General features: G+C 71.3%; 103 protein-coding genes and 14 pseudogenes (1 of these 117 running past the window's edge). 71 read left to right on the forward strand and 46 right to left on the reverse strand.

What is annotated here, in order from left to right:
• The 18 genes and pseudogenes from ACFSL4_RS04140 to hypE all read left to right on the forward strand — a co-directional run.
• A pseudogene (locus ACFSL4_RS04140) lies at positions 1-239 on the forward strand (hypothetical protein); the annotation flags it as partial.
• A 63-nt stretch (positions 240-302) separates the two neighbouring features.
• Positions 303-968 (forward strand): annotated as a pseudogene (locus ACFSL4_RS04145) (transposase); the annotation flags it as partial.
• Between the two features lie 74 nt (positions 969-1042).
• Positions 1043-1881, forward strand: a pseudogene (locus ACFSL4_RS04150) (IS5 family transposase); the annotation flags it as partial.
• Between the two features lie 193 nt (positions 1882-2074).
• The gene (locus tag ACFSL4_RS04155) at positions 2075-3076 is read left to right on the forward strand and encodes a TIGR00341 family protein (protein ID WP_381078616.1); all 1002 of its coding nucleotides are present in this window, start codon (positions 2075-2077) and stop codon (positions 3074-3076) included.
• 937 nt (positions 3077-4013) lie between these two features.
• Positions 4014-4526, forward strand: a pseudogene (locus ACFSL4_RS04160) (IS701 family transposase); the annotation flags it as partial.
• Positions 4527-4531: 5 nt separating this feature from the next.
• Complete coding sequence (locus ACFSL4_RS04165) at positions 4532-5170, forward strand: IS5 family transposase (protein WP_381078619.1); 639 nt, start codon at positions 4532-4534, stop codon at positions 5168-5170.
• Between the two features lie 44 nt (positions 5171-5214).
• Complete coding sequence (locus ACFSL4_RS04170) at positions 5215-5535, forward strand: hypothetical protein (protein WP_381078622.1); 321 nt, start codon at positions 5215-5217, stop codon at positions 5533-5535.
• 581 nt (positions 5536-6116) lie between these two features.
• On the forward strand, positions 6117-6623 hold the full coding sequence (locus tag ACFSL4_RS04175; RefSeq protein WP_381078625.1) for a hydrogenase maturation protease: 507 nt from the start codon (positions 6117-6119) through the stop codon (positions 6621-6623).
• Complete coding sequence (gene hypF / locus ACFSL4_RS04180; RefSeq protein WP_381078628.1) at positions 6620-8908, forward strand: carbamoyltransferase HypF; 2289 nt, start codon at positions 6620-6622, stop codon at positions 8906-8908. Before ACFSL4_RS04175 ends, hypF begins: the two co-directional genes overlap by 4 nt.
• Before the next feature lie 6 nt (positions 8909-8914).
• Entirely contained in the window at positions 8915-9172 is a 258-nt protein-coding gene (locus ACFSL4_RS04185; RefSeq protein ID WP_381078631.1) for a HypC/HybG/HupF family hydrogenase formation chaperone, read from the forward strand.
• A 283-nt stretch (positions 9173-9455) separates the two neighbouring features.
• Positions 9456-10595, forward strand: a complete 1140-nt coding sequence (locus ACFSL4_RS04190) for a 4Fe-4S dicluster domain-containing protein (RefSeq protein ID WP_381078634.1) — start codon at positions 9456-9458, stop codon at positions 10593-10595.
• The gene (locus ACFSL4_RS04195; RefSeq protein WP_381078637.1) at positions 10592-11056 is read left to right on the forward strand and encodes a Crp/Fnr family transcriptional regulator; all 465 of its coding nucleotides are present in this window, start codon (positions 10592-10594) and stop codon (positions 11054-11056) included. The genes ACFSL4_RS04190 and ACFSL4_RS04195 overlap by 4 nt, the downstream gene beginning before the upstream one ends.
• On the forward strand, positions 11053-11859 hold the full coding sequence (locus ACFSL4_RS04200; RefSeq protein ID WP_381078640.1) for an FAD/NAD(P)-binding protein: 807 nt from the start codon (positions 11053-11055) through the stop codon (positions 11857-11859). The genes ACFSL4_RS04195 and ACFSL4_RS04200 overlap by 4 nt, the downstream gene beginning before the upstream one ends.
• Entirely contained in the window at positions 11859-12611 is a 753-nt protein-coding gene (locus tag ACFSL4_RS04205) for an NADH-quinone oxidoreductase subunit B family protein (RefSeq protein ID WP_381078642.1), read from the forward strand. Before ACFSL4_RS04200 ends, ACFSL4_RS04205 begins: the two co-directional genes overlap by 1 nt.
• A complete protein-coding gene (locus ACFSL4_RS04210; protein WP_381078644.1) occupies positions 12608-13984 on the forward strand; it encodes a Ni/Fe hydrogenase subunit alpha in 1377 nt (458 codons plus the stop codon). Before ACFSL4_RS04205 ends, ACFSL4_RS04210 begins: the two co-directional genes overlap by 4 nt.
• Positions 13977-14492: a CBS domain-containing protein gene (locus tag ACFSL4_RS04215; protein ID WP_381078646.1), complete on the forward strand. Its 516-nt coding sequence runs from the start codon at positions 13977-13979 to the stop codon at positions 14490-14492. The genes ACFSL4_RS04210 and ACFSL4_RS04215 overlap by 8 nt, the downstream gene beginning before the upstream one ends.
• Positions 14489-15592, forward strand: a complete 1104-nt coding sequence (hypD, locus tag ACFSL4_RS04220) for a hydrogenase formation protein HypD (protein WP_381078648.1) — start codon at positions 14489-14491, stop codon at positions 15590-15592. Before ACFSL4_RS04215 ends, hypD begins: the two co-directional genes overlap by 4 nt.
• Entirely contained in the window at positions 15589-16623 is a 1035-nt protein-coding gene (gene hypE, locus ACFSL4_RS04225; protein WP_381078650.1) for a hydrogenase expression/formation protein HypE, read from the forward strand. Before hypD ends, hypE begins: the two co-directional genes overlap by 4 nt.
• Before the next feature lie 102 nt (positions 16624-16725).
• On the opposite strand, the gene ACFSL4_RS04230 is transcribed toward hypE, so the two are convergent.
• Positions 16726-17718, reverse strand: a complete 993-nt coding sequence (locus tag ACFSL4_RS04230; RefSeq protein ID WP_381078652.1) for an Acg family FMN-binding oxidoreductase — start codon at positions 17716-17718, stop codon at positions 16726-16728.
• A gap of 579 nt (positions 17719-18297) precedes the next feature.
• Between ACFSL4_RS04230 and ACFSL4_RS04235 the strand changes: the two genes are divergently transcribed.
• The 4 genes from ACFSL4_RS04235 to ACFSL4_RS04250 are packed head-to-tail and all read left to right on the forward strand — an operon-like array spanning position 18298 to position 22772.
• Positions 18298-18879, forward strand: coding sequence for a 2-oxoacid:acceptor oxidoreductase family protein (locus tag ACFSL4_RS04235; protein ID WP_381078654.1), 582 nt, complete (start codon positions 18298-18300; stop codon positions 18877-18879).
• The gene (porA, locus tag ACFSL4_RS04240) at positions 18863-20104 is read left to right on the forward strand and encodes a pyruvate ferredoxin oxidoreductase (RefSeq protein WP_381078656.1); all 1242 of its coding nucleotides are present in this window, start codon (positions 18863-18865) and stop codon (positions 20102-20104) included. The genes ACFSL4_RS04235 and porA overlap by 17 nt, the downstream gene beginning before the upstream one ends.
• On the forward strand, positions 20101-21138 hold the full coding sequence (locus ACFSL4_RS04245; protein ID WP_381078658.1) for a thiamine pyrophosphate-dependent enzyme: 1038 nt from the start codon (positions 20101-20103) through the stop codon (positions 21136-21138). The genes porA and ACFSL4_RS04245 overlap by 4 nt, the downstream gene beginning before the upstream one ends.
• Complete coding sequence (locus ACFSL4_RS04250) at positions 21135-22772, forward strand: NAD(P)-binding protein (RefSeq protein ID WP_381078660.1); 1638 nt, start codon at positions 21135-21137, stop codon at positions 22770-22772. The genes ACFSL4_RS04245 and ACFSL4_RS04250 overlap by 4 nt, the downstream gene beginning before the upstream one ends.
• On the opposite strand, the gene ACFSL4_RS04255 is transcribed toward ACFSL4_RS04250, so the two are convergent.
• The 4 genes from ACFSL4_RS04255 to ACFSL4_RS04270 form a co-directional block, all read right to left on the reverse strand.
• Entirely contained in the window at positions 22688-23329 is a 642-nt protein-coding gene (locus ACFSL4_RS04255; protein WP_381078662.1) for an FAD-dependent oxidoreductase, read from the reverse strand. The genes ACFSL4_RS04250 and ACFSL4_RS04255 overlap by 85 nt on opposite strands.
• Complete coding sequence (locus ACFSL4_RS04260) at positions 23266-23682, reverse strand: hypothetical protein (protein WP_381078664.1); 417 nt, start codon at positions 23680-23682, stop codon at positions 23266-23268. The genes ACFSL4_RS04255 and ACFSL4_RS04260 overlap by 64 nt, the downstream gene beginning before the upstream one ends.
• Positions 23683-23705: 23 nt before the next feature.
• Positions 23706-24752, reverse strand: a complete 1047-nt coding sequence (locus tag ACFSL4_RS04265) for an ABC transporter permease (RefSeq protein WP_381078666.1) — start codon at positions 24750-24752, stop codon at positions 23706-23708.
• 813 nt (positions 24753-25565) lie between these two features.
• On the reverse strand, positions 25566-26552 hold the full coding sequence (locus tag ACFSL4_RS04270; RefSeq protein WP_381078668.1) for a L,D-transpeptidase: 987 nt from the start codon (positions 26550-26552) through the stop codon (positions 25566-25568).
• Between the two features lie 415 nt (positions 26553-26967).
• Here ACFSL4_RS04270 and ACFSL4_RS04275 point away from each other — a divergent pair, with 415 nt between their 5' ends.
• The 3 genes from ACFSL4_RS04275 (at position 26968) to ACFSL4_RS04285 (ending at position 28423) form a co-directional block, all read left to right on the forward strand.
• Positions 26968-27486 carry a hypothetical protein gene (locus tag ACFSL4_RS04275; RefSeq protein ID WP_381078670.1) on the forward strand — a complete coding sequence of 173 codons (519 nt, stop codon included), beginning with the start codon at positions 26968-26970 and terminating at the stop codon, positions 27484-27486.
• A gap of 169 nt (positions 27487-27655) precedes the next feature.
• Positions 27656-28159, forward strand: a complete 504-nt coding sequence (locus ACFSL4_RS04280; RefSeq protein ID WP_381078672.1) for a hypothetical protein — start codon at positions 27656-27658, stop codon at positions 28157-28159.
• Positions 28160-28162: 3 nt separating this feature from the next.
• Positions 28163-28423 (forward strand): transposase, encoded by a 261-nt coding sequence (locus ACFSL4_RS04285; protein WP_381078903.1) that lies wholly within the window; start codon positions 28163-28165, stop codon positions 28421-28423.
• Positions 28424-28525: 102 nt separating this feature from the next.
• Here ACFSL4_RS04285 and ACFSL4_RS04290 read toward each other — a convergent pair whose 3' ends face one another.
• Together ACFSL4_RS04290 and ACFSL4_RS04295 are read right to left on the reverse strand one after the other, a co-directional pair.
• Positions 28526-28690 carry a hypothetical protein gene (locus ACFSL4_RS04290; protein WP_381078925.1) on the reverse strand — a complete coding sequence of 55 codons (165 nt, stop codon included), beginning with the start codon at positions 28688-28690 and terminating at the stop codon, positions 28526-28528.
• 136 nt (positions 28691-28826) lie between these two features.
• Positions 28827-29159, reverse strand: a pseudogene (locus tag ACFSL4_RS04295) (AfsA-related hotdog domain-containing protein); the annotation flags it as partial.
• A 137-nt stretch (positions 29160-29296) separates the two neighbouring features.
• On the opposite strand from ACFSL4_RS04295, the gene ACFSL4_RS04300 reads away from it, so the two are divergent.
• Positions 29297-29926, forward strand: coding sequence for a ScbR family autoregulator-binding transcription factor (locus tag ACFSL4_RS04300; protein WP_381078905.1), 630 nt, complete (start codon positions 29297-29299; stop codon positions 29924-29926).
• On the opposite strand, the gene ACFSL4_RS04305 is transcribed toward ACFSL4_RS04300, so the two are convergent.
• Both ACFSL4_RS04305 and ACFSL4_RS04310 read right to left on the reverse strand, forming a co-directional pair.
• Positions 29892-30314: a hypothetical protein gene (locus ACFSL4_RS04305; protein ID WP_381078674.1), complete on the reverse strand. Its 423-nt coding sequence runs from the start codon at positions 30312-30314 to the stop codon at positions 29892-29894. The two genes, ACFSL4_RS04300 and ACFSL4_RS04305, sit on opposite strands and share 35 nt — an antisense overlap.
• A gap of 171 nt (positions 30315-30485) precedes the next feature.
• A complete protein-coding gene (locus tag ACFSL4_RS04310; protein WP_381078676.1) occupies positions 30486-30788 on the reverse strand; it encodes a thioesterase II family protein in 303 nt (100 codons plus the stop codon).
• A gap of 237 nt (positions 30789-31025) precedes the next feature.
• Here ACFSL4_RS04310 and ACFSL4_RS04315 point away from each other — a divergent pair.
• The 3 genes and pseudogenes from ACFSL4_RS04315 to ACFSL4_RS04325 all read left to right on the forward strand — a co-directional run.
• Positions 31026-31203, forward strand: a pseudogene (locus ACFSL4_RS04315) (IS5/IS1182 family transposase); the annotation flags it as partial.
• A 379-nt stretch (positions 31204-31582) separates the two neighbouring features.
• Positions 31583-32314, forward strand: a complete 732-nt coding sequence (locus ACFSL4_RS04320) for an SGNH/GDSL hydrolase family protein (protein ID WP_381078907.1) — start codon at positions 31583-31585, stop codon at positions 32312-32314.
• 518 nt (positions 32315-32832) lie between these two features.
• Entirely contained in the window at positions 32833-33603 is a 771-nt protein-coding gene (locus ACFSL4_RS04325) for an SDR family NAD(P)-dependent oxidoreductase (protein WP_381078678.1), read from the forward strand.
• 328 nt (positions 33604-33931) lie between these two features.
• On the opposite strand, the gene ACFSL4_RS04330 is transcribed toward ACFSL4_RS04325, so the two are convergent.
• Positions 33932-34567: a response regulator gene (locus ACFSL4_RS04330; RefSeq protein ID WP_381078680.1), complete on the reverse strand. Its 636-nt coding sequence runs from the start codon at positions 34565-34567 to the stop codon at positions 33932-33934.
• Positions 34564-35784, reverse strand: coding sequence for a sensor histidine kinase (locus tag ACFSL4_RS04335; protein ID WP_381078682.1), 1221 nt, complete (start codon positions 35782-35784; stop codon positions 34564-34566). The genes ACFSL4_RS04330 and ACFSL4_RS04335 overlap by 4 nt, the downstream gene beginning before the upstream one ends.
• A gap of 170 nt (positions 35785-35954) precedes the next feature.
• On the opposite strand from ACFSL4_RS04335, the gene ACFSL4_RS04340 reads away from it, so the two are divergent.
• Positions 35955-37043, forward strand: a complete 1089-nt coding sequence (locus ACFSL4_RS04340; protein ID WP_381078684.1) for an ABC transporter permease — start codon at positions 35955-35957, stop codon at positions 37041-37043.
• Positions 37040-37762: an ABC transporter ATP-binding protein gene (locus tag ACFSL4_RS04345; protein ID WP_381078686.1), complete on the forward strand. Its 723-nt coding sequence runs from the start codon at positions 37040-37042 to the stop codon at positions 37760-37762. The genes ACFSL4_RS04340 and ACFSL4_RS04345 overlap by 4 nt, the downstream gene beginning before the upstream one ends.
• 716 nt (positions 37763-38478) lie before the next feature.
• On the opposite strand, the gene ACFSL4_RS04350 is transcribed toward ACFSL4_RS04345, so the two are convergent.
• Positions 38479-39129, reverse strand: a complete 651-nt coding sequence (locus ACFSL4_RS04350) for a dihydrofolate reductase family protein (protein ID WP_381078688.1) — start codon at positions 39127-39129, stop codon at positions 38479-38481.
• A gap of 254 nt (positions 39130-39383) precedes the next feature.
• On the opposite strand from ACFSL4_RS04350, the gene ACFSL4_RS04355 reads away from it, so the two are divergent.
• The gene (locus ACFSL4_RS04355) at positions 39384-39824 is read left to right on the forward strand and encodes a tetratricopeptide repeat protein (RefSeq protein WP_381078690.1); all 441 of its coding nucleotides are present in this window, start codon (positions 39384-39386) and stop codon (positions 39822-39824) included.
• Positions 39825-39848: 24 nt separating this feature from the next.
• On the opposite strand, the gene ACFSL4_RS04360 is transcribed toward ACFSL4_RS04355, so the two are convergent.
• Positions 39849-40223 (reverse strand): DUF1330 domain-containing protein, encoded by a 375-nt coding sequence (locus ACFSL4_RS04360; protein WP_381078692.1) that lies wholly within the window; start codon positions 40221-40223, stop codon positions 39849-39851.
• A gap of 262 nt (positions 40224-40485) precedes the next feature.
• On the opposite strand from ACFSL4_RS04360, the gene ACFSL4_RS04365 reads away from it, so the two are divergent.
• The 7 genes and pseudogenes from ACFSL4_RS04365 (at position 40486) to hpnR (ending at position 46342) form a co-directional block, all read left to right on the forward strand.
• On the forward strand, positions 40486-40881 hold the full coding sequence (locus tag ACFSL4_RS04365) for a cytochrome c oxidase subunit II (protein ID WP_381078694.1): 396 nt from the start codon (positions 40486-40488) through the stop codon (positions 40879-40881).
• A 141-nt stretch (positions 40882-41022) separates the two neighbouring features.
• Complete coding sequence (locus ACFSL4_RS04370; protein ID WP_381078909.1) at positions 41023-41310, forward strand: cbb3-type cytochrome c oxidase subunit I; 288 nt, start codon at positions 41023-41025, stop codon at positions 41308-41310.
• A 486-nt stretch (positions 41311-41796) separates the two neighbouring features.
• Positions 41797-42243, forward strand: a pseudogene (locus ACFSL4_RS04375) (hypothetical protein); the annotation flags it as partial.
• A gap of 245 nt (positions 42244-42488) precedes the next feature.
• Entirely contained in the window at positions 42489-43643 is a 1155-nt protein-coding gene (locus ACFSL4_RS04380; protein ID WP_381078696.1) for an enolase C-terminal domain-like protein, read from the forward strand.
• Positions 43644-44280: 637 nt separating this feature from the next.
• Positions 44281-44520 (forward strand): MnhB domain-containing protein, encoded by a 240-nt coding sequence (locus ACFSL4_RS04385; protein WP_381078698.1) that lies wholly within the window; start codon positions 44281-44283, stop codon positions 44518-44520.
• Between the two features lie 65 nt (positions 44521-44585).
• Positions 44586-44741, forward strand: a complete 156-nt coding sequence (locus tag ACFSL4_RS04390; protein WP_381078700.1) for a hypothetical protein — start codon at positions 44586-44588, stop codon at positions 44739-44741.
• Between the two features lie 65 nt (positions 44742-44806).
• Complete coding sequence (gene hpnR / locus ACFSL4_RS04395; RefSeq protein WP_381078702.1) at positions 44807-46342, forward strand: hopanoid C-3 methylase HpnR; 1536 nt, start codon at positions 44807-44809, stop codon at positions 46340-46342.
• A 141-nt stretch (positions 46343-46483) separates the two neighbouring features.
• On the opposite strand, the pseudogene ACFSL4_RS04400 reads toward hpnR, so the two are convergent.
• The 4 genes and pseudogenes from ACFSL4_RS04400 to ACFSL4_RS04415 form a co-directional block, all read right to left on the reverse strand.
• Positions 46484-46968 (reverse strand): annotated as a pseudogene (locus ACFSL4_RS04400) (lysophospholipid acyltransferase family protein); the annotation flags it as partial.
• A 76-nt stretch (positions 46969-47044) separates the two neighbouring features.
• On the reverse strand, positions 47045-47725 hold the full coding sequence (locus ACFSL4_RS04405) for a DUF1295 domain-containing protein (protein WP_381078706.1): 681 nt from the start codon (positions 47723-47725) through the stop codon (positions 47045-47047).
• 61 nt (positions 47726-47786) lie between these two features.
• A complete protein-coding gene (locus tag ACFSL4_RS04410) occupies positions 47787-48068 on the reverse strand; it encodes a hypothetical protein (RefSeq protein WP_381078708.1) in 282 nt (93 codons plus the stop codon).
• A 240-nt stretch (positions 48069-48308) separates the two neighbouring features.
• Positions 48309-48953 carry a transposase gene (locus ACFSL4_RS04415; RefSeq protein WP_381078710.1) on the reverse strand — a complete coding sequence of 215 codons (645 nt, stop codon included), beginning with the start codon at positions 48951-48953 and terminating at the stop codon, positions 48309-48311.
• 634 nt (positions 48954-49587) lie between these two features.
• Here ACFSL4_RS04415 and ACFSL4_RS04420 point away from each other — a divergent pair.
• The 9 genes from ACFSL4_RS04420 to ACFSL4_RS04460 all read left to right on the forward strand — a co-directional run bounded on the left by ACFSL4_RS04420 (position 49588) and on the right by ACFSL4_RS04460 (position 59833).
• Positions 49588-49938 carry an NADH-quinone oxidoreductase subunit A gene (locus ACFSL4_RS04420; protein WP_381078712.1) on the forward strand — a complete coding sequence of 117 codons (351 nt, stop codon included), beginning with the start codon at positions 49588-49590 and terminating at the stop codon, positions 49936-49938.
• A complete protein-coding gene (locus ACFSL4_RS04425; protein ID WP_381078714.1) occupies positions 49935-51248 on the forward strand; it encodes a hypothetical protein in 1314 nt (437 codons plus the stop codon). The genes ACFSL4_RS04420 and ACFSL4_RS04425 overlap by 4 nt, the downstream gene beginning before the upstream one ends.
• On the forward strand, positions 51241-52170 hold the full coding sequence (locus tag ACFSL4_RS04430; protein ID WP_381078716.1) for an NADH-quinone oxidoreductase subunit H: 930 nt from the start codon (positions 51241-51243) through the stop codon (positions 52168-52170). The genes ACFSL4_RS04425 and ACFSL4_RS04430 overlap by 8 nt, the downstream gene beginning before the upstream one ends.
• 33 nt (positions 52171-52203) lie before the next feature.
• Complete coding sequence (locus ACFSL4_RS04435; RefSeq protein ID WP_381078718.1) at positions 52204-52773, forward strand: NADH-quinone oxidoreductase subunit J; 570 nt, start codon at positions 52204-52206, stop codon at positions 52771-52773.
• Positions 52770-53075 carry an NADH-quinone oxidoreductase subunit NuoK gene (locus tag ACFSL4_RS04440; protein ID WP_381078720.1) on the forward strand — a complete coding sequence of 102 codons (306 nt, stop codon included), beginning with the start codon at positions 52770-52772 and terminating at the stop codon, positions 53073-53075. Before ACFSL4_RS04435 ends, ACFSL4_RS04440 begins: the two co-directional genes overlap by 4 nt.
• Positions 53072-54946: a proton-conducting transporter transmembrane domain-containing protein gene (locus ACFSL4_RS04445; protein WP_381078722.1), complete on the forward strand. Its 1875-nt coding sequence runs from the start codon at positions 53072-53074 to the stop codon at positions 54944-54946. Before ACFSL4_RS04440 ends, ACFSL4_RS04445 begins: the two co-directional genes overlap by 4 nt.
• Before the next feature lie 5 nt (positions 54947-54951).
• Positions 54952-56457, forward strand: coding sequence for a complex I subunit 4 family protein (locus tag ACFSL4_RS04450; RefSeq protein ID WP_381078724.1), 1506 nt, complete (start codon positions 54952-54954; stop codon positions 56455-56457).
• Positions 56454-57875 carry an NADH-quinone oxidoreductase subunit N gene (locus ACFSL4_RS04455; protein ID WP_381078726.1) on the forward strand — a complete coding sequence of 474 codons (1422 nt, stop codon included), beginning with the start codon at positions 56454-56456 and terminating at the stop codon, positions 57873-57875. Before ACFSL4_RS04450 ends, ACFSL4_RS04455 begins: the two co-directional genes overlap by 4 nt.
• A gap of 860 nt (positions 57876-58735) precedes the next feature.
• Positions 58736-59833, forward strand: coding sequence for a vWA domain-containing protein (locus tag ACFSL4_RS04460; RefSeq protein WP_381078728.1), 1098 nt, complete (start codon positions 58736-58738; stop codon positions 59831-59833).
• 117 nt (positions 59834-59950) lie between these two features.
• On the opposite strand, the pseudogene ACFSL4_RS04465 reads toward ACFSL4_RS04460, so the two are convergent.
• A pseudogene (locus ACFSL4_RS04465) lies at positions 59951-60052 on the reverse strand (NPCBM/NEW2 domain-containing protein); the annotation flags it as partial.
• Positions 60053-60266: 214 nt separating this feature from the next.
• On the opposite strand from ACFSL4_RS04465, the gene ACFSL4_RS04470 reads away from it, so the two are divergent.
• On the forward strand, positions 60267-60425 hold the full coding sequence (locus tag ACFSL4_RS04470) for a hypothetical protein (protein WP_381078927.1): 159 nt from the start codon (positions 60267-60269) through the stop codon (positions 60423-60425).
• A 7-nt stretch (positions 60426-60432) separates the two neighbouring features.
• Here ACFSL4_RS04470 and ACFSL4_RS04475 read toward each other — a convergent pair whose 3' ends face one another.
• From ACFSL4_RS04475 to ACFSL4_RS04485, 3 genes are all read right to left on the reverse strand, one after another.
• Positions 60433-60702 carry a hypothetical protein gene (locus ACFSL4_RS04475; protein ID WP_381078730.1) on the reverse strand — a complete coding sequence of 90 codons (270 nt, stop codon included), beginning with the start codon at positions 60700-60702 and terminating at the stop codon, positions 60433-60435.
• Positions 60703-61002: 300 nt separating this feature from the next.
• Positions 61003-61362 (reverse strand): cupin domain-containing protein, encoded by a 360-nt coding sequence (locus ACFSL4_RS04480; protein ID WP_381078732.1) that lies wholly within the window; start codon positions 61360-61362, stop codon positions 61003-61005.
• Between the two features lie 88 nt (positions 61363-61450).
• Positions 61451-62971 carry an MFS transporter gene (locus ACFSL4_RS04485; protein WP_381078734.1) on the reverse strand — a complete coding sequence of 507 codons (1521 nt, stop codon included), beginning with the start codon at positions 62969-62971 and terminating at the stop codon, positions 61451-61453.
• Between the two features lie 117 nt (positions 62972-63088).
• Here ACFSL4_RS04485 and ACFSL4_RS04490 point away from each other — a divergent pair, with 117 nt between their 5' ends.
• Both ACFSL4_RS04490 and ACFSL4_RS04495 read left to right on the forward strand, forming a co-directional pair.
• The gene (locus tag ACFSL4_RS04490) at positions 63089-63415 is read left to right on the forward strand and encodes a hypothetical protein (RefSeq protein ID WP_381078736.1); all 327 of its coding nucleotides are present in this window, start codon (positions 63089-63091) and stop codon (positions 63413-63415) included.
• 104 nt (positions 63416-63519) lie between these two features.
• Positions 63520-63600, forward strand: a pseudogene (locus ACFSL4_RS04495) (TetR/AcrR family transcriptional regulator); the annotation flags it as partial.
• A 136-nt stretch (positions 63601-63736) separates the two neighbouring features.
• Here the strand turns inward: ACFSL4_RS04495 and ACFSL4_RS04500 are convergent.
• The 3 genes from ACFSL4_RS04500 to ACFSL4_RS04510 form a co-directional block, all read right to left on the reverse strand.
• Positions 63737-65344: an FAD-dependent monooxygenase gene (locus ACFSL4_RS04500; protein WP_381078738.1), complete on the reverse strand. Its 1608-nt coding sequence runs from the start codon at positions 65342-65344 to the stop codon at positions 63737-63739.
• A gap of 107 nt (positions 65345-65451) precedes the next feature.
• Positions 65452-65940, reverse strand: a complete 489-nt coding sequence (locus tag ACFSL4_RS04505) for a DUF2231 domain-containing protein (RefSeq protein WP_381078740.1) — start codon at positions 65938-65940, stop codon at positions 65452-65454.
• A gap of 369 nt (positions 65941-66309) precedes the next feature.
• The gene (locus ACFSL4_RS04510; RefSeq protein WP_381078742.1) at positions 66310-68535 is read right to left on the reverse strand and encodes an MMPL family transporter; all 2226 of its coding nucleotides are present in this window, start codon (positions 68533-68535) and stop codon (positions 66310-66312) included.
• 664 nt (positions 68536-69199) lie between these two features.
• Here ACFSL4_RS04510 and ACFSL4_RS04515 point away from each other — a divergent pair.
• Both ACFSL4_RS04515 and ACFSL4_RS04520 read left to right on the forward strand, forming a co-directional pair.
• Positions 69200-69472: pseudogene (locus tag ACFSL4_RS04515) on the forward strand (universal stress protein); the annotation flags it as partial.
• 46 nt (positions 69473-69518) lie between these two features.
• Positions 69519-69878, forward strand: a pseudogene (locus ACFSL4_RS04520) (hypothetical protein); the annotation flags it as partial.
• On the opposite strand, the gene ACFSL4_RS04525 reads toward ACFSL4_RS04520, so the two are convergent.
• The 7 genes from ACFSL4_RS04525 to ACFSL4_RS04555 all read right to left on the reverse strand — a co-directional run bounded on the left by ACFSL4_RS04525 (position 69767) and on the right by ACFSL4_RS04555 (position 76580).
• Positions 69767-70009, reverse strand: coding sequence for a thioredoxin family protein (locus ACFSL4_RS04525; protein ID WP_381078744.1), 243 nt, complete (start codon positions 70007-70009; stop codon positions 69767-69769). The pseudogene ACFSL4_RS04520 and the gene ACFSL4_RS04525 overlap by 112 nt on opposite strands.
• Before the next feature lie 65 nt (positions 70010-70074).
• Positions 70075-71130 carry a permease gene (locus tag ACFSL4_RS04530; RefSeq protein WP_381078746.1) on the reverse strand — a complete coding sequence of 352 codons (1056 nt, stop codon included), beginning with the start codon at positions 71128-71130 and terminating at the stop codon, positions 70075-70077.
• On the reverse strand, positions 71127-71471 hold the full coding sequence (locus ACFSL4_RS04535; protein ID WP_381078748.1) for an ArsR/SmtB family transcription factor: 345 nt from the start codon (positions 71469-71471) through the stop codon (positions 71127-71129). The genes ACFSL4_RS04530 and ACFSL4_RS04535 overlap by 4 nt, the downstream gene beginning before the upstream one ends.
• Before the next feature lie 351 nt (positions 71472-71822).
• The gene (locus tag ACFSL4_RS04540; RefSeq protein ID WP_381078750.1) at positions 71823-72584 is read right to left on the reverse strand and encodes a TetR/AcrR family transcriptional regulator; all 762 of its coding nucleotides are present in this window, start codon (positions 72582-72584) and stop codon (positions 71823-71825) included.
• 149 nt (positions 72585-72733) lie between these two features.
• A complete protein-coding gene (gene pntB / locus ACFSL4_RS04545) occupies positions 72734-74200 on the reverse strand; it encodes a Re/Si-specific NAD(P)(+) transhydrogenase subunit beta (RefSeq protein WP_381078752.1) in 1467 nt (488 codons plus the stop codon).
• A 5-nt stretch (positions 74201-74205) separates the two neighbouring features.
• The gene (locus ACFSL4_RS04550; protein WP_381078754.1) at positions 74206-75768 is read right to left on the reverse strand and encodes a Re/Si-specific NAD(P)(+) transhydrogenase subunit alpha; all 1563 of its coding nucleotides are present in this window, start codon (positions 75766-75768) and stop codon (positions 74206-74208) included.
• A gap of 410 nt (positions 75769-76178) precedes the next feature.
• Entirely contained in the window at positions 76179-76580 is a 402-nt protein-coding gene (locus ACFSL4_RS04555) for a hypothetical protein (RefSeq protein ID WP_381078756.1), read from the reverse strand.
• A 274-nt stretch (positions 76581-76854) separates the two neighbouring features.
• On the opposite strand from ACFSL4_RS04555, the gene ACFSL4_RS04560 reads away from it, so the two are divergent.
• The gene (locus ACFSL4_RS04560; RefSeq protein ID WP_381078758.1) at positions 76855-77445 is read left to right on the forward strand and encodes a DUF6461 domain-containing protein; all 591 of its coding nucleotides are present in this window, start codon (positions 76855-76857) and stop codon (positions 77443-77445) included.
• Positions 77446-77589: 144 nt separating this feature from the next.
• Here the strand turns inward: ACFSL4_RS04560 and ppk2 are convergent, their stop codons facing one another.
• Positions 77590-78393, reverse strand: a complete 804-nt coding sequence (gene ppk2 / locus ACFSL4_RS04565) for a polyphosphate kinase 2 (RefSeq protein ID WP_381078760.1) — start codon at positions 78391-78393, stop codon at positions 77590-77592.
• A 411-nt stretch (positions 78394-78804) separates the two neighbouring features.
• Between ppk2 and ACFSL4_RS04570 the strand changes: the two genes are divergently transcribed.
• Genes ACFSL4_RS04570 through ACFSL4_RS04590 form a run of 5 tightly spaced genes read left to right on the forward strand, consistent with a single transcriptional unit; the run spans position 78805 to position 83119 of the window.
• Positions 78805-80025 carry a PAS domain S-box protein gene (locus ACFSL4_RS04570; protein ID WP_381078762.1) on the forward strand — a complete coding sequence of 407 codons (1221 nt, stop codon included), beginning with the start codon at positions 78805-78807 and terminating at the stop codon, positions 80023-80025.
• Positions 80022-80408 (forward strand): STAS domain-containing protein, encoded by a 387-nt coding sequence (locus ACFSL4_RS04575; protein WP_381078764.1) that lies wholly within the window; start codon positions 80022-80024, stop codon positions 80406-80408. The genes ACFSL4_RS04570 and ACFSL4_RS04575 overlap by 4 nt, the downstream gene beginning before the upstream one ends.
• Positions 80405-80833, forward strand: coding sequence for an anti-sigma regulatory factor (locus ACFSL4_RS04580; protein WP_381078766.1), 429 nt, complete (start codon positions 80405-80407; stop codon positions 80831-80833). The genes ACFSL4_RS04575 and ACFSL4_RS04580 overlap by 4 nt, the downstream gene beginning before the upstream one ends.
• 28 nt (positions 80834-80861) lie before the next feature.
• Positions 80862-81881 (forward strand): SpoIIE family protein phosphatase, encoded by a 1020-nt coding sequence (locus ACFSL4_RS04585; RefSeq protein ID WP_381078768.1) that lies wholly within the window; start codon positions 80862-80864, stop codon positions 81879-81881.
• A 35-nt stretch (positions 81882-81916) separates the two neighbouring features.
• Positions 81917-83119 (forward strand): PAS domain-containing sensor histidine kinase, encoded by a 1203-nt coding sequence (locus ACFSL4_RS04590; RefSeq protein WP_381078770.1) that lies wholly within the window; start codon positions 81917-81919, stop codon positions 83117-83119.
• 632 nt (positions 83120-83751) lie between these two features.
• Here ACFSL4_RS04590 and ACFSL4_RS04595 read toward each other — a convergent pair.
• Positions 83752-84693, reverse strand: coding sequence for a LysR family transcriptional regulator (locus tag ACFSL4_RS04595; protein ID WP_381078772.1), 942 nt, complete (start codon positions 84691-84693; stop codon positions 83752-83754).
• Positions 84694-84827: 134 nt separating this feature from the next.
• Between ACFSL4_RS04595 and ACFSL4_RS04600 the strand changes: the two genes are divergently transcribed.
• Positions 84828-86126 carry an MFS transporter gene (locus tag ACFSL4_RS04600; protein WP_381078774.1) on the forward strand — a complete coding sequence of 433 codons (1299 nt, stop codon included), beginning with the start codon at positions 84828-84830 and terminating at the stop codon, positions 86124-86126.
• A gap of 177 nt (positions 86127-86303) precedes the next feature.
• On the opposite strand, the gene ACFSL4_RS04605 is transcribed toward ACFSL4_RS04600, so the two are convergent.
• Positions 86304-86468: a hypothetical protein gene (locus tag ACFSL4_RS04605; protein WP_381078776.1), complete on the reverse strand. Its 165-nt coding sequence runs from the start codon at positions 86466-86468 to the stop codon at positions 86304-86306.
• A 379-nt stretch (positions 86469-86847) separates the two neighbouring features.
• Between ACFSL4_RS04605 and ACFSL4_RS04610 the strand changes: the two genes are divergently transcribed.
• A complete protein-coding gene (locus tag ACFSL4_RS04610; RefSeq protein WP_381078911.1) occupies positions 86848-90222 on the forward strand; it encodes a pyruvate carboxylase in 3375 nt (1124 codons plus the stop codon).
• A gap of 230 nt (positions 90223-90452) precedes the next feature.
• Here ACFSL4_RS04610 and ACFSL4_RS04615 read toward each other — a convergent pair whose 3' ends face one another.
• The 3 genes and pseudogenes from ACFSL4_RS04615 to ACFSL4_RS04625 all read right to left on the reverse strand — a co-directional run bounded on the left by ACFSL4_RS04615 (position 90453) and on the right by ACFSL4_RS04625 (position 92876).
• Positions 90453-91883 carry a selenium-binding protein SBP56-related protein gene (locus tag ACFSL4_RS04615; RefSeq protein WP_381078778.1) on the reverse strand — a complete coding sequence of 477 codons (1431 nt, stop codon included), beginning with the start codon at positions 91881-91883 and terminating at the stop codon, positions 90453-90455.
• Between the two features lie 288 nt (positions 91884-92171).
• Positions 92172-92354: pseudogene (locus ACFSL4_RS04620) on the reverse strand (SMI1/KNR4 family protein); the annotation flags it as partial.
• An 81-nt stretch (positions 92355-92435) separates the two neighbouring features.
• On the reverse strand, positions 92436-92876 hold the full coding sequence (locus ACFSL4_RS04625; RefSeq protein WP_381078780.1) for a hypothetical protein: 441 nt from the start codon (positions 92874-92876) through the stop codon (positions 92436-92438).
• A 497-nt stretch (positions 92877-93373) separates the two neighbouring features.
• Between ACFSL4_RS04625 and ACFSL4_RS04630 the strand changes: the two genes are divergently transcribed.
• The 4 genes from ACFSL4_RS04630 (at position 93374) to ACFSL4_RS04645 (ending at position 96854) form a co-directional block, all read left to right on the forward strand.
• On the forward strand, positions 93374-93712 hold the full coding sequence (locus ACFSL4_RS04630) for a hypothetical protein (RefSeq protein ID WP_381078782.1): 339 nt from the start codon (positions 93374-93376) through the stop codon (positions 93710-93712).
• A 107-nt stretch (positions 93713-93819) separates the two neighbouring features.
• The gene (sigJ, locus tag ACFSL4_RS04635; RefSeq protein ID WP_381078784.1) at positions 93820-94764 is read left to right on the forward strand and encodes an RNA polymerase sigma factor SigJ; all 945 of its coding nucleotides are present in this window, start codon (positions 93820-93822) and stop codon (positions 94762-94764) included.
• A gap of 116 nt (positions 94765-94880) precedes the next feature.
• Positions 94881-96074: an NAD(P)/FAD-dependent oxidoreductase gene (locus ACFSL4_RS04640; protein ID WP_381078786.1), complete on the forward strand. Its 1194-nt coding sequence runs from the start codon at positions 94881-94883 to the stop codon at positions 96072-96074.
• A 174-nt stretch (positions 96075-96248) separates the two neighbouring features.
• Positions 96249-96854, forward strand: a complete 606-nt coding sequence (locus tag ACFSL4_RS04645; RefSeq protein WP_381078788.1) for a class I SAM-dependent methyltransferase — start codon at positions 96249-96251, stop codon at positions 96852-96854.
• Positions 96855-96924: 70 nt separating this feature from the next.
• Here ACFSL4_RS04645 and ACFSL4_RS04650 read toward each other — a convergent pair whose 3' ends face one another.
• From ACFSL4_RS04650 to ACFSL4_RS04660, 3 genes are all read right to left on the reverse strand, one after another.
• The gene (locus ACFSL4_RS04650) at positions 96925-98127 is read right to left on the reverse strand and encodes a cytochrome P450 family protein (RefSeq protein WP_381078790.1); all 1203 of its coding nucleotides are present in this window, start codon (positions 98125-98127) and stop codon (positions 96925-96927) included.
• 120 nt (positions 98128-98247) lie between these two features.
• The gene (locus ACFSL4_RS04655) at positions 98248-99126 is read right to left on the reverse strand and encodes a diacylglycerol/lipid kinase family protein (protein WP_381078792.1); all 879 of its coding nucleotides are present in this window, start codon (positions 99124-99126) and stop codon (positions 98248-98250) included.
• A gap of 67 nt (positions 99127-99193) precedes the next feature.
• Positions 99194-100789 (reverse strand): FAD-binding oxidoreductase, encoded by a 1596-nt coding sequence (locus ACFSL4_RS04660; RefSeq protein WP_381078794.1) that lies wholly within the window; start codon positions 100787-100789, stop codon positions 99194-99196.
• A gap of 148 nt (positions 100790-100937) precedes the next feature.
• Here ACFSL4_RS04660 and ACFSL4_RS04665 point away from each other — a divergent pair, with 148 nt between their 5' ends.
• The 4 genes and pseudogenes from ACFSL4_RS04665 (at position 100938) to ACFSL4_RS04680 (ending at position 104290) form a co-directional block, all read left to right on the forward strand.
• Positions 100938-101537: a TetR/AcrR family transcriptional regulator gene (locus tag ACFSL4_RS04665; protein WP_381078796.1), complete on the forward strand. Its 600-nt coding sequence runs from the start codon at positions 100938-100940 to the stop codon at positions 101535-101537.
• The gene (locus tag ACFSL4_RS04670; RefSeq protein ID WP_381078798.1) at positions 101534-103132 is read left to right on the forward strand and encodes a glycerol-3-phosphate dehydrogenase/oxidase; all 1599 of its coding nucleotides are present in this window, start codon (positions 101534-101536) and stop codon (positions 103130-103132) included. Before ACFSL4_RS04665 ends, ACFSL4_RS04670 begins: the two co-directional genes overlap by 4 nt.
• A 239-nt stretch (positions 103133-103371) precedes the next feature.
• Positions 103372-103818 (forward strand): annotated as a pseudogene (locus ACFSL4_RS04675) (class I SAM-dependent methyltransferase); the annotation flags it as partial.
• Positions 103819-103882: 64 nt separating this feature from the next.
• Positions 103883-104290 carry a DUF3224 domain-containing protein gene (locus ACFSL4_RS04680; RefSeq protein WP_381078800.1) on the forward strand — a complete coding sequence of 136 codons (408 nt, stop codon included), beginning with the start codon at positions 103883-103885 and terminating at the stop codon, positions 104288-104290.
• Positions 104291-104599: 309 nt separating this feature from the next.
• On the opposite strand, the gene ACFSL4_RS04685 is transcribed toward ACFSL4_RS04680, so the two are convergent.
• Positions 104600-105265: a TetR/AcrR family transcriptional regulator C-terminal domain-containing protein gene (locus ACFSL4_RS04685; RefSeq protein ID WP_381078802.1), complete on the reverse strand. Its 666-nt coding sequence runs from the start codon at positions 105263-105265 to the stop codon at positions 104600-104602.
• Between the two features lie 83 nt (positions 105266-105348).
• Here ACFSL4_RS04685 and ACFSL4_RS04690 point away from each other — a divergent pair, with 83 nt between their 5' ends.
• Positions 105349-106431 (forward strand): threonine/serine dehydratase, encoded by a 1083-nt coding sequence (locus tag ACFSL4_RS04690; RefSeq protein WP_381078804.1) that lies wholly within the window; start codon positions 105349-105351, stop codon positions 106429-106431.
• Positions 106432-107294: 863 nt separating this feature from the next.
• On the opposite strand, the gene ACFSL4_RS04695 is transcribed toward ACFSL4_RS04690, so the two are convergent.
• Positions 107295-108239: an oxidoreductase gene (locus tag ACFSL4_RS04695; protein WP_381078806.1), complete on the reverse strand. Its 945-nt coding sequence runs from the start codon at positions 108237-108239 to the stop codon at positions 107295-107297.
• Positions 108240-108320: 81 nt separating this feature from the next.
• Between ACFSL4_RS04695 and ACFSL4_RS04700 the strand changes: the two genes are divergently transcribed.
• On the forward strand, positions 108321-108911 hold the full coding sequence (locus ACFSL4_RS04700) for a TetR/AcrR family transcriptional regulator (RefSeq protein WP_381078808.1): 591 nt from the start codon (positions 108321-108323) through the stop codon (positions 108909-108911).
• Between the two features lie 72 nt (positions 108912-108983).
• On the opposite strand, the gene ACFSL4_RS04705 is transcribed toward ACFSL4_RS04700, so the two are convergent.
• The 4 genes from ACFSL4_RS04705 to ACFSL4_RS04720 form a co-directional block, all read right to left on the reverse strand.
• Complete coding sequence (locus tag ACFSL4_RS04705; protein WP_381078810.1) at positions 108984-110102, reverse strand: PP2C family protein-serine/threonine phosphatase; 1119 nt, start codon at positions 110100-110102, stop codon at positions 108984-108986.
• Positions 110103-110246: 144 nt separating this feature from the next.
• Complete coding sequence (locus ACFSL4_RS04710; RefSeq protein ID WP_381078812.1) at positions 110247-110972, reverse strand: GNAT family N-acetyltransferase; 726 nt, start codon at positions 110970-110972, stop codon at positions 110247-110249.
• A 185-nt stretch (positions 110973-111157) separates the two neighbouring features.
• A complete protein-coding gene (locus tag ACFSL4_RS04715) occupies positions 111158-111823 on the reverse strand; it encodes a TetR/AcrR family transcriptional regulator (RefSeq protein ID WP_381078814.1) in 666 nt (221 codons plus the stop codon).
• A protein-coding gene (locus ACFSL4_RS04720; RefSeq protein ID WP_381078816.1) for a PucR family transcriptional regulator crosses the window boundary here: on the reverse strand, positions 111820-112541 show its 3' portion. 577 nt of this gene lie beyond the right edge of the window; only the last 722 of its 1299 coding nucleotides appear in the window; its start codon lies beyond the right edge, outside the window; its stop codon occupies positions 111820-111822. The genes ACFSL4_RS04715 and ACFSL4_RS04720 overlap by 4 nt, the downstream gene beginning before the upstream one ends.

Consider the following 112541-nt stretch of genomic DNA (forward strand, 5'->3'; position numbering starts at 1 on the left):
GGCCGTCGGAAAAGGACCCGAACCACGGGCACCTCGTCGGCGGCCTACTTCACCCCTCCGAGGAAGGCCGGCTCTACCTGGCCACCGTCATCGACATCGCCTCCCGCCGCGTCGTCGGCTGGGCCACCGCCGACCACCTGCGGACCGAGCTGGTCGAGAGCTGGTACAACTTGCAGCGACTGCACAGCAGCCTCGGCTATCGCACACCCGCCGACTGTGAGGCCGCCCTCGCGGCTTGACCACCACACCGACGGTGTCCGTCAAAACGGAACAAGCTCAACGCGAACGCCAGCAACCAGCGCACCTTCTGCCACACCTACGGACGCGCCGAGGGCACTCACGAGATGATCCCCGGCTGGGCGTACTCGGTCATCGCCGCCCTGTCCAGCGGACCCACCTCCTGGACCGCTCCACTCGAGGCACGCCGCCTGCGCCCCGGCGACCAGATTCAGCAGTGCACCGCCCACCAGCTGCGTGAGGTCGTCACCAGGCTCGTGGCCCTGGGACGGTGGCGAGAGGGCGACGAGCCGATCCGGATCGTGGCCGACTGCGGATACGACGGCCCCTACCTCGCCCACCAGCTCGCCGACCTGCCGGTAGAGGTGTGCGTACGCATGCGTGGCGACCGCGTCCTCTACCGCGACCCGCCCGCGAACGGCGGCGTGGGCCCCAAAGGCGGCCGGCCCCGACGCCATGGCAGCAGATTCGAGTTCCACGCCCCGGACACATGGGGAGATCCCCTGCACGAGACCGAGCACGGTCTCGACAAGTACGGGCACATGCGCATCCGGTGCTTCAAGCGTCTGCACGTCAGAATCAGAGGGCGTTTGTGCAGGTCAAGGCCGGTACACACCTTGTGCGAGCGCCTCACATCATCGCGGATAGCCCGATATGCGAAGAACATCACCCGGCAGGGCGGAAGCCTCGCCACCCGTCTCATCCGCTTCTGGGTCCGGAAGCCCGTCTGACGTAGAGATATGACAGAACCTTCCGGCTGCCAACGGAGCGAGCGGTTCCGGCATGCTCATGCTCAGGCTGTGTCATGGGTGACCGAAAGCCGTGTCCCAGCGACCTGTCCGACGGCCGATGGGCTCTGATCGAACCGACGTTGACAGCATGGCGGAATGCCCGCCTCGAGGGTTGCCCCACCGGCCAGCCGGCGAAAGTCGACCTGCGCGACGTGATCAACGCGATCCTCTATCTCAACCGCACCGGAATTCCCTGGAAGCACCTCCCACGCGACTTCCCCGGCCACGGCACCGTCTACTTCTACTACGCCGCCTGGCGCGACGAAGGTATCTTCGCCCAGCTCAATTGCGACCTCACCGCCCTGGCCCGCATGAAGGAAGGCCGGAAACCCGAACCGACGGCCTCCGTCATCGACACCCAGAGCGTCAAGACCTCCACCAACGTGCCCGTGACCAGCCAGGGAAGCGATGCTGCGAAGAAGATCGTGGGCCGGAGGCGCGGCATCCTCACCGACACGATCGGCCTGATCCTCGCCGTGACCGTCACCGCCGCCAGCCTCTCCGAGAGTGTGCCTTGGGGATACGCCTCCTCGACCAGGCAAAGGAGACGTGTCCAACCATCGCCAAGAGCTGGGTGTACACCGGCTTCAAGAAGGCCGTCGTCGAACACGGAGCGAAACTCGGGATCGATGTCGAAGTCGTCGACAAAAACCCAGGAACTCGCGGCTTTCACGTCTTGAAAAGGTGTTGGGTGGTGGAGCGGAGTGTCGGCTGGATCATGATGCGCAGACGCCTTGCCCGCGACTACGAGACACTCGCCGCCAGCTCCGAAGCCATGATCCGTCTCGCTTCGATCGACAACCTCGCCAAGCGCATGACGGACGAGACTGTGCCAACCTGGCGAGGAACCTACCGGAATATAAGTAGCGCATCGGTCGCATCAAACGCCCTCTCAAGGCGTTCGACGACGGAAGCCTCACCGACGCCGAATCCCGGCGGGTCAAGGAGAAGATCCTTCACTGGCCCCCGGGCCGGAGACGGACTCGCGCAGGCGCATGCCTGTGTCCTGCATGCCGAAACCGGACTGATCGTGGTTGTTTGGGGACATGATCGGCAAAGTCCGCGCCCGTGTCCTGCCGGCCTCCCAGCGCCGCTCGCTGGACGAACTGACCCAGGATCTGGATCTGTCGTTTGGGGACACCACGTCCAAGCGTTCGGCCTTCTGGACCATGCTGACGCTGTCGTCGGTCATCGCGTCCGGCGGCGTACTCACGGACTCGACGGCCACCGTGATCGGCGCGATGATCATCGCGCCGCTTTCCACGCCCATCATGGGCATCGCCCTGGGATCGGTGAAGCGCCGCCGCACCGGATCGGCCAAGGTCGTCCTCCTCGCGTGCCTGCTGGTGACCGCAGTCGGGATGGCCATGTCGGTGGTCCTCCCCAGTGACTACGACCTGCTGTCCAACAGCCAGATCTCGTCGCGGACGTCGCCGGGCCTGATGGACCTGATCGCCGCCCTGGCGACCGGCTTCGCCGGCGCGGTGGCGCTGGCCCGCCGGGACGTCGCCGCCGTGCTGCCCGGAGTCGCGATCGCCATCTCTCTCGTCCCGCCCCTGGCGGTGGCCGGAGTATGTCTTGGACAGATGTCGGGATGGCTGGCACTGGGCGCGCTGGTGCTGTTCGTGTCGAACCTCTTCGCCCTGGTCTTCGGGGGCATGGTGGTCTTCGCCTCGCTCGGCTACGGCGTGGAGGCCGACAAGGCAGCCGGACGGCCCGCCCGAAGGGCATATGCCGCCATGATCCTGCTGTTCGCACTTGTGTTCATTCCGCTGACGGCCAACACCGTGATCACGCTCCTGCTCAACACGTGGACCGGCCGGACCAAGGACGCGGCTGAGCAGTGGCTCGCCGACGTGCCGGGCGCGTCCGTCACGAGCGTCGACGCGACTTCCCGGACGATGCACGTCCACGTCCGCAGCCCCGGAGACCTCCCGCCGGTGAAGTTTCTGCTCGACCGGCTCGAGGGACGTATCCCGGACGGCATCCCCGTCGTGGTGGACGCGTCGCGTGGTCAGCGCATCGACGCCGGAGTGGTCGGCGGCTGAGCGTCGCACCGGGCCATTCCAGCCGTGCCCGTCGTCCGTGACGGGAGCAGGGTACTTGTCGGCACACCCGCCGCCAGCTCCCCGGAACGGGGACTTTGCCGGCCTCGGACGCGCTGTCCAGAACGTCGTCGGCCGCCACCGCGTGTGGCCGCCAGGGTCGTCCGGTCCTGTTCGGTCACCTGAAAGGGTGGCAGCGACGCCATGCGACGGCGGCATGGGTCGCGTCCGTGCCGCTTCACTGAAACCGTGAACCCCATAGCCAAGGCGCCGAGACTCTGCCGACGGAACGCCCGGCGGCCGCCCTGTTCCTGCCCGAGATATGGAGTTCTTGCACGTCGTCGCAGAGCCGCTCTGGTCACCGCCCTTATGGCCTCCCTCGTGGTGGGGGCCTCGTAATCCAGAAACCACCGGTGGATCGTCGGCCCGACACGACACGCTGATGCAGCGCGGTGCCGTGCGCAGTGGCAGTCGGCCCATCGTCGCTGCCGAGGTGACGCTGCTTCAGGCCGGGGATTACCCCGGTGCCGGCGCTCGTTTGCCGGCCCGCACACGCAGTGACGCCCATGGCCGCTTCGGCCTCTCGTACCATGCCCGGACAACCCGGACGCCGTGCTGTACCTGACCGTGGACGCGAGACCGTCCAGCCACGGGCACCCTAGGGGGTGTTTCGAAAGTCCCGCACAGCACCCACGGCGCCCGGCGCGCTCCCCCAGGCTCTTCGAGCAGGGGGCACCCCCACTCGCCGCACCGGCCGAAACCCCGAGTACGTCCAGTACGAGGGCCTTCGTCCGGCACGCCGAGAGCACGCACCGGACACCGCGGGCACCGCACAGGACTTTCGAAACACCCCCTGGTAGGACTCCGTTAGGTCTTCCGGTTGAGCCTGTTCGGGAGCATGTTGGGTTGAGCGCATGCACTTGAAGTAAACCGTGTTCGGGTGAAGTTGGCGCTGTTCGTGGCGGATGTGTTCGCTTCGGTGCCGCGAAAGGACCAGCGGGCCGAGGGCGACTGCTGCCTGCGCGGGCTGATGCTGGACGGCCGCCGGAAGCCGATCCAGGCGATGGCCTCGCGATCACCGGACGGCAACGAGCGAAACCTGCAGCAGTTCGTGAACCAGTCCACCTGGGATCCGGGGCCGGTACAGCGCCGGGTCTGCGAACGGATGCTGCCGCTGATCGCTCCGGTGACCTGGGTGATCGACGACGTGTCGGTGCCCAAGGACGGCCGGATGTCGGCCGGGGTGGCTCCGCAGTACTGCGGAGCCCTGGGAAAACGGGCCAACTGCCAGGTCGCGGTCAGCGTCCATGCCGCGACCGACACCGCGTCGTGTCCGCTGCAATGGCGCCTGTTCCTGCCCCGGGAGTGGGCGGCGGACACCGACCGCCGGGCGCTCTCCCGCATCCCGGCGGATGTCACACACCGCGAGAAGTGGCGCCTCGCCCTGGACATGGAGTGATGGATCACGGTCGTGTGATACATCGCCATGAACTGTCCGATGCCGAGTGGGAGTTCGTTCGGCCGCTGCTGCCGGTGTCGCTGCGCGGCCGGAAGCGGCAGGGCGACCGCAAGGTGCTCAACGGGATCGTGTGGAAGTTCCGCACCGGGAGGGCCTGGCGGGACGCGCCGGAGTGGTACGGCCCGTGGGCCACGCTGCACACCCGCTTTCGCCGGTGGGCTCTGGAAGGCACCTTCGAGCGCATGCTCCGGGCCGCCCAGGCGCACGCCGACACGGCTGGGGACATCGACTGGCTGGTATCGGTCGACTCCACCGTCGTCCGCGCCCACCAGCACGCTGCCGGGGCCATCCGCACCTGGCTGCGACGGCACGGCATCGGCCACACCATCCCTGAGCGGGCCGGCCAGGTCCGCAACCGGCTCCGATGCGGCAGCCGAGGCGGGCGCCCGCCGGCCTTCGACAAGCAGCTCTGCAAGCTGAGCTTGTTCCGCTTTGACGGACACCGTCGGTGTGGTGGTCAAGCTGCACGGAGCCGTGGGAGCGGGTGTGCTCGGGCACAAGGGTCAGCTCGGCGATGTCGCCGATACGGCTGGCCAGCAGCTCGCCGGCGCTCCTGCCTCGTTGTCCTTGCCACGTGAGAGGCTGCCCGGCGGCACCAAGACATGGACGGAGAGCCGGCGGGATGGGTTTCGAGGGCGAAGTCTGGCGACTGATGCGGCAGGAGGAACTGCTCGGCGAGATCGTGATCGACGAGGCCGACTTTCCATGGCTGAACGGTCGCTTCGTTCCAACGCCGACGTTCGGAGAGGTGAAGCCGTGGTTCGACGAGTCGCTGGCTCTGATGGAGGCGGAGGAGTACGAGCGGTTCGACGACTCCTACGACCGGATCGCGGACACCTTGTCGCTGGTGGCCCCGTCAGGTCCGGTCGCGGAGTTTCTTCTGCACATCAGTGACGGTCGTGCTTGGTTCAGGTGGAGTGACGAACCATTCGATGCTGACTGAGCCCGCCATGCCTTGGGGAACTGCGTGACCACAGCTGCGGGTGCCGATAAGTCATCCGGCCTGCTCAGGAGGCATGTTGGCACTCGTGCAGGGCTCCGCCGAGCCGGTCTCGTCGGTGGACCTCAAGGTGTCCGGTCTGTTCTGGCATGTTGATCGGTGTGGGTAGTGGGCGTAGCGGCGAGGCCTGTCCCAGGGTTCGGTACGGCCGGTGGCAGTTGTAGCAGGTGCCGAACTCGCGGAGCGTGTGCAGAAGGTGGCTCTGGTTGCACATCAACGTGCGGTCCAGCAGCGAGGATTCCGACTCCGTGGACCATCGAATCGGCAGCCAGCCACGGCTGATCGCTGGGCAAGACACGTGGAGAGCCCGTTGCGGGGCCAACTCGCACGGCGGGTTCGGCGGGCGGGGACGGGAAGACCCACGTTCGCAAGGATGCACGGCGTCCCGTCCCCGACCCGACAGGCGCACAGCCGCCGTGTCAGTGAACATCCGGCCGAGTCACGGACGGTGAGGAGGGGCGGCCCTCGCGCCAGGGCCGTTCGGCCCCTGTGGAGCCGGGGTCCGGCAGCGCAGGTTGGGATGCATGAGGGTGGGTGAGCGGATCGCCGTGGTTGGCGTCGGGAACGACTTCCGGCGCGACGACGGTGTGGGCTGGAGTGTTGTCGCCCGGTTGCGGGAACGGGCTGAGACACGGCCGCTGCCGCCGGGAACGGTACTGGCCGCCTGTGACGGCGACCCGGGGCGGCTGATCGGCCTGTGGCAGGGTGCGGCGCTCGCCGTGGTCGTGGACGCCGCGCACGCGCATCCGGGGACTCCGGGGCGTGTGCACCGCCTTGAGATCGAGGCCGAGTGCCTTGCACAGCCGTCGGCCACCAGCTCGCACGGGCTGGGCCTCGGCGAGGCCGTGGAACTCGCCCGGCTCCTCGGACTGTTGCCCGAGCGTCTGGTCGTGTACGCCGTCGAGGGCGCCGAGACGGATTTCGGTGCCGGCCTTTCCCCCGCCGTCGAGGCGGTCGTCGAGCCGCTCGTCTCCGCCGTCGAGGACGAGATCACCCGCTTCCGGAACAGGGTGTCCGGGAGGCCGGCATGACCATGCGGACCTTCCACGTGGACGGCATCGTCCAGGGAGTCGGCTTCCGGCCGTTCGTCTACCGCACCGCGGCCAAGCTCGGTCTGGACGGCTGGGTGGCCAATGTCAACGGCCATGTGGAGGGTGAGGTCGCGGGACCGATCGGCACGATCGAGGAGTTCGCCGCCCGGCTGCGGGCCGAAGCACCGGCGCTCGCCCGGGTGCGCCGTGTCCGGCTGACCGAGAGCACACGGGATTCGCCGGCCCACGGCCGGGGCTTCCACGTACGGCACAGCCCGCCCGCGCAAGCCGGCACCGCCCCGCGCGAGGTCCCCCCCGACGCGGCGATCTGCGAATCCTGCCTGCGTGAGCTGTTCGACCCCGGGGACCGGCGCTACCGCTACCCGTTCATCAACTGCACGGACTGCGGGCCGCGCGCCACGATCATCGAGGACCTGCCTTACGACCGGGTCCGCACGACGATGCGGCGCTTCCCGCTGTGCGCGGAGTGCGCGGCCGAGTACGCCGACCCGGCCGACCGGCGTTTCCACGCCGAACCCGTCGCCTGCCCGGTCTGCGGACCGCAGTTGGCGTGGGAAGACCTGCGTGGCGAGGAGGCGCTGCGGGCGGCGGTCAAGACCGTGGAGACGGGCGGGATCGTCGCGTTGAAGGGCCTCGGCGGCTATCAGCTCATCTGCGATGCAGGCGACCCGCGGGCCGTGGCAGAGCTGCGCAGCCGCAAGCACCGCCCGGCGAAACCATTCGCCGTGATGGTCCCCGACCTGGGCACGGCATCCCGGCTGGCGCAGATCGGTGCCACCGAAATGCAGGCCCTGACCTCCCCGGAGCGGCCTGTGGTGCTGCTCGCCCGTTGGTGCCGCGGCATGTCCCGACTCGCGTACGAGGTGCACCCCGGGCTCACCCGCGTCGGCCTGTTCCTGCCCACCACAGGGCTGCACCATCTGCTCCTCGACGCGCTGGCCCGGCCGCTCGTGGTCACCAGCGGCAACCTGAGCGACGAGCCCATCGCCATTCACGACGTGGAGGCGCGCCGTGCCCTGGCCGGCGTCGCGGACGGCTTCCTCACCCACGACCGGCAGATCCTCTCCCGCTACGACGACTCGGTGGTCCAGTTCGCCGGGCGGACCCGGATCACGATCCGCCGGGCCCGCGGCCTGGCCCCCGCGCCGCTGCCGCTTGCCGTACGGGAGCCGGTCGCCGGGATCGGTGCCCATCTGAAGCACACGTTCACACTGGCAGCCGACGGCAGCGCCCACCTCGGGCCGCACACCGGCGACCTGGCCGACCTGGCCGCCTACGAGGCGTTCCAGGCGTCGTACGAGCACCTGAAGCACCTCACCGGCATCGAGCCGCGGATCCTCGCCCACGATCTGCACCCTGGCTACCTGTCCACGCAGTGGGCCGAGGCGCAGCCGCTGCGCCGCGTCGCGGTGCAGCACCACCACGCGCACGTGGTCGCCTGCGCGGCCGAGCACGGGGTGCGCGGAGCGTTCCTCGGCATCGCCTACGACGGGCTGGGGCTCGGCGACGACGGCACCCTGTGGGGCGGCGAGATCCTGGTCGCCACACTGAGCGGCTACCGCCGCGCCGGCAGGTTCGCGACCGCGCCCCTGCCTGGCGGCGAAGCGGCGGTACGCCATCCGTCCCGCACGGCTCTCGGGTATCTGCTCGGCGGCGAGCCGCTCGGGTCCCCACGCCCGTACCCGTGGCTCACCCGTGTCTTCACCGACCGGCTCGATGCGGCCGAGGTCGCCGCCGTGCGCGCCATGATCGCCCAGGACGTCAACTGCCCACGGGCGTCCAGCGCCGGACGGCTCTTCGACACGGTCGCCTCCCTGCTCGGGCTCGCCGACACAGCCGGCTACGAGGGTGAGGCGGCCGTCCTGCTCGAAGCGGCGGCGGGCGACGAGCACGCGGTGCCCCTCGCCCACCGTGTCGTGCGTGTGGACGGCCTGTGGGTGTACGACCCCGCGTCGACCCTGACCGACCTGCTGCAGCGACGGCTGGGCGGGGAGCCGGTGGCCCGGCTGGCCGCGGCCTTCCACCTGACGCTGGCGATCGTCACCGCGGACCTGGCCGCTCGGGCCGTGGCGGACGGCGCGCCGCGCACGGTGTGCCTGGGCGGCGGCTGCTTTGTCAATCGGCGGTTGACGACCGAGGTGAAGCGCCGACTGCACGCTCAGGGGCTGCGGGTGCTGGTCGGCGGCCAGGTCCCGGTCGGGGACGGCGGCATCAGCTACGGCCAGGCGGCGGTCGCGGCCGCACGCCTGGCCGGGGAGGAGTGAGTTCGCATGTGCCTGGGCATCCCGGGCCGGGTGGTGGAGATCCACGACGAAGCCGGACTGCGCATGGCCACCGTCGACTTCGGCGGAGTACGGCGCGAGGTCTGCCTGAGCTGCACACCGGAGGCGGACGTCGGGTCGTACGTCGTCGTGCACGTCGGCTTCGCGATCAGCCAGGTCGACGAGGAGGAGGCGCGCCGCACCCTGGAGGTGCTGCGGGCCATGGCGGGGGCGGTCGAGGGAGAGCTGGGCGAACCGCTGCCGTGACGCTCCGCTGAGAGGGCCGCCCCTCAAACGCCGTCCTTCATGGTGCAGGCCGTCTGCGGCTGGGCGCGACCACGCGGCGGAGCCGCATGGTGTCAGCCCCGCGCATCTGCGGGGCCGGCCCCTCCCCGGGTAAGCAGGCCGCCCCCTGGAACCGGTCGGCCCGGCGGGTAGGGCCGGTCAGTCCCTGTCGCAGACCCCTGCGGGGCTGAACGCTGGAGTGGAGGAACACGGAGCACCTTCAACACCTCAAACCCGCCGGGCACTTCGGACAGAGAGGACCGTCATGACCGCCACCGGAACCGCCGTCGTACTCGACCGGGACGGTCTGGACGCCCTGGTGTCCGTGCTTCTGGCGCAGGGCCGGACCGTGGTCGGGCCGACGGTCCGTGACGGGGCGGTCGTGCTGGCCGAGTTGTCGTCGGCGGCTCAACTGCCCTACGGCTGGGGTGCCGAGGCCGACGCCGGACGCTACCGGCTCCTCCCGCGCGAGGACGGGGCCGCCTTCGCGCACAGCGCAGGCCCGCAGTCCTGGAAGTCTTTCCTGCATCCGGCTCGCGAACGGCTGTGGAGTGCCGACCGGTCGCCGCAGGGCGACATCTCCTTCACCGCGGACGAGCCCGAGCCGCCTTCGTATGCCTTCCTGGGCGTCCGGCCCTGCGACCTGCGGGCCATCGCGGTCCAGGACCAAGTGCTGACCGGCGGGCGGTATGAGGACACCCGCTACGGCGCGCGCAGGAGCCGTGCCCTGCTGATCGCCGCGGAGTGCACCGAGCCCGGCGCGACCTGCTTCTGCGTGTCGGCGGGCGGCGGGCCCGCGGTCGGCCCCGGGTACGACCTGGCGCTGACGGAGGTGGTGGACGGGGACGGTCACCGGTTCCTGGTGCGTGTCGGCAGCGAGGAGGGTGCCCGGCTGCTCGAGGACGTGCCGCACCGTGTCGCCGACACGGCGACACGGATCGGGGCCCGCGCCTCGGTGGATGCCGCCCGCGACCGCATGGGCAGGGCGTTGCCCGCGGTCGACCTGCGGCAGCTGATGGGGGCGAGCCTGGACGCCGAACGCTGGGACGATGTCGCCGCTCGCTGCCTGACCTGCGGCAACTGCACGATGGTCTGCCCCACCTGCTTCTGCGTGACCACCGAGGAGGCCACCGACCTCACCGGTGACCACACCGAACGGTGGCAGCGTTGGGACTCCTGCTTCGACCTGGACTTCTCGCATCTGCACGAAGGACCGGTCCGCTCCTCGGGGCGGGCCCGCTACCGGCAGTGGCTCACCCACAAACTCTCCACCTGGCACGAGCAGTTCGGCAGCTCCGGTTGCGTCGGCTGCGGGCGGTGCATCGCCTGGTGCCCTGTCGGCATCGACATCACCGAGGAAGTCGCCGCGTTGCGCACCGAACTCGAGACGGAGACGGAGCGATGACCCCCTCGATCACGCTGCGCATGACTCACGCCCTGCCACCCGAGCACCGGGACCGGCTCATGCGCACAGCCCGCGAAGTCGCATTCAGGCCGGGCGCCCGGCTCTTTGACGAGGGCGGCCGAGCGGACCGCTTCTGGGTCGTCCGCGATGGCAGGGTCGCTCTTGACATGTACGTCCCCGGCCATCCCGCGCCAGTGATCGAGACCCTCGGCCCGGGCGATCTCGTGGGCCGGTCCTGGCTGTTCGAACCGTACGTGTGGCAACTGGGCGCCGAGGCGACGACCCCGGTGCGGGCGTACGAGTTCGACGCCGTCGCCGTGCGTGCGATGTGCGACGACGACGCCGGGTTCGGCCGGGCGACAGGCCGCTGGGCCGGCCGGGTGCTGTCCCACCGGCTGTACGCGGCCCGCGCCCGGCTGGCCGACCTGTACGGCGCCCACCCGGGCGGCGGTGCGCGATGACCGCGGTACCGGTTCCGCACCTCGTCGTCGACCGCCGGCGGGAGACCGAGGAGTCGGTCACGCTGCGGCTCGAACCGGTGGCTCAGGCGCTGGCGGACTTCGCGCCGGGGCAGTTCGCGATGGTGCACTGCTTCGGCCGCGGCGAGATCCCCCTCTCGGTGAGCTCCGTCCAGGCCACGGGCGGTCTGGCCCACACGATCCGCAGTGTGGGCGCGGTGTCCGAGGGCCTGTGCGCGGCTCGGGCCGGCGATGTCGTCGGGCTGCGCGGCCCGTACGGCACGAGCTGGGAGCTGGAGCGGGCCAGAGGCCGGGACGTCGTGGTGGTGGCCGGCGGCATCGGACTGGCCCCGCTGCGGCCGCTGATCCTGCGCGTGCTCGCCGAGCCGGAGGCGTTCGGCCGGTTCAGTGTGCTCGCCGGAGCGCGCACTCCGGGCGGCCTGATCGCCCGCGACGAGATCGGGCTGTGGCGGACGGCGTACACCGGGCTGACCGTCGACTGGCCGGACGCCGGCTGGGACGGGGATGTCGGCGTGGTGACCCGGCTCCTCGACCGGGCACCCTTCGAGCCGGGCGACGCCTGTGCCTTCGTCTGCGGCCCCGAGCCCATGATCCGTGCCACCGGCCGCGATCTCGCCCGCAGGGGAGTGGCCCCGGAGCGGATCCGGGTCTCGCTGGAGCGGAACATGCGCTGCGCGACCGGGCACTGCGGTCACTGCCAGCTCGGTCCCCTGCTGGTGTGCCGGGACGGGCCGGTCGTCGGCTGGGACCGCGCCGAACCCCTGTTGTGCGTAAGGGAGTTGTGATGGCGCCGACACTCGCCGTGTTCAAGCTTGCCTCCTGCGACGGCTGCCAGCTCACCCTGCTGGACTGCGAGGACGAACTCCTGGCACTGGCGGGCGAGGTGGAGATCGCGCACTTCCTCGAGGCGTCCAGTGCGGTGGCGCCCGGACCGTACGACCTGTCCCTGGTGGAGGGCTCGGTCACCACGGCCGAGGACGCCGAGCGGATCCGCGCGATCCGTGCCGCCTCCCGCCACTTGGTGACGATCGGTGCGTGCGCGACCGCCGGCGGCATCCAGGCCCTGCGGAACTTCGCGGACGTCGACGAGTACCGCCGTACGGTGTACGCCCGTCCCGAGTACGTCTCCACGCTCGCCACCTCCACCCCCGTGTCGGCCCATGTGGATGTCGACTTCGAGCTGCGGGGCTGCCCCATCGACCGGCGGCAGCTGATCGAGGTGATCAGCGCGTTCCTGGCCGGCCGCAAACCGGACGTGCCGGACCACAGCGTGTGCTTCGAGTGCAAGCGGCGCGGCGCGGTCTGCGTCACCGTCACCCACGGCACGCCCTGCCTGGGCCCGGTCACGCACGCCGGATGCGGGGCGCTGTGCCCGGCGTACGGGCGAGGCTGCTTCGGCTGCTTCGGACCGTCCGGGTCGGCGAACCTGCCCGCACTGATCCCGCTGCTGCGCCGCGACGGACTCGACGAGGACGCCATGGACCGGTTCCTGCACACCTTCAACGCTGCCGCTTTCGACAAGGAGTTGGGCAAGTGACGCACCGCGGATCCCGTGTGTTGCACGTCGGCTCGCTCACCCGGGTCGAGGGCGAGGGCGCCCTGCGCCTGCACGTCCACGACGGCACGGTCACCGAGGCACAGCTGAACATCTACGAACCGCCGCGCTTCTTCGAGGCGTTCCTGCGTGGCCGTTCGTACACCGAGCCACCGGACATCACGGCCCGGGTGTGCGGGATCTGCCCGGTGGCGTACCAGATGAGTGCCTGCGCGGCGATCGAGGACGCCTTCGGGGTGCAGGTCGATCCGGTGATCCGGGACCTGCGCAGACTGCTGTACTGCGGCGAGTGGATCGAGAGCCATGCCCTGCACATCTATCTGCTGCACGCGCCGGACTTCCTCGGCCGGGCGAGCGCGATCGAGCTGGCGCGCACGCACCGGGCCGAGGTGGAGCGGGGTCTCAGGCTGAAGAAGGCGGGTAACTCCCTGATGGAGCTGCTCGGCGGCCGGGCCATCCACCCGGTGAACGTGCGGCTCGGCGGTTTCCACCGGGCGCCGACCCGCGAGGAACTCCAGCCGCTGGCCGGAGAGCTGAAGCGGGCCTTGGACGACGCATGGGCGACCGTGCGCTGGGTGTCCGGCTTCGAGTTCCCCGACGCGCACACCGACGCCGCCCTGCTGGCGCTGGCCGCCTCCGGCACGTACGCCATCGAGAGCGGCACGCCCAGCGTTCTGTGGGCCGGCGGCTCCACCAGTTCCTTCCCGGTGCATGACTTCACCGACCACGTCGCCGAGACCCATGTGGCGCACTCCACCGCGCTGCACTCCCGGCTCGACGGGCGCCTGCACCTCACCGGCTCGCTGGCCCGGTTCGCGATCAGCGGCCGGCTGCTGTCGCCGGTGGCACTGCAGGCAGCGGTCGAGGCCGGGCTGGGCGATCCGCGCGACGGGGCCGTGTGCCGCAATCCGTACAGGTCCATCCTGGTGCGGGCGGTGGAAACCGTGTACGCCGTCGATGAGGCGCTGCGCATCATCGACGCGTACGAGCCGCCCGCGCGCCCGTACACCGAGGTGCCGCCGGTTGCCGGCGTCGGGCACGGTGCCACCGAGGCGCCGCGCGGGCTGCTCTACCACCGCTACGCGATCGACGCCGACGGCATCGTCACCGGCGCCCTGCTGGTGCCGCCCACCGCGCAGAACCAGGGCGCGATCGAGGACGACCTCAGGCGCTTGGCCCAGCGCGCCATCGGCGATCACAACCCGGACGACGAAGAGTTGGCGTCCCTGTGCGAGCGGGCGATCCGCAACCACGACCCGTGCATCTCCTGTTCCACCCATTTCCTCGACCTGACGGTCGTCCGCACCTCGGGAGACACCTCGGTCGGCAACACCACGGGAGGCTGCGATGCCTGAACCTCCGTGCACCGTGGGCGATGTGATGACGCACACCGTCGTCACCGTCGGCCGCGAGGCCCCGGTCAAGGAGACCGTCCAGCTCATCGGCCGGTGGAAGGTCAGCGCCCTGCCGGTCCCCGAGGGCGAGGGACGGGTCATCGGGGTGGTGCCCGAGGTGGATCTGCTGCCCAAGGAGGAGTTCCGGGACGCCGGCTACGCCGGCTACGCCGACGACTACGCGGGCCAGCCCGCGGAGCGCGGCAAGGCGAGCGCGCTGACGGCGGGCGAACTGATGGGCAGCCCGGCCATGACCGTGCACGCGGACGCCGCGCTCGCCGAGGCAGCCCGCGTCATGGCGCGCCGACACGTCAAACGGCTGCTCCTCGCGGACGGGACCGGCCTGCTGGGGGGCGTGGTCACCCTCGGTGACATCCTGTCGGATCGCACACGCGTGCCCGACCTCGCGCGGGCCATGCGGGCGGTGGAGGGGATCACCGACATCAGGCTCGATCCGAGGCACCGATGAAGTACCTGGACGAGTACCGCGATCAGGCGCTGGCCCGGCACCTCCTCGACGAACTGCGCCGCACAGCCACGCGGCCCTGGCGGATCATGGAGGTGTGCGGCGGCCAGACCCACACCCTGGTGCGGCAGGGCATCGACGAACTGCTGCCCGCCGGCATCCGTATGATCCACGGCCCGGGCTGCCCGGTATGCGTCACCCCGCTGGAGACGCTGGACCGGGCCATGGCCATCGCCGCCCGGCCCGGGGTGATCTTCACGAGTTTCGGCGACATGCTGCGCGTGCCGGGCTCGGACACCGATCTGCTGTCGCTGCGGGCGCGCGGAGCGGACGTACGCGTCGTCTACACGCCGATGGACGCCGTCCGACTGGCCGCCGGGCAACCGGACCACGAGGTGGTGTTCCTGGCGGTCGGGTTCGAGACCACCGCGCCCGCCAACGCCATGGCGGTGCTGCATGCCGTCCGCCTGGGGCTCACGAACTTCTCGATGCTGGTCAGCCACGTCCTCGTACCACCCGCGATGACCGCGCTGCTCGACGACCCCGACTGCGAGGTGCAGGCATTCCTCGCGGCTGGGCATGTCTGCGCGGTGATGGGGTGGCGCGAGTACGAGCCGATCGCCGCCCGGTACCGCGTGCCGATCGTGGTCACCGGCTTCGAGCCGCTCGACCTGCTGGAGGGCATCCTCATGGCGGTGAGCCAGCTGGAGCAGGGCCGGTACGCGGTGGAGAACCAGTACGTGCGGGCGGTGCGCCGCCTGGGGAACCAGCGAGCGCAGGAGGCGGTGGACGAGGTCTTCCACGTCACCGACCGGGCCTGGCGCGGCATGGGCGTGCTGCCCGCCGGCGGGCTCGAACTCGCCGAGCCCTACGCGAGGTTCGACGCCTCGCGCCGCTTCGCCGTCGGCGATCTGCGCCCGGCCGAGGACCCGGAGTGCATCGCCGGCGCCATCCTGACCGGGGCCCGGCTGCCCACCGACTGCGCGGCCTACGGCACGCGCTGCACTCCCCGCCATCCGCTCGGCGCCCCCATGGTGTCCACCGAGGGGACCTGCGCCGCTTTCCACTCGGCCGGCCGCACGAAGGAAGTGTCACCGTCATGACCCGCACATGCCCGACTCCCCACCATGAGGACGACGTCGTCCTGATCGGTCACGGCGCAGGCGGCCGGCTGACCGCCGAACTCCTCGACACCCTGGTGCTGCCCGCTTTCAACCGAGCCTCCGGCCCGCTGGAGGACGCGGCCCTGCTGCCGGGCTACCGGGAGCTGGTCATCAGCACCGACAGCTTCGTGGTGAGCCCCCTGTTCTTCCCCGGCGGGGACATCGGCTCCCTCGCCGTGCACGGCACGGTCAACGACCTCGCCATGCGGGGCGCCCGGCCCCTAGCCCTGTCCGTCTCCCTCATCGTGGAGGAGGGGCTCCCGCTCGCCGAACTGCGCTCCGTTCTGGGCTCGCTGGGCAAGGCCGCCCAGGCCGTCCGCGTTCCTGTGATCACCGGGGACACCAAAGTCGTGGGCCGGGGCGCCGCCGACAAGCTGTTCATCAACACCACCGGCATCGGGCAGCGGCACGGCTCGCTGCACCCTTCCGCCGCGCTGGCCCGTCCCGGCGACGCGGTGCTGCTGTCCGGCCCGATCGGGCTGCACGGCACCACCGTGCTCTCCACCCGCGAGGGCCTGGGCTTCGAGGCCGACATCGCCTCCGACACCCGCCCCCTGCACCGCCTGGTCGGCGCCCTGGCGCCGCTCGGCGAGCACGTCCACACGCTGCGCGACCCCACCCGCGGGGGACTCGCCGCCGCCCTGGGCGAGATCGCCCGCGACTCGTCCGTCGCCGTCGAGATCGACGAACACACGCTGCCCGTACCGGAGGCCGTCGCCGCCGCCTGCGACCTGCTCGGCCTCGATCCCCTGATCGTCGCCAACGAGGGCTGCCTGGTCGCCTTCATCGCCCCGTCGGCGGCCGACGATGCGCTCGCCGCGATGCGCTCGGTGCCCGAGGGGCGGGACGCGGTCCGGATCGGTGACGTCCTGCCGGACGGGCCGGCCGGCCGGGTGACCCTGCGCACGCTGGTCGGGGCGCGGCGCGTGGTGGACATGCCGTTGGGCGAGCAACTGCCGCGCATCTGCTGACCGCCGGGGAGACCGATTCGGCCTCATCGGCGTCCCTGAACGTCACCGGCCGGGGTTCGCGGTGCCTGAACGGTCCACAGCCGATGTCGCGCTGCCGCAACGTCAGCTGTGGACGGTTGTGTCGCCGCGGATCAGCACCTCGGACGGGGGACGCCGCGGGGTGCGGTACCTCTGCGGTGTGCGGCCGAGGCGCTGGACGATCTGCGGGAATCGGCCCTGGGTGAGCCTCTTCCGTAACTCGGCACGCACTGCGGGAAGTTCCAGCGGCTGGGTGTGGAAAGCCGCCATGACGCCGCGTGCGGCCGCGCACAGCAGAACACGCCGGAGCGCCTGCCCGGTGCGCGACCGGTCCAACCGGCTGTCGGACGGTGTGGACAGCACGACGACGGTGCCCGTCCCGGCGCGGCCCTTGCGAGCATGGTCGGCGTGCCGGCGGGGCGGGCCGAGACAGGCCCGGCCGGCGAGGAGGGTGCGGTCCGGGTACTGACGGGCAGCCGTGACCGGCACACCGCCCCGCCCGACGCACCGCGCCAGCCCGGTGGCGTGCCAGGGGTTGTGGCGGTGCATGTTCTCCGCCCTGCGCACGAGCCTCGCGAGCGTTGCCAGATGCTCCGGATGGCCGACGACCTGAACAACGGCGCCCTCGGCACGGGCGTGGCCGCCCGGAGCTTCGAGCAGTTCCGCCGGAAGCGGACCGGACGCGAAGGGACCGCGATGGGTGTGCCGGCGCGGTATGGCGCGCGCCATGAACTCCCCGTCGCGGGTGGGGGCATCGAAGGCGCCGTAGCCCACCCGGGCCAGGAACGCGGGGTCTCCGGGTTCGGGCAGCAGGTCGACGACGGGCCGGAACCCCAGATGCCGCATGGCGACCCGGGCGTTGAACACCGCCGCCCCGCACGCGATGACCATCTCTTTGCCGCCAGGGTCGGTCAGGAACATGGCCCGCCGAACCGCGGGCACGGGCGGGATGTCCCGCTCCGAGGCCGAGGTGTCGAGCGGTCCGCTGCTGAACAGCCACAGCGGGCGTCCGGCCAGGGCGCCGCCGCGCAGCCTCCGGACGGTGAGCGCGGCGTCGTCTGCCGCGTGGTGCGTCACCGCGGCTCTCCTGCAGACTTCTCGGCACGTTGAGCGTCCAGCGGAAGGCAGCACGGCCCTATGGGCTGTCCGGAGCAGGAAGGAGGCCGGTCGGCCCTCCGTGGAAAGCGAGGTTGCATGAATCCCGTCGCACGTCGCGGGCCGAGGACCTCGCCGGCCGTGTCACCGGACCAGACGTGCGGCGCGGCAGGGGCAACTCGACGGGCAGCCCCTTCGGGATATGGCGGCGACGGTGTCAGACCCCGGCGCGCAGCGCGTTGACCGCGAGCGCCTCGTTTCCGGCCAGTGCGGTGAGGACAGGCGACGACCGCGACACTTCTCGGCAGCGCAAACCGCCTGCCACGGCTGTCGAGTCGGGCCTGGCGCGGGTTCGGCGGTTCGGCACCACTGCCGGGCCTACGCAGTGATGGGCCGCGACCTGCGCGGGCGGCAGGCGGCGGACGTGGCCGCCACGGCAGCGGTCCCCGCGGGGACCTGTATTGGGGTCCCCAGGCTCTCCCCATGGGCCGTTCGGCCTCTGCGGAGGGCATCAGTCCAGGCGGTAGGACGGTACTTGGAGACACCCGGGAGGAGAGCACTGTGTTCCAGGTACGCATCCACGGCCGCGGAGGCCAGGGCGCCGTCACGGCAGCGGAACTGTTGTCGGTGGCGGCGTTTCTGGAGGGTCGCCATGCGCAGGCCTTCCCGAGCTTCGGCTCGGAGCGCACCGGGGCTCCGGTCGTGGCGTTCTGCCGCATCGACGACCGGCCCATCCGAGTGCGTGAGCCCGTCACCGTGCCGGACGCCCTGGTGGTCCAGGACGCGACGCTGCTGCATCAGGTGAACGTCTTTGAAGGCCTGCGGCCCGGTGGAGCCGTGCTGATCAACTCACCGAGATTAATAGAGGCGTTGGGGATCGCAGCGATCGCGCCACGCGGCCGCGCCCTCACCGTGCCCGCCACCGCCCTCGCCCTGCGCCATGTCGGGCGGCCGGTGCCGAACGCCGTCCTGCTGGGCGGCCTCGCCGCGCTCACGGGGTGCGTGGCCCTCGACTCGCTCACCGCCGCGATCCGGGAGCGCTTCCCCGGCGGACTGGGATCCGCCAACGCCGCGGCAGCCCGGGAGGCGTACGACCACGTCGGCGCCCAGCTGAAGGAGTTCGCCCGTGCTCAAGCAGACTGAGGGCTCGCGCGCGGTCGCCGAGACGGTGGCGTACTGCCGACCCGAGGTGATCGCCGCCTATCCCATCTCACCGCAGACACACATCGTCGAGGAGCTCAGCCGCCTGGTGAAGTCCGGCGCGCTGGACCCGTGCGAGTACGTCAACGTCGAGTCGGAGTTCGCCGCGATGTCGATGTGCATAGGAGCCTCGGCGGCGGGCGCCCGCGCCTACACGGCGACCGCCAGCCAGGGCCTGCTCTACATGGTGGAGGCCCTCTACAACGCCTCCGGGCTCGGCCTGCCCATCGTCATGACGGTCGCCAACCGGGCCATCGGCGCACCCATCAACATCTGGAACGACCACAGCGACACCATGTCGCAGCGCGACTCGGGCTGGATCCAGCTGTACGCCCGCGACAACCAGGAGGCCGCAGACCTGCATCCTCAGGCGTTCCGGCTGGCCGAGGAAGTGTCGCTGCCGGTGATGGTGTGCATGGACGGCTTCGTCCTCACCCACGCCTGGGAGCGCGTCGAGGTGCCGGAGCAGGCGCAGGTCGACGCGTTCCTGCCGCCGTACGAGCCCCGCCAGGTCCTCGACCCCGGCGAGCCGGTGTCGATCGGCGCGATGGTCGGCCCGGACGCCTTCACCGAGGTGCGCTATCTGGCGCACGCCAAGCAGACGCAGGCGCTGGAGGCAATTCCGCGCATCGCCAGGGAGTTCCAGCAGGTCTTCGGGCGTGACTCGGGCGGGCTGGTGCACCCGTACGCCTGCGAGGACGCCGAGACGGTCGTCGTGGCGCTGGGCTCGGTGCTGGGCACGGTGTGCGACGTCGTCGATGAGATGCGCGAAGGCGGGGTGCGGATCGGGGCCCTGGGGATCACGTCGTTCCGGCCGTTCCCGCTGGAGGAGGTACGGGCCGCCCTCGGCGGCGCGCGCCGGATCGTCGTCCTGGAGCGCGCCCTCGCGGTCGGCATCGGCGGGATCGTCTCGGCGAACGTACGCACCGCGCTGTCCGGCATCCAACTCGACGGGCACACCGTGGTCGCCGGGCTCGGCGGCCGGGCGATCACCAAGGCGTCGCTCCACCGGCTGTTCGGCGACGCGATCGCCGGGCGCCTCGGGCAGTTGACGTTCCTGGACCTGAACACCGACCTGGTGGAGCGGGAGTTGGCGAGGATGGCGCAGAACCGGCGGTCCGGGCCGTCCGCGGAGAACATGCTGCGCGACATGGGGAGCAACCGATGAGTGCCGGGCAGCAGGTCAAGTTCTACCAGGTCGGCAGCTTCGCCGCCGGAAACCGGCTGCTGGGACCGGAACTGCAGTCCGACCAGGCCGACCCGGGGCGGGCCAACGCGCTGACCTCCGGCCACCGCGCCTGCCAGGGCTGCGGCGAGGCGCTCGGCGCCCGCTACGTCCTGGACGCGGCGCAGCGGGCCGCGGGCGGCAGGGTGATAGCGGTCAACGCCACCGGCTGCCTAGAGGTGTTCTCCACCCCGTATCCGGAGACCTCCTGGCAACTCCCCTGGCTGCACTCGCTGTTCGGGAACGCGCCCGCCGTCGCAGCGGGAGTCGCGGCAGCACTGCGTGTCAAGGGCCGCACGGACGTCCGGGTAGTCGGGCAGGGGGGCGACGGCGGCACCGTCGACATCGGGCTCGGCTGTCTGTCCGGCATGTTCGAACGCAACGACGACGTGCTGTACGTCTGTTATGACAACGAGGCGTATATGAACACCGGTGTACAGCGTTCCGGGGCCACTCCTCCGACCGCCCGAACGGCCACCACGCAGGCCGTCGGCGAGGAGCCGGGCGCCCCGTTCGGGCAGGGCAAGAGCCTGCCGCTGATCGCGATGGCGCACGAGATCCCGTACGTCGCCACGGCCACCGTCGCCGGGCTGCGCGACCTGGAAGCGAAGGTGCACCGGGCGATGGGGATGCGCGGCGCCCGCTACCTGCACGTGCTGGTGCCCTGCCCACTCGGCTGGGGGACGGCGTCCTGCGACACGGTGCGCATCGCGCGACTGGCCGAACAGAGCGGCCTCTTCCCGGTGTTCGAGGCCGTCGACGGTGAAGTGACCGACGTCACGCCGATCCGGCGGCGGGTGCCGGTCGAGGAGTACCTGCGTCCGCAGAAGCGCTACGCGCACCTCTTCGAACCCGAGCCGCGCGCCGATGTCATCGCCCGCATCCAGCGTGCCGCCGACCGCAACATCGCCCGCTTCGGGCTGCTTGGGAAACCTCCCGGCCAAAGGCCGGGGGCGTACGAGGAGGCTCCGTCGTGAAGGACAAACCGTTCGCGATCACCCTGGACGTCGGCTCCAGCCTGGCCAACCGGACCGGCGCCTGGCGCACCGAGCGTCCCGTGTACGTCGACCGGATACCGCCGTGCAATCAGGCGTGCCCGGCCGGCGAGAACATCCAGCAGTGGCTCTACCACGCGGAGGGCGGCGACTACGAGTCGGCCTGGCGGCAGTTGATGCGGGACAACCCGCTGCCGGCGGTGATGGGCAGGGTCTGCTACCACCCGTGCGAGACGGCCTGCAACCGTGTGCAGGTCGACAACGCCGTGGGCATCAACGCCGTCGAGCGGTTCCTCGGGGACGAAGCGATCAAGCGGGGCTGGACCGTGGCGGCACCGCCGGTGTCCTCGGGCAAGCGCGTCCTGGTCGTCGGCTCCGGTCCGGCCGGCCTGTCGGCGGCGTACCATCTGCGGCTGCTCGGCCACGAGGTCACGATCCGTGAGGCCCAGGAGCGGCCCGGCGGCATGATGCGCTACGGCATTCCGCGTTACCGGCTGCCGCGCGAGGTCCTGGACGCGGAGACGGACCACATCCTCGCCCTGGGCGTCACGCTGGAGACGGGCGCCCGGGTGGACGACGTGCTCGCCGCACAGCGGGACGGCGGCTTCGACGCCGTCTTCCTGGCGGTGGGTGCGGGCATCGGCCGACGTTCCTACATCCCGGCGGGCGACAGCGCCCGCATCCTCGACGCGGTCGCGCTGCTCGGCAGCATGGAGGGCGGAAGCCCACCGCTGCTCGGCCGCAGGGTCGCGGTCTACGGCGGCGGCAACACCGCCATGGACGCCGCCCGCACGGCCCGCAGGCTCGGCGCCACCGATGCCGTCGTGGTCTATCGGCGCACCCGGGACCGCATGCCCGCCCACGACGTCGAGGTGACGGAGGCGCTGGAGGAGGGCGTGCGGATGAAGTGGCTGTCCACGATCAAGCATGCCGACGGCGGCCGGATCACCATCGAGCGGATGCGGCTCGATGAATCCGGATTTCCGCAGCCGACGGGCGAGTTCGAGGAACTGGACGCCGACACGGTGGTGCTCGCGCTCGGTCAGGAGTCCGACCTGTCCCTCCTGGACCAGGTGCCGGACCTGACCGTCGAGCACGGCATGGTCCGGGTCGCCGATGGTCTGATGACGGGGCATCAGGGCATCTTCGCCGGGGGCGACATGGTGGCCGCGGAGCGCACCGTCACCGTGGCCGTCGGACACGGCAAGAAGGCCGCACGGCACATCGACGCCTACCTGCGCAACACGGCGTACGAGCCCGGACCCAAGCACGATCCCGCCGGCTTCGACCGACTCAACACCTGGTACTACTCCGACGCCCCGGCCACCGTCCGGCCACAGCTCTCGGTGGCCCGGCGCGTATCGACGTTCGACGAGGTGGTGCAGGGACTGAACGAGTCCACCGCCCTCTTCGAAGCCAGGCGCTGCATGTCCTGCGGCAACTGCTTCGAGTGCGACAACTGCTACGGCGTCTGCCCCGACAACGCCATCACCAAGCTGGGCCCCGGCAAGGGCTTCGCGATCGACCTGGACTACTGCAAGGGATGCGGGCTGTGTGCGGCCGAGTGCCCCTGCGGCGCTATCGACATGGTGCCCGAGCAGGACTCCGGCGGCTGAGGACCGGAGCCAGGCTCCCGCGTCGGCGCCCCCGCGGCCGGCGGCGCGCGTGGCTCGTCTCGCTGGCCACGGGAGCGGGCGTGGGCGTGGCGGGTGCTCCCGTCCTCTTGGCGGAGGGACGCTTGGGAGGACGTGACGCATGTGCGGCGTGCCGCATCGGCCCGATCGTTCGGCGCACCCGACCAGCGCACTCCCTTCACGCCCGGCCGTGTGGCGGTCGAGAAGACGGACGGGACGGTGGTCGCCGAGCCTGGACCCCCGTGCCTCCGCGACCACCCCGTCGGCCACGAGGACGGTGCCGTCGTCGAGGTCACTCTCACCTCGCCTTTATGCACACGGCCCTGGCCCGTGCCACGGGCGTCGGGCCGCTGTACCCGGGACAGGCGGCGCCCGAGGCGCAGCCGCACGCCGCTCTCCCGCAGCCCCTCGCCGACGAGCTCCCCCGCGAACGGCTCGTTCCGGGCCGGCAGTTGCTCCCCGCGGTGGACGACCGTCACCTCGGCACCCAGCCCGTGCAGCCAGGCGGCAGCCTCGCAGGCGACCACGCCACCGCCCACGACAACGACCCGGCGCGGCGCGGCGCTTCGCTCATCGTCGTCACATCGCGTGAAGTCCACGGCAGCGCGGCGCGCAGGCCCGGAACATCCGGTACGGCCGGGCAGGACCCGGTGTCGACGACGACGGCGTGTCCGGCCGCCAGCGTCCTGGCCGAACCGTCCGGCCGGGTCACCACGACCGTGCGTTCACCGGCCGGCCGCCCGTGGCCGCGCACCACGTCGATGCCGGTGTCCAGCGCCCACCTCACCTGGGAGGCGTCGTCCAGCCCGTTGATCACACGGTCACGCCGGGCGAGCACCCCGGCGGCATCCAGCCGTGCCGACACCCCGGGCAGGTGGGCCGCCGCGTCCACGCTCGTATCTGAACCGACCGGTGTCAGGCCAGTCTCCGGCGCACCCGCGAGACGCACAGGACGGCGAGCGCGCAGGCGAGCAGCAGACACAGCCCGGTCTCGGCCCACTGCAGCGGCCACAGATGCGACGCGGGGTGGACCTCGGCCCAGTGTCCGCTGCGCCCGTGCTCCGCCATACAGCCGTCGTAGTCGCGGGCCGAGTAGCAGCTCGGCATGTCCGAGACGCGGGCCCCTGATGGGGAGAGGGGGCCGTCGGCCACCACCCAGGCGTCCGCAGGGCCGGGGATGGCCGTGGTGTGCTGGGCGCTCACCGTGACCGTGAGAAGGAGATGTCTGCGGATCCGGTCCAGGCCGAGGGGTACGAGGGCGCCGACGGCCAGGGTCGTGCCCATGGCCGCGACGGTCCGTCGCAGCAGAAGCCCGCCCGTGAAGCCGACCAGCGGCATCAGCACGGACTGGCCGACGATCACGGGACCGACGCCGTTGAACGGGTACCAGCCGTACCAGGGGAACTGCCCGCCCATCACGTCAGCGACCGGGTGCCACCACCAGGTCATGGCGAGGGCGAGGGTTCCGCTGATCGCCACGGTCAGCACCAGAGGAACGGCAAGCTTGCCCGCGACCCAGCGCATCCGGGAAACCGACTGGGAGCAGACGGTCCGGTAGGTGCCGGACTCGAGTTCCTGGGCGAGTTGGGGGCTTCCGAGGAACAGGCCGAAGACCAGGGGGAGGGCGGCCATCACCCGCAGCGGGAAGCGCATCGGGCGCTGATGGCCGGCGCCGAAGCGGAGGATCTCCTTGAAACAGTCCTGGGACGTCCGGGCCTTGCCGCGGCAGGCGTCAAGCTGCTGTCGGTCGATGGCGGCCACGGCTTGCTGATGCCGGACAGCGGCGTAGGCGGCCACAGCCAGGGCGGCCGCGAGGCCGATCCAGAACAGGGTGCGGTTCTGCCGCCACACCAGCCAGGTGAGGCCCCGTAGCCGGGGCGTGTGCGACCGCGCGTACTCGGCGGCGGCAGCCGCGGTGGGCGCCGGGCCGGGCGACTCGGGTAATGCCACCGGAGTGGCCATGCAGGGTCAGGGTCGTGCGGACACGTTGCACGGCTGGCGTCTGGGACATCAGGCCACGGGCCGTCGTGGGGCCGGGCAGCACCGTCCGGGTGTCCTTCGTCCATACAGGCGCTTCGGGCGATCGCTCTTCGCGCCGCGTCATACGCTGGCGTGATGGGTGTGGCTTGGGGAGAGGCGGTCACGGAGGCAGCGCGCCGCGGCTGGGACATTGTCGGCCTGCGCTGCTGAACGCGATGTCGGTTCACCGTTCGCAGAACGGGAGTGGGCCACCGGCGAAATGCGGTGCGCGAGCGGAAGACACCCAGGCGCGTCGTCAGGGCGGGCGGCGCTTCGATGTTCCCGCGTCAGCGACACGCCCTGTGCGCCTGGGGCCGGGGTCACCCGCGCCGACGCTTACGTCGACGTAGGGGGCGCGAAGTGTGAAACCGCCGGCCAGGAGCCAGGAGCCAGGAGCCAGGAGCCAGGAGCCAGGAGCCAGGAGCCAGGAGCCAGGAGGCAGGAGGCAGGAGGCAGGAGGCAGGAGGCAGGAGGCAGGAGGCCAGGAGGCAGGAGGCAGGAGGCCAGGAGCTGGGCGACCGTCAGGAGGTGGAGACCGGCCGACCGCGGAGAAGGCACCGCGATGTCGTACGGCAACGGCGGAGAGCAGGCCGGGAACGCTGCCGGTCGCCGTGGCTGCCGCAGGCCCGGCCTCGGTGGACACCGCCATCGCCGGATCCGAGCAGGGCGGCCGGCGGTCCGGGCTGGCCCCAGAAGGCAGCGGCGGTCTCGTGGCAGGCATTGTCGAGTGCTGCCTTGCGCCGTCACCGCAGCGCATCACAGCGTCGCGGTCGTCCCTTTCCCGGACGCGCTGCCCGCGAGCCACTGGTCCCATCCCAGGTTGAAGTCGGCGTAGCCGTTGTCGGCCGGGGCCTTGGCACGGGGTGAGCCGGTGATGGTGACGGGGTCGCCCTGCTTGACCTGGCGGTAGAACCATTTCGCGTCCGACATGGACAGGTGGACGCAACCGTGGGAGCCGCGGGCGCTGCCGCTGCCCGGATAGGGGTCGCCGGTCGAGTAGTGCACGTACGTGCCGGACTGGGTCAGGTGAACGTCCCAAGGCAGCGTCAGGTCGTAGTAATTGGGGCTGCCCTTGTCGCAGCTGATGCCTACGCTGCAGGAGGTCATGTGGACCTTCTCCTGCTTGTCGATGACTGCCATCGTGCCGTTCCACGTCGGATACTGGGCGCTGCCCGCATTGATCGACAGGGTGCGCACCCTCTTGCCGTTCCGGGTCACCTTCATGGTGTGGCCGCTCACCGAGACATCCGCGCGCACGTCGTCGCCGATCGTGAAGGTGTGCGTGTAGCTGCGCACGCCGTAGCGTCCGTTGCCGTTGCTGACACCCTCCATGTCAGCTTCGATCTTCACCTTCGTGCCGGAGGGCCAGTACGACTTCGGTCGCCAGTCGGCGCGCTTGTCGCCGAACCAGTGCCAGGCGCCGACCACCGGCTGCGAGGCACTCACCCTCATGTGCTTCTCCACCATGGCCCGTGCCTCTGCCGCCACCGGGTTTGTGAAGACCACCGAGATGGGCATGGCGACGCCGACCGTGGTTCCCGTCTGCGGGGTGATCGTCTCCAGCAGCATCGGCGGGCCCGCGGGCTTCGTCGGTGACGGAGAGGCGCTCGCACCCGGCTTGCCCGACGCCTTTGTGTCGTCCCCGCTTGCCTTGTCACCGCCGCCCCCACCGCAAGCACTCGCGCCCACCAGCACCGCACCCATGACGAGTGCGATCTCTATGCCGCCCTTGCGCCGTCCCACGAGGTGCCCCGCTCTCTCGCTCTTCGGCCCTGACGGGCCCCGCCTTCCTGTCAGACAAGGAGGGCGGGGGCCGCAGTTGCGTGCGTCGCGTAAAGCGTGTTTCAAAATTCGGTGCGCACGGCCCGGTCGGGACTGCGCGGGGCGCGACACCGTCGCCTCGCCTCCTGCCCTCGGAGCGTGTCAGGGTGCAAGGGATTGGGCCGCACCGCTGGGGGCTGGCGGACGGCGGTACCGCCGGCGCGCAGAGCAACACCTCGCACGGGTCGGCGGAGGGGGCTGGGGCGGTCGTGCCGGGGCCGGCCTCCAGCCGGATTGCCCGCCGCACGGGAGCGCTCGTCGCAGCCACCGGCAGGCCGGCGGTCACCCCGGGCGTCGTCAGGGGCGGAAACCTGTGGTGCCAGTAGTGGCTGCCAGGATGACGCGCAAGGAGATCGAGGAGGTTGCCCGCCATGCCGTGAGTGAGCAGCGGATCGCGCAGGCGCTGGAGGGCATCGAGCGGCGAGCCTGTCGCCGCTGGCACAGGATGCGGTACGGCTGCTACTCCGATGGAGAGCTGCAGGCGATGCGTGACGAGCTACTCGACCACGCAGCCGCCCTCACCATGACCGACCCCCAGTTCGGTATCCCCGCGTCGCGCATCGTCCTGCGCACCGCGGCGGAGGGCGTCCTCGGATTCTTGGACCTCGGCTGCTACCCCGGCGGCGACCAGGAGCTCGCAGCCTGGACGGACAGTGTGAAGGGCGACAACCTGCCCGAGCTGTTCTCGTTCGTGAACGGGATCGGGAGGATCTGCGGGCGGTGCGGGCGGGGTGGACCTTGCCGCTTGGCTCGGGGCGGTGCAGGGGCAGGTGGACCGGATCAAGATGCTGAAGCGGAGATGTCCGGCCGCTCGGGTGTGCCCCTGCTACGCAAGCGCGTCCTCCTGGCCGAGTGACCGCCCAGTGGGCGGCGCAGACCGGTGAAGACCCGTCGGTGCCGCACGGGGATTGATCCGGAACCTGGATCACGACCCTCTGACGGCGGATCGAATCTGACCCTCTGTGGTGGTAGATCCCCTCCGTGACGCACGGTCGGCGTCAGACACCCAGCCTTCAGGAGGCACCATGCGCGTACTGCCCCAGCTGGCAGCCACTGTCACCGGGATCGGGGCCGCTCTGCTGTTCACCGCCGGGGTCGCTTCGGCTTCCGGCACGCCGTTGTCCCAGACCCAGGCGGAGGCGCGGCTGATCCCCAACGGCATCACGGCCGCATCCCCCGGCGGCTGCACCGACAAGAAGAACCCGAGCTGCGTCTCGTACGAGGGGATCCTCAGCGGCACGGTCGAGGGGGTGATCGACCTCAAGAAGGCCAGCGGCGTCGCGAGCCTCACCGTCGTCGGCGGCACCGAGGTCGGCCACGGGGAGGACGGCAAGTACAGCCACTCCAACGGCTACAAGATCGACCTCCAGCCCAGTCCCGCCCTCGACAACTACATCAAGAGCACCTTCCAGTACGTCGGCCTCCGCGACGATGGATTCCCGATGTGGAAGTCCGCATCAGGCGACCTCTACTGCGACGAAGCCAGCCACTCGGGTATCCCCGCCCACTGGGACATCGTGTACTACTAGGAGCTGTCCGGCCGATCAAGGAGCAGCGCCCGCGACGGCCACCGGCCCAAGAGGGTGATGACGGAGGTCGGCACGGTGACGGTGCAGGTGCCGGGAGCGGCTGGGCACCTTCCGTCCCGCGCTGCTGCCGAGTACGACCGCCGCACCGGCGGCCTGGAGGAGGTCGTCCTCTCCCTGACTGCCCAGGGCCTCAGGTCCGGGGAGACCGTCGCGCATCTCGCCGAGGTGACTGGGCGAGACCGCGAGTTGTGCCTGCCGGGCTGAAGCCCAGGCAGGCACAACTTGCCTCTGGCGGTGATCCGTGCGTCGGCCGGCCGTCGACCGCGGACAGGACGTGCGGCGGCAGTACCTGTGACAGGGCAGGAGTCAGGTGAACAGCAGGTCCGCGGTCGCGGTGAAGACCGGCACCTTCGCCTGTATCGCCTCGACCTGGACGCTGCGGCCGACCCCGTCCGCCGCGCCGGACGGAGGGACGGCCCGGACCCAGCAGGGGGAGCCGAATTCGACGTAGCGATGGAAAGAGACGTCCATCGCGGTGGCCGGCGAGCGACCGGAGTCTGCGACGGAGGCGTGGGCGGCCTGGCGGACGGCTTACGGGATGAGCATGCGATCGCTGGTACCTGACGTTGTGGCAGGTCACGTCCATCTCGATTTCTGCGGGCCGGTCGCGGACCGCCATGGCCTCCGAGTCGGCTGTGTACCGGAAGTGGCTCCGGCTGAGTGCGTGGCCCAGGGGTAACCCGTAGGCCGCGTGGGACAGGAGTGGAAAGATCTGCCGGATCGTTTCGCAGAGCGACGCGGTGTCGTACAGGTCTCCGTTGTCCGCGTAGTAGCGGTGGAAGCGCGGCCATCGCGCCGAGAGGTGGAAGGAGCCGGAGCCGGTCTCCGTCCAGTCGGTGAGGAAGACTTCCGCCAGTGCGGCTCTGTGCACGTACTCCTTCGCCACCGTGGTCGTGAAGGTGGTTTCAGGGCTTCCCGGGCGCGCGAGTGTGGCCAGCATGTTTGGTTCTGCCTCCTGTGCGTGCGTGGTTTGCCACGCGCGTGTGTGGATCTCGCGTGCAGAGTGGTCGGAGATCCGGTGACATCAGTAAAATAAGGGTTGTTCGTTTTGTTTGTTGAGGGAGTGGTGGTTGCGTGATGGCAAAGCTCCGGCAGGACCGCGCGGTGCGGACGCGTGAGGCGATCCTGGAGGCCGCTGCGGAGGTCTTCGACGCGTGCGGCTACAGCGGGACCAGCATTCGTCTGATCATGGAGCGCGCGCAGGTGACGCAGGGGGGCATGTACTTCCACTTCAAGTCGAAGCAGGCCATCGCCGAGGCCGTGATCGCCAGCCAGCAGGAGTTCGTGCGGTTCCCGGACGGCGAGGACGGGCTGCAGCGCCTCATCGACATCACCTTCCACTTGGCCAGGGAACTGCAGACCAACACCCGCTTCCGGGCCAGTGTCCGACTGGCCGTCGACCAGGAGGAGTTCGGCAAGCGTGATGCCACTCCGTACTTCGAATGGGCGGAGCAGTTCCGGCGCCAGCTCGTCGTCGCCCGGCAGCGGGGGGAACTGCGTGACGACGTCGACGAACGGGAATTTGCCGCTGTTCTCATGGCCTCCTACTCCGGAACGCAGATCTTCTCCAACATGTCGACGGGTCGTCAGGACCTTCCGCAACGGGTCACCGCGCTGTGGCGGTATCTGCTGCCGGGCGTCGCCGACGAGTCGGTCATCGGCCGGTTGCGCATCACGCCGGCGGAGGCCGGCCCCCATGCGGCCTGAGCCGAGTGGCGTGTTGCGCGTCGTCGTGACCGGAGCGACGGGTTTCATCGGCTCCGCCGTACTGCGGGAACTGGCACGTGAACGCGACGAGTTCGGCGCCCGCTTGTGCGTTCGCCCCGGGCGTGCTCCTGGGCTTCGTCGTGAGTTCGGCGCGCAGGTGGGCCTCTGCGCCCCGTGTCAGATACTCCGTCAGGTCCACGACGTCCTCAGGGTGTAGGCCCGCGCGGACATGCCCTTCCGTGAACGCCCGGTCGACGAGCTCTGCGATGGCCGGCAGCCAGAGCAGCGTCGGCAAGTCCTTGCCCGCACGCTCCCGGGCGAGCCGGAGTGACGCCCGTTCGGTGACACCGGACTCCAGCAGCCGGACGAAGGCGGCGGTGAGTTCCACCACCACCTTCAGCGGGAGCTGCCCGGCCGAGTTGGCCTTACGTCGTCAGCCGGCCCTGGTGCAGAGCCGGTCGGCCGAACGCCGTGGTCGGCCGAACGCCGTGGTCGGTCGGCGCGTGGTCGGTCGGCGCGCGGCCGGGTGGCGCGGGGCCGGGTGGCGCGCGGCGCCCGGTCACGGGTGAAGGAGCCGGTTCAGCCGCGAGCTCATGTCCTGGATCAGCGCGGCCCGCTGCTGCACGAGGCAGAAGTGGTCGCCGGGCAGGACCCGCAGGTCGAAACCATGGGGTGCCGGCTCGGCCCGTCCCCGCACGGACGTCGCGTCCACGTCGGGATCTGCGTCACCGACGCAGGCGTATACGGGGAAGGGCAGGGGAACACCCGGCCGCGGCGCGTAGCCGGTCGCGATCGTGAAGTCGGCCAGGAGCGCCGGAAGCACCAGATCCCGCAGGTCGGGGTGTATCGGTCCCGGATCCACTCCTCGCACGCCACACACATCGACCCGTACCTGTACCGGACGGTGACCGGCAGTCAGGAGGCCGCCACCCTCCGGGTCGCCGGGGACTCCGCGACCGGCGTCTGGTTGATGACCGTTCCGGTGTCCTGCCCGTGCAGGAGACGCAGAACGACGCCGACGACGTGGATCCGACCGGCGACAGGCCGGGGGCAGCCACATCGTCGCGCACGACGGTTCCACTCCCGCCGATCTGTACTCGGCTCCGCACGCCGTCTGATCACCGACGGAAACGGCATCCCGCTCGCCGTCACTTGAGCGGTGGCAAACGCAACGGCGTCACCCGGCTGCCGCCTCTTCTCGACGCCGTGCCGCCGGTCCGTGGCCGGGTCGGCCGGCACGCCGAAGAGCATCGCCCGCTACGCGGATCGCGGCCACGAGCGCGGCTCCGGGCTGGGTGTCCACGAGTGGGTGGTCGAGCGGACCTTTGCCCGGCTGTCCGGTCGCGCGGACTGAGATTCTCGACCGGTGGTTGTGGGGCCGACACGTCTTACGTCTGATCAGTTTGTTTGCAGCAAACGGATTTCGGGTGGGAGGCGCCTCCGGTCGTCCCTCCGCTCGAGTCCTCGCGCTTCCCGTGTCTCCGAGGTGTGAAACGTGATGTCTACGCGGGAAGAATTTTTGACATGAACACTTCCCTGGGTTGGCTGCCTGCTGTACCAAATGAGGGCCAGCCTTGCCGCTCAGGAGGTCTCGTGAGACGCGTCAAATTGCCATCGACCCTTGCCGCACTGGGTCTTGCGATCGTGTTCAGCCTGATGCTGACCGGTCCCGCACACGCCGCTGGAGCGGCGTACGTTGCGCTGGGGGACTCGTACTCAGCCGGTAACGGCGCCGGGAACTACGACAGTTCGAGTGGCAGCTGCCACCGCAGTTTCAGTGCGTATCCCTACCTGTGGAAGAAAGCCCACGCCCCGTCCTCGTTCGCCGACACTTCCTGCTCCGGTGCGGTCACGACGGATGTGACGAACAATCAGCTCGGCCCCTTGAATTCCTCCACCGGGCTTGTCTCCCTCACCATCGGCGGCAATGACGCCGGCTTCGCGGACGTCATGACCACCTGCGTGACCGGCTCGGACGCCGACTGCGTCAACCGGGTGAACCAGGCCGAGAGCTACGCTCAGAACACGCTCCCCGCCCGTCTGGACGCCACCTACAACGCGATCCGGGCAAAGGCGCCCAACGCCAAGGTGGTCGTGCTGGGTTACCCGCACATGTACACCCTCAACGTCTTCTGCGTCGGTCTCAGCAACACCAAGCACACCAAGATAGACGAGGCCGCGGACGTCCTCGACAGTGTCATCGCCAACCGTGCCGCCGCGCACGGCTTCGTCTTCGGTGACGTCCGCAGCGCCTTTAAGAGCCACGAGCTGTGCTCCGGCGACGGCTGGCTGCACTCCCTCGTGATCTCCCCGAGCTGGGAGTCGTACCACCCCACCGCCACCGGTCACTCGAGCGGCTACTACCCCGTCCTCAACGCCAACAGCTGATCCTCTTTGACGGACGAGCCGACCCGGCTTGATCCTCGACTTCCACCGCCGAACGGCGGGTCGAACTTGGTCACTCGGTTCGGCGACCAGCGCATTTGGAAGCGGCCTTCGTCTGGACGTGTGCTCCGAAACCGTGAAAGGCACACGTCCAGCACGAAGGCCGTGGGGATGGGGCCGCAGCAGGACGGCGGGCCGGCCTGCGAGCGCAGGAAGCCTGACCAGGTGGTGGTGCCCCGATCGGGAGTGGGGCCGATGCCCTCCCGCTCGCGGATGTCCCAGACGGCGGAGGCGGCGATCTTGATACCGAGGGTGGCGAGTTCGTCACGCACCCGTCGGTAGCCGCCGGTGTGTCACTCCCCACCTCCTGGGGACACGGTGGGCATGACGCCTCCTGACCTTCACCGATGCCCGGCGGCGAGCCGGCACCGCGGCTCACCCTCCTTGCCGGCCGTCCTGTACGGTCACTGCCGCAAGCATCGCAGGGACTCCCCAGCCTGCTCGACCCTTGGCGGTAAGAGATGACACGTTTTCAAGACCGGGTGGCCATCGTCACCGGTGCCGGCGCCGCCGACGGGATCGGTGCTGCGGTGGCCCGCTCACTCGTCCAGGAGGGTGCCCGTGTCGTACTGGGGGCGACGTCCGAGCGGGTGCACCAGCGCGCGGCGGAACTGGGCCCGGCCGCCGTCGGCGTGGTCGCCGACCTCACCGTCGACGGGGCCGCGGACATGCTGGTGGCGACGGCTCTGGAGCGCTGGGGCCGGGTCGACGTGCTCGTGAACAACGCCGGCATGACATCCGTGGCGTCGGGGTGGGACGCCGACGACGACGTGGCCCGCCTGTCCCTGACCGACTGGGAGGCGGCCCTGGCCCGCAACCTGACGACCGCCTTCCTGATGTGCAGGGCCGTTACGCCGACGATGACGGCGGCCGGGTACGGACGCATCGTGTCGATCGGCTCCACCACCGGCACGATCAACGCGATGCCCGGCCAGGCCACGTACACGGCCGCGAAGGCGGGGTTGGTGGGGTTGTCCCGGGCTCTCGCGCTTGAGGTCGTCAAGGACGGCATCACGGTGAACGTCGTGGCCCCCGGTTATGTGGCAACCGGCTCCCAGCTGGAGTTCGAGGCGGCGGCGGCCGCGGCGGGTCCCTTCGGGCGCAGTGGCACCCCGGAGGAGATCGCGGCGTGTGTGCTGTTCCTGGCGCACGAGTCGGCGTCGTTCGTCACCGGATCGGTGCTGGTGGCCGATGGCGGGCACGGTCTTCCCGAGACCTGGCCGCGTCCCTGACGACGGCCGGGTCGGTGAGCGGGGATCCGCACTCGGCCGTCGATGCCCGTGCGGCAGGCGCCCACCTGGTGGGCGGGGACTGGGAAGGGTCCGCCTGACGTACGCGGGGATCTCGTCGTCCGTGCGCGCATGCGGCCCCGGTGCGACCTCGCGGGCCCGTCGCAAGCCGAGCGTCTTCTCCTCGTCGGTCTCCCGCACCCGCCGCCCGGTCCGCACCATGGCCCCGTGCCGGACGGTCACGCCGGGCACCGGCACCGGCACGTGGGACACGAGCGGCCGGAGGGCGGCGTGGGACCGAGCGAATGGGGGGCTGGAGCTGAGCGCCCGATCAGCGGCGGATGAGGCCGAGGTCGGTTGCGGTGGCGACGGCGGCGGTTCGCGAGTCGACGCCGAGTTTGGTGTAGATGCGGGCGAGGTGGGACTTGACGGTGCCTTCGGCGAGGTGGAGGCGGTGGCCGATGGCCTGGTTGGACAGGCCGTCGGCGACCAGGGTGAGGACTTCGGTCTCGCGCCGGGTCAGGGCGGTGCCGGGAGCGCGCAGCCGGTTCATCAGCCGGTCCGCGACGGTGGGCGCCAGGGTGGTGCGGCCCGCCGCTGCAGTGCGTACGGCGGTGGCCAGGTCCTCGGGTGGGGCGTCCTTGAGGAGATAGCCGGTGGCACCGGCCTCGATGGCGGGCAGGGTGTCGGCGTCGGAGTCGTAGGTGGTGACGATCAGCACGCGGGGGGCGCCGGGGCGGGCGGTGATCTGGGCGGTGGCTTCGGCGCCGCCCATGCCTTTGCCGAATTGCAGGTCCATGAGGACGACGTCGATGTCACCTCCGGCGGCGCGGGTGACGGCGTCCTCGGCGGTGGCGGCTTCGGCCACGACGACGAGGCCGGGTTCGGTTTCCAGCACGGCGCGCAGTCCGGCGCGTACGACGGGGTGGTCGTCGGCCAGGAGGAGCCGGATGGGGAATTCGGTCACGGGCGGGCCTCTGGCTCGGGCTCGGTGGGCGGGGTGAGGGGGAGCCGGGCGGCCAGGGCGGTGCCGTGGCCCGGGGCGGATTCGATGGTCAGGACGCCGCCGAGGGCTCGGGTGCGGGCGCGCATGGCGGCCAGCCCGAACCCGCCGCTTTCGGGGTCGGGCGCGGGCGGACGGCCGGGGGCGAAGCCGCGCCCGTTGTCGACGACGTCGAGGGCGATGTGGTCGCCGAGGTAGCTGAGGGCGACGTCGGCGGTGGTGGCGTCGGCGTGGCGGACGGTGTTGGCGAGGGCGGACTGGGCGATGCGCAGCAGAGCGACCTCGTGCGAGGTCGGCAGCGGTGCGGGGTCGCCCGTGAGGTGGAAGCGTGCGGTGAGGCGGTGGCGGGCGCTGGTGGTGGTGCACAGGCGTGCCAGTGCGTCGGCCAGGGTGCTGCCTTCCAGGGCGGGCGGGGTGAGGGCGGCGACGAAGCGGCGGGCCTCGGCGAGGTCGTCCACGGCGGCCTGGCGAGCCGCCTCCATATGACGGGCGGCGGCATCGGGCTGACCGGGAAGGCAGCGTTCGGCGGCCCGCAGCAGCAACTGGATGCTGGAGAGCCCCTGGGCGAGAGTGTCGTGGATCTCGCGGGCCAGCCGCTCGCGTTCAGCCAGCACTCCCGCGGTGTGCTGGGCGGCTGCCAGGTCCGCGCGGGTGGCGGTGAGCTCTTCGATCAGTCGCCTGCGCTGTTCGCTCTCCCGGTACAGGGCCTGGTAGCCCCACACCACCGCGACCGCGACGGCCGCGCCGAGCGCGGGACCGATCGCCATGGCGGGGCTGAAGGAGCGCTGGTGGGCGGCGAAGCCGGCGATGGCCGCCGCCGCGGTGGCGGCCACGGCAGCCGGCCCGAGGCGGCGGGACAGCACGTGAAGCTGGAGGAAGTAGAGAGGAAAGGCGACCCAGACGGCGTCGGCGGACAGGGCCAGCAGCACCAGCCAGCAGGCGCCGACGGCGGCCAGCCACCCGCCCGCGGCCCGCCGGGAGCGGCGGATGCGGGGCAGGAGCGGTCCCGCCGCGGACACCCCGGCACAGGTCGCCGCCATGGCGACGGTCAGCGCGGCGTGCGGCCGGCCGTCGGCCACGGCGCGGCCGGCGGTCAGGGCGAGCAGGGCGACGATCAGCAGGTGCAGGCACCAGGCCAGGGCCCGGGTGGTCGGGGTCAGCGTGGGGACAGCGGTGTTCACAGTGCGTTCCAGGTTACGAAACGCAGGCGCCAGGGGCCTCCATCGAAAGTTACAACCCGCGTGCCGTCCTTCGGCCCGCGAAGTGCCGCCCTGCGCCAGACGCGCATACGAGGGGGCGGCGGCGACGGTGGAGTACCACCGCTTCCCCGCTGAAAGGACAGGCAAGGGCCGTGTTCGTCGCCTGGAGAGACCTGAAGTTCGCCAAGGGGCGCTTCGCCTTGATGGGGACCGTCATCGTACTGATCACCCTGCTGGTCGGCTTGCTGTCCGGGCTCACGGCCGGACTGGGCCGGCAGAACATCTCCGCAATCACAGGGCTGCCCGCCGACAAGGTCGCCTTCCAGGCGCCCGGCGGCGGAGGGGACCTGTCGTACTCCGGCTCCACCGTCACCGAGCGGCAGTGGCAGCGGTGGTCCAAGGCGCCTGGCGTCGAGAGCGCTGAGCCGCTGGGGATCGCCACGGCCAAGGTCACCGCCGCCGGCAAGAGCGCCGCGGTCTCCGTCTTCGGCGTCGAGCCCGGCTCCCGCCTCGCCCCCGACAGCAGCGAGATCGACAGCCGGTCGGTGGTGCTGTCCACCGCGGCGGCCGACAGCCTCGGCGTGAAGACCGGTCACTTCCTCACCCTGGCCGGACAGCGGCTGGAGGTGGCCGCCGTCAAGGGCGACGCCTACTTCAGCCACACCCCGGTTGTCTGGACCAGTCTGGCCACCTGGCAGAAGACCGCGCCGCCCACCGGCAGCGGTGACGGTCCGACCGCCACCGTCATCGCCCTGAACACGACCCCGGGGGCCGACGTGGCGGCCACCGACAAGCAGGCCGGCACCAAGACCGTCACCACCGGCGACTCGCTGTCCGCCATCGGCTCCTACGCCTCCGAAAACGGTTCGCTGCAGCTGATGCGGGGCTTCCTGTTCGCCATCTCCGCACTCGTCATCGGCGCCTTCTTCACCGTGTGGACCATCCAGCGCAGCGGCGACGTGGCCGTCCTCAAGGCACTCGGTGCCTCCACCGCCGGCCTCCTCAAGGACGCCCTCGGCCAGGCCGTCGTCCTGCTCGTCGTCGGCACCCTGACCGGCACCGGTATCGCCACAGCCCTAGGAGCGATCGTGGCCGGCTCGGCCGTGCCGTTTCTCCTCACTCCCGCCACCGTCCTGCTCCCGGCCGCCGTGGTGATCCTCCTCGGCGCCCTCGGAGCCGCCCTGTCCATCCGCCGCATCACCTCCGTCGACCCGCTGATCGCCCTGGGGAGCGTCCGATGAGCCTGGCCCTGGCCGACATCACCCTCACCTACCCCGACGGCGACACCCGACTGACCGCACTCGACAAGGTCAGCCTGCGGGTCCCCGACGGCGGCGTGACCGCCGTCATCGGCCCCTCCGGCTCCGGCAAGTCCAGCCTCCTGGCCGTGGCCGCCACCCTCATCAGACCCGACTCCGGCACCGTCACCGTCGACGGCACCTCCACCACCGGCATGAGCCATGGCGAGCTGACCGAACTGCGCCGCCACAAGATCGGCATCGTCTTCCAGCAGCCCAACCTGCTGCCCTCCCTCACCGCCGTCGAACAGCTCCAGGTCATGGCCCAGATCGACGGGCGCAGCCCCGCCAAGGCCCGCGCCCGCTCCCTCGAACTCCTCGACGCCGTCGGCCTGGCCGACGAGGCCCACCGCCGGCCCCACCAGCTCTCCGGCGGCCAGCGCCAACGTGTCAACATCGCCCGCGCCCTGATGAACGAACCCACCGTCCTCCTGGTCGACGAACCGACCAGCGCCCTCGATCACGAACGCGGCGCCGCCGTCATCGACCTGATCACCCGCCTGACCCACCAGCAGGCCACCGCCACCGTCCTGGTCACTCACGACCGCACCCACCTCACAGCTGCCGACCAGATCGCCGAAGTCCACGACGGAAGGCTCGCCCTCCCGGCAGCGCCCCACCGACCTGTGGAGCAGGACGCCCCCGTCCACCGGCTTCGCTGACCCGACACTCCGCTGAGCCGTGCCCGAGCGGTGGGAGGGGCCGCGGCCCGAGGGCGGCCCTGTTGCTCACCGTGGCGCTGCAAGCGATCAACCCGGGAGACCGCGCCCAAGCCATGGCGGGCCCCGGGCCGGCGACGAGGTACTCGCCGCGGTCCGTGCCGAGTACCACCTCGACGACCGGATCTTGCGGCAATTCGCTTCCGCGGTCGGCCGGATGGCCTCCGGCGATCTCGGTACCTCGAACATCGCCCACGTTCCGGTGACCGCACTGATCGCCGCACGGGCGCCCCAGACCCTCTGGCTGGCCGGCACGGGGAGTGTTCGTCTCGGCACTGGCGGCGGCGCCGATCGGGCTGCGGGCCGGTACCGGCCGGCGGTGCCGGGCCCGGGACCTGGTCGACCGGTCGCAACGTGGTACCGGCCGCGTGGCCAGAGGTCCCCGGAGGCCCCCGGCCTGGAGTTCGCGGACATGAGCCTGGCGCTGCTGCGGGCCACCGACGGGGCCGGCCGTCCGGTGTCCGCCGGCGACCTCCGCCTGCCCGAACTCGGCCCGCTGCTGGCCGTCTACGGGGAGCGCGGCGGGCACGGCATGATCGGAGCCAGGGCGGGCTTCGAGGAGCGGCGTCTGACCGTCTCAGCCGAGTGCGGCCCGCCCACGGGAGGACGCCTCGGTCGAGGCCGGGCCGGCGCCCGGTCCTCGTCCTCGGCCCGGACTTTCAGCCCGACCTTCGCCAGAACAGGTGGTGCGCAACGCCGCTCGTGCTGGGGACGACCTCGAGATGGAACCGATCGAGCAGCTCATCGGGTGACTGCCAAAGCCGAATCCCAGAGCCGAGTTCCACCTGCGAGACCGCCACATGCATGGTGTCGACGAGGTCGGCGTCGAGGAACTGCCGGATGGTGGTGACCCCGCCGCCGAGTCGGACGTCCTTGCCCTGCGCCGCCTCCCGAGCCTGTTCGAGGACCGTGATCGGGTCGCCGTCGACGAAGTGGAATGTGGTGTCGGAGAGCGTGATCGAAGGACGCTTGTGGTGGGTCATGACGAACACCGGGGTGTGAAACGGGGGCTCGTCACCCCACCAGCCGCGCCAGTCCTGGTCATGCCAGGGCCCACGCTGGGGGCCGAACTTGTTGCGGCCCATGATCTCGGCGCCGATGTTGCGTGCGAAGTCCCGCGTGAAGTAGTCGTCGAGGCCGCGGCTCCCTCCGGGGTCGGTGCGCATGGGCCAGCTCGCCGTGGCGCCGGCCCAGGCGAACAGCCTCTCGGGATGGGCATGGCCGAAGGGACTTTCGAGGCTCTGGTGCTCACCGGCACCGATTCCGTCACTTGAGACGCTGAAGTTCATGACTCTCAGCAGCTGATCCACGTGTTTCCTCCACCAGATCCTGTCGCATCCCGGGTATGGCGATGCGCTCCACACCAGGACGTCGAACGGGCCCTGGCCGGATCGACAGCGGCCCGTAGCCCTTTTTCCCCAGGCGTGCCCGGCACGACGGGTTCAGTGCTCGCGTCGCCTGCTGCCTGATCACCTGTCGACCACTCGTCGAGCGGGTGTGCGCGCCTCCGTATGCTTCAGGCGTGGAACTGTTCCGGCCTCGCGGCCGAAATGACGGCAGACAGATGCAGAGACGCACCGTGGAGCAGGCTCTGGCCCTGTATCGAGCGGGGTGCTACGCGGAGGCGGAAGCCGAGGCCCGCGCCGTGGCTTCGGTCCGGGCCTGGCCGCGCGAGCAGGCGCCGTTGGCTTTGAGCATCGCCGCGATGGCGGCGTACGGCCAAGGCCGCCACGCCGAGGCCCTCGCCACGTACGACGAACTGCTGCCGGTCTTCGGAAGGATCTTCGGCGCGGCACATCCGCAGACCCTGGCGCTGCGCTCGAACCGCGCCCGGACGCTGTCCGCGCTCTCCCGGCACGCCGAATGCGAGGCAGAGTGTGCGGCCGTCACCCGGGCCGTGGCCCGCCGCGGAGGGTCGGTGATGCGGGACATAGCGGCGGCCAGCGACGTGTCGCGTCGGGATCACCCGAACAGGGCAGCGCAGTGCCCGCGCGCAGTTCGCTGACGTCCCGGGTCCCGGAACGCTCCCTCACGTCCCCGCGACCCACTCGCTCGTGGGTTGAAGGACGGCCTCCACCAGCGCTCGGGTCCGCAGTTCGGTGACCGTCTGGTACTCCGGATCGGCGACCATGCGGCTGAACGCCGTACGGTTCGGGTAACGGACGAGGACGACCGCGTCCCATGCCTGACCGTCCTCGGCCACCAGTGCGGTTCCGCCCGTGCCGGCGTAGACGATCTGCGCTCCGTAGCGGGGAAGGAACGTTTCCTGCAGGTGCCGCGCGTACTCCTGGTACAGAGCCCTGCCGCCCGGTGCGAAGCGCAGCAGATTCAGCATGACCACGGGGCCGCCCGGGTCCTCGGCCAGCATCGACTTCAGATCGCCGCCAGTGGGATCGGTCGCCATGGAAGACTCCTTCACGGATGAGTGGATGCCGTTGGCGCCGGCCCGCCGGGCGGGCCGACTCGGCATACCGATCAGTATGTCCCCACCGGCGGGACCTCGTGCCACCAGGATCCGCGAAACCGCAGTCGGGGGCTTCAAAAAACGCGCTCCAGGGCACCCCGGCACGCTGTACCGGCTGGGTGGAGGGAAGCGACGCAGGAAGCAACGGCATGTCTTCGACGAAGTCTTCACCCTGGAGACGGCTGTCGCATCCTTCGTCTTCGTGGCAGTCCTCGCGCTGCTGACCATCGCCGTCGTCCGGCGCCGGGCCGGAACCGGCAGGCAGCCGTCCCAGCGGGCCGAACGCGACCGGCTGGAGTCCTCCTACCTCGGCGCCCTCGCCGCCATCGCCGTCTTCCTCGTCGTCTGCACCGCCCTGGCCAACCACCGTGAGCACCGGACGGAGGCAGACCGGCCGACCGCCCGCGTCGACGTGACCGGGTTCCCGTGGTGCTGGAAGTTCAGCTGCCCGGGCGCAGCGGCGCGGCGCACCGTCTCGGTGCAGGGCGTCGGGCGGGGCTCCGGCGTGGCAGGTGCGCGGAGTTCTGCGGTCAGAGCCACAAACCGATGGACTTCTGGGGCAGGACCGTGCCGCCCGAGGAGTACCGCACCTGGCTGAAGTCGCAGGCGGCGGGTACCGCCACCGGAGCCGCGGCATGACCACCGATCAGCAGGCATCGACCCCGGCCCCGGGCACGTCCGAGCCTGCGGCCGGCTGACCTCCTTCACCTCGACCGGCCACAAGCGCATAGGGCTGCTGATCACCGGGACCTCCCTGGTGCTCATGTCCTTGGCCGGGGTCGGAGTGCTCGCCCTGCTGATGCGCAGCCGGCCGGCCCTGCCCGACGGGACGTTCCTCGACGCACACACGTACAACCAGTTGTTCACCATGCACGGCTCGGGCACCATCTACACGGTGACGACGCCGTTCGCCCTCGGCCTCGGCGTCTACCTCGTCCCGCTGCAGATCGGCGCGCCGGGCCTTGCCATGCCGCGCACCACTCTGCTGGGCTACTGGCTCTACGTGGGCGGCGCCGGCACCGGCTGAGCGATCCGGCGCGCTCGGTGTACCTCTACCTGTCGATGCTCCTGCTGGACCTGCCCGCGGTGGTCCCGGTGGCGCTGGGGCACACGGCAGGGGGACCGGCCACATGTACCAACGGCCGGGCTTGTACAGGGGCAGGGGAGTGTCCCGGTCGACCAGGGCGATGCGCTCCTCGTCCGCCAGGGGCTCATGGCCCCTGGCGGACGCGCCGTCGGCGGACAGCCGTACCTCCTCGGTGGGCTCTCCGGCCACCAGAGGCGCACGGTCCTTGGCCTGCAGGCCGAGACACAGCCGGCTTCGGGCGCGGTGCGCACGTCGGGTCACCCGGCATCTGCTCCTCCGGTTCCGGCGGCTGGTCTCACCCGGCAGGGCCGTCCGGTCCCAGACCTGGTCAACCGGAGTGGGAGACGGGCACGCCGGCGGTTTATGCGACACGGCCAGGGGTCACCCAGTGCACATGCCAGAGGTACCCATCCGAGGGAGCAGGTCATGACACTGGTGGCCGACTGTGTACTGCAACGCCTGCGGGAGCGGGGGATCGAGCGGGTCTACGGCTGTCCCGGCGACGGGACCAACGGGCTGCTCGGCGCCTTCGACCGGGCGCACCCCGGGCAGGCACGGCATGTGACCGACCGGGCCTTCAAGACGGCTCTCTCCACGCGCGGCGTCGCAACGGTCGTCATCCCGGAGGACGTCCAGGAGGAGAAGGCCCGGCCGTCTTTGCCCAAGACGCACGGCTCGGTCTTCTCCAGCGTCGGCTGGAGCCGCCCCCGTCTGCTGCCGGACCCGGCCGAACTGCGCAGGGCGGCGGATGTCCTCAGCGCCGGCACCAAGGTCGCCGTGATCGTCGGCCAGGGTGCCGCGCACGCGGAGAGCGAACTCGCCGAGACGGCGGAGCCGCTGGGGGCCGGTGTGGCCAAGGCGCTGCTCGGCCGCATCCACTGCGACAAGCCGAAGAAGGTCGGCGAGGCGCGGGAGGATGCGCTCGCCAACGACAAGCCGGTGGTGCTGGAGTTCGAGGTGGACCAGGAGATCGCTCCGGTGCCGCCGCACATCACGCTTGCGCAGGGGAAGAAGGCCGCCAAGGCGGCCGTGCGGGACCCGGAGGGGATGGGCATCGCCGCCAAGGGCGTACGGCACAAGCCCACCGAGGTCGCCGAGCACCTGTCGGGCCGGCGTTCGTGAGCGGGAACAGGGGCTGCGCCGGACCGGAGCTGGAGGAGTGCCGGATCGACTCGGTGGACGTGCACGCCTTCGAGGTGCCGACCGACGGCCCGGAGGGCATGGAGCAGGACGGGACTCTGGAGTGGGACTCCACCACCATGGTTCTGGTGCGGGTGCACGCCGGCGGTCGCACCGGGCTCGGTTACACCTACGGAGATGTGTCGGTCGCCTCGTTCACCGAGTCCAAGCTCGTGGACGTCGTACGGGGACAGAACCTCACCTCTCCGCCGGCCCTTTGGCACCTGATGGGACGACAGATCCGCAACGCCGGCCGCCCCGGCGTCGGCGCCATGGCGGTCTCCGCGGTGGACGTGGCGCTGTGGGATCTCAAGGCGAGGCTTCTGGACCTGCCGCTGATCCACCTGCTCCCGGCCTGGCACGACAGGGTGCCGGCGTACGGCAGCGGCGGCTTCACGAACTACCCGCTGGACCGCCTCACCGACCAGCTCAGCGGCTGGGTGGAGCAGGGGATCCCGCGCGTCAAGCTCAAGACCTCCAGAGCCCCGGAGGGCGACCTGCAGCGCCTTGCGGCCGTGCGCAAGGCCGTCGGCGACGAGACGGAGATCTTCACCGACGCCAACGGGGCACTGGGCCGCAAACAGGCGCTGTACTGGGCCCGTCGGTTCCACGAGGAGTGGGACGTGCGGTGGTTCGAAGAGCCTGTCAGCTCCGCCGACCTGGAGGGTCTGCGCATGCTGTGCGAGCGCGGCCCCGAGCGGCTGGAGATCGCGGCCGGTGAGTACGCGTACACCACACAGGACTTCGCCAACCTCGTCGAGGGCCCCGCGGTCGACTGCCTCCAGGCCGACGTCACCCGTTGCGGCGGAATCACCGGCGTACTGGAGGCGGCCGGTCTGGCGTCGGCTCACCACCTTGACCTGTCCGCGCACTGCGCCCCGGCGGTCTCGTCCCACGCCTTCTGCGCCGTGCGCCGGCTGCGGCACCTGGAGCACTTCCACGACCATGTGCGGCTCGAGCGCATCCTGTTCGACGGCGCGCCGTCACCCGACGGCGGTGCCCTGCGCCCCGACCCGGGCAGGCACGGCCTCGGCCTGGAGATCAAGTGGCCCGACGCCGAACGCTACCGCGTGTACGGAAGCCGGACCGCCTGACCAGGCTCGCACAGGGGAGTGAAGACCGATGGCGAAGCCGGCCCGCCCAACGACCCGCAAGATCCCGGCCAAGACCCACCGCGGTGACCAGCCTCAACCGCAGGCACCTCAGCTACGAGCAGAGCCAGATCCGGCCCCGTCTCGAGGACCGGCTCACGACGCGTGACGCCGCACCGCTGACCCGGCAGTGGCAGAGCGTCCGGAAGGCGACGCCCACCCGGCCGCATCCGCATCCGCCGGCCCGCCCGCCGGTACTGCGCACGGTGGGCAGGGCCGCGGCGGCAGTGGATCGGACACGAGACGCTTTCGCCCGGCGGTGATCACGCGGCGGCCCGTCCCTTCCGCCGGGACCGTGGTCAGCGTCTTCCGGAGCCGTCAGGCTGCCTTTGCATGGGCTCTGCCGAGTCCTTTGGGGCGGCGACGAACCCGTACCCGGCGGGTGCTCCCCCGAGAACGGCGTCGACAGTGTGGTCACGGGGGTTTCGAGCAGCCCGGAACGGAGTTCGCCTGACCTGTTTCCCAGGTCCCGAGTTCGTCTTGCCGATCGCAGGCACGGCAAGACAACCGTCACCCCGCCGGCCGAAGCGCCGGTGCAGACCGCGCGGTCGGTGGATGCGCGGGCCGGCCTGTGGGAACGGTGTGCGGGACGACCAGGACACCCCGCTGCGGTTACCTCACGCCCGGTGGCGGTTTCCAGGACGGTGTCGTCCGCGCCGCCGCTCTGCTCATCTGGATCGCGGGCAGCCACCGCGCCCACCGGGCGCTGACGCCCACCTCACTCGTCGACGCGGCGGAAGGCACCGGAGCCGCCGGGTGCATCGCTGTCGGGGTGGGGGCCATGGTGGCCGGGCAGCCGTTTCCCGCCGCTTTCCGTTGACCTCTCTCAGCTCCGTGCAGGGCGGCCAGCCGCCCATCGCCCAGTGCGCACGGCGGGGCAGGCCCATGGCCGACCCGGTCCTGCGGGCACTCACCCTCACCGACGTGGTGGTCAGCGTGGTGCCGCGACCCGTCTCGTACGTGTCCCCGCTGGGCGCTCGTCTGCCGGACACCGCTCACGGCAGTCCTGCCGGGGCACTGGGCCGTGCGAGTGACGCATGATTCCTGACGGACGCGATCGGTTATTCCTTGCATTCCGTTGCGCTGTGCGTTGTCCGAGGTGATCCATGCGTCTACTGCTCGTCCATCCCAGTGCCCTGATGTACTCGGAGATCTTCCTCCGTCTGGAACCGCTCGGCCTGGAGCGGGTCGCTGCCGCCGCGCGTGATGCCGGGCACCAGGTGCAGGTGGTGGACCTTCAGGTGCTCAGTCACGGGGACCTTCGGAAGGATCTCCGTTCGTTCAGCCCGGAGGCGGTCGGATTCTCCCTCAACTACCTGGCCAACATCCCGGAGGCCATCGACCTCGCGCGGGGCATCAAGAGGGCCCTGCCGAACTGCTTCGTCTTCTTCGGCGGGCACAGCGTGTCCTTTGTCGCCCGAGACGTCCTGGAGCAGGCGCAAGGCGCGGTCGACGCAGTGGTGCGCGGGGAAGGCGAACCGGCCATCACCCTCCTGCTGGACGCCGTACGCGACGGCGGCGTCGAGGACGTTCCCGGAATCGTGACCGCCCAGGGCCACGGACCTGCACCACGCATGCTCCACAGCATCGACGATCCCCGCCCCGCACGCGACCTCATGCGCCACCGACGCCGCTACTTCATCGGTGAACTCGACCCCTGCGCCTCGATCGAATTCACCCGCGGCTGCCCTTGGGACTGCAGCTTCTGCTCCGCCTGGACGTTCTACGGTCGCAGCTACCGCAAAGCATCTCCGCAAGCCGCTGCCGAGGAACTGTCCGGCATCCAGGAACCCAACGTCTTCATCGTCGACGACGTAGCCTTCATCCGACCCGAGCACGGCGACGCGATCGCCGCCGAACTGGAACGCCGCCGGGTGCGCAAGCAGTACTACCTGGAAACCCGCAGCGATGTCCTCCTGCGCAACACCGAGGTCTTCCAGCGCTGGACCCGCCTGGGACTGCGCTACATGTTCCTGGGCATGGAGGCCATCGACGCCGAAGGGCTCGACCTCTACCGCAAACGCGTCAGCCCGGACGACAACTTCAAGGCCCTCGAAACAGCCCGATCGCTCGGCATCAGCGTTGCCATCAACCTCATCGTCGACCCCGCCTGGGACATCGAGCGCTTCCGCGTCGTCCGTGAGTTCGCCCTCTCCGTCCCGGAGATCGTCCACCTCACGGTCATGACACCCTATCCCGGCACCGAGATCTGGCACACGGAATCCCGCCGCCTGACCACCCGGGACTACCGGCTCTTCGACATCCAGCATGCCGTTGTCCCGACCTCCCTGCCCCTGGAGGTCTTCTACCGCGAACTCGTCCGTACGCAGGCCGTCATCAACCGCAAACACCTGGGCCTGCGCACCGCCTTCGCGGCTGCCCGCACACTCAGCCGTAACCTCCTTCGCGGGCAGACCAACTTCGCCCGTATGCTCTGGAAGTTCAACCACGTCTACAACCCGCAGCGGCAACTCGCCGATCACAGCCGCCCCGTCCGCTACGAACTCCCTCTTCCCCCGCAAACCGAGATCGGCGACCGCCGTGAGCTCTACATCCACGCCGGCCCCTTCCGGCGTTCCGGGCGTTCGGTTCGCGGTTCGGCGAGCACGGCCGACCCGGCGCCCCGTGCTGATGACGCGTGACGAAGGAGCCCGGCAAGCAGGTGAGCACCAACCTGTCCGCCACCTGGTGGCGGACGACTGGGGCTGTACCAGCGGTGCGCCGCTTCGTGACGGACGACGGCATCCGGACGGAGCTCGCTGGTACAACGCCCGACCACGGCTGGTGGGCAGCGGGAGCAGCCCCAGCACCCCCGGCAGCGGAAAGGTGGGGTGATCGGGAAGTACGGCAGCTTCAGCATCCGGGCCGGCGTGGGTGATGTGCCGATCACCGGATAGATCTCCTCGGCTCCGACGATCGAGCACGGCACCATGGGCCGCCGCGACCGCAGTGCCACGGCGGCGAAGCCGCCCCGGCCGAAGCGCTGCAGCCGGCAGCGCTCCTCGAAGGGTTTGCCGAGACCCCGCGCCACCGTCGGCCCGCACTGCTCGATGCCCTCCACGTCGGCCTGGAAGTATTTCTCGCACAGCGGCCGGAGGAGGGGGAGCAGCCAGTCGTCGGTGAGTTCCGGATCGAACCCGAAAACGTCGACGGCGCCCTCGTCGGAGGTGAGCCGGGCGAACGGGTCGGCTCCGCCTGCGAGAATCTCACGCAGCACTTCGGTGGTCAGGGACGCCTCGCTCCCCCCGAACGGAATGTCTCCGCTCACGCATACCTCGTGTCGGGTCTGTGGGAACGGGCCCAGGCGGCGGTCCGGAGGGAGGGGCCGCCGCACCGGAGTGGGATCAGTACACGAAGGGCACGAACTTGGCCGTCTTCGACGCGTACTCCTGGAACGCTTCGCCGTAGTGCTCGGCGAGGTACTTGTCGAGCATGGGGATGTTCAGGAAGACGAACATGCACACCATGATCAGGGGGATGGCGAATGCCCAAGGTGTGCCGGTCACCAGCGCGAACCCGGAGAACAGCACGGCGTCACCGAAGTAGTTGATGTGCATCGAGTACTTGAACAGGCCCTCGGTGTAGAGCTTGCCCCTGTTCTCCGGGCGCTTCTTCCAGAGCTTGCGCTGGTACTCCGACCCGGTGTTGAGGTAGGAGCCGAGGACGTACAGTACGACGCCGAGCCAGGTGAACACGCTGACGTGGGCCGTGTTGGTGCCGCCGAAGTAGGCCATGGTGCCGTGGATCACCAGGACCCAGATCCCGACGGTGACCGACTCCGACAGCTCCATCTTGCGCTGCAGCATCACGAAGTTCGTGGCGATGAACCGCAGCAGGTACAGCACCGACAACGTCGCCAGCAGGACCCGGCGCAAGGTCGTGGCCTCGTCGAAATCCGTTCCGAACCAGTCCGCCACGGTGTTCATCCCGCCGAAGAGGAACCACACCGCGCCGGCCACGGCGATCGTATTGAAGGCGGTCACCAGGGGCTTGGGCCCGGTCGACGGGGCGTATCGGCCGTACATCTCTCACTCTCGCTCTCTGCGTCCATCAGCATGGGTCTTCAGGTACGGGCCGTGACCCGTGTCAGCGAGTCACGGCCCGCCGACTGCCGGGCCGTTCCGCCACATCCTCGCTGCCGGCCGGCCGCGACGCCTCCTCGGCCCCCGCGGTCCGCCGCCCGTTCGAGCCCGCCCAGCCAGGGGCGGTGGCGCGCCCCGACGACCCGCTCCGCGCCGCCTCGCCCTGCGCCGGTGCGGCGGTGGCCGTCCGCTGAGGGCCGCCCCCGTCGCCGTCGGCCGGTCCGGCGGACGCCTCCTGGACGAGCTTGGCGCGCATGGACGGGTACTTGGCGTTCATCTCGTCCACGGGGACGAACTTGTTGACGCCGCCCGCGCTCGAGGCCGCTGGCGTAGGCGTGCAGGAACGGCAGGTCAGCGGCCCGGACCCTGGTAATCCAGCCGGTCAGCGCCTCGGCGTTGGCCGGTGCCGGGGTGAGCAGAGCGGCGAAGTCGCCCGCCGCGTCTGCCAGGGCCGTCATCTCCGAGCAGGCTCAGGCGAACTGGTCACGCAGCACGTGCTGGTCCTTGCACAGGTGGGCGGGATCGGTCAGCAGGAGGAGGGCGGTCTTGCGCGGGGAGAGGCCGGCGCGGCCGGCCTCGACCCGACCCTGGTCGATGTACCGGACCAGGAGGTTCGCGCTGCCGGTGTAGCCCATTTCCTTGATATCGCAGCGTCGGCCAGGCCGTGCCACAGGTGCCGGCGGTCGCAAACTCGCACGATCGCGGGGTCGGCGTCCGTGACGGCCTGGGCGAAGGCCCCGGCCCCGTCCCGGCAGACGACCTCGATGCCCGGGTGGGCCTTCAGCCAGACGGTGACCGTCTCCATCTTCCGGTCCGGCAGCACCTCGATCCGCTCGCCGGTGGTGGCGTCGGTCAGGATCGTGGCGTAGCGGTGCCCCCTGCACAGGGCGAACTCGTCGATGCCCAGTACCGGCGGGACCGGCCGGGCAGGCAGCGTGATGCGCACAGGGCAGTTCAGCACACCCGCCCAGGTCAACACGTGGTGCAGTACGCCCAGCAGCCGGGCCCCGGCCGAGCCGGCCAGCGCGACGGCGACCGCGTCGACCACCGTCTGCAGGGCCGGAGTACGACGCTGATAGCGCCGCGTCAGGCCGGTGACCTGCTCGGCGAAGGTGACCTTCTCGCAGCCGGGGTTCTCGCAGTACAGGGGGCGCACTGATAAGTCGATCACGAACGCACGGCCGCACGAACGCACGGCCGCTCACCGCCTCGTCCGCGACATGCCGCACATACCGTGAACGCACCCAGTCTGACGCCTGCCCGCACCCCGGACACACTGCCGGAGCGTCATCCCTGGTCCGGGCCGTGATCCGCAGCAGATCCCCGCTGACCTTCACTCGCTCGACCTGCACCGCGGCCGGCTGTGGCAGCAGGCCCCCCCACCACGACAACACACACAACCAGCCTGCCACCGCCAGACGGCCGACAGTGCAGACGAGTTGAAGCGATCACCGATACGAAAATCTTGTAGGACCCGCTCGTTTGACAGACCCTTTCCCGGAGCATGCGCAGAGGGAGCCCGTGCCCCCCGACCGGCGCAGAATCTCCCCCCGGCACGGCGCGCCACACCGCCTTTCCGGGACCGCGGCCGGAATCCTTGAGAGGACGCCGGTCAACTCCTTGGGTTACGCGTGCTGCCCAGGGGGTACGCGGTCGGCTCCACGGTAGCCGGAGAGGAGCACGATGACCGCCAAGGCCGTCCTGGCCACCACAGCCGCCGCCCGGGAGGATGCGGTGCCCGCCGGTCGTCCGGCCGGGCGGGATCACGGGTTCCCGGCGGTCGCCTGCCAGGGCGGTAACGCGGGATGAGCGGTGTCACGGCGACGCTGTCGCTGCTGGGCGTCGCCGCGCTGGGCGTCGCCGGTGTCTACGGTGCGGCCTGGGCGGCGCGCTTGTCCTCCCGTCCGGTGGCCGCCGCGCCGTTCTGGTCGGGGCTGGAGCCGGCCGAGCACGCGGTCAGCCGGTTCCACGTGCGCTGGTACACCGTGACGATGCTGTTCCTGGCATTCGACATGGAGATGGTCTTCATGTACCCGTGGACGCGGGTGATCTCCGCCACGGGGCCCGGCGCAGTGATCGAGATGTTCGTCTTCCTGGCGGTCCTCCTCGCCGGGGTCGTCCACGCCTGGCGGGAGGGCGCACTGCGGTGGACGTGACCGGCCTTGCCCTGCGCGCTGTCGCTGCCCGGCCTCGCGTGCTGCTGGCCACCCTGCCGGGCGGAACAGCTGCCCGGCTGGAAGCCGAGGCCGTCGTGCGCCGGCGGGACTGGCCGCTGGCCGCCACTCCCGCCCAGGCCGATCTGCTCCTCCTCGCCGGACCGCACTGCCCTCGGCTGCACGCGGCGGTGGACCGGCTCTGGCAGGACCTGCCCGCGCCGCGCGCCCGCGTGCACGCGGGCGGCACCGATGATGTCGCGGCCGCGCTGGAGGCCGGGCGGGCGCAGCTCGGCTCGCGGTCCGGACAACAGGAGAAGGCTCGGGCGACCGCCGGGGCGGGCCGGAACGGCGATGACGACGGCCCGCACCACCGGGACTCCCCGGATGGCGCTCACGGTGAGGGCGAGCGCGGGGGGCGCGGCGATGCCGGCGGCCCGCGCGATGCGCACGACGACGAGGACAGCGGTTGTCACCACGGTGCGGACGCGCAGCACGGCGGCGGGGACACGGAGATGCCGGGCGGGCTGCCGATGGCCGAACGGGGTGAAGACCGTGACGGTTTGATGCTGGACCGGCTGCATGTGCCGCTGGGCCCGCTGCTCGTCGACTGGCCGGCCGGTCTGACCGTCAGACTGACCTTGCAGGGCGACGTCATCCAGCAGGCCGAGGTCGAGGATCCGGTCACACCGAGTGGCAGGTCGGCCGTGTCTTTCTGGGCGCAGCCGTGGCTGCGTGCGGCACGCGGCGAACCCGTGAGGGTGGGGGAAGCCGTCCGGTGCCGCGCGGCCGCGCATCTGGACAGTCTGGCCCGGCTGCTGTCGGTGGCCGGCTGGCCCGCCGAGGCGGTGGTGGCCCGGCGGCTGCGCGACGACTTGCTCAACGGTGCTTCCGGCGCGGCGGTGACGCCCCGGCTGGACCGCTTCGCCCGCCGGGTCGGCCGATCGCGGACGTTGGCCTGGCTGACCCGCGGCATCGGCGGGATCAGCGCCGAGAAGGCGCGGGAGGCCGGGGTGAGCGGGCCTGCGGCGAGGGCCGGTGGGGACGTGACCGACCGCTACCGGCAGTGGCTCGCCGACATCCGGTGTGATGTGGGGCGGCTGGAGGAGCCGTTGCCGCTGCAGCCGGCGGTGGACGAAAGTCCCCGCGGCCGCTGGCGGGACGAAAGGCCGCCGTCAGCAGCGCTGGTCGCGCTGCTGCCGGGACTGCTGACCGGCGCGGAGCTGGCCGCGGCCCGCCTCATCGTGGCCAGCCTCGACCCGGACCTGGACGAACTCGCCGTCACCCGTGGGGAGGTGGGGCTTCATGGGTGAGGCGGGCGCGTGGTGGACGCTGCTGGCGGCCCCCGCGGTGCTGCTCGCCCTGGCGGTGCTGGCGGTGGCCGGCGACGCGGTGCTCGATGCCCGGGACGCGGGCCGGCCCCTCACCCCTGCGGTCGCGGTGCGGCCGTTTCTCGGCGTGCCGCGGGCGCTGTCGGCGCAGCCGCGGCGGCTGCCCGCCCCGGATGTGCTGCTGTGGCGGGCCGGTGTGATCACCGTGCCGGTGGCCGCGGTGCTGTCCACGCTGGTGATTCCCTTCGGCAGCACGGTGGTGGCCGACCTGTCGGTCGGGGTGGTGTGGTTCAACGCCATGGAGGTCTTGACCTGGGCCGGGCTGTGGCTGGCCGGATGGGGCCCGGACGCGGCCTTCTCCCTGGTCGGCGGCTACCGGTTCCTGGCCCAGGGCCTGGCGTACGAGCTGCCGCTGATGTTCGCGCTGGTCTCCACGGCCACCGGGGCGCAGTCGTTGCGGGTGGGCGACATCGCCGCCGCCCAGCACGGCCTGTGGTACGCGGTGTGGATGCCGGTCGCCTTCGTCGTCTACCTGGCCGGGGTGCTCGCCTTCAGCTTTCTGGGCCCGTTCGCCTACCCGGTCGGCCGTGACCTCGCCGACGGGGTACTGGGTGAGGCATCGGGGGTGGACCGGCTGCTGCTGCAGGCCGGGCGGTGGCTGTGGCTGGCCTCCGGCGCCGCCATGGCCGTGCCGCTGTTCCTGGGTGGCGGCGCAGGCCCGGGACTGCCGGCCTGGGCGTGGTCGCTGGTCAAGACGCTGCTGGTGCTCGCCCTGCTGGTGTGGGTGCTGCGGCGGCTGCCGGTCGTCCGGGCCGACCGGTACGTGGAGTTCGCGTGGGTGGTGCTGATGCCGCTGACGATCGCACAGGTACTCGTCCCGGCCCTGGCCGGCCTCGACCGGTAGGACTCGACCGGTAGGAACGGAAGGAGACGTCTGGTGGGCACGACCGGCACTGTGCTCCTGGTGTTTCTGGGCGTGCTCGCCCTGGTCTTCGGCGTGTTGGTGTTCACGCTGAACTCGATGGCACGGATCACCTTCTCGCTGCTGGCGGCGCTGGTGTGCGTCGGCGGTGTGACGACCCTCCTCGGTCTGCCCTATCTGGGCGTGGTCATCGTGGTGATGATGGTGATGGAGATGGTCATCATGGCCGTGTTCATGATCGCCTACATGATGAACCCGGCCGGTCTGATGCCGATGTCGATGCTGCACAACAAGCGGGGCTCCCTGGTCATCAGCGCTGTGGCGTTCGCCGCCCTGACCGCCGGGATCTTCGCCGTGCCGTGGCCGAAGCCGGCAGGGGTACGGCCCGGGGACACGACCTTCCAGGTCGGCAGGTCGCTGATGGGCCCGCAGATGCTGACCATGGTGACGCTCGGGTTCGTGCTGCTGGCCACCATGGTCGGTGCCATCGTGCTGGCCACCCACCGGGGCCGCTACGACCGCTTCGGTGACGGCCTCGACCAGCGGACCGCGAAGGACCCGGCCGGGGGAGGGGTGGGCCGATGACGTTCGAGTTGGTGCTGGTGGTGGCCGCGGGTCTGTTCTGCATCGGTCTGTTCGGCGCGTTGTCCCAGCAGTCCATCGTCATGATCATGATGGGGATCGAGCTGATGATCGGTGGAGTCATCGCGGCCGGCGCCGACTTCTGGCACTTCCTGGCTCCGGCCGCGCCGAGCGGCCAGGTGGTGATCGTGGCGGCGGTGGTGGCGATGGCGGTGGACATGGCCATGGGCTTCGCCGTCACCACCGCCATCTACCGGGCCCGGCAGGTCGACACGACCGACATGGCCGGGGACCTGAAGGGGTGAGCGTGCTGCTCTGGCTGCTCATCGCCGTTCCCCTCGGAGGCGGGACCGCCCTCGGCCTGGCGGGCAGAAGCCTCAATCGACCGGCCCCGGTCCTTGGTGTGGCGGTGGCCCTGGCGGCCCTGGGCCTGGCCGTGACCACCGCGGTGACGCGGCCCGAGGCGAGTGCGCCGCTGTTCGCCGGAATGCGGGCCGGGCTGGCCGTGGACGGGCTGTCCGCGGTCATGGTCGTCACCGTCGCCGCGGTCACCCTGGCGGTACTGCTCTTCTCCGCCGGGGAGTTCGGGCCGGGCGAGAACCGGGGCCGGTTCTTCGGGCTGATGCTGATCTTCGCCGGGGCCATGCTGGTGACCGTCACGGCTACCACGCTGCCGCTGCTGCTGATGGCCTGGGAGGTCATGGGCGCCACCAGCTGGGCGCTGATCGGCTACTGGTGGCAGCAGCCGGAGCGGATCCGCGCGGCGGACATCGCCTTTCTCACCACGCGCACCGCCGACCTCGGCCTGTATCTCGCCGCCGGAGCCGCGCTCGCGGGCGGCATCGGCTCGCTGCGTCTGGATGCGCTGCCCCAGGCGAACTCCCCGTGGCTGCACACGGCCGCTGCGGGAGTCGTGGCCGCGGCCCTGGGCAAGTCCGCCCAACTGCCCTTCTCCTTCTGGCTGTCCAAGGCCATGCAGGGCCCCAGCCCGGTCTCGGCACTGCTGCATTCGGCGACCATGGTCGCCGCCGGCGCCTACCTTCTGCTGCGGCTGCACCCGCTGCTGGCCGCTACCGCCTGGGCGGGTCCACTGGTGGCCTGGACCGGCGCGCTCACCGCCCTGGCCCTGGGTGCCGTTGCCGTCGCCCAGCCCGATGTGAAGCAACTGCTCGCGGCTTCCACTTCCGCGCACACCGGCTACATGGTCCTGGCCGCCGGAAGCGGCGGCGTGGCAGGAGGCGTCACCCAGCTGGTCGCGCACGCTGCCGTCAAGTCGGGGCTTTTCCTGTCCGCAGGAGCGTGGCTGACCGCGCTCGGCACCAAGCAACTGCCCGCCCTGCGCGGCGCTGCCCGACGCTACCGGCTGGTCGGCGCCGCCTTCGTCGTCGGTGCCCTGACGCTGGCAGGGCTGCCGCCGCTGTCGCTGTGGGCGGCCAAGGACGAGGTCCTGGCTGCCGCCCGGGCCGAGAACACCGGCCTGTACGCCGTCGGACTGGCCGCCTCGGCCGTGGCGGCCGTCTACAGCATCAAGGCTCTCTGGTACGTCACCCGTCCCCTGCCCGACGACGCGGAGGCCGGTTACGACACCGAGCGGCACGGCACCCGCCGGGTCTCACCGGCGGCTGCGCTGCCCTTGTGGACGCTCACGGGAGCCGGGGCGGTGCTGGGCGTCCTCGCCCTGCCCGGCCCGGCGTCCTGGCTGAAACACCTGGTCGGCGTCCCCGACGAGCCGACGCCTGAAGCATGGGAACTGGCGCTGTCCGCCGGTGTGGCGCTTGCCGCCGCAGGCGGGGCCTGGCGGTGGTCCGCCCGCCGCGTGCCGGCGACCCGTGCCACCACTGTGCGCTGGGCGCAGCAGTGGCTCTTCCTGGAACGGGCCGCTGATGCGCTGGTAGTACGGCCCGTGCTCGGGCTGGCGCGGGCGCTGGCAGTCTTCGACGACCGGGTCGTCGACGGCGTGGTGCGGCACGCGGCCCGTGGCGGTCTGGCCGCGGCCCGGCTCGCCGGCCGTGTGGACGACGGCGGCATCGACGCCGCCGTCCGCGCCGTCGCGGCCGGGGCCCGGAGGCTGGGCCGGTGGGCGCGCAGCCCGCAGACGGGGCTCTTGCACCAGTACTACGCCCAGGCCGCCGCCGGTTTCGCCATGCTGATCCTGATCATCCTGCTGGTGAGGTAATGCCCGTGCTGAGCGTCGTCACCTTCCTGCCGCTGCTGGTCTGTGCGGTGCTGCTGCTGATGCCGCGCACGCTGCCCGGCCGGACGTATGTGTGGGGATGGATCGTTGCCGCTGCCGCCGACCTGGCCCTGGTCCTCGTCCTGTGGGCCGGTTTCGATGCCGGTGGCGGCATGCAGTACGAGCAGCGGTTGCGCTGGATCCCCAGCGCGGGGGTCGGCTACCACGTGGGCGTCGACGGGCTCTCGCTGCCTCTGGTGGCCCTGGTCTGCCTGCTGTTCCTGGCCGTCGCGGTGTATTCGCTGCGCGAGACCCGGCAAGTGCGCCCGTACACCTGCCTGTTCCTCTTCCTGCAGACCGTGAGCCTGGGGCTGTTCGTCGCCCTGGACCTGATCCTGTTCTTCGTCTTCTTCGACCTTTCCATCGTCGGCATGTTCTTCGTCATCGCCGGCTGGGGCCACGGTGAACGCGCCCGGGCCGCGGCGCTGAAGTTCTTCCTCTACACCTTCACCGGCTCCCTCGCCCTGCTGCTCGGCTTCATCGGCCTGTATCTGGCAGCCGACCCCCACACCTTCGACATCACCGACCTGACCCGCACCGACCCGCTGGCCGGTCGCGGGCTGTACGCGGGCCTGGTGCTGCTGGCGATCGGCGTCGGACTGGCGGTCAAGACGCCGACGGTGCCGTTCCACACCTGGCTGCCGCCCGCCCACACCGACGCCCCCGCCGCCGGTTCGGCGATCCTCGCCGGAGTCCTGCTGAAGATGGGTGCCTACGGGTTCGTCCGCATCGCCATGCCCCTGCTGCCCGGCAGCTGGCGCCACTACGCCCTGGTCATCGTGGTCGTCGGCGCCGTCTCCGTCGTCTACGGGGCGTTGGTGGCACTGGCGCAGACCGACTTCAAACGCATGATCGCCTACACGTCGGTCAACCACATGGGCTACATCGTCCTCGCCGTCGGCGCCGCCGGAACCCTCGCGGGCAGCGACGTCCAGGCCCGCTCGCTGGCGGTGACCGGCGCGGTCACCCAGATGGTCAGCCACGGCCTGATCACCGGGGCGCTGTTCCTGCTCACCGGGATTCTCTACGACCGTGGCCACACCTACGCCATCGACGCCTACTCGGGACTGGCCGCACACACCCCGCGCTTCGCCGCCGTCACCGTCGTCGCCGCGTTCGCGGGCCTCGGCATCCCCGGCTTCTCCGGCTTCATCGCCGAGTTCCAGATCTTCACCGGCTCCCTCGCCACCCAGACCCTCGCCACCGCCATCGCGCTGACCGGCATCCTCATCACCGCCGCCCTGTTCCTGCGCGCCCTGCGGGCCATGTTCCTCGGCACTCCCCGTCTGCCGCAGACCATTCCCACCAGCGGAGTCACCGATCTGCGCCGCAGCGAGGCCGTCCCCACCGTGATACTGCTGGGCATGGCCCTGGTCATCGGCGTCGCCCCCCGCTGGCTGCTGGACGTCATCGAACCCGCCGGCCGCACCGTGATTCGTCTGGTGGCGCGGTGAACGAGAATCTGCCCGCGCTGCTGCCGGAGCTCACGCTGGTCGGCGCGGCCGTGATCGGCCTGCTCGCCGGTTCATGGCTACCGCGCCACCGTCAGTGGGCCGTCGCCGTCCTGGCGGGCACGGCCTGCGTCATCGGACTGGTCGCGACGGCTTACACCATGGCCACCGGCCGTGAACAGACCGTCTTCTCACACGTGTTCGCGATCGACGCCGCGACCGGCGCCGGCCGGCTGACCGTCCTGGGCGCGCTGCTGCTGATCATCGCCATGTCGGTGGAAACCGTCCGCGGTGACAAACGGGAGACCGAGTACTGGGTGCTGCTGCTGATGACCGCCGCAGGCACCCTGGCCCTGATCGGCGCGAACGATCTGCTGATGCTGTTCGCCGCCTACCTGCTCTCCGGCATCCCCGCCTATGCGCTCGCGGCCTTCGCCAAGGACGCCCCCGGCACCGAAGCCGCCCTGAAGTACTACCTGATGGGCGCCCTGCTCGGGGTCGCCATGCTCGCCGGCACCGCCCTCCTCTACGGTGCCGGCCACGCCACCCTCTACCGGGAACTGCACGCCTCCCTTGCGGTCGCGCCGTACGGGCTCGTGGCCGTCGGACTGGTGGCCGTCCTGACCGGGCTGCTGTTCAAATCCGGTGCCGTACCCGCCCACTTCTGGGTCCCCGACGTCACCCAGGGCGCGCCCACCCCGGTCGCCGCCTACGTCACCACCCTGCCCAAGATCGGCGGGCTGGTCGCCGGCTACCGGCTGCTCCATCAAGCCCTGGCCGACAGCAGTGTCAACTGGCCACTGTTGCTGGCGGTCGCCGCCGCCGTGACCATGACGCTGGGCAACCTGGCCGCGTTCTTCCAGACCGATGTCAAACGTCTGCTGGCCTACTCCACCATCAGCCAGGTCGGTTATCTCCTCATGGCCCTCGCCGTGGCGACCCGAACCGACCTCGCGCAAAAAGGCCTGCTCTTCTACCTGGCCGCCTACACGGCCACCAACCTCGGCGCCTTCGCCGTCGTCGCCGAACTGCCCCGGGCGCGCACCCTGCACGACTACCGCGGCCTGGCCCGCCGCCACCCCGGCCTTGCCGCCGTCCTGGTGGTGTGCCTGCTCGGCCTGGTCGGCACCCCGCCCACCGGTGTCTTCCTCGGCAAACTCGGGCTCTTCAGCGCTGCCGTCGACGGCGGCTACGCCTGGCTCGCCGCCCTGGCCGTCGTCAACACCGTCGCTTCCCTCTTCTACTACCTGCGCTGGCTGGCGCCCCTCTTCACCACCATCGCCCCTGCGTCCGCCGAAGCCCAAGCCGTCCGAGGCCGCTGGGCAGCCGCCACCGCCTACACCGCCGGAACCCTGTCCCTCGCCCTCGGCCTCGCCGGCGGAATGGTTCTCCCCTTCGGAACGGGAAGCCTGCTGCCGTGACGGACCACGAGTCGTTCAACGGCTCTCGGGTCTTCTTACGAGACTGTGACCCGGCGGACGGATCCTGTCGCCGCTGCCGCCCGACGCGCGAGGATGGTTCTGTTCGACGCCCGGTACGGAGGGCGTCACGGCGGTACGGGAAGCGGCTGCCGCGTACCAGCGCCCCGGGCCGATCCCGGGGCGCTCCGCTGCGTCCGGTGGGGCACCGCTGCCGATCACGCGGAGCGGGAGAGCCGTTCGCGTACCCACCCAGGATCGGGGTTGGTGTGCGGCCGGCCCGCCACGACGACAGCCGGCACCGTCTCGCTGCCGTTGCCGGCCGCCCTCACCGAGCGCTCCTCGTGGTCGTCGGCTCCTGGCCGGGGCCGGAGCGTTCGGGGCGGGGGGACGGCTTGAAGGCCGGGCACCTCCCGGCGGGACGCCATCGATGGACGTCCCAGCCGATGCGCAGCGCCCGTCGGTCGGCTGCCCGGCAGGACCGGGGCGATTGCATGGCCCTCGCCTGCTTGTCGGGAGCCGGCCACCGATAGGAGATCACCTCACGCGTTGGACGTCAGTCAGTGCCGGAGCCATCACCACCGCAACCCGCGTACCGCTATCGATGTCAGTGCCGCTCCGTAAGGTGAAGCCATCATCTGGACGGGCCAGAGCCCATGCCGGGTTTCGCGATCCCGGACACAGGCGTCTGCCGACGGAAGAGGGCGTTTGGAGCTCTCGTGACGACGTTCGTCACCGATTGCTCCGGCGTTCGACAACTTGGACAGGGCTGAACGGCAGCCGGCAGGTCTTGGCCGGGAAGCCGCATCTCCGCAGGGCGCTGCCGCGGTGCCACGGGGAACGATCAGAAGGGGGTCGGCGCGATGGGCGCGACGGCGAAGGACCGGCTCAAGAAGCACTTTGTGAACCATGTGGCTCTCGTCATCGACAAGTCCGGCTCGATGAGGGGGCACTCGGAGCAACTCATCCGTGTGGTGGACGAGTTCGTGAAGGGACTGGCGGAGGAGTCCGACAGGCTCGGCCATGAGACCCGGATAAGCCTCTATGCCTTCGACCATCTGGTCGAGAACCTGGTGTGGGACATGGACGTCAAGCATCTTCCGTCCATGCGCGGCCTGTACACGGTCGAGAACGGCGCGACCGCGTTGATCCAGGCATCGCTGAAGGCGCTCGACGACCTCGGCAACATATGGGAGGAGTACGGCGAGCACAGCTTCCTCCAGGTCGTCGTCACCGATGGCGAGGAGAATGCCTCCGGAGCCGACAGGACGGGCGCGCGCCACGACACCCTTCCCGGCGGCCGCGCCGTCCTGGACGAGTGGCGAGGCAGAATCACGGACAAGATGAACAGCCTGCCGGATCACTGGACCTCGGCCATCATGGTGCCGAACTCCCTGGCCAAGCGCACCGCTCAGCAGTACGGCTTCCCGACGGGCAACATCTCCATCTGGGACGCGGACTCGGCACAGGGCGTCGAAGAGGCGATCGGCACCGTCAAGACGGCCGCCACCAGGTTCCTGCGGGACCGCGAGCAGGGGGTGCGCGGAACCAGGAACCTCTTCGCGATGGGGCAGGAGCTGAGCTCGGCCGAGGTGAAGTCCAGCCTCCAGGCCCTCGACATCGGCAAGTACGTGCTGATCCCCGTGGACCGGCAGACGTCCATCCGTGATTTCGTCACCAGCGCAGGGCACCAGTACAAGACCGGCTGCGCCTTCTACGAACTGTCCAAGCGCGAGAAGATCCAGGCCAACAAGAAGATCGCCGTGGCGGAGAAGGACCCCGCCACCGGCCGGATGACCGGAAAGGTGTTCACGGGCCCCGCTGCGCGGCAGCTCCTGGGCCTGCCGGAGACGGAGGTGACGGTGACGCCGGGGAGCAATGCGGCATACACCGTGTTCGTCCAGTCGACCTCCGTCAACAGGAAGCTGGTCCCGGGAACGAAGCTGCTGGTTCTGCTGTAGCCGGGAGTTCCCGTTCAGCACCCGCCGATCGCGGCCGGGGAGCGGTGGCCGGCCGCGGACGCCGCTGCCCCGGCGGACCAGTTCCCTCCGAGGCCATCCGCAGGTCAGCAGGGGATTCGCCCAGTCGCCGTGGTCGTTGCCGTCGCCTCCGTCCCCCACGGCCAGGCCGAGGACCTGCCCGCCGGTGACTGGCACCTCGGTGGTGAGGGGCGTCGACGTGCCGCTGAGGCCGGGGTGGTGGTGAGGACCTTGCCGTCGAGGAGGGCGGAGAAGGTGACGGTGCCGGGGGCGCCGTGGTCACGCCCGCGGTGGCGGTGAACCTGCTGCACTGTCCGGCGAGGCAGACCATGACGTCGCTGGGCGAGTTGGTGCCCGGGCCCTCGGCGTGGACGGTGCCGCCGAGGCCGAGAGGGGTGCCGCCACCACGACGTCCGTGACGAGCCGCACGCCGGACCTGATCACCACCCCCAACACGCTCGCGGACCCCGGCACGTGGGTGCCCAGGACGAGCACCGTCACCGGCGTGGCAGCGTCCTTCACCAGCGCCGTGCCGCCGCTCTCGGTCACCGTGCCGGAGCTCGTCCTGACCTGATCGCACCCTACCGGCTTCCGAACTGCTGGCTGAGCTTGTCCTTCACCTCACCCGGCACGCCCTCGGGGTACTGCTGGTGGAGCGCGCCGAGGATCTGGTCGGGCAGGCCGTCGGGCAGTCCCTGTTCCTTTGCCCAGCCCTGGACGTCCTCGCCGGCTCCTGCGGAGCTCGGAGGGCCGAAGGGCGTGCCACCGGCTCCGCCCGGCGGCTGGGCGCCGCCCGGGAAGCCGGCGGCGAGCTTGCCGATGTCGGACTTCAACTGCTGCGTGATCACCATCGCCGCAACTCCCACGCCGGCGAAGAAGAACAACGCCGCTGCAAGGCTCGCACCGAGAACGGTCAACGCTTTCCGGCGGCGCCGTACGAATCCGTTGTCGAGCGGTTGCACGCGCCCGGCGGCCGGGCGCCTCGCGCGTGCGCGGGCAGGGGATCGTGTGTTGGCCATATGCCTTTCTTTCAGGGCTGGTACGCGCCCGGACAGGTTGCCCGGACGATGGCCCGCTGCAAGCGGTGACGTGGCCTGTGCGGACGGGGCGAGGCGGGAGGGATCCCTCGGGCGGCGGGGCCTTCTCGTGGCTCAGTCGAGCCGCACGGTGAGCATCACCACGGCTGGGGCGTCGGCGACGAGCCGGTGGCGCTCGGGGGGGATGGGGACGAGGGTGTGCCGGTGCAGGGACCATTCCCGTTCGGTGGTGGCCAGCCGCACCCGGCCCGCCAGACAGGTGAGCAGGGCGGCGCCGGGTGCCTGGTGTTCGGCGAGTTCCTGTCCGGCGGTGAGGGCTATCAGGGTGGTCCGCAGACCGGGCAGGGCGGCCACCGTCCGGGCTGCCCGGCCCGCGGGCGACGCCGCGGCCTCGATCAGCAACTGCTCTGCGAGGACGTCCAGTGCCACGACGTCCGCGGCCTCGTCCGCAGGGCTGTGGGCTGAGGTGGTCATGCGAGCTCCCTCTGGTGTCTCAGCGCAAGGCTGTCCCGGAATCTTGGGGGGTGTGCGGCGGTGTCGGTGCCGGGTGGGCGGTCATCCCTCACGGCGTCCTCTCCCGCCCACTGTGCGTCATCGGATCGGCAGGGGCGCGTCGAGCCGCCTTGTCGGCGGGGGTGCGGCGACGGCCGAGCAGAATGGCCACCGCGACGGCCGTGGCCCCGGCGGTGATCGCGCCGCCGAACAGGGCGGCGTGCAGCCCGGTGACGAACGCGTCCTGAGCCTGCCGCAGGACCGGGCCGCCCACCGCGGCGGCACCCGCCAGTGAGGAATGGGCCGCCTCGGCGACTCGGGACGGGACGTGGGTCATGTGCAGGTTGTCGCGGTAGACAGCGGTCAGGATGCTGCCGAGAACCGCGATGCCCAGCGCTCCGCCGAGTTCCCGCGCCAGGTCGTTGACGGCGGATCCCACGTTCTGCAGCTCCTTGGGCAGGGCGTCGGTGATGGCGGTGGTGGCCGGGGGCATCGCAAGGCCCAGCCCGGCGCCGAGCGGGATCAGGCCGGCAGCGATCTGCCCGTACGGGCTGGCGCCGTCCAGACGGGCCAGGACGGCCAGGCCGGCGGCGAGCATGAGCAGCCCGGCGACCCAGGGGCCGCGGACGCCCAGGCGTGTGGTCAGCAGCGGGCTGAGCCGAGAAGCGGGGATCATGCCGATGGGCATCGCGAGCAGGCTGAGGGCGGCGGTGAGCGCGCTGTCCCCGCGGACGAGCTGCAGGTACTGCATCACCACGAACATGAAGCCGAACAGGGCGAAGAACTGCAGAGCGATGGACAGCGAGCCGGCCGCGAAACGGCGGTTGCGGAAGATCCGCGGATCGAGCAGCGGATGCCGACGGCGCAGCTCGTAAGCGACGAACCCGGCAAGGACGAGCAGGCCGAGCGCGATGCCGCCGAGAGTGACGGGGTCGCTCCAGCCGTTCACCGGGGCCTCGATCACCGCATAGACCAGCCCGGCGATGCCGGCCGCCGCCAGCAACGCTCCGGTCACATCCAGTGGTGCCGGGCGGGCATCGGCCGACTCCGGCACGAAGACCGCCGTGCCGGCCAGCGCGACCGAGGCGAGGACCACGTTGAACCAGAACACCGACGGCCAGGACCACCACTCCAGGAGCAGCCCGGAGGCCAGCAGGCCCAGTACCCCGCTGGCACCGGCGACCGCCGCCCAGATGCTGACCGCCCGGGCCCGCTGGGCACGCGGGAAGCTGCTGGTGATCGTCGACAGGGTGGCCGGCATGATCAGGGCGGCGCCCACACCCAGCACCGCGCGCAGCGCGATCAGCATGTTCGGGTCGCTGGTCAGGGCCGCCAGGGCGGATCCGGCCCCGTAGACGACCAGGCCGACGACGAGCGCGCGGCGCCGGCCGAACCGGTCCCCGAGCGCCCCGGCCGGCAGGAGCATGGAGGCGAACACCAGACTGTAGGCGTCGATGATCCAGGACTGCTGGGTCTGGTCCGCGTGGGTATGGCGTGCGATGTCGGGCAGCGCCACATTGAGCGATGCCATCGCGGCGACCACGGTCGCCAGCGCGAGACAGGTGATCGCCAGAACGGCACCCTGGCGCACGGCTCGGCCAGGAGACTCGGCGACGGTCGGTCGCGGGTCGGCAAGCAAGGGAGTCGGCCCTTCGTTCGGGGGCGGGTACCGGCACAGCCTCGTGTGGCCGCCCAGAAAATATCAACCATGATGAATTCCCGGGTGCGGGGCACAAGGGCCGGGAAGCGCGATACGCGCGCACAGATCTTCGATGTCGCCCGCTGCCGCTTCCTCCCCGGCGGACACCAGGCCGTCACCCTGCCTGCCGGTGCCGCCGAGGCGGGTGTGGGCGTCGCTCCGGTCGGCTACTGCTTCGGCTCCGGGAAGGACCTGACCGGCGCGGCCCCGACCCCGGCCGTCAACCCCGCCGAGCCCCTCGCCCGCGCTGCGGAAGGCGAACCGGCCACTTTCCCCCAGCGGATCCTGTGCGACCTGCTCGCTCTGTGGCCGGCGCCACGCACGACCAGGCCGTGACCGCCCTGGTGAGGGAGATGGCGGAGCCGGAAATCCTCGACGAGACGGCCGCCCGGATCGGCGGCAGGGGCGCCCGCGAACGCGCCGGCGGGTTCTGAGCACACATCGCCGGCCTCGTCGTCACCCGCTACATCCTCCGCCGGGAACCGTTGGCCTCTACGGCGGCTGATGAAATAGTCCGGATCCACGGCCCCCTGGCCGGGTTGCCGGCCGGCCTGGCGGCCCGGCTGAAGGAATGCCGGGCCATCGCTGTCGAACAACCGGGCCATCGTTGTCGAACAAGGTCGAACAAGACGGGACCCCGGCCGGTCTCCTCGTCCGTCAGCCGGAGAGGGCCGCACACAGCAGTACCGAGGTCTGCGCCGCCGAGAGAACGGATGCCGGGGTCCGGCCGGTGGCTGCTATATGGCGGTCGGGGCGGACGAGTACAACAGAGGCTGCCCCGGCCGGCCCGGGCAGGTCGACGAGGTCCTCGTCGGTGAGGAAGAGCACGGGGATTCCCGCCCACCGCGGGTCGCCGGAATCCGGATGTGCCTCGCCCGCGCGTCCCCGCGCGACCCACGAGAAACCGAGGGGAGCGAGCCGCTGATGGAGCCGTCCGCCGCTGCGCAGCCGGGGGTTGGGCATGCGGCGGCCGACCGCGAAGGGAGTGCCGTCCGTGCCTGCGGCCGGTGACCCGAGGTCGTAGGCGATGTCGAGCATGCCGACACCACGTCCCAACCGCGCCTGCACGGGGCGACGGGACAGGACCGTCGGCGCGACGATGCCGAGCAGGGCGCGGGACAGGCCCTTGCGCGTGGTGAGTGCGCTGGTCGCACGGGCCGTACCGCGCACCATCGCGTGGGCGACCGGCCGCCGTTCGGCTTCATAGCTGTCGAGCAGCCCGTCGGTCGCGTCGCTGTCCGCCCGCCCGGCGACAGCGAGCTTCCACATCAGGTTGTGGGCGTCCTGCACCCCGGTGTTGAGTCCCTGGCCGCCGACGGGGCTGTGGATGTGGGCGGCGTCGCCGGCAAGGAAGATCCGTCCCCGGCGATAGTGGTCGGCAAGGCCCTGGCTGAGCTGGAATTCCGATGTCCAGGTCACGTCGTGACTGCCGAACGCGATCCCCGACCGTCGTTGGATCAGGTCGTCGAGGAAGGCTTCGTCGATGAGCGGGGGCGCATCCTTCCCCGCCCGGGGGACGTGCGCGATGATGCGCCACCGGCGGGGCTCCGGCATCGGCACGATGAGCAGCAGGCCCTCCGGCGCGAGATGGACATGCCCCTCGTCCTCGGTGAGCGCCGACGTGGTCTTGACGTCGGCCAGGACGAATGTCGCTCCGGTGTCCGAGCGGTCCAGGCGCAGGCCGACCGCGTCCCGGACGCGGCTGCGCCCCCCGTCGCAGCCGACCAGCCACCGCGCGCGCACCACCTCACGTCTGCCGGTCGCATGTTCCAGCGTGGCGTGCACACGACTGCCGTCGTCGTGGAGTTCCTTGAGGGCCACTCCCCACTCGATCCTGCCGCCCCCTTGGGTGAGGTGCGTTTCGAGGACGCGTTCGGTGGCGTACTGGGGGATCGACAGCCAGAAGGGATAGGCGGTGTCGCCCCAGGGCAGGCCGAGTAGATCGACTCGTACCGGGCCGCGGCGCGCGGTGTGCAGGTTGAGTGCCCTGAAGCGGGTGCCTTCGGCCAGGATCCGGTCGGCCACGCCCATGGTTTCGAAGATCTCCATGGTGCGGGCATGGGCGACCAGCGCCTTGGAGAAGGTGGAGCGGCACGGCTTGCGGTCGACGATACGCACGGTCAGGCCGTGGCGTACGGCCTCGCAGGCGGCGGTCAAGCCCGTGGGGCCGGCGCCGATGACCAGGACGTCGAGGTCGGTCCGGCGCTCCCCGCCCGGCTCCGCCTCCGCAACGCCCGGGATGTCGTACTCATGAGTGGGTTCCATGGACACGGTCGTCTCCTCGCATGGGTTGGTCTTGCCGATATTCGCCGTAGGTCATGAGATTTCTTGATGTCTGCGGTAAAACGCGCTCATCCGGGGGTATTTGAACGTCAGCCTCTACCGGTCGACGGTTTCGTCCAGGCGGCATCGGCGCCGCTGTGGCCGATCCGGGCGATCTGGACGCTGCTGCCGGTCACACCCGTCAGCGCGAGGAGGACGAGCACCACGGCGAAGGGGCGGGCGACGGCGGTCCGTTCCGTGCTCCGGGGACGGGCTTCCCACCGGGCCAGCCAGAACAGGGCGGAAGCGCCTACGGTGAGGACGATCGTCCACGGGAGCAGACCGTGCCCGAGGTCGGTGTGCCGCCGCACCAGACCGGTCTGGTGTACGCGCTGCGCGAGTGACTCGCCGGACTTGACGGTGAGGGGAACCAGGATCAGGGCCGTGAGGCTCAGCAGGAGGGGCAGCGCCCCTGTTCGCGCCCGGAAGCGCGGCCACAGCGCGGCCAGCGCGACGGTCAGGGCGGCGGCGGGCACAGCGACCACGGTGGCGTGGACGATCAGGGGGTGGGCGGGCAGACCGAAGAGCGTGTCGAGCAACGAGTCCTCCGTGGGTTCGGTGAGTCGTGGCAGAGAGCGGGATCCGGCCGGTGACCGGGGTGGCGTCGGGCTGTCGATGACGGTGGTGGTGCGACGACGAGGGCCCACCGGCGGCGGTGGATCGGGAACGGGGCATCTGCGGCGGAGGCCGGCAGCGCCCGGTGTTCGCGTTCGGCGCCGCCCGGTGACACGGGCGGGTGTCGCTGGGCACCACTCACTCCTCGGCACGGCACCGGTCGCCGGTGGAGCCGCCGTCCGTCGACCCCGCGATGGGCCGTCGTCGCGTCCCGCCCGGGAGATGTCCGGGGAGGGCCGGCCTCCCGGGCGGCGCAACAACTCCATGTGTCACAGGTGTGGTTGAGGCATCCGTCAGCCCTGCGGCTGCGAAGCCTGCTCGCTTCGCCCCCGGTCTTCGGTCAATGGCGATTCATCGTCCGCGACACGAAGAGGCAGATGCGGCGTTCCGCCCGCAGCCGCCTCGCCCGGCAGATGCGGCAGGAACCGCTGCAGCAGTCGCGGCATCCACCAGGCGCTCTTGCCGAGGATCGCCATGACGGAGGGGACCAGGACGAGCCGGACCAGCGTGGCGTCGATGGCAATCGCGACGGCCAGGCCGAAGCCGAAGAGGTTGACGGTCCGCTGGTCGTTCAGCTGGAAGCTGCCGAACACCACGACCATCACCGACGCGGCGGCGGTGATGATGCGGGCGGTCGCCGCGATGCCGTTGCGCACGGAGGCGCCGGTTTCCCCCGACCGCAGATACTCCTCCCGCACCCGGCTGAGCAGGAACACCTCGTAGTCCATGGACAGCCCGAACAGGACGGCGAACAGCATGACCGGCGCGAACGACTCCACCGGCCCGGCCTCGGCGCCCAGCAGCCCCGCACCCCAGCCCCACTGGAAGACCGCGACCACCACGCCGTACGCCGCTCCCACAGAGAGCAGGTTCATCACCGCGGCCTTGAGAGGCACGACGAGCGAGCGGAACTCCACCGTGAGCAGCAGGAAGCTCAGCCCCACGACGAAGGCGATGAACCAGGCCATCTGGCTGCCGAGCCGGTCGGCAAGGTCGATGGCGGTGGCGGTGGAACCGCCGACGTGCGCCTCGGCGCGGGGCGCGGCCGCGGGGAGCACATCCTCCCGCAGCCGGTGCACCAACTGCTCGGTGGACCTGTCATCCGGCGAACCCTTGGGCACCACGGTGTAGACGGCAGTGGTCCCGGTCCCATCCAGCCGCGGCGGCCGTACTTCCTGCACCCCTTCGGCGTTCTCCAGCTCGGTACGCAGCGCGGCTGCCTGCCGCTTCACCCCTGCTTTCGGCTCCTCGTCCCCGAACTGCGCGGTCACCACCAAAGGGCCGGTCCAGCCCGAGCCGAAGCCCTTCGCGACCAGTTCGTACGCCCGGCGCTCCGTGCTGTCCTTGGGCGCCGACCCGTTGTCGGCCGTACCCAGACGCAGCGAGAACAGCGGGAGGGCCATGGCGATCAGGACGGCGGCGGACGCGAGGAGATAGGGCCAGGGGCGTCGCTGGACGAGGCCGGTCCAGCGGTGCCAGCCGCTGACCCGGCCCGCGCCGTGGTCGAACCGCAGCCGCCGTACGCGGAAGCGGTCCAGCCTGGCGCCGAAGACGGCCAGCACGGCCGGCAGCAGGGTGATCGCCGCCAGCAGGGTGGCAGCCACCGTGATGGCGCTCGCCAGACCGAGGGCGGAGACGAAGGGAATGCCGATGAGGTACAGGCTCAGGATCGCCGCGATCACCGTGGCGCCCGCCACCAGTACCGAGCGGCCCGCAGTCGACAGCGCGATCGGGATCGACTCCTCGGGGGAGTGCCCTGCGTGCATGCCCTCCCGGTGCCGTGTGACCACCAGCAGCGCATAGTCGATCCCCACACCGAGAGCGATCATGGCCGCCACCACCGGGCCGGAGGTGCCGATCGTGGTCACCCCGGCGACCACGTCGAGGACCGACATTCCCAGAGCAAGCGCGAACAGGGCGGTCAGCAGCGGCACCACCATGGCGAAGACCGACCCGAAGGCCACCAGCAGGACCAGGACCGCGGCAGCCAGGCCGATCGCCTCGCTCCCCGACGGGCCGTGCTCGCCCTGGAGCACCGCGCCGCCGTACTCGACCTGCGCGCCCGCCTTCCGCACCGGGGCGAACGCCTTCTGCGCGGCCTCCACCGACTCCTTGGCGACGTCCTTGGCCCGCTCGGTGAACTGGACGGTCGCGATGGCGGTGCGCGTGTCGTCGGACACCATGGACGGCCCCGGCCCGTACGGCGACTGGACCACCGCCACGTCCTTCGAGTCACGCACCGCGGTGACGGCGTCCGTGACGGCCGCCCTCACCTTCGCCGAGGTCACGCCCGAGTCACTGTGGATCACCACCTGCATCCCGTCCCCGGACAGCTCCGGATACCGCTCGCGCAAGGTGTCGTAGGCGGCCTGGGAGTCGGTGTTCTTCAGTGTGAGATCGTTGTTGAACGAACCGCCGGCCGTATGCGCGGCGAGGGCCGATCCCATCACGGCCAGCAGCCAGACGGCGATCACCCACCATCGGTGCCGCACCGAAAAGCGAGCCAGGGCAGAGAGCACGCCAGCCTCCATCGTCAGGACCAGCGGGGCCTGCCCTGTCGCCGCAGCGCATCCCCGGCAGACGGCTTGGCCAGGAGCTCTCAGGACAGGCGGTTGCGGGCCGGAAGGCGCAGGGAACGGTCCCGCTGGGGGAGCAAGTACGAGCACAGACTCGTGTGGCCGCCCCTATGATCTCAACCGTGATGAATTCCGGGGTGCGGGGCAGCGGGACCGAGGAGCCCGAGACCCGCACCCGGATTCGCGACGTCGCCCGCCGCCGCTTCCTCAACGGGGCGTCCCTGCCGTCGATCTTGACGTGCGATGTCCAGGCCCGCTCCTCCGCCCGGAACCGTTCGCCGTCCACGGCGGCTGATGAAATAGCTGACGAGACAGTCGGCGGGCGCCTGGGGCGCCGCCGCATCTCTCGGGTGAGGCCGTGCGTGGCACCACATCTCCGTGTGATGCCTCCTGCCGGCCGACCGGGTCGTCACCGACTCGATGGAAGGCCCTGTGCAGGTTGCGGCGGCGGGCGGCGAACCGCCGCATGAGGCTGACCCGCCGGGAGGCGCAGCGTGATGCCCCGTCCCGCGCAGTGCCCCGGGGCGCCGTCCGCTGCGGCCGCCCGCCTCGATAGGGCCCGTCATGACCGCAGTCCACAGCGGTGGCGGCAGGGGCCAGCGTCGTTGTGGGTGTCGACGGTTCCGCCGCTTCCGAGGTGGCGCGGGGGTGGGCGGCCGAGGGGGCACGCCCGCGCGGCGCCCGCCTGGAGGTCATCAGTGTCCGGCAGGGCGGCTCGCCGGGCCCGGTCCCACCCGCACATGACAAGGAATTCGAACGTCACGCCAGATCGGTCCTCGAAGAGGCTGTCGCCGTTCTGACTCCGGGTGACGTACCTGCCGGCGTTGACACCAAGGCCGTCAAAGGCCGTCACGCCGCTGTTCTGATCGACACGTCCGCGGGCGCCGACCTGGTCGTGGCGGGTTCACGCGGTCACGGTCGCGGGTTCGCGCGGTCATGGTGGCGTCGCGGGGACGGTCCTGGGCCCGGTGGGCCAACGCGTCGCCGGCCATGTGCACTGTCCTGTGGTGATCGTACGCGGGATGGGCCGGCCCTCGGGAACACCGCACTGCGGGCCCCTGAAGGCTCCTCACGGATCGGATGTGAGGGTGCTGACGGAGCCCTGCGGCAGTGCGACAGCGGGGAGTTCCTCCGCCACCGCCCCACGGCGCGGCTGTGCCGGGCGGGGCGGCGCTCAGCGGTTGGCGGCGGCGAGGAGTTCGCGCACCTCGGCGGCGGCGGGGACGCGGCCGGAGACGAGGACCTTCTCGTCGACCACCAGGCCGGGAGTGCTCATGATGCCGTAACCGACGATGGTGGGGTAGTCGGTGACCTTCTCGACCGTGGCGTCCAGACCGAGGGCGTCGAGGGCCTCGCGGGTGATGCGCTCGAGAGCGTGGCAGTTGGCGCAGCCGGGGCCGAGAACCTTGATGATCACGAGAGATTTCCTTTCGGGAGGGCGGTGGAAGGCGGTGGGGGACAGGTGGGTCGAATGGCGGGCGGTCACGTGAGAATGGAGTTGAACAGGTAGCCCACGCCGGTGATGCCGACGGCCACCACGGCCGCGAAGGCGGCCAGCAACGGTGGTTTCAGGACGCGGCGCAGCAGGATCATCTCGGGCAGCGAGAGGGCGACCACGCTCATCATGAAGGCGAGCAGGGTTCCCATGGGCAGGCCCTTTTCGTGCAGCACCTGGACCAGGGGCATGATGCCTGCGGCGTTGGAGTACAACGGGACGCCGATGACGACGGCGACCAGCACGCCGAAGGCGTTGCCGGCTCCGGCGTAGCGGGTGAAGAAGTCCGCCGGTGCCCAGCCGTGGATGACGGCTCCCATACCGATGCCGATGAGCAGGTAGGGCCAGATCTTGCGCAGGATGCCGACGACTTCCTCGCGGCCCATCTGCAGGCGCTGGGCGAAGCTGAGGCCCGCGGTGGAGTCGATGACCTGCCCGCCCAGCCGCGTTTCGAACACGAACGGTTCGACCCATTTCTGTACGCCGAGGCGTCCGAGGACGAAGCCTGCGGTGACGGCCACGGCCAGGCCGGAAAGGATGTAGAGGGCGGCGATCCGCCAGCCGAACATGGTGAAGAGCATGCCCACCGCGATCTCGTTGATCAGCGGGCTGGCGATCAGGAAGCTCAGGGTGACGCCGATCGGTACGCCGGCGGCGACGAATCCGATGAACGCCGGCACCGCACTGCAGGAGCAGAACGGGGTGGCGATGCCCAGCACCGCGGCCATGACATTGCCGACGCCCTCGCGCTTGCCGCCGAGCAGCGCACGGGTGCGCTCGATGCTCATGTAGGAGCGCAGCACGGTGACCACGAAGATGATGCCCACCAGCAACAGGATGATCTTGACCGAGTCATAGCCGAAGAAATGGATGGTCTCGGTCAGCCGGGCGGTGGCCTTCATGCCGACGACGTCGTAGAGCAGTCGGTCCCACACCCAGCCGTTGACGGAGTAGGCGAAGATCCACGCGGCCGCGGCGCCGACCAGGGCCAGGGTGCGGCTCCGGTTGCGGCCGGAGGCCGGCAGGCGCTCGGTGATGCTCACGGCCGCACCCGTCCCGGGGCGGGCAGCCCGGGAAGGGCCGCGTGCAGGCGGGCCAGTGCGTCACCGGCCAGCGCGTAGTCGACCCAGCGACCTCGACGGCTGGTGGTCACCAGGCCGGCCTCACGCAGCACCTTGAGGTGGTAGCTGAGCAGGTTGCCCTGGACCGGCACATGCTCCTGGAGGTTGCAGACACATGCCGGCCCCTGGGCGAGCTGCTGGAGCACCGCCCAGCGGACGGGGTCGGCCACCGTCTGCAGCAGGGAAACGGAGGCGGCCGCCGCCAGCGTCGTGTCAGCCTGCGTGTCCACCGTCATCGATTCAAGTGATTTTGAATCAGTCACATTTGAAATGTAGGGCGATCGTCGACGCTCGTCAAACGGGGACTGTCGAACCTGGCCGCGGACCTGCGGCGAAACGAGGAGTCGGGGCGGTGCGGCTCGGCCGGACCTGGACCGGGAAGGCGTGGGATGGAGCGTCACATCGAATCGGGTTGAGTAATTGCGCTCCCGCGGGCAGGATCGGTCCACGGGGCAGCTCTCACCGGCCGACCCGCGTCTCGGGCCACCTGGTCAGCACCCGTGCCCACGCCTGGACCAGCCGGCCGGGCCGGTGGCTGCCGGCCGTCTCCGCCGTTGTTCTGGCCGCGGTGGCCGCCGACGCGTTCACCGCCGACCTGGTCAAGGTCCCTGCGCTCAACCAAGGCTCTCGGCCCGCACTGCCTCGGGCGTCCGTGGCCGGCGCCGGGTCCGTGACCCGGCGCGTACCCGGTTCGTTGGGCCGTCCGCCTCTGGGAACGGGCCCGGCCGCCCCCGGTGGCCGTGTCGGGGGCGTGCGGTGCGGGGCCCGGGGTCGCGCAGCCCGTTCAGCAGGACCCGGGCCAGTCCCTCGGCCCGCTCGGCGGCCACGGTCGTCCGGCCGGTGAGGAGCAGATAGAGGGTCGATCCGACCAGGGCGTCCACGACCGCGTCGATGTCGGCGTCGGAGCGGAACTCGCCGTGCTCCACGCCCGCGCGCAGCAGGTCGGCGATGGCCGCGTGCTGGTGGCGGGTGTGGTGCAGGCACAGCGACTCCGCGTCCAGGGGGTTCTCGGCGGCCGCCGCGGTGAGGGCCAGAGCCAGGGCGGATACGCGCGGATCGGTGTAGACATCCGCGTGCGACCGGAACCAGGTGGTCATGGCCTGTGCCACCGATCCCGGGCCGGGAGCGGGTAGCTCGCCGTCCGGGACGACGGAGAGATGGCCGCGCCGGGCGACATCGCCGACCAGGGCGGCCTTGGACCGCCAGCGGCGGTACGCGGTGGGCTTCCCGACGCCCGCCTTTGCGGCGACCTTCTCCATGGACAGCCCGGCGTAGCCCTCCCGGAGCAGCACCTCGCGCGCGGCGTCCAGGATCGCCTGGTCCGTGTCCGTGCTCCGGGGCCGCGTCAGGCATCCCGCCCGGGCGGCCGCAACCATCCCTGACCGACCAGGTGGCCGCCGTCCACCCCACGATCCGCAAGGTCTGGGCGGACGGCGGCCACCGCCGGCACCTCGTCGAACACGCCGCCCGGCCCGGCATCGACAGGGACATCGTCCAACGGCACCCCCGAGGCCAGGGGAATCATTCAGTGGCCGGCCGCCGTCGCCTGACGTGCCGCCGGGGCCGCTCCGCGTCGGCTGTCGGTGCTGAGCGCGTGCAGGATCTCCTCCACACTCTGCTTGGCGTCGCCGAAGAGCATGCTGCTGTTCTCACGGAAGAAGAGCGGGTTCTGCACGCCCGCGTAGCCGGAGGCCATGGAGCGCTTGAAGACGATGACCTGCTCGGCCTCCCAGACCCGCAGCACCGGCATGCCGGCGATCGGGCTGCCCGGGTCCTCGGTCGCGGCCGGGTTGACGGTGTCGTTCGCTCCGATGACCAGCACGACCGAGGTGTCGGCGAAGTCGTCGTTGATCTCGTCCATTTCCAGAACGATGTCGTAGGGCACCTTCGCCTCGGCCAGCAGCACGTTCATGTGCCCGGGCAGGCGCCCGGCGACCGGGTGGACGCCGAAACGGACCTCGACGCCCCGCTCGCGCAGTTGCCGCGTCAGCTCCGCCACCGGGTGCTGGGCCTGGGCGACGGCCATGCCGTAACCGGGGGTGATGATCACCGAGCGGGCCTGGGCGAGCATCTCGGCCGCCTCCGCGGCACGCACCTCACGGTGCTCGCCCTGCTCCTCCTCACGGCCGGTCGGCGCCTCGATGCCGAAACCGCCCGCGATGACGGAGATGAATGAACGGTTCATCGCCTTGCACATGATGTAGGACAGGTAGGCGCCGGAGGAGCCGACCAGTGCGCCCGTGACGATGAGCAGGTTGTTGTCGAGCAGGAAGCCGGCCGCGGCCGCCGCCCAGCCCGAGTAGCTGTTCAGCATGGAGACGACGACGGGCATGTCGCCGCCGCCGATCGAGGCGACCAGGTGCCAGCCCAGAGCCAGTGCGAGCACGGTCACCGCGATCATCAGCGCCAGGTTCGGGCTGATCGTGAACCAGGCCGTCAGTACGGCGAAGGCGCCGAGCGCGCCGAGGTTCAGCGCGTTCTTGCCCGGCAGGACCAGCGGACGGGAGTTGATCCTCGCCGAGAGCTTCAGGAACGCGACGATCGAGCCGGTGAAGGTGACCGCGCCGATGAAGATGCCGATGAACACCTCGGCGTGGTGGATGCCCAGCAGGTCGGCGCCGATCCGGGTCTGCGCCGTGCCGTGCGACTCCACCTCCAGGTAGCTGTTCCAGCCCACCAGCACCGCGGCGAGGCCGACGAAGCTGTGCAGCACCGCGATCAGTTCGGGCATCTGCGTCATCTCGACGCGGCGGGCCCGCCACAGGCCCATCGCCGCGCCCAGCGCCATCGCCAGCACGATCAGCGCGACCACGCCGGCGGTGACGCTCTGCGCCGCCACCACGACCGTGGCGACCAGCGCCAGGGCCATGCCTGCGATGCCGTAGACGACCCCGGCGCGGGAGGTGCGGTGCTGGGACAGGCCGGCCAGGCTGAGGATGAACAACAGGGCGGCGACCAGGTCGGCCGCGTGGGATGCCGTCATGGAGGTCATCTCGTTCAGCCTTTCGAGAACATGGACAGCATGCGGCGGGTGACGGCGAAACCTCCGAAGATGTTGACGCTCGTCAGCAGGATCGCCGCGAAGGACAGCGTGGTGACGATCCGGTTCTCGTGGCCGATTTGCAGCAGGGCGCCGATCACGACGATTCCGGAGATCGCGTTGGTCACCGACATCAGCGGCGTGTGCAGCGCGTGGTGCACCTTGCCGATGACGTAGTAGCCGATCACCACCGCCAGCGCGAACACCGTGAAGTTCTCCGCGAGCTGCGCGGGAGCGAAGGCCACCAGCAGGAACATGGCGAGCATCCCGAGCCCGATCAGGCCGAAGCGCCAGACAGGTGTCAGCTTCGACTGCTTCGGTTCGGGTGCTGCGGGCGCGGCCGAGGCCGCGGGCTGCGCGGCGGGTGCGGCGGAGACCGCGACGGGCGGCGGCGGCCAGGTGACCTCTCCGTCCCGCGCGACGGTCACGGCCCGCTGTACGACGTCGTCGAAGTCGATCGTCAGCTGCCCGTCCTTGCCGGGTGTGAGCAGCTTGACCAGGTTGGCCAGGTTGGTGCCGAACAGCTGCGAGGCCTGGGCGGGCAGCCGGGAGGCGAGGTCGGTGTAGCCGATGATGGTGACGCCGTTGTCGGTCACCACCGCCCGCCCCGGCACGGTGCCCTCGACATTGCCGCCCATCGCGGCGGCCATGTCGACGATCACGCTGCCCGGCTTCATGACGGCCACGTCCTCAGCCGTCAGCAGGCGCGGCGCCGGCCGGCCCGGGATCAGCGCGGTGGTGATCACGATGTCCACGTCCTCGGCCTGCTCGTGGTAGAGCGCGGCGGCGGCGCGGTCGTAGTCGGCGGAGGTCGCCTTGGCGTAGCCGTCGGTGCTCGCCTCCTGAGCGGCGTTCACCGGCAGGTACTCGCCGCCCAGCGACTTCACCTGGTCGGAGACCTCCGGCCGCGGGTCGGTGGCGCGCACGATCGCACCGAGGCTGGAGGCGGCGCCGATCGCCGCGAGGCCGGCCACACCCGCGCCGGCCACCAGGACCTTCGCCGGCGGCACCTTGCCCGCCGCGGTGACCTGGCCGGTGAAGAACCGGCCGAAGACGTGCGCTGCCTCGATGACCGCGCGGTAGCCGGCGATGTTCGCCATCGACGACAGCACGTCCATCGACTGCGCCCGCGAGATGCGCGGCACCGCGTCCAGCGCCAGGGCGGTCACCCTGGCCTCGGCGAGCGCCTGAAGCAGCTCGGGCTTTTGCGCCGGGGCCAGCAGGGCGACCACGGTCGCACCCTCTCGCAGCCGGGGGATCTCCGCGTCGGAGGGGGCGTTCACCTTCAGGACGACATCCGCGTCCCACGCCTCGCCGATCCCCGCTCCGGCATCCACGTACGCCTGGTCGGTGAAGCCGGAGGCCTCGCCGGCCCCGGACTCGACGACGACCTCGTAGCCGAGGCCCAGCAGCACTCGTACCGTCGCCGGGGTCGCCGCGACCCGCGTCTCCCCGGAGACGGACTCGGCCACCACGCCGAGGCGCCGGGGAGGATGGTGTGAGGGTTCTTGAGCAGACATGTTGGTATCTCTCGTCAGAGGAGGGTGCGAAAAGGAGAATCTGCGACGGGGAAGTCACGATGTCCTCGCCCTTGATCGCTGGAACCTACCCGTCAGTCGGGTGTGGGCCAACGCGAGCAGACCGTGATGTGCTTCACCTTGTGGCGCGGCCGAGGACGATCGGACGGCGCGGGACCGGACCGGGGGCCACGACAGCCGGGGCCGCTCCACCCCCGCCGCGGCCCCGATTGCGGTCGGCGACGGCCATCGTGGGCCGGGTTGCGGCGCCGCTCCACGGTCGGCCCGCCACTCTGCGCGTACCGCGTACCGCGCACCGCGTTCCGTCGGCCTACGGCGGGGATTCACCACCCCCGACAACCATCCGAACAGCTCAGCGACGAAGTCCCCGGGCAGTCCCTCTGGCAGCCCCTCTAGCGGTCGTCATCGCCGACGGCGCGCCCGCCGCGCCACGGGGGCGGGGTGGCCGACCTGCGGCCCTCATCCCAGCGGTGCAGGGCCCGGTTCATCTGACCGCGTAGCCGGTCCTGCAGCCGGTCGGCCAGTTCGTGTGCCGTCGCCTCCCGCGCATGCGCCACGACGAGGGTGTTCCCCACGACGAGCTCGGCCTGGGCCGACCACGGCTGTTCGGCGTGGTGCGCCACTGCCCTGGTGATTTTCACCTCACCGCTGACGGCAGGAACCCCTGGCCGGTCGAGGATCGCGTGGACCTTCTCCCGCACGTACGCGAGTGCGTCCTCGTCCACATCGCTCTTCGCCCGTACCTGCACGGCGATGGTGGGGTTCACATGGGTGCCGGGCTGCTTGACGTTCATGTGCTCCGCTCCTTCTGGTTGTTGTGAAGCGGCTTCAGCCTGCTGGGATCATCGGAGCCGGTCCAGGGCTGTCAGGCCCTGGCACCTGGGCCGTGCGGCCTCGGTGTGACCGACGGAGGGCCGACCGGCCCCGCCGCTCGGCTCGGACGCGGGAAGGACGCGCGGACATAGGTGTCATCGGCGTGGAACGCGGAACAAGTGATCCGATGCAGTTGATCCGGCAAGAACCGGGGTCCGGGGCGGAGTGTCAGCGGGGGGTGGCAGCATCCGCCCCATGACGAGTACAGACGGGGACCGCGGCCTGAACGTGTTCCGAGAGGGGGACATCCCCTTCTACACACTGACCTTCGTGCGGGATCTGCCCCCTGAGGAGCTGCTGACCCGCATGGGGGCGGACCTGACGACGGTGGCGCTTCGCGAGGGCACGGACCTGTCGGACGACTTCGGCGACGGCCTCTTCGATGATGACGAACCAGTCGTCACCACCGGTATCGACGGCGCCTGGACGTGGGCGTGGGAGCAGGGCGGCATGCACGGACTCGACGAGCGGATCTTGAGTGCTGTCTCCGCGGGGACCGAAGCCGTCGCGCTGCACTACAACGAGAAGCCGATGCACTGGTTCAAGTACGCGGTGCGCGGCGAGATCATCGTCGACTTCCACACCCTCCAGGCGATCGAGCCGGCCGGGCAGGAGCCGGGAAGGCTCGACGAGGTCATGAGGCCCCTCGGGCTCGTCCCTGGCCAGGTTGCGCCGCTTCACAGCGTCCTGGGGCTGGTGGAGAACGCTTTCGGTATCCGCTTGACGATGCCTGGGGCGGCCGATGACGAGCGCTGGAGCGGCAGACTGCGTCCGCTGCCGGACTGAACGTCCCAAGCGGATGCACCCGGAGCAGGGGGCCGAGGCGGTGGGGAAGCAGGCGAGTCCGCTGTCGGCGGCCGGTGGGCGGTGGGTGATTGGGCAGTGGCCGGTGGCTGGTGGGCGGTGGGCGAGTGAGCGGGTGACGGCCGCTCACAGGCTCGCCGCGTGATCGGGGACGTAGGTCTGCAGATCGCGCGGCGGGCGCTGGTAGCCGGTCGACGGCGGCCGCTGCGGCAGCTTCAGCACCGGCGGCGGCACCTCGTGGTACGGCACGGAGCCGAGCAGGTGGGCGATCATGTTCAGCCGCGCACGCCGCTTGTCGTCGCTCTCCACGACAAACCACGGGGCCTCGGAGATGTCGGTGTGCACCATCATCTCGTCCTTGGCGCGGGAGTAGGACTCCCAGCGGGTGATCGACTCCAGGTCCATCGGGGACAGCTTCCAGCGTCGCACCGGGTCTTCCAGGCGGCGCCGGAACCGCTCCTGCTGCTCGGTGTCGCTCACCGAGAACCAGTACTTGCGCAGCAGGATCCCGTCCTCCACCAGCATCCGTTCGAAGATCGGGCACTGGCGCAGGAAGAGCTGGTGCTCCTCCTTGGTGCAGAAGCCCATCACATGCTCGACTCCGGCCCGGTTGTACCAGGACCGGTCGAACAGCACGATCTCCCCCGCGGCCGGCAGGTGCTCGACGTACCGCTGGAAGTACCACTGGGTGCGCTGGCGCTCGGTCGGTCTGGGCAGCGCGGCGATCCGCGCCACGCGCGGATTGAGGTACTCGGTGACCCGCTTGATGGTGCTGCCCTTGCCCGCGGCGTCGCGCCCCTCGAAGACCACGACCAGCCGGGCGCCCGCCGCACGCACCCACTCCTGCAGTTTCACCAACTCGGCCTGCAGGCGCAGCAGTTCCTTCTCGTACACGTCGCGCGGCAGCTTCGCCGCCTTCTTACCGGCCATGCCGCCTCCACCTCGCGACGACTCACCGGGCCACCCGGCCCTGAGCCGATCTGAACACCGGGACGCCACGCCGACCGTGCCGTCCGGCGACCACGGTACGCCCCGGCCCGCGCCTTCGGCGCCGCGCTCGCCCAGGCTGATTCGCACCCCGGCCGAGGTCTTCGGCCGGTACGGCACACCCACGCCCCGTGGGGCCCACGGTCAAGGGCGACCGGCTCTCGCACAGCCTTCCGGGCCCCACCGGCTCCGGCGTGGCGTCGTGGCCGGAGGTCCGGGACGCCGGTCCCCGCGGTGTCCCAGGTGGGCCGACAACCCTCGGCGGGGCCGGGTAGCATCGGCCTGGCCGGATCAAGGGCACCGACCAGGGCGGGGGCCTGGCCTGGGATGGACGAGCGAAGGGCGGGGCAGGGCATGACGACGCCACTGGGCGGCGGCGGGGATCCGCAGGCGAGCCTGCGGGATCTCGAGGCGATGCTGGACGCGGTCACCGACCACGCCGCCGTCAAGCTGGGGCCGGGCGGGGAGGTCGTCCTCTGGAGCCGCACCGCCGAGGCGATGACCGGCTACACGGCGGACGAGGTGGTGGGGCGGTCGGTGTCGGTACTGCACACCGAGGAGGACCGCGAAGCCGGCCTGGTGGAGCAGGAACTCGACAGCGCCCGGCACGACGAGCGGCGGGAGTTCCAGGGCTGGCGCGTCCGCAGGAATGGCGAGCGGTTCCTGGCCCAGGTCACGCTGACACCGGTGCGCGGCGCGGACGGGACGGTGACGGGGTTCGTCAAGGTGCTGCGGGACGTGACGGAGAGCGCGCGGGCCGAGTCGATGTTCCACGGTCTGCTGGAGTCGGCCCCGGACGCGATGGTGATCGTAAGTCAGGACGCCCGGATCGTACTGGTCAACCGGCAGGCGGAGGCGCTGTTCGGCTTCGAGCGGTCCGAACTGGTGGGCCGGGAGATCGAGGTGCTGGTGCCGCCCCGGTTCCGCGACCGGCACCCCGGACACCGCAACGGGTTCCTCGCCGATCCGCGGCTGCGGCCGATGGGCGCGGGGCTGGAGCTGTCCGGGATGCGCCGGGACGGGACCGAGTTCCCGGTCGAGATCAGTCTGAGCCCGATGGACACCAACGAGGGACGGCTGGTGGTGGCGGCGATCCGGGACGTCACCGAGCGCCGGGAGACCGAAAAGCGGCTGCTGCGGCAGCGCGACGAGATCCTGGAGCTGTCCACGCCGGTGATCCAGGTGTGGGACAAGGTGCTGGCACTGCCGATCATCGGCACGCTGGACACCCTGCGGGCCACCCGGCTGACCGAGGGTCTGCTGGAGAAGATCGCGCAGACCCAGGCCGAGGTGGCCATCCTGGACATCAGCGGGGTACCCACCATCGACACCCAGGTCGCCCAGCACCTGTTGAAGACGGTGCAGGCGGCGGCGCTGATGGGGACGGTGAGCATCATGAGCGGGGTACGGCCGGAGACCGCGCAGTCCATGGTGCATCTGGGCATCGACATGGGGCGTCTGCGCTCCCGCAGCACCCTGCAGGACGCGCTGCAACTGGCCCTGGCGGTGCTGGCCGAGCGGGCCGGGACCGCGACGACGGCCAATCGGGCGCTGATTTCCGGGGAGGAGCGGTGACCGAGGACGTGGTGCCGGTCATGAAGATCGGCGACACGCTGCTGGTGGCGTTGCAGGGCGATCTGGACGACACCACGGTGGTCCAGATCGAGGAGCAGCTCACCCGGGAGGTGGCGCGCACCGGTGCGTCAGGCATGCTCATCGACGTGAGCCGGCTGAGCCTGGTCGACTCGTTCATCGCCCGGGTGCTGGCACGGATCGTGGCCATGGTACGGCTGCTGGGGGCGCAGGCGGCCGTGGTGGGGATCCAGCCGGCCGTGGCCATCACCCTGGTGGAACTCGGTGTTCAGATGGGGCATCTGGACACCGCGCTCAACGCCGAGCAGGGCTTGGCCCTGCTGGACCGGTTGCGCCGGGCCGACGCCGGTACGGACCGGCCGTGACCGCCGGTGCCGTGGCGGACCGCGAGCCGTCCGTTTTCGACATCGCCGACGAGACCGATCTGATCTGGGTGCGCAAGGTGCTCCGCAACGAGGCGGAGACGGTGGGACTCAACCTGGTGGACGCGACGAAGCTGATCACGGCGGGCAGCGAGCTGGCCCGGAACATCCTCTACTACGCCACGGGCGGCCGCGGCCGGATGAGCGTCGAGCAGGTGTACCGGCAGGGCCGGCTCGGGGTACGGGCCACGTTCGCCGACGACGGGCCGGGCATCGCCGACATCGACGCCGCGCTGACCGACGGCTACAGCACCCGGGGCAGCCTCGGACTGGGCCTGCCGGGGGCGCGCAGGCTGGTCGACGACATGACCCTCACCTCCGTGGCGGGTTCGGGCACGACCGTGGTGATCGTGAAGTGGCAGCGGTGACGGCGCGGACGAGGAGGATCGGGCGGCGGTGAGCGAGGCCGAACACCGCTGCCATGTGATCGGCGCCGAGGAGGACATCGGCGCCTTGCGCCGGGCCGTGGCCAGAATGGCCGCCGGACAGCACGCGCTGCGCGAGGGCGTGGCCGAATTGGTCGCCACCGAGCTGGGCACCAACCTGCTCCGCCATGCCCACCCGCGTGGCTATGTCCTCGCCCGCAAGGCGGGGGACGGCATCGAGCTGATCTCCGTCGACCACGGCCCGGGGATGACCGCCGCGGCGCTCACCCCGCGGACACACACGACCGACTCCCCGACCCCGTACGGCAGCACCGGGCTGGGAGCGGGGCTGAACGTCGTGCGGCGCAACGCCGCCGAGTTCGACTGGTACTCCACACGCAGCGGCACCGTCGTCTACACCCGGCTCGGCGCCCCGGCGCCGAACATGCCCATGGGGTGGTGTTCCGGCGCCGTCAACGTCCCCCTCGGCGGAGACGGCGAGTCCGGGGACGCCTGGGCGGTCGTGCCCGGGCGCCGGCCGGCTGCCCTGCTGGTCGACGGCCTCGGGCACGGCCCTGCGGCCGCCGTGGCGTCCCGTGCCTCGATCGCGGCGTTCGAGCACGCCCCCGTCACCGACCTCGGCCGGCTCATGCGCGACGCCCACGCCGCGATGCGCGGCACCCGGGGCGGCGTCGCGGGCGCCTGCCTGATCGATCCCGAACGCGGCGAACTCGCCTACGCGGCCGTGGGCAACATCACCGGCCGGGTTGTCACCGGCGGCCGGCCCGTCCACCTGCTGGACCGCCCCGGCAGCCTCGGCACCCATTTCCCCCTCCCCGCCCTCCGCCTCCAGCACGCCCCGTGGCAGCCCGGTTCGACCCTCGTCCTGGTCTCCGACGGGATCCGCTCGACCTGGAGCCTGGAGGGCCACCCTCGCCTGCTGGGTCACCATCCGGCGGTCATCGCCGCCGTACTCCACCGCGAGTACGCGCGGCGGACCGACGACGCCACCGTGCTCGTGGTTCGCCAGAGCGACGCCGTGACATCATGAACGTGGTTTCCGACACCAGGTGAAGGGGGGCAGAGATGGAGGGCGTGCGCGGTCCGCGGACCGCCGACGGCACACACGACGCCGACGCCACGAGCGGCACTGCCGAGCGACTGGCCGCGCTGGAGCGTCGTGCGCGGCTGGTGGACGAGGTGAGCCAGGAACTGGACGACACCAACCGGGGCCTGATCGCACTGCACACCGAACTGGAGGCCGCCCGCCGTGCCGAGGCCCGGCTCGCGGCCATCGTCGCCTCCTCCGACGACGCCATGATCTCGGTCGGTCCCTCCCTCCTCGTCCAGACCTGGAACCCGGGCGCACAGCGGCTGTTCGGACACGCCGAGCAGGACGTCGTCGCCCAGCCGATCGGCACCCTCATGTCCGAGGCGGCCTTCGAGGCCTTCCGGGCCGTGGTGGAGCACATCCGCTCTCAGGAGCACGCCGACCCCTACCAGAGCCGCTGGTACCGCGCCGACGGCACCGGCGTGGACGTGGCCGTCACGGTGTCACCGATGCGCGACCGGGAAGGGACGCTGATCGGCTTCACCACCGTCGTCCGGGACATCACCCACCAGCTCGCGGCCCAGGCCGAGCTGGCCGCCGCACGCGCCGACCGCGAGGTGATGGCCGATCGCGAGCGTATCGCCCGGGACCTGCACGACATGGTCATTCAGCGGGTCTTCGGCGCAGGGCTTGCGCTGCAGAGCATCACCGCCCGCCTCACCCGGCCGGACACCGCCGACCGTATCCACAAGGTCATCGACGAACTCGACGCCACCATTCGGGAGTTGCGCGGGACCATCTTCAACCTCAACCAGCCCGTCCAGAAGGCGGCCAGCCTGCGCGCGCAGGTCCTCGACGAGACGGCCGCCGCCCAGGACCGGCTCGGCTTCGCCCCCGCTGTCGAGTTCGACGGGCCGGTCGATGCCGCCCTGCCCGACGAGACGGCCGCTCACCTGCTCGCCGTGGTACGCGAGGCCCTGTCCAACATCGCCCGCCACGCCCACGCCTCCGCCGCATGGGTCACCGTCCGCGCCGGAGACGAACTGCTGCTGGACATCTGCGACAACGGCCGCGGTATCGACCCGGCCGTCACCCGCAGCAGCGGCCTGACCAACCTGCTCCGCCGCGCGGAGAGACTCGGCGGCACCTTCGAGGTGACCGGTCGCCCCGACGGCGGCACGCGCCTGTGCTGGCGCATCCCCCTCAGCGCCGAGGGCTCGTCCCGCACTCCCTGCTGAATTGTGCCGTGCGCTGTCGCCGAGTGCCGGCGCACACGTCGATCCTGTGGGTGCCGAACCTCCAGGTTCTGGTCCGTGGTGGTCCGCCGGTCGGTTGGGGAGCGGGCGCAGCGGAGCGGCCTGGTCGCGTGTCTGGGGCGGGTGGTGCCGACGCCGCCAGTTCCCGTCGGTGAACTTCGCGCTCAGAAAGTCTTGTTGACGTCGTTGACACGCCGTAAGCACACGCGTTTCACTCGACACCCGTGCATGGCAACGTTATCAGGCCGTGGCGACACCGACGCCGATCTGAGCAACGAGCCCAGCGTGGAGATCCCCTGGGAGTACGACTGCACGGGCCGGCCGTGGAGGCCCCAGGCGGCCGTCCGAGCTCGGTCACGCTGCCGGTGACGGGCTCGACGGGCACCGACCACCTGTTCCTACGGCTTCGGCCGGTAAAGGGCACTGCGGGCACGACCGGCGATTGCGGGCCGGTTCCGGTTCCGGTTCCGGTTCCCGGGCATGATCCCCGGAACCGGAACCGGCCGGGCCCCTCCGGACCCACACACCGGTGAGCGTTGCCGACCGGCTTGCGGAACATGCCAGTTGAGCGGGGCCGACCGTTCGCGTGGACACGAGATCCCCAGTCGTGTGACTCATCCCCTGCGCGGAATCACCCAGCCGGGCGTCCAGGTCCCGGCGGCGTCGTGGCCGGCCGCTGTGGCGGCGAGGTGGGCGCGGAGGGCGGCCAGCGCTGGGTGGGGGTTGTCGCGGCGCCAGAGGAGCGAGTGGGGGTAGACGGGCGTCGGGTCGGTCACCGGGATGCGGCGCAGGCCGTGGCCGGTAGGCCAGACCAGGCGGGTGTGCTCGCCCATGAAGGTGGCCAGGGCCGGGGTGTCGGCGATGGTGTCGAGGAGGGCGTCGGAGCCGAAGTTGGGGCCGGTCGCCTCGATGGTGAGGGTGAACTCGGCGACCAGGTCGTGGTAGTAGGCGGCCCACTCGGTACCGGGGACGATGCCGGGCATCCAGATCCGGTGTCCGGCGAGCTGAGCGAGGGTCACCGACCGGGCGCCCGCCAGCGCGTGGGCGGGGCCGGTGAGGAGCTGGAGCGGCTCGTCGACCACCCGGGCGGACTCGATGTCCTCGGGAAGGGGCCGGCCGGGCGCGGCGACGGCTCGGAAGGACGCGTCGATCGCACCGGACCGGATGGCGGCAACGGCCGTCTCGATGTCGAACAGCCACACCACGTCGAGGTCGATCTCGGGGTGCGCACGGTGGAAGCCGCGCATCAGGCCCGACCCCGCGCCGCGCGAGCTGATCACGTCGACGCGCAGCGGACGGCGGCCGGGCCGCACGGACGCGACCGATCGCTCGGCGACGCGCAGCAGTTCGCGCGCGTGGGGCAGGAACGCCTGCCCGTCGATGGTGAGCTTGGCCCCGCGTGCGGTGCGGGTGAACAGCCGTACACCGAGGTTGCGTTCTAGCGCAGCGATGCGCTTGGAGACGGCCTGCTGGGTGACCGCCAGCTCGGCGGCGGCCTCCTGGAACCGCCCCGCGTCGGCGGCGGCGACGAAGGTCCGGACGGTGGCGAGGTCCATGTCGACATCCTACGGTCACAACCATTGGTTGTGGCCGGTTGGCCCTGGGGTTGTTTGACCCCTGCATATGGTGCTCGCTTTGATGCTTCCGGTCGCGGATCGGTTGTGCGGGTGAGTGGCGAGGGGCGTCAGGCATGAGGAGTGGGCAGCGGCTGGGACATCTGCTCGGACCTCGGCCGGGGCGGCAGTTCGGGTGGCTCTGGGGCGCGTACGGCACCAGCGCGCTCGGCACGTGGCTGGCCTTCGGCGCGTTCCCGCTGATCGCCATCCGCGTGCTGCACGCCGGACCGGCCGAGGTCGCCGCGCTCTCCTCCGTGGGGGCTGCGGTGGGCGCGGCCGTGGCGGTGCCGCTCGGTCCGTGGGTGGAGTGTCGCCCCAAGCGGCCGGTGCTGATCGCGATGGACCTGGTGCGGTTCGCGGCCCTGCTGACGATTCCCACCGCGTTCGCGCTCGGCGTGCTCACCTTTCTTCAGCTCCTGTTGGTCTCCGTGGTCGTCGCGGCGGCCGACATCACCTTCCGCGCGGCCTCCGGCGCCTACCTGAAGACGCTGCTGCCGGCCGAGGAACTGCTGGTCGCCAACGCCCGGTTCGAATCCACGGCCTGGACGACCACGATCATCGGACCGCCACTCGGCGGCGCGGCGATCGGACTCCTCGGCCCGGTGGCGACGGTGGTGGCCGACGCGGTCAGCTACCTGCTCTCGGCCCTGGGCATCCGCGCGATGGGCGGGCACGAGCCGTGGCCCGAGCGCCGGGAGGCCACGCGCATACGGGCCGGGGACCTGTTCGACGGCTGGCGGTACATCCTCGCCGACGCGGCGCTGCGTCCGCTGTTCTTCAACACCGCCTTGTTCAACGGCTTGGTGATGGCCGTCCAGCCGCTGCTTGCCGTTCTGATGCTCGGCCGGCTCGGGTTCGCACCGTGGCAGTACGGCCTGGCCTTCGCCGCACCCTCGATCGGCGGGCTGCTCGGCTCGCGGCTGGCCCGACCGCTGGTCACCCGGTTCGGACAGCGCGAGGTCCTGGTCGTGGTCGGGGCGCTGCGCGCGCTCTGGCCCGTCGGCCTGGTCTTCCTGGGACCGGGCACCGGAGGGCTGCTGCTCGTGCTGGGCGTCGAGTTCGGGCTCATCTTCTGCTGCGGGGTCTTCAACCCCGTCTACGCCACCTACCGCCTCGAACGCACCGCGACCGACCGGGCCGCCCGCACGCTGTCCGCCTGGGCCGTGACGACCAGGTCCTCGACCGCGCTCCTGACGGCCGTCTGGGGCGTGCTGGGGGGCCTGCTCGGCTCGCGTACGGCCGTCGGTCTGGCAGGCGTGCTCCTGCTGGCGACCCCGCTGCTGCTTCCTCGCCGCGCCGCAGCACATCGCTCCGAGCCGGAGCCGGAGCCGGAGCCGGAGCCGGAGCCGGAGCCGGCACCGAGCCGCGCCTGACGGGCGGCCACGGCCGTCATGGCGCCGGCGGCCGTCACCGCGTGTCAGTGCCGACCATCAGCCCGTCGATGAGCTCGCGCACGAGACCTGCCGCCTGGGTTCGGGCCCGGTCGGGACCGTCGGTCTCGGCGATCGTGAGGGACAGCCCGGTGAGGGCGCCGTGGAGCGCTCCGGCGATCAGCTCGCGTCCACGGCGTGCGAGCCGGGCGCGGCCGATGCCTCGGGCGACGCCAAGCCCTCGGAGCGGCCGAGCACGACGCCTTCGGCACAGCCGAGCGCGACGAGTTCGGCGAAGCGGGGTGGGACGGCTTGGGCGAAGCCCGGCGGCGGTTCGGGCGACACCGGTTCAAGCGGCGGGAACGGCGACGGCGGCACCGCCGCCTGTACCACGGACGACGGTCAGCGTGTCACCTACTGGACGACCGCCTCCGGCGCTGCCCCCGGCTTCATCATGTCGAAGTGACGGAAGAGGCTGTGCGGACCGGCTGGTCCAGCCGCGAGGCGGTGAGGCCGTACCCGCTGCTGGACCGCTCGCAGCCGTGCCGGGGAGCGCGGACGTGGCCTGGGGGTGCCTGCCGGGGACGGACGAGCCCCAGGATGTCAATGTGATGTTTTCCGTCTTCAGCGAGCCACCTGCGACCTCTAACGTTGCTGCGTGGCTACCGGCACGTACGCGGCTGACATCATGGTGTGCGTTGCCGGCAGGCTGAAGGGATTCGGGATGTTCCGCAAGGTGCTGGTCGCCAACCGTGGCGAGATCGCGATTCGGGCTTTCCGCGCCGGCTATGAGCTGGGTGCGCGCACGGTTGCCGTCTTCCCGCACGAGGACCGCAACTCGCTGCACCGGCTGAAGGCCGATGAAGCCTATGAAATCGGGCAGCCGGGTCATCCGGTGCGTGCCTACCTCTCCGTCGAGGAGGTCGTCCGTGCGGCGCGCCGGGCGGGAGCGGACGCGGTCTACCCGGGCTACGGGTTCCTGTCCGAGAATCCCGAACTCGCACGCGCGTGCGAGGAGGCGGGCATCGTGTTCGTCGGGCCGAGCGCGGACACGCTCGAACTGACCGGGAACAAGGCCCGGGCCGTGGCCGCCGCCCGCGCGGCCGGCGTACCGGTGCTCGGCTCCTCCGCCCCTTCCACCGACGTCGACGAACTGGTCCGTGCCGCCGAGGACATCGGCTTCCCGGTGTTCGTCAAGGCGGTCGCCGGCGGTGGAGGGCGCGGTATGCGTCGCGTCGAGGACCCCGCCCTGCTGCGCGAGTCCATCGAGGCGGCGGCCCGTGAAGCGGTGTCCGCGTTCGGCGATCCCACGGTCTTCCTGGAGAAGGCCGTCGTCGATCCGCGCCACATCGAGGTACAGATCCTCGCCGACGGCCAGGGCAACGTCATTCACCTGTTCGAACGTGACTGCTCGCTGCAGCGCCGCCACCAGAAGGTCATCGAGCTGGCCCCCGCACCCAATCTCGACCCGGCGCTGCGGGAGCGGATCTGCGCCGACGCGGTGCGGTTCGCCCGCGAGATCGGCTACCGCAACGCGGGCACCGTGGAGTTCCTGCTCGACCCCGACGGCAACCACGTCTTCATCGAGATGAACCCTCGCATCCAGGTCGAGCACACGGTGACCGAGGAGGTCACCGACGTCGACCTGGTGCAGGCCCAGCTGCGCATCGCGGCCGGCGAGACCCTGGCAGACCTGGGACTGTCGCAGGAGACGGTCACCCTGCGCGGCGCCGCTCTGCAGTGCCGTATCACCACTGAGGACCCGGCGAACGGCTTCCGCCCGGACACCGGCAGGATCAGCGCCTATCGCTCGCCGGGCGGCTCGGGTATCCGTCTGGACGGCGGCACCACCCACGCCGGTACCGAGGTCAGTGCGCACTTCGACTCGATGCTCGTCAAACTCACCTGCCGCGGCCGGGACTTGAAGGCCGCGATCGGCCGGGCGCGCCGCGCCGTGGCAGAGTTCCGCATCCGCGGGGTGGCCACGAACATCCCCTTCCTGCAAGCCGTGCTGGACGACCCCGACTTCCAGGCCGGGCGGGTCACGACATCCTTCATCGAGCAGCGGCCGCACCTGCTCACCGCACGGCGCTCCGCCGACCGCGGCACCAAGCTGCTCACCTACCTCGCCGACGTCACGGTGAACAAACCGCACGGCGAACGGCCCGAGCTGATCGATCCGGTCACCAAGCTGCCGCCGCTGCCCGCCGTCGAACCGCCCGCCGGCTCCCGGCAGCGGCTCGTCGAACTCGGGCCGGAGGGCTTCGCCCGCTGGCTGCGTCAGTCGCCGACCATCGGCGTCACCGACACCACGTTCCGCGACGCCCACCAGTCGCTGCTCGCCACCCGGGTCCGCACCAAGGACATGCTCGCCGTCGCCCCCGTGGTGGCACGCACTCTGCCCGAACTGCTGTCCCTGGAGTGCTGGGGCGGCGCCACCTACGACGTCGCCCTGCGCTTCCTCGCCGAGGACCCCTGGGAACGCCTCGCCGCCCTGCGCGAGGCCGTCCCCAACATCTGTCTGCAGATGCTGCTGCGCGGCCGCAACACCGTCGGCTACACGCCTTATCCGACCGAAGTGACCGACGCCTTCGTCCAGGAGGCCGCCGCCACCGGCATCGACATCTTCCGTGTCTTCGACGCCCTCAACGACGTCGACCAGATGCGTCCCGCCATCGACGCCGTGCGGGCGACCGGCACGGCGATCGCCGAGGTCGCCCTGTGCTACACCGCCGACCTCTCCGACCCCTCCGAGCGCCTGTACACCCTGGACTACTACCTCCGTCTGGCCGAGCGGATCGTGGCCGCCGGAGCCCACGTCCTGGCGGTCAAGGACATGGCGGGGCTGCTGCGCGCCCCGGCCGCCGCGACACTCGTGTCGGCGCTGCGCCGGGAGTTCGGCCTCCCGGTCCATCTGCACACCCACGACACCGCGGGCGGCCAACTCGCCACCTACCTCGCTGCGATCCAGGCCGGCGCGGACGCGGTCGACGGCGCGGTCGCGTCGATGGCGGGTACGACCTCGCAGCCCTCGCTGTCGGCGATCGTGGCCGCGACCGATCACTCCGAGCGGCCCACGGACCTGGATCTGCGGGCCGTCGGGGACCTCGAGCCGTACTGGGAGAGCGTCCGCCGGATCTACGCCCCCTTCGAGGCGGGCCTCGCCTCCCCGACCGGGCGCGTCTACCACCACGAGATCCCGGGCGGACAGCTGTCCAATCTGCGCACACAGGCGGTCGCGCTGGGACTCGGCGACCGTTTCGAGGAGATCGAGGCGATGTACGCCGCTGCCGACCGGATCCTGGGCCGTCTGGTCAAGGTGACCCCGTCATCGAAGGTGGTCGGCGACCTCGCCCTGCACCTGGTCGGCGCCGGAGTGACGCCGCAGGCTTTCGAAGCGGCACCGGAGACGTACGACATTCCCGACTCGGTCATCGGCTTCCTGCGCGGCGAGCTGGGTACCCCGCCGGGCGGCTGGCCTGAGCCGTTCCGTACCAGGGCACTTCAGGGCCGCGCCGAGGCCAGGCCCGCGCAGGAACTGACGGCGCAGGACCGCGCCGGACTGGAGAAGGACCGTCGTGCGACGCTCAACCGCCTGCTCTTCCCGGGACCGACGCGCGACTTCGAGGCGCAGCGGCAGGCCCATGGCGACACCAGCGTGCTGGACAGCAAGGACTTCTTCTACGGACTGCGTCCGGGCAAGGAGTACGCCGTCGACCTGGAGCCCGGCGTGCGGCTTCTGATCGAGCTGCAGGCGATCGGTGAGGCCGACGAACGCGGCATGCGCACCGTGATGTCCACCCTGAACGGCCAACTGCGGCCCATCCAGGTGCGCGACCGGGCGGCGGCCTCGGACGTACCGGTGACGGAGAAGGCCGACCGGGCCAACCCCGGCCATGTGGCCGCGCCTTTCGCCGGTGTGGTGACCCTCGCGGTCGACGAAGGCGACGAGGTGGCGTCCGGCGCCACGGTGGCCACCATCGAGGCCATGAAGATGGAAGCCGCGATCACCGCCCCGAAGGCCGGAAGGGTGACCCGGCTGGCCATCAACAGGGTCCAGCAGGTGGAAGGCGGCGACCTGCTCGTCGAGATCGTGTGAGCCCTCTCCCGCGGCTTCATCGGGCCTTCACCGGTCTCCCCGGGCCGCACACCGTCACAGGCCGGCGGCTTACCGGAAAGACGGCAGCAGGACACCGGGTGGCTGCGCGGGCGGACCGAGGGGGCCGGCCGCTCCGCTCCGCTCCGCTCCGCTCCGCGCCGATCACCCGGGACCCGGTTCACCAGGCCGGCGGCACCGCGCAGGACCTTGCCCTGGAGGACATCCAGCGGTCAGCGGCGGTAGCAGTACGAATCCGAGGAGGCGTCGCCGCCCTGCAGGCGCGTCTGGTGCACCCGCAAGCCCAGGAAGTCCGGGCCGTGCGGGAAGAAGCGGCTGTCGACGGAGAGCCCGCCGTGCGAGGTGTCGGCGTCGAGTTCGACCATCCACGGGTCGATGCCCGCAGGATAGAACTGCGCGTCCCAGGCGCCGTACAAGGAGTTCGTCAGGTACACGCGCCGCCCGTCGCGGCTGAGCTCGACCATCTGCGTCCCGCCGGTCAGCGGAAGGTCCGGCTCGGCGGGATGCGGCTGCCGGCCGACGATGCCGCCGAGACGCACGGACGCGGTCCGCCTCGGATGCAGCGGGTCGCTCACGTCGTACTGGAGCAGCTCGCCGGTTCCCCAGGCGGACACGTACAGCCACCGGTCGTCCACGGACAGGTCGATATCGGTGATCAACGGGGGCACGGCGCCGAACGGCTGCAGCGCCGGGGGCAGATCCTCCCTCCGCGCGGGCTCGGCAGGGATGGTGATCACCTTGCGGACCACGAAGTCCTCGCCCTCCCGGTTCCACAGCCACACCGACGCCGACAGGTTCTCCACGTTGATCACGGTGTTTGCGAACCCCCACACCGCCTCGGGGTCGTGCGCGGGGCGCAGCTCCAGCACCATCTGGTTCTCGTCGCCCAGGTCGACGCTCTGCAGATGCCGGCCGGAGTCCAGTTCCCAGAAGTGCAGAGAGTGGCCGTACCGGCGGCCCAGCAGCAGTTCCGGGACAAGACCGTTCTCGATCATCGAGGGGGTCCCCCACTCGCTGGTCACGGCGATGTTCTGACGCAGATGCCACCAGATGTCGTAGGCGAACCGCTGCGGGCCGCGGTCGCTCTCCCAGGCTCGCAGCACGTCGAAGGTCTCGTGGTCCAGCAGCGCGACGCCGCCAGGCCCGTCCGCACCGTCCGCGCCACCCAGACAGGACAGGAACACTCCGTCGGGACCGCAGTGGAGCGTGTGCGGACGCGAATACCCGGCCTTGGCCGCCAGTTCTCCGGGCTCGACCACCTTGACCAGGTGCGGGCGGGCGGGATCGGGGCTGGTGTCGAAGACGTGCAGCCGGGAGGAGCGCAGCCCCGGGAGGATGAGGTAGCGCCGGGCAGCGTGATGATGACCGGCATGCGCCAGCGCGCTCGAGCAGGCGTTCCAGCCGAAATGGTGCAGTTCATCGCCGCGGTCGGGTAGGTCCGCGTGGGAGATCACGCGGCCGTATGCGGGGGATTCGGGGTCGGTGCCGACGGTGAACAACGCGTCCGCGCGCTGGGCGGTGGGGTCGAAACCGACGACATAGGCGAGTTTCTCCGAGGGCGCGGCGATGGCGTCCGCCGGAGTGCGGTACAAGGTCGGGTCACTGCGGTCATCGAGGTCGTGAGCGTGCTCGGTCGTCGTCATGGCTGCTCCTCACTCCCGAACGGGAGCCTGGATCCGGGAGCTCCCGACAGGCAGCCGGGCTCACCCGTTCGGGATCGATGTGCACTCGCGGGACGGATATGCCATGAAACAAGCGTTTCACACCCCCGGAACCCTGCCAAGGCGGCGGCTACGGGGCCTGCGGACGTCACCTGTCGGCGTCGCCTGAATCGTGGTTCTGGATCACTTTCCGCGTCCTTGACGGAGCCGGGACCGCTCCGCGAGTGCCCGAGGTGGGCCACTGCCGGTCGCCGCCGCCTCCCGGGAGTGGCGCGGAGCCGGCAGATGCCGGAGCTGGTTCAGCAGGACGGCGCTCCGTGGCCGTCCGAAGGACAGCGCTTCATCGAGCAGGGGAAGGGACTCCCCGTACCGTCCGCGCAGGGCCAGCAGGCGGGCCTCTTCCACGCGGGCGTCCTGGGCGCGCGTGGTCGCGTTCACGAAGTCGGGTCTCTTCTCCTCTCAGCGACCCGGCGGTGTCGGGCGAGCCGCTGAGAGGACTCGGTGTCGTCGCGGGCGATGCGGTGGCCGGGGCCGTTACTTGAGCTCGATCACCAGACCGAAGTCGTTGCCCCGGTGCCAGCCCGTGCTGATCTTCGGGCTGTGGTGGGTGTCGTCGGCCCAGCTGTAGAAGTGCGACCAGGTCACGTCGTCGCCGTACCAGTGGTTGTAGTCCGTCTCCGCGTACGCCTGGACGGCCTTGCCGTCGTGCTTGGTGTCCCACAGGTAGAAGGCGCCGGAGGCGTACGACTTGCCGTTGACCTTCTTCGTGCACTCCATGTACTTGGCAGCGCCACCGGTGATGTGGATCTCCTTCCAGCCGGAGCACTTGTTGGCCGAGGCCGCCACGTTCCCGGCGGGTCGAGCGGACAGTGCGGACAGGGCGGACGGCGCGGCGGTCGCCGCCGGGGCGGTGGCGAGGCCACCCGCCAGGGCCAGTCCGGCGGCTGCGAGGGCGATGCGCTTGCGTGACGTCATGGTGGATCCTCTCCGTCTGCCGGCGGACGGTCCCCCGGTAGGTCCCTCGTGGTCCGTCGGCACAACACGACCGTGCCCGCCCGCACCGTCTAGCCCCAACGGTCTTCGGAGAATTGAGGCCCTTCCGGGATCCCGCCCCCTGTGACCTGCCCGGACGTTGCCCAGAGCGGGATACGGCGGGACGGCTCCGCGGGCTGGTCCCGAGGGATCCGCGGGCCGGTACCGGGGAGATCCACCGACGGGTCCCGGACGCGTACACCGCGTCGGCAGAAGTGCACGGCACCCTGGCGGCCGGAGATCACCGCGGCCGCCGTCCCGCGGAGCCGCGACAGCCACCGGCGCTGTCGCCGGGTGAAGTGGTGCCGCGTCAGGCGGGGTTCGCATTCTGTAGGCTCTCGTCGCCGTACAGGAGGTTCGATTTGGGTACTCGTCCGCACGGAGCCTGGCTGGTCGCCGCACTCGTCGCGGGAGTTCTGAGTGCTTGTGATCCGACGACCATGGATCCCACAGACCCCGCCAACTTCAGCTCCGTCGCCTTCGTCAATGACACCGGCTCCCCAGCCGTCCTGTTCGAGTGTGGCGACAGCCGCGGGCATGACTGCCATGACATGAGCGGTCGACTCGCCCCCGGAGACCGCAGCGACCAGCAGGTGTACTGGGGAGCAGGTCTCGACCCCTGGCAAGTTCGGGACACACGGGGGCGGATCGTCGGCTGGCTGCTCGTGAACACACCTCGTCGTGAATCCGGAGCCGTCTACTACCTCGGCGATGCCGGTTCCAAGCCCGGCAAGCCGACGACTCCGCGCGTCTCGCCACACCCTGACCCGACGCCGTAATCCGGTTCCCCCGGGACACACCGACCCGGACGCACACCGGCGACGAACGGCTGCCTGAGACGGTCGGCAGGGCGAACGTCGCCTGATGTGGCACTAGGATCCCGGCCATGGCGCAGACCACGAGCGATGTGGACCGGTTCGAGGCCTCCAGGTCCCGTCTGGAGGCCATCGCCTACCGTGTCCTCGGCTCCGCGAGCGAGGCCGAGGACGCCGTGCAGGAGACGTTCCTGCGCTGGCAGGCGGCCGACGTCGACCACATCGAGGTCCCCGAGGCATGGCTGACGAAGGTTCTCACCAACCTGTGCCTCAACCAGCTCGCCTCGGCCCGCGCCCGGCGCGAGACGTATGTGGGCCAATGGCTCCCGGAGCCGCTGCTGGCCGGGGACCCGATGCTCGGACCGGCCGACACCGCCGAACAACGCGAGTCGGTCTCGTACGCGGTCCTCGCCCTGCTGGAGCGGCTCTCCCCCAACGAGCGGGCGGTGTACGTGCTGCGGGAGGCATTCGACTACCCGCACCGGGAGATCGCCGAGATCCTCGACATCAGCGAGGCCGCCAGCCAGCAGATCTTCCACCGTGCCAAGAAGCACGTCGCGGCCGGCAAGGCCCGCACCGAGATCGACGGGGCCGCCGCCCGGCGGATCATCGACGAGTTCCTCGCGGCCGCCACCAGCGGCCGGACCGAGCCGCTCGTGCGGCTGCTGACCCAGGACGCCATTGCGATCGGCGACGGCGGCGGGAAGGTCCCGGCCCGCGCCAAGGCGTTCGAAGGCGCCCTCGCGGTCGCGAGGTTCATGCGCGGCCTGTTCAAACCCGGCAAGGCCAAGCGCGCTCTGGTCGGCGGCTCACCCGAGGTCTACGCCACGACCGCCAACGGTGACCCCGCCGTCGTGGCGGTCCTCGACGGCCGGGTCATCGGCGTCATGTGCCTGGAGGTCACCGCCGAGGGCATCGCCGCGTTCCGCAACCAGGTCAACCCCGACAAGCTCGGACGCGTGAACCGGCGGTGGGCGGTCGTCGACCACGGAGAACCCCTGCTCATCGCCTTCTGACCCCGTTGTGAGGTGCTTCTGCTCCCGATGTGAGGTGCTTCACATCGTGTTCCTGTCAGGAAACGGCGGGCTGCCCGGTTCAAGTGGCGAATCCGCTCAAGAACAGGAGCAGGGAAATGCCGCACCGTATCGTCGTCCTCGGAGCCGGATACACCGGAGCCTTCGCCGCGGGGCGCCTCGCCAGGCGGCTGCGCCGCGAGGATGCCGCCATCACCCTCGTCAACGCCGAGCCCGACTTCGTCGAGCGCGTCCGCATGCACCAGCTTGCGGTCGGCCAGGACCTCGAACCCCGGCCCTTCAGCGAGATGTTCGCGGGCACCGGCGTCGAACTGAGGCTCGCGGAGGTCACCGGCGTCGACGTCGACCGCAGCACCGTCGCCCTCGTCGATGCGAACGGCGCCGGGGAACTGGAGTACGACACCCTCGTGTACGCCCTCGGCAGCGGCTGGCACGACCAGGGTGTCCCCGGCGCCGCCGAGCACGCTCACGAGATCGCAGCTCGCCCCGGAGCGCTGCGGCTGCGGGAGCGCCTGGCCCGCCTGGACGCCGGGCAGCCCGTGGTCGTGGTCGGCGGCGGCCTCACCGGCCTGGAGGCCGCGGCCGAGATCGCCGAGGCCCGCCCTGACCTCGATGTCGCCCTCGCCGCCCGCGGCGCTCTCGGCGACTGGCTCTCGCCCAAGGGCCGCCGGCACCTGAGGAGGGTCTTCGACGAGCTCGGCATCACCGTGCACGAGCACGCCGCCGTCGTCGGCGTCGAGGCCGACCGCGTCGCCACCGCCGACGGCGGGTCGCTCCCGGCCGCGGTCACCGTGTGGACCACCGGTTTCGCGGTCCATCCCGTCGCGAAGGCCACGACCCTGGAGGTCACGGACACGGGCCAGATCGTGGTCGACGGGACCATGCGCTCGGTCTCGCACCCGGATGTGTACGCCGTCGGAGACGCGGCCATGGCGATGGGCCCCGGCGGCAAGCCGCTGCGGATGTCGTGCGCCTCGGGTACCCCGACCGCCTGGCAGGCCGCTGACGCCATCGCGGCGCGCCTGGCCGGCGGGAAGCTCCCGAAGGTGCCGCTGCGCTACTTCAACCAGTGCATCTCGCTGGGCCGCAAGGAAGGTCTGATCCAGTACGTCACCGCCGACGACCGCGCGGTCCGGGCGGCTCTGACAGGACGGCTCGCCGCTGTCTACAAGGAGCTGGTGTGCAAGGGCGCGGCCTGGGCCGTCGCCAACCCGACGCTCGGTATGCCGGCCCGGCGCCGCCGCCTCATGGAGCCGGCCAAGGCGGGCTCGCCGGTCAAGGCACCGGCCTGACTCGCACAACGGACGGGCGCCCTCGAAGGGGGGGCGCCCCTGCACCGTCGGCCGTGCCGATGACGCGGCCACGTCGATGGCCGCCGGCCCTCCCGGCCTCGTCCGCGACGGCCTCCGGCGCCGTGGGCTCCGTCGCGTCTTCGAGCGGCGGACGGCCGATCTATAGTGGGCCTTGTGAATCGTTGGAAGGAGTTGACCGGGGAGACGTCCGGACAGGACTACGCTGCCCGGTTCGCGGCGCTGGCCCGCAGCGGGAAGGACGTGCACGGGGAGGCGCGGTTCTGCGCGGCGCTCGTGCCTGCCGGGGCGCGGGTGCTGGACGCCGGGTGCGGCACCGGACGGGTCATGATCCGGCTCGCGGAGCTCGGGTACGACTGCGTCGGGGTGGACCTTGATGCGTCGATGCTCGCTGTGGCGCGGCAGCAGGCGCCGGGGCTGCCCTGGTTCCAGGCCGACCTGGCGGGGTTCGAGCCGGGTCTGCTCGGTATCGAGGCGGACTTCGATCTCGTGGTCGCCGCGGGCAATGTGTTTCCGTTGCTTGCCGCCGGCACCGAGGGCGCGGTGGTCGGGCGCCTGGCCGCGTCCCTGCGTCCGGGCGGTCTGATGGTCGCCGGCTTCGGTCTGGACGAGGCCCATCTGCCCGTGTCGCCCGGCATCACGCTGCCCGAGTACGACGACCGCTGTGCCGAGGCCGGCCTCACCTTCGTCGACCGCTTCGCCACCTGGGATGCCGACTCCTACGAGGGCGGCGGCTATGCCGTCAGCGTCCACCGCCGGTGAGGTTCCGCGGGGTGAGGTTCCGCGGGACAACCGTCACCGGCGTCGTGCGTGAACGGCGAACGAGCGCGAATCAGGACCTCCACCGGACCGGCAGCCGACGCGGGCCGCGGATGAGCATTCCGTGGCGCCAGGCCAGGGCGGCCGGGTGGGCGTCGAGGGCGAGGTCGGGGCAGCGCTCCAGCAGGGCCCGGATCGCGATCCGCGCTTCCAGGCGGGCGAGCGGCGCACCGAGGCAGTAGTGGATGCCGTGACCGAAGGCGACATGACCGGCGGCGGGCCGCCGGATGTCGAAGCGGCCCGGATCGGGGAAGCGCGCCGGGTCGTGGTTGGCGTCCGCCAGAGCCACGAGGACCAGCTCCCCACCGCCGGGGATGACCGTGGTGCCGATCCGGACCGGCTCGGTGGTGAACCTGAACGTCGGCGTCTCCACCGGCCCCTCGTAGCGCAGCATCTCTTCCACCGCGTTGTCGATGAGGGTCATGTCCTCGCGCAGTGCGGCGACTTGGTCGGGATGGGTGAGCAGGGCCAGCACGCCGTTGGAGATCAGATTGACCGTCGTCTCATGCCCCGCGACCAGCAGCAGCCAGGCGGTACCGCGCAGTTCGTCCGCCGAGAGCCGGTCGCCGTCCTCGTCGGTTGTCCGGATCAGGGCGCTCATCAGGTCCTGGCCCGGGGACAGACGCTTGCGGTCCAGTAACTCGGAGAGATACGCGGCCGCTTCGCCCGTCGCCGCCAGCCGTGCCTCCGGGTCCGGGTCGGTGAGGATGGTGCTGGTCCAGGCCCGGAACGCGGCCCGGTCCAGCATCGGGACGCCGAGCAGCTCGCAGATCACCGAGATGGGCAGCGGGAACGAGAGTGCCTCGACCAGATCGGCCCGCCCTTCCGGAAGGGCCGTCATCGCGTCGAGCAACTCGTCGGTGATCTGCCGCACGCGCGGCGCGAGCTGCTCGATCCGGCGCGAAGTGAACTCGCGGACGACCAGCTTGCGCAGCCGTTCATGGTCCGGTGGGTCGGAGTTGAGCATGTGCGGCCCCGCGGAGGGACTGGGGATCGGAAAGGAGGGCGAGGCGTTCTTCCACTGCTTGGACAACCGCGGATCCACGAGTGCGGCCCGTCCGGCCTCGTACCCGACGACAAGCCAGGCCTCCGCACCCTCCGGGATCCGTACCTTGTGGACCGGGCCGCGTTCCCTCAGCGCGGCGTAGACGGGATGGGGATTGCGGACGAAGTCCTCGCCCATCGCCACCAGATCGATCACCTCGGCTGCCGCCATGGCCCACCCCCGTCTCCCGGTTCGCTTCGAAGCTAGCAGTGGGCGGCGCTTCGGGCGAAGGAGACATTCAGCCGCGCCGGGTGAGCGGGCCGAGGCGGATGCCGGGCCGGGCGACAGGCCCTAGCAGAGCACGGCGAGGGATCCGGGCAGTACCCGGGCCGTGACGGGAAGGGCGGTGTCGACCTCGCCGTCGGCGCCGCACGGCACCTCCCGGTCTGCCTCGATGCGCACCTCTCTCCCGCTGAGGACCCGCACTTCGGGCCGCTGGACGTGGTCCCCGGACCTGAGCTCGTTCATCAGGGTGAAGAAGAGCCGGCGCGGTGCCTCGCGGATCATCACCACCTCGAGCAGCCCGTCGTCGACGCGGGCGCCGGGGGCGATGATGCGACCGGAGCCGTAGTAGGCGGAGTTGGCGGCGACGACGGTGTAGCCGCGGTGTGCGAGGTTCTCGCCGTCGACGGTGACCCGGTAGGCCGCCGGGCGCCAGGTGGCGACGGCTCGTAGTCCGCCCGCGTAGTAGGAGGCGGCGCCCTTGAGGAGTGTGGAGCGGTTGGCGTGGCGGTTGGCGAGGGCGTCCACCCCCGCGTACACGCTGCCGAGGACGACGCTGCGGCCGTGGGGGGACTCCACTTCTATGGTGTCCACGGCCCGGGGACCGCTGTGCAGCAGCACTCGGGCCAGTGCCTCAGGCTCGGTGGGCAGGCCGAGCGCCCGGGCGAAGTCGTTGCCCCGGCCGGCCGGGATCAGACCGAAGGACGTGCCGGTGCCGCTGAGGGCCCCGCCGATGCTGCCGGTGATGCCGTCGCCGCCGACTGCCACGACGATCCGGTCGCGCTCCCCGGCCTGCCGGGCGAGGTCCCGGGCGTGGGCCAGACTGCGGCTGTACTCGGTCTCCAGCCCGGCACCCGCCTCCCTCAGCAGCCGGGCCACGCGCAGCAGCACCGCGACCCCGGCGGATCCGCCGGCGGTGGGGTTGACGATGGCGGTGAACTGTCGCATCGGTGTGCCTCCAGGGGCCTGACGGATCGTGAACCGGACGGTGGCGGGGCGGGGCCGGGCTGGTCGGTCAGTCGACGGGCAGCAGGACGCCCGGATTGAGCAGACCGGCGGGGTCCAGCCGTCGCTTGACGGCCTGGAGGGCGCCGATGCCGAGCGAACCGGCCTCCCGCACATACCAGTCCCGGTGATCCGTGCCCACGCCGTGGTGGTGGCTGATGGTGCCCCCGGCCGCCAGGATCGCCTCGCCGGCGGCACGTTTGGCGTGGCCCCAGTGCGCCACGGGGTCCTCGCCCTGAGCGGAGACCACGGTGAAGTACAGAGAGGCACCGTTCTCGTACACGTGAGAGATGTGGCACATGACCAGCGGCGGTGTACCCGACGCGGTGAGCGTGCCGGTCAGCGCGTCGCGGACGGCGGCGTACAGCCCGGGCAGGCGCGACCAGAAGGCGGCGGTCTCCAGTGTCTCGGCGAACGCCCCGGCGTCCAGCAGTGCGTCCCGCAGGTAGGGAGCCGAGTAGCGGCCCGCGGCCCAGCGCTCTCCCGGTTCCCGGCCCAGGCAGGTGCCGCCGGCGTCGCGCAGCACGGCCGCCGCCCGTTCCCGGCGGTGTGCGGTGTCCTCCTCGGTTCCCTCGTAGCCGGTGATGGCCAGGCATCCGGCGTTCTGCGGCAGGCCCGACGAGCCGATGGCGTCGGGCTGGGCGAGGCCGATGAGCGTCTCGGTCTCGTCGGACAGCCGCAGCACGGTCGGCCGCGGCCCGTCCTGGGCGAGGTGCCGAAGGGCGGCGGCGCCCGCCTCGAAGGAGTCGAAGCGCCACCCCTCGTAGACGCGGGTCGGGGGGACGGGGCGGATCCGGACGGTCACCGAGGTGATGACGCCGAACGCTCCCTCGGACCCGAGGATCAGCTGCCGCAGATCCGGACCGGCCGCCGAGCGCGGGGCGCGGCCCACTTCGAGGGTGCCGGACGGGGTGGCGAGGGTGAGGCCGAGGACCATGTCGTCGAAGCGGCCGTATCCGGCGGAAGCCTGACCGCTGGAGCGGGCCGCGGCGAATCCGCCGATTGTCGCCCACTCGTACGACTGCGGGTGATGGCCCAGCGTGAAGCCGTGCTCGGCAAGGAGCGCCTCGGCGTGGGGGGCGCGCAGGCCGGGTTGCAGGGTGGCCGTGCGGGAGACCGGATCGAGGTCGAGCAGGACGTTCATCCGGCGCAGGTCCAGCGCGACGAACGGGCGTCGCCGCTCGGGGGCGAGCCCGCCGACGACGGAGGTGCCGCCACCGAACGGGACCAGCGCCAGGCCGTGCGCGGCGCATGCCGCCAGCACCGCGAGCACCTCCTCGTGGCTCGCCGGGAGGACCACGGCCGCCGGGAGATCGCCCACGTCCCCCTCGCGGATGCGCAGCAGATCCGGGGTGGATTTGCCCCGGGTGTGCCGGATCCGGGACTCGGCGTCGGTGCGCAGATGCTCTTCACCGCCGACGGCGGCGAGCAGAGCGCGGTGTGCCGCCGGGTCGAGGGGCGGCTCGGGCACGGGGATCTCTCCCAGGGCGACAGGCCCGGCGGTGCGCGGTGTGACCCCCAGCAGGTCGCGCAGCAGACCGATCACCGAGTCGGGCAGCGGCGTCGCCCTGGCCGGGTCGCCCCAGCCGCTCCAGAGCATGTCCATGGCGCTTGTCCTCACTGGTCGTCGTGGCGTCGGCGTCGGACATGGGTCGTCGTGGCGTCGGCGTCGCGCGTGTCGGTCGTCGCGGCCGTGCGGTCGTGCGGCCGGGGAAGAGCCCCGGGACGGCCGAGGGCGCGTTACACTGTGACACATGACGCCTATTCGTCACAACGCCTCGGACGGTGATCCGGTGCTCGACGCGGTCCGCGACTGCGTCCTGGCCGTCGGCGTCCGGCGCACCACCCTGACCGACGTGGCCCGCCGTGCGGGCGTCTCCCGGATGACGCTGTACCGCCGCTGGCCCGATGTCCGCTCGCTGGTCGGTGACTTGATGACCCGAGAGTGGATCAAGGTGGCCACCGGCGCGATGCCGGAACCGAGGCCCGGGACGACCACCCGCACACGGATCGTGGAGGGGCTCGTGGGCGGCGTCGCCGCCTTCCGGAGCCATCCGCTCTTCCGCAAGATCGTCGACGTCGATCCCGAACTGCTCGTCCCCTACGTGCTCGACCGGCGCGGGGCGAGCCAGGAAGCCCTCCTGGAACTGCTCGGCGACGCCCTCCGCGAGGGTCACACGGACGGGTCCGTACGCCCCGGCCACCCCGAACGGCAGGCCAGAGCCCTGCTGCTGGTCGCCCAGTCCTTCACCCTGTCGCTGCGCACCATGACCGAGGAGGACGACGCCGAGCTGAGCACGGAGGCCTTCTCGGCGGAACTGCGGACCATCCTCGAGAGGACCCTCACCCCATGAGTTCCAGCAGCACTCCCGCCTCCTTGGCGGGACCGGTTCCCGGGTCTTCGCTCACCGCCGGCCGGCGCCTGCGCGAACTGGCCGAGACCACCGGCGGCACGCCCGTGGACGTCCTGGTGGTCGGCCTCGGCGCGACCGGCGCCGGTGCCGCCCTGGACGCCGCCGCGCGCGGACTGACCGTCGCCGCCGTCGACGCCCACGACCTGGCCTTCGGTACCTCCCGCTGGAGCTCCAAGCTCATCCACGGCGGGCTGCGCTATCTCGCCTCCGCCCAGCTCGACGTCGCTCACGAAAGCGCCCTGGAACGCGGCGTTCTGATGGAGCGCACGGCTCCGCACCTGGTGCGGGCCCAGCCGTTCGTGCTGCCCCTGACCCCGCTGGTCTCCCGCAGCCAGGCCGCATTGGCCTGGGCCGGATTCCGCGCCGGTGACACGCTGCGCCTGGCGGCACGTACGGCCCGGTCGACCCTGCCCGCACCGCGCAGGCTCTCCGCGACGGAAACCCGTCACCTGGCCCCCGCGCTGCGCGGCGCCGGACTGCGCGGCGGGTTGCTGTCCTGGGACGGCCGGGTGACCGACGACGCCCGCCTGGTCACCGCGATCGCACGGACGGCGGCGGCACGGGGGGCACGGATCCTGACCCGGGTGCGCGCGCTGGAGCTGACCGCCTCCGGTGCCCGGATACGCGACGAACTCACCGGCGAAGAAGGCGAGATCCGCGCCCGCGCGGTGATCAACGCATCCGGTGTGTGGGCGGGCGGCCTGGTGGACGGGGTCCGCATACGGCCCTCCCGCGGCACCCACCTCGTCCTGCGGGCGGACCACCTGGGCTCCGTGCCGGCCGGCCTGCACGTCCCGATCCCCGGCGAGAGCAACCGCTTCGTCCTCGTCCTGCCACAGGGCGACGGCCGGGTCTACGTCGGACTCACCGACGAACCCGTGGACGGCGACGTGCCGGACGTCCCCGAGGTGCCGGAGACCGACATCGGGTTCCTGCTGGACGTCCTCGGCTCCGCACTGGACGTTCCCGTCCACCGCCACGATGTGGTGGGCGCGTTCGCCGGACTGCGGCCGCTGCTGGACAGCGCACCGGGCGAGGACCCCGCGGCGGCGCCCCGCACCGCCGACATCTCCCGCAGGCACGCCGTGCTCACCTCGCGGGAGGGTGTGGTCACCGTCGTCGGCGGCAAGCTGACCACCTATCGGCGCATGGCCGAGGACGCGGTCGACGCCGCCGTCTCCACCCACGGCCTGTCCGCGGCAACCTCTTCCACCAGCGCTCTCCCACTGGTCGGCGCCGCACCGCCCCGGGTGCTTGGCGCCCTCCGCGCGCCGCGACGCCTGATCGACCGCTACGGCGCCGAGGCTCCCGCCGTGCACGCGCTGTCCGTGGCCGACCCCCGGCTCGCCCGGCCCGTCCTCGAAGGGCACCCCGTGACCCGTGCGGAACTGCTGTGGGCCGTGTGCCACGAAGGGGCGCTCGACGCGGCCGACCTGCTCGACCGCCGCACCCGCATCGGGCTGGTCCCGGACGACCGGGCCGCCGCGCTCACGGCCGCACGGGAAGTGCTCGGCGAGTCGGGGGCCGGCGGCTGACGAACCGTCGGCAGCGGTCGGCACGCCCCGGGACCTGCGGGGCCATGGCGCCGCGTCCGTACACCGGTCAGTCGGAGACCCGGTCGCCGCCGGGAGGATCCGCCGGGGGAAAACCGCGCCCCGGTCGTGCAGGCCCCGGTCGGCCTCACCTTCGTCGCGTACGAGAATCCGCCCGGCATCCACACCGCCGAAGAACCGCGCAGGCACGACGTGACGACAGGCCGGAGGAGTCCCGGCGGCTGCGGCTGGGCCGGATAATCGACGAGGACGCGGAGCTGTACGACCGGGCAAGGCCCGGCTATCCGCCGGAGCTGCTCGACGACCTCGTGGAACTCGCCGGTACCCGCCCCGGCAGCCGCGTACCGGAGGTGGGCTGCGGAACCGGACAGGCGGCGGTGCCCCTGGCCGCGCCGGGTTGCCGGATCACGGCCGTCGAGGCGGGATCGCGCATGGCCGCGGTCGCCCGGCGCAATCCGGCCGAGGCCGCGGCGGCCGAGGTGGTGACGGCGGAGTTCGAGAGCCGGCCGCTGCCGCGGGAGCCGTTCGACGCGGTCGTCTCCGCAACGGCGTTCCACTGGATCGACCCGGCGGTGCGGATGACCAAGGCCGCCGACGCGCTGCGTCCGGGCGGGGCGCTCGCCGTGGTACGCACCGGCGGTGAGCCGGTCGGCACACCACGGTACTTTCCGGCGCCGCCCGGCCCGGCCCGTTCCAGCCGCCATTGTCAGACCGCCTCGGTACGGTCGGTGCATGAGAGCTGATGGAACATTCACCGTCAAGACGTTCGTTCCGACGGAGCTGAAGCCCGAGCCGACCGTGTCCACAGGGCTGCCGGTGGGCGTCGCGACGATGGAGAAGCACTTCGAGGGGGAGATCTCGGGTCGCTCGGCGACCCTGTTCACCGCCGCGTTCGACCAGACGACCGGCGTCGGCACCTATGTGGCCATGGAATCGTTCGAAGGCTCGCTGAGCGGCAGGGAAGGCTGCTTCAACTTCGTCCATTCGGCTACCACGACCGGCGAGGACCGCACCGCGGAGTTCTTCACCATCGTGCCCACGAGCGGCACCGGCGAGCTGGCTGGGATCTTTGGGGCCGGAGGACTGGCCGTGGACGCCGACGGCACGCACCGCATCTGGTTCGACTACCAACTCGGCTGAACGGCGCGCTCCTCACGTCCTCGGGCCGTCGGACGCCCGCCGGCGAGGTAACCGGCCGCGCCGCTCACGCGGACGCCCATGCGGCCCTTGCAGCCCGTCCGCCCTGCGCCGTTGCGTCGCCGCTTCGCTCTGCCGCCGTCCGGCAGGGCTCGCGGAGCCCTCGCCCCGTGGGCAGGGCAACGCAGGTTCGATGCGGGGCTGCACAACGTGGACGAGCGGCACCCGCGACGGCCGGCACACCAAGTCGTCCGTCCTCGACAACGACCGGCTCGACCCGACCGAAACCGTCATCAGCCGTCATCCGGGCGATCACTGCGGAGTCCGGCGGCCGCCGGGCCGTGCCGGGTCGGCGGCGTGGATCAGCTGGTGGAGCGCGCCGTGGTAGACCTCGTGGTCGACGGTGGCGGGCAGGAGCGTGCCGAGGTGCCCGGTCAGCACCGGGAATTCCCCGGGGTCGAGCGCGGCCAGGGCCTGACGGGTGGCCGCTTGGGCGGCTTCGGGGTCGCGGTGGTCGACGAAGCCGGCGCAGCCGAGGGTGAGCAGGTACATCCGCCGGTAGGCGGCGATGGCGTCCTCGGGGGTCATGCCGGCCGCGATCGAGTCGGCGAGCTGCGGCTCCACCAGTCGTCCCAGGAGCTGCGGGCCGAGCCAGGGCCGGCTGCCGCGCAGGACCACCAGACCGGGGTGGGCCGTCAGCAGCTCGTACAGCGCGGTGAACCGGGCCGCGGTGGCCGTGGCCCAGTCGGTGCCGGGCGGGAGGCCGGGCAGGCGGGCGGCGAGGTGGTCGGTGATCAGGTCCAGCAGTCCGGCCAGGTCGGTGCAGCGGCGCTGGAGGGAGGCGAGGGAGATGTCCAGGGCGGCGGCGAGGGTGCGGAAGCTGAGCGCGGCGGGCCCGTCCCGGTCCAGGATCAGCAGGGCCGTGTCGGCGATGCGTTCCGGTGTCGCGCGGGTGAGGGAAGCGGATCGCCTGGGCATGCGGGTCAGTGTACGGTACGGTGTATCGATCTACTGGCGGATCGTCATCCCGTCGTGAACCAGCCACCTTGCGGAGCAACCCCGTGCACCAGCTCGCGTACGGCGACATCAAGGCCGCCACCGACCGCATCGCCGGGCGGGTCCGCCCCGTCACCCTCGCACCCCTCGACACGGGTGCGATCCCCACCGGCCACGGCGCCTGGCCGGGGGACCGCCCCGAACAGTCCTGTGAGGTGTGGCTGGCCATGGAGTTCATGCAGCACACCGGATCGTTCAAGGCCCGCGGCGCGCAGAACTTCATCCAGGCCCACCGTGATGCCGGCACGCTCCCCGGGGCCGGGGTGACGATCGCCTCCGGTGGCAACGCGGGCCTGGCCTGCGCCTGGGCCGCCCGGCAGCAGGGCATCCCGGCCACCGTCTTCCTGCCCGCCACCGCGCCCACGGTGAAGGTCGCCAAGCTCCGCTCCTACGGTGCCGAGGTGCGGCTGACCGGGGCGGAGTACGCCGACGCCCTGACCGCGTGCGAGGACTTCGCCGCGGCCACCGGCGCGCTCGCCTCCCACGCCTATGATCACCCGCTGATCGCGGCCGGCGCCGGCACGCTGCTGGAGGAGATCCACCGGCAGATGCCCGGCCTGGACACCGTGGTGGTCGCGGTCGGCGGCGGCGGACTGTTCGCCGGCGTGGCCACCGCCGCCCAGCAGCACGGCATCCGCACCGTGGCCGTCGAACCGGACACATGCCGGGCGCTGAACGCCGCCGTGCGGGCCGGCCGCCCCGTCGACGTCACGGTCGACTCCGTCGCCGCCGACTCCCTCGGCGCCCGCCGCGCCTCCGCCACGGCCCTGCACGCCGCACAGCACGACGGCGTGCGCTCCGTCCTCGTGCCGGACACCGAGATCGTCCGAGCCCGCAAGGCACTGTGGGACCACCACAGGGTGGCCGTCGAACACGGCGCCGCCACCGCGCTGGCCGCGATCACCCTCCCCGACCCGCAGCTGTCCGACCGGGATCCGACGGCCCGGTCCGACGTCCCGGACCGCGGCTACCGGCCGGGCGTCGGGGAGAAGGTCTGCGTCGTCCTGTGCGGGGCCAACACCGACCCCGCCGACCTGGCGGAGCAGGGCCCCGTCCCGGGCCGTACCGTGGGGCAATCCACGTGGTGACGGACTGGTCCGCAAACCGGGCCGGGGCGCCAGCCGGGGCGGGCGGTTCGAGGGGCCGGCCCGCCGTTGTCCGTTTGACGGTCGGTGTCGCGCCTGGCCCGGTGCCGCCGGGCGGCGCGCGGTCGGGAACGTCCCGGGCGGGGACCGTGGGCATTGCTCGGCCGCGGGCCGCAGGTGATGTGCCAACGACGTGAGTGCGCCCAGGGCCGAGCCCGGGGCGTCCCGTTCGCCCTCGGTGAGGAACTGCAGCGCGCGGGCGATGTGTTCGCCTTCGAGGCGACGGACCTCGGCGAGCTCCTGCCGGGCCCGATCGGTCGGGTACAGGTGCGCGATCCGCTTGTCGACGGCGTCCTGCCGGCGTTCGATCAGCCCCTGCTCGGTGAGTTGGGAGACAAGGACGCTGACGTCGTCCGGCCGCATCGGCAGCGCGTCGGCAGACTCGCGCACCGTGGCGCCTTCGGTCCGCCGACGGTCGGGGACCCGGCCGGTGAGGTCCGTCGGCGCGAGCCGGATCCACTGCCCTCCGACGTCCACGCTGACCACGCGGCCGGCACCGCTGTCGGGCTCCCGGCGCCGGGCCGCCCGTCCGGCGCGGCCGGTCACACCGGTCTGCCGTACCAGGCCCGCGGCCTCCGGCCGGGCCAGGGCCTGGTTCACCGTCGGACGGGGCAACCGTGGGTCGGAGGAGACCTGCGGGACGCAAACGGGGGCGTGGGCGCGCAGCCGCTCCAGAACCACCCATCCGTTGGCCTCTCGCATGCTGCCCGGGCCTCGCATGGGGCCGGCGGAGGAGCCCGGGTCGGCGAGCTGCGGCACGCAGGCCGTCTTCGCAGGTGATCAGCGGCCGCCGGGCGGTCGGCGGGTCACTCGGTGGCAGCGGCCGTGGCCCGCAGCCGTTCGGGGAAGGCGACGCCGGTGAGTTCCTCGGAGGCGGCCCACAGGCGTCGTGCGGCGTCCGGGTCGCTGGCCGCCGGCGTGCGGCCGACCAGGGTCGGGGTGCCGCGCATCTCGTTGAAGCGGTTCGGGCCCACATAGGCGGCGCCGGGCAGGTCCTGGACCGCCGCGTAGAGCGTCGGCAGCGCGCCCGCCCTGCTGTCCTGCGCCAGGAACCGGTTGCCCACTCGCATGACCGTGCGGCGCATGAGGCTGGCGTCGTGGCCCTGCAGATTGGTGGCGGCCCAGCCGGGATGGGCGGCGAGGGCGCGGACGGGGGAGCCCGCCGCTGTGAGGCGGCGCTGGAGATCGAGGGTGAACAGCAGGTTGGCCAGCTTGGACTGGCCGTAGGCGCGTATCGGGGTGTACTCGCCCGTCAGGTTGAGGTTCTCGAAGTGGATGCGGTTGCCCGGGAGCCTGTGCATGCCGGAGGCGACGGTCACCACGCGGTCTGTGATGTGCGGCAGTAGCAGGTTGGTCAGCGCGAAGTGGCCGAGGTGGTTGGTGCCGAACTGCATCTCGAAGCCGTCCTTGGTGCGGGCCTCGGGGAGGTTCATGACGCCGGCATTGTTGACCAGCAGATCGAGGTCGCCCTCCCAGGAGGCGGCGAACCGGCGGATCGAGGTCAGGTCGGCCAGGTCGAGGCGGCGAACCTCCAGGGCGCCGCGCGCTCCCGTCACCGTCGCCGCGGCGGCCTCCCCGCGGCGGGTGTCCCGTACGGCGAGCACGACGTGGGCACCCGCCCGGGCCAGGGCTTCGACGGTGGCGATGCCGAGCCCGCTGTTGGCCCCGGTGACCACGGCGGTGCGGCCGGTCAGGTCGGGGAGGTGGGTCGCGTTCCAGTGCGGTGTGTGTGAAGTCCTCTGCTGTGTCATGCGGGCCAATGTAGGCATCGTAAACAATGATGTCAACGTCAACAATGTAGGCACTGGCCATTCACGGGATAGGGTGGTGGCATGAAGACCCGCCCTTACCACCACGGAGACCTGCGCGCCGCGCTGCTCGCGCGGGCCGAGCGGATGCTGCGCGACAAGGGACCGGGTGCGCTGTCGCTGCGGGAGCTGGCCCGGGGCATCGGGGTCAGCCATGCCGCGCCCAGCCGTCACTTCAAGGACAAGCAGGCGCTGCTGGACGCGCTGGCACTGGAGGGGTTCGGTCGCCTCGCGGCGGTGATGACCGCGGCGCGGGAGGAGGCGGGCGGCTCCTTCGCCGACCGCATGGTCGCTGTCGGGCGCGCCTATGTGGGCTTCGCGACCGACAACGCGGTTCTGCTGGACCTGATGTACGCGGTCAAGCATGATCCCGCCGCGTCCCGCGAACTGACCGACGCCTCGTACTGGTTGGCGGGCTTCGCCATGCGGATGATCGAGGACGGGCAGCGGACCGGGGAGGTGCGCGAGGGCCCGGCGGAACGCATCGGCCTGCCGGTCATGTCCGCGCTGCACGGCTTCGCCGCCCTCGTGGTCAGCGGCGCGCTCCACACCGAGGAGATCGACCAGGGCCTGGCCGACACGGTGGGATTCATCTTGCGCGGCTGCGCCCCCTAGCGGCATGGAAAGGCCCGGCCCCGGGCCGTGGCGCGGTCCGCGGCCGACCGCGCCGCGCCCCGGGGCCGGGACCTACGCGCGATGCCCGGGACTGCGGGGATGCAGGCACCGCAGGGCAAGAGCCGCGATGTCGTCCTCGAGCCGTCCGCCGCTGTATTGGAGCAGGTCCCGGTGCAGCCGGTCCAGCAGTTCGCCGGGCGGCGCCGGGCTCTGCTGCCGCATCCACTCCGGCAACGGGAAGAACGCGCCGGCGCGGTCCCGGGTCTCCGTCACGCCGTCGGTGTAGAGCAGCATGTGGTCGCCCGGGGCGAAGGCGACGGTGTCGATGAAGTAGTGGTCTCCGAGGAGTGCCGCGAGGTTCAGGGGCGGCGACGGGCGGATGGGCTCCAGGATGCGGACCTGCCCGCGGCGCACGAGCAGCGGTGGAGGGTGCCCGCAGTTCAGGATTCTGATGCGTCCGCCGCCGAACGGGATCTCGGCGATGAGAGCGGTGGCGAAGTGTTCCGACAGGTTCTGCGTGGGGAAAGCGGCGCTGTGGCGGACGATGCTGGTCTCGAGGTGACGGATGACGCTCCTCAGATCGGGCTGGTCGTACGCGTTCTCCCTGAAGCTGTTGATCAGCGCCGACGCCGCTCCGACCGCGGACAGCCCCTTGCCGCGCACGTCGCCGATGAGCAGCCGGACCCCGTACGGGGTGTCGGCCACCTCGTAGAAGTCGCCTCCGATCCGGGCCTGCTCCTGGGCCGCCAGGTACAGCGACTCGATCTCGATGTCCTGGATGCGGCGTGGCAGGGGCCGCAGCAGCACCTTCTGGGCCGCGTCGGCGACCAGCCGGACCTGGAAGAGTGTCTCCTCCCTCTGGAGCCGGAGATGGCTGGTGTACGCGGCCGCCAGGGTGACCGCGATGATCGAAGCGGCGGTGTACGGCGTCCCCAGGTCGGTGTAGACGAAACTGAGTCCGATCATGACCAGGAGGCAGAACGTGCCCAGCAGGATCGTCGGGAGCACGGGCCACATCGCGGCGGCGAGGGCGGGCGCCGCGGGCAGCAGGCGGCTGATGGCGATCTCCCTCGGAGTGAAGAACGCCAGAACGGCGACGAGTACGGTGACGATCACCGGCGACAGCAGCGCGGTCTCCCGACGGCTGCCGTTCGGAGGGTGACGGCGGCGGAGCCTTCCCGACTTGATCACAAAATGCACTTTATCGGGACTGAGTGGACATCCTGCCGAGGTGGAGCGGCGCCGGGTCGGGCCGGGGGCTCCTCCGTCCCCGGTCCGACGCGCATCCGAAGGGGTGAACGCCGGCCCCTCACCTCGGTCCGTGGGGCCGGGGCCTCACGGCCGGGCGGCCAGGTGCTCCTTCGCCACAGGCCATTCGTGGGCGAGGAGCAAGAAGTGCACGGTGTCCCGCCGGGTTCCGTCGGGGCGCCGGCGGTGGCGGCGCGGCACGCCCTCGCGGTGCGCGCCGAGGCCGGCGACGGCCGCCTGTGAGCACTGGTTGCGGTGATCGGCCTTCAGCTGCACGCGGCCCCTGCCCAAGTCCTCGAAGGCGTGGGTGAGCAGAAGCGGCTTCGATTCCGCCGTGGCCGGCCCTGCTGCCAGGGGCGGCGCGAACGGATGCGGTGGCGCCGACGGCTCCGGTGGCGTGAACGCATGCGGCGGCGTGAACGGCTGCGGTGGTACGAACGGCTCCGGCGGGGCGAACGGCTGTGGTGGGGCGAACGGCCGCGGTGGGGCGAACGGCTCCGGCCGCCCGCCCGGCCCCTGTCGCCCGCCCCGTGACCACAGCGGTTCGACCACGGCATCCAGCAGCGCCCGGGCCGCGCCACCGGTCCGCGGCGGGTCCGCGACGGGCGGTGGAGCGCCCCGCGGAGCGGCCGGAACCATCCCTTCGGGCCCCGGTGCCGGGCTCCCGGCGTCCTGGAGCCCGTCCATCGCCTGGAGGTCGGCGCGTGCCGATTCCAGAGCGTTCAGAACCGCCTGGAAGGAGTCCCGGATGTCATGCGCGGGGTCACACCCCTGAGCGAGGGCCCGCTGGGGTCCGGCGTCGTGGAATCCCATCGGCAGTCCTCTTCGTCCCATGGCCCCTGCATGCCCGCGGCGGACTGGGTTCCGTCGTGCGGTGGTCCGTCGTGAAGCGATACGCAGCCCGCGTGACGTTGTCTCAATCCGCCGACCGGTCGGCCGGGCCATGGGGCAGCCGGGTCGTGGGCTGGCCGGGTCGTGGGGTGGGCCGGGTCGTGGGGTCAGCCGGGACGCGCCGTCAGATGGCCGAGGATGCCGCACACCTCGTCCACGATCTCCCGGGCCTCCGTCCCGTCCGCGCAGTCGCCCAGCTCACGGGCCGCCCCACCGATGACCGTGGTCAGCACGATCACCCGGACCCGGCCCGTGCGCTGCCGCTCGTCCACCTTCAGCAGCCGGGCGTTGCGCCGCACCCAGGCGCGGTCCCACTGGCGGCGCAGCGCGTCGAAGCCTGCCGGGCCGTCGTCCTGGTCGAGGAGCCTGACGAGCGGCCGGTTGTCCCAGACCCCCTCCAGATACGCTCTGGCCCCCGCCAGGAAGACGGCCACGGGGTCCTCCACCCCGCGGCCTCGCAGCGACGCCAGCGCCGCCGCGGTCCGGCGCTCCTGCTCCTCCCGGAACTCCTCCCAGAGCGCGAGGTACAGCCCCCGCTTGCCGCCGTAGTGCTGGAAGAGACTGCCCACGCGGATACCTGAGCGGGCCGCGATCTCGGCGAGCCCGGCATCGGTGTAGCCGCGCTCGGTGAACACCCGCAGCGCCGCGTCGAGCAGTGCGCCCCGGGCCGGGCGGAGCTGCCCGGTGGGTGCCTCCGGCGGGGCGGTGCCGCCCTGCCGGTCGGGCCGGCGGCATGCGGCCTCCGTTCCGGCGGACTCCACGGTGCCGCTCACGGGCGGTCCTCACCTTCCCCGGCCCCGTCGCGGATGGCGAGGGCGACCAGCAGTTCCAGGAGATCGGCGATCCGGCGCGGGTTGCGTCCGGTGCGCTCTTCGATGCGGCGCAACCGGTAGTGCGCCGTGTTGTGGTGCACCCGCAGGCGATCGGCGGCCAGCCGCAGGTTGAGGTCGGCCTCCGCGAACGCCCGTACGGTGGCCGCCAGAGTGTCACCGCGTCTGCGGTCCTCCTCCAGCAGTGCGCGCACACGGGGATCGACCAGCCGGCGGGCGAGGTCGTCGGCGCGCAGCGCCAGATAGTCGAACGGGGACAGCCGCGGCAGCGCCGCCACCCCGCCCCCGCTCGGCACCAGGTCGAGGGCGGCCCGCGCCTCCCGGTAGGCGCGCGGCAGTTCGGACGCGCCCCGGGCGACCGTGCTGATCCCCATGGACAGCGTGGTCCCTTCACGGCCCAGCCGCCGCTGCATCGCCGCGAAGTGGGTGCAGATGTCCTCTTCGTCCATTCCGGTGCGTACCACGGGCACGGCGATCACCTCGCCCTGACGGACGACGACCAGGGTTCTGCTGGCCCACACGCCGGCGACGGTGAGCGCCGCGCCGGTGGCGTAACCGGTCTCGGCCGAGGCGATGTCCCCACCGCGGGTGTCCCCGAGGCAGACCGCCGCCACGACCACCATCATCGGCGAGTTCGGCCCGATGCCGTACGCCTGCGCCG

The sequence above is a fragment of the Streptomyces caeni genome, from assembly GCF_042678285.1.
Taxonomy (GTDB): Bacteria; Actinomycetota; Actinomycetes; order Streptomycetales; family Streptomycetaceae; genus Streptomyces; species Streptomyces caeni.

Bases quoted from the DNA above. Each gene is read 5' to 3' on its own strand.
- ACFSL4_RS04155 (WP_381078616.1), top strand. From the start codon at position 2,075: ATGATCGGCAAAGTCCGCGCCCGTGTCCTGCCGGCCTCCCAGCGCCGC.
- ACFSL4_RS04165 (WP_381078619.1), top strand. From the start codon at position 4,532: ATGGATCACGGTCGTGTGATACATCGCCATGAACTGTCCGATGCCGAG.
- ACFSL4_RS04170 (WP_381078622.1), top strand. From the start codon at position 5,215: ATGGGTTTCGAGGGCGAAGTCTGGCGACTGATGCGGCAGGAGGAACTG.
- ACFSL4_RS04175 (WP_381078625.1), top strand. From the start codon at position 6,117: ATGAGGGTGGGTGAGCGGATCGCCGTGGTTGGCGTCGGGAACGACTTC.
- hypF (WP_381078628.1), top strand. From the start codon at position 6,620: ATGACCATGCGGACCTTCCACGTGGACGGCATCGTCCAGGGAGTCGGC.
- ACFSL4_RS04185 (WP_381078631.1), top strand. From the start codon at position 8,915: ATGTGCCTGGGCATCCCGGGCCGGGTGGTGGAGATCCACGACGAAGCC.
- ACFSL4_RS04190 (WP_381078634.1), top strand. From the start codon at position 9,456: ATGACCGCCACCGGAACCGCCGTCGTACTCGACCGGGACGGTCTGGAC.
- ACFSL4_RS04195 (WP_381078637.1), top strand. From the start codon at position 10,592: ATGACCCCCTCGATCACGCTGCGCATGACTCACGCCCTGCCACCCGAG.
- ACFSL4_RS04200 (WP_381078640.1), top strand. From the start codon at position 11,053: ATGACCGCGGTACCGGTTCCGCACCTCGTCGTCGACCGCCGGCGGGAG.
- ACFSL4_RS04205 (WP_381078642.1), top strand. From the start codon at position 11,859: ATGGCGCCGACACTCGCCGTGTTCAAGCTTGCCTCCTGCGACGGCTGC.
- ACFSL4_RS04215 (WP_381078646.1), top strand. From the start codon at position 13,977: ATGCCTGAACCTCCGTGCACCGTGGGCGATGTGATGACGCACACCGTC.
- hypD (WP_381078648.1), top strand. From the start codon at position 14,489: ATGAAGTACCTGGACGAGTACCGCGATCAGGCGCTGGCCCGGCACCTC.
- hypE (WP_381078650.1), top strand. From the start codon at position 15,589: ATGACCCGCACATGCCCGACTCCCCACCATGAGGACGACGTCGTCCTG.
- ACFSL4_RS04245 (WP_381078658.1), top strand. From the start codon at position 20,101: ATGAGTGCCGGGCAGCAGGTCAAGTTCTACCAGGTCGGCAGCTTCGCC.
- ACFSL4_RS04265 (WP_381078666.1), bottom strand. From the start codon at position 24,752: ATGGCCACTCCGGTGGCATTACCCGAGTCGCCCGGCCCGGCGCCCACC.
- ACFSL4_RS04275 (WP_381078670.1), top strand. From the start codon at position 26,968: ATGACGCGCAAGGAGATCGAGGAGGTTGCCCGCCATGCCGTGAGTGAG.
- ACFSL4_RS04280 (WP_381078672.1), top strand. From the start codon at position 27,656: ATGCGCGTACTGCCCCAGCTGGCAGCCACTGTCACCGGGATCGGGGCC.
- ACFSL4_RS04290 (WP_381078925.1), bottom strand. From the start codon at position 28,690: ATGGACGTCTCTTTCCATCGCTACGTCGAATTCGGCTCCCCCTGCTGG.
- ACFSL4_RS04300 (WP_381078905.1), top strand. From the start codon at position 29,297: ATGGCAAAGCTCCGGCAGGACCGCGCGGTGCGGACGCGTGAGGCGATC.
- ACFSL4_RS04320 (WP_381078907.1), top strand. From the start codon at position 31,583: ATGCTGACCGGTCCCGCACACGCCGCTGGAGCGGCGTACGTTGCGCTG.
- ACFSL4_RS04325 (WP_381078678.1), top strand. From the start codon at position 32,833: ATGACACGTTTTCAAGACCGGGTGGCCATCGTCACCGGTGCCGGCGCC.
- ACFSL4_RS04345 (WP_381078686.1), top strand. From the start codon at position 37,040: ATGAGCCTGGCCCTGGCCGACATCACCCTCACCTACCCCGACGGCGAC.
- ACFSL4_RS04355 (WP_381078690.1), top strand. From the start codon at position 39,384: ATGCAGAGACGCACCGTGGAGCAGGCTCTGGCCCTGTATCGAGCGGGG.
- ACFSL4_RS04360 (WP_381078692.1), bottom strand. From the start codon at position 40,223: ATGGCGACCGATCCCACTGGCGGCGATCTGAAGTCGATGCTGGCCGAG.
- ACFSL4_RS04390 (WP_381078700.1), top strand. From the start codon at position 44,586: ATGGCCGACCCGGTCCTGCGGGCACTCACCCTCACCGACGTGGTGGTC.
- hpnR (WP_381078702.1), top strand. From the start codon at position 44,807: ATGCGTCTACTGCTCGTCCATCCCAGTGCCCTGATGTACTCGGAGATC.
- ACFSL4_RS04405 (WP_381078706.1), bottom strand. From the start codon at position 47,725: ATGTACGGCCGATACGCCCCGTCGACCGGGCCCAAGCCCCTGGTGACC.
- ACFSL4_RS04420 (WP_381078712.1), top strand. From the start codon at position 49,588: ATGAGCGGTGTCACGGCGACGCTGTCGCTGCTGGGCGTCGCCGCGCTG.
- ACFSL4_RS04430 (WP_381078716.1), top strand. From the start codon at position 51,241: ATGGGTGAGGCGGGCGCGTGGTGGACGCTGCTGGCGGCCCCCGCGGTG.
- ACFSL4_RS04440 (WP_381078720.1), top strand. From the start codon at position 52,770: ATGACGTTCGAGTTGGTGCTGGTGGTGGCCGCGGGTCTGTTCTGCATC.
- ACFSL4_RS04460 (WP_381078728.1), top strand. From the start codon at position 58,736: ATGGGCGCGACGGCGAAGGACCGGCTCAAGAAGCACTTTGTGAACCAT.
- ACFSL4_RS04475 (WP_381078730.1), bottom strand. From the start codon at position 60,702: ATGGTGATCACGCAGCAGTTGAAGTCCGACATCGGCAAGCTCGCCGCC.
- ACFSL4_RS04480 (WP_381078732.1), bottom strand. From the start codon at position 61,362: ATGACCACCTCAGCCCACAGCCCTGCGGACGAGGCCGCGGACGTCGTG.
- ACFSL4_RS04490 (WP_381078736.1), top strand. From the start codon at position 63,089: ATGATGAATTCCCGGGTGCGGGGCACAAGGGCCGGGAAGCGCGATACG.
- ACFSL4_RS04500 (WP_381078738.1), bottom strand. From the start codon at position 65,344: ATGGAACCCACTCATGAGTACGACATCCCGGGCGTTGCGGAGGCGGAG.
- ACFSL4_RS04540 (WP_381078750.1), bottom strand. From the start codon at position 72,584: ATGGTTGCGGCCGCCCGGGCGGGATGCCTGACGCGGCCCCGGAGCACG.
- pntB (WP_381078752.1), bottom strand. From the start codon at position 74,200: ATGACCTCCATGACGGCATCCCACGCGGCCGACCTGGTCGCCGCCCTG.
- ACFSL4_RS04550 (WP_381078754.1), bottom strand. From the start codon at position 75,768: ATGTCTGCTCAAGAACCCTCACACCATCCTCCCCGGCGCCTCGGCGTG.
- ACFSL4_RS04555 (WP_381078756.1), bottom strand. From the start codon at position 76,580: ATGAACGTCAAGCAGCCCGGCACCCATGTGAACCCCACCATCGCCGTG.
- ACFSL4_RS04560 (WP_381078758.1), top strand. From the start codon at position 76,855: ATGACGAGTACAGACGGGGACCGCGGCCTGAACGTGTTCCGAGAGGGG.
- ppk2 (WP_381078760.1), bottom strand. From the start codon at position 78,393: ATGGCCGGTAAGAAGGCGGCGAAGCTGCCGCGCGACGTGTACGAGAAG.
- ACFSL4_RS04570 (WP_381078762.1), top strand. From the start codon at position 78,805: ATGACGACGCCACTGGGCGGCGGCGGGGATCCGCAGGCGAGCCTGCGG.
- ACFSL4_RS04590 (WP_381078770.1), top strand. From the start codon at position 81,917: ATGGAGGGCGTGCGCGGTCCGCGGACCGCCGACGGCACACACGACGCC.
- ACFSL4_RS04595 (WP_381078772.1), bottom strand. From the start codon at position 84,693: ATGGACCTCGCCACCGTCCGGACCTTCGTCGCCGCCGCCGACGCGGGG.
- ACFSL4_RS04600 (WP_381078774.1), top strand. From the start codon at position 84,828: ATGAGGAGTGGGCAGCGGCTGGGACATCTGCTCGGACCTCGGCCGGGG.
- ACFSL4_RS04610 (WP_381078911.1), top strand. From the start codon at position 86,848: ATGTTCCGCAAGGTGCTGGTCGCCAACCGTGGCGAGATCGCGATTCGG.
- ACFSL4_RS04615 (WP_381078778.1), bottom strand. From the start codon at position 91,883: ATGACGACGACCGAGCACGCTCACGACCTCGATGACCGCAGTGACCCG.
- ACFSL4_RS04625 (WP_381078780.1), bottom strand. From the start codon at position 92,876: ATGACGTCACGCAAGCGCATCGCCCTCGCAGCCGCCGGACTGGCCCTG.
- ACFSL4_RS04630 (WP_381078782.1), top strand. From the start codon at position 93,374: ATGGATCCCACAGACCCCGCCAACTTCAGCTCCGTCGCCTTCGTCAAT.
- sigJ (WP_381078784.1), top strand. From the start codon at position 93,820: ATGGCGCAGACCACGAGCGATGTGGACCGGTTCGAGGCCTCCAGGTCC.
- ACFSL4_RS04640 (WP_381078786.1), top strand. From the start codon at position 94,881: ATGCCGCACCGTATCGTCGTCCTCGGAGCCGGATACACCGGAGCCTTC.
- ACFSL4_RS04650 (WP_381078790.1), bottom strand. From the start codon at position 98,127: ATGGCGGCAGCCGAGGTGATCGATCTGGTGGCGATGGGCGAGGACTTC.
- ACFSL4_RS04655 (WP_381078792.1), bottom strand. From the start codon at position 99,126: ATGCGACAGTTCACCGCCATCGTCAACCCCACCGCCGGCGGATCCGCC.
- ACFSL4_RS04660 (WP_381078794.1), bottom strand. From the start codon at position 100,789: ATGGACATGCTCTGGAGCGGCTGGGGCGACCCGGCCAGGGCGACGCCG.
- ACFSL4_RS04665 (WP_381078796.1), top strand. From the start codon at position 100,938: ATGACGCCTATTCGTCACAACGCCTCGGACGGTGATCCGGTGCTCGAC.
- ACFSL4_RS04670 (WP_381078798.1), top strand. From the start codon at position 101,534: ATGAGTTCCAGCAGCACTCCCGCCTCCTTGGCGGGACCGGTTCCCGGG.
- ACFSL4_RS04680 (WP_381078800.1), top strand. From the start codon at position 103,883: ATGAGAGCTGATGGAACATTCACCGTCAAGACGTTCGTTCCGACGGAG.
- ACFSL4_RS04685 (WP_381078802.1), bottom strand. From the start codon at position 105,265: ATGCCCAGGCGATCCGCTTCCCTCACCCGCGCGACACCGGAACGCATC.
- ACFSL4_RS04695 (WP_381078806.1), bottom strand. From the start codon at position 108,239: ATGACACAGCAGAGGACTTCACACACACCGCACTGGAACGCGACCCAC.
- ACFSL4_RS04700 (WP_381078808.1), top strand. From the start codon at position 108,321: ATGAAGACCCGCCCTTACCACCACGGAGACCTGCGCGCCGCGCTGCTC.
- ACFSL4_RS04710 (WP_381078812.1), bottom strand. From the start codon at position 110,972: ATGGGATTCCACGACGCCGGACCCCAGCGGGCCCTCGCTCAGGGGTGT.